The organism is Waterburya agarophytonicola KI4 (assembly GCF_020640915.1).
Taxonomy (GTDB): Bacteria; Cyanobacteriota; Cyanobacteriia; order Cyanobacteriales; family Xenococcaceae; genus Waterburya; species Waterburya agarophytonicola.
In genome coordinates, this window is the sequence record NZ_JADWDC010000003.1 from 1 (window position 1) to 108,120 (window position 108,120).

Here is a 108,120-nt window from a genome sequence, read left to right on the forward strand (position 1 = left end):
GGCTAAATTCTGTTTTTCCCACTTTTTAGTCTCGGAAAGTGACAAAAGAGGGATAACTTTATATCAAAAATTACTTAGTCTGCAAATAAAGCCAGGTTAGGATTATTATTTACTATGCCAACTACGTCTTGCAAATCGAAAGCTGCACTAGATTCATCATTAGTACCAAGCTCAACTAAAAATAGTTCTTCATAGTCGTTTAAACCATCAAGCATATCTTGAATTGATTGTTGTTCGTAGACTCCCGCTACATCGGGTACTGTATCGTTAGGTGCTAATACCAATTGACTGGGAGCATATAAACTACAGCTAGTTGTATTATTAATAACACTATATTTAAAAGTTACTTCGTTAATAGAATCAACAGGTAGTAGAACTTTTTCATTGACTGATACAGTTTCAATTATTTCTTGATTTTGATAAATATCAATTTGAATATTTAAGAAATCACCGCCAGCACCACATTGAATTTGAGACGCGAAATATAAAAATTCAATCATTGTTATAATTTTTTGATTTACTAAAATAATTTAAAATGGCTCTATCTTATCTTTAGATTGTAGTTTTTAAAATCTAAGATAATTAGAAAATACTTAAATTTAAAATTTGATTTAAGCTCACTTACAATATTCACTTACTTTTTAATTAAATAGGTGAATTTGCGATTAAGAATCAGTATTTTAAAATAAAGTTTAAATAAAACATTATCTCATATTAGTATTTTTATGTTCTAAGTATCAGTATAAATATTCAATACAACACACATAAAAAAGGAAGCTCAAATTGATGAACTTCCTTTTTAACTAGATTAAAATTAACTGCTTGCAATTACTTAACAGTAACTTTTGCACCAGCATCTTCTAATTGTTTCTTAGTTTCTTCAGCATCCTCTTTGGGAACGCCCTCTTTGATTGCTTTGGGTGTAGATTCAACCATTTCTTTAGCTTCTTTTAGACCCAAGCCAGTGATGGAACGAACCACTTTAAGAATTGCAATTTTCTTCTCTTTAGGTACTTCTTCGAGAACTACGTCAAATTCAGTTTTTTCTTCTTCGGCTTCACCACCGCCACCAGCACCAGGAGCAGCCATTACTACTCCAGCAGAAGCAGCAGCACTTACGCCAAAAGCTTCTTCAATTTGAGAAACTAACTCAGAAGCCTCTAAAAGACTAAGAGTTTTCAACTTTTCGAGAATTTCATCAGTTGCAGCAGACATACTTTACTCCGTTATTGATAAATGATTGATTTTTTTGTGTAAATAATTTCAGACAAAATATTGAAAGATTACTCTGCTTTCTCTGAAACGGCTTTGATGCCTCTTGCCAGTCCGCTGGGAACTTCTTTAACACCAACAGCAATTTTGGTAGCCAGAGCGTTAATAGTGCCAGCAATTTGAGCGTATAGCTCGTCTTTGGTGGGCAAGTCGCCTAATGCTTCGACTTGGGTCTTAGAAAGAGCTTGACCTTCCATTACGCCACCGCGTAATTCAGTCTTTTTGGTTTCCTTCTGGAATCCCTTATAAGCTTTGACGGCTGCGCCTATCTCTTCTCCTGTGAAAAGAAACGCCGTAGCATCACTTAGCAAACCTTCCATTGGTTGCCAATTTGCATCACCATCGATGGCGATGTTCATCAGGGTGTTTTTCGCAATCTTGCAAGTCGCACCACTAGGGCGAAGACGATTACGTAATTCGGTAATTTCTGCTACCGACAACCCCTCATAATTAATCACAAAAGCTAGTTGAGCTTCACTCAAAGTTTCTTTGAGGTCGGCGACTATCTCTTTTTTATTGGCGAGGGTTCTTCCCATTCCGTATCACCTCCTGTTTTTTTGGTATCTTTTGGGTCAAGGTATAAACGACAAAACCTCCAGCTTTTCTGCCAGAGGTTGCCTAGTATTTATCCCCATTCCCGTTCCCCAGAAATAAGAGTATAAAACTAATAGACATTAACCTCGGCAGGATATTAAGCGATTTAATTATTAGATTTAATTATTAATTTAACCGCGCCCGCTGTCTTTGGTACTAGTCGTTTAATTCTTTAATATTTTTTGTAGTGTTTGGCTACTTATGACCTTTAGGCTGCATCAGACAAGTTTAGATCTTGTAAAGCACTGATATCAACCTGAATTGATGGACCCATTGAAGCAGAAACAAATACAGTACGCCAGTAACGACCTTTTGCACCACTAGGGCGGTTACGGTCGACAGTTTCCTGTAGAGCTTTTAGATTTGCTAACAAATCTTCCGCAGAAAAAGATGCCTTACCAAACATAACATGAACGATGCCAGTTTTGTCAGCTCGGAACTCTAATTTACCAGCCTTAAATGCCTGAACTGCTGGTTCTAGGTCGGCTGTAACAGTCCCCCCTTTGGGAGACGGCATCAAGCCTTTAGGCCCCAAAACACGACCTAATTTAGCCACTTTGGGCATCATATCAGGGGTAGCAATCAAGATATCAAAATCCATCATGCCTTTGGAAATGTCTTCAATTAGTTCTTCCGAACCATAAATTTCTGCACCAGCTTCTTCAGCTTCTTTGACTTTCTCTCCGCGAGCAATTACAGCTACTCTAACGGTTTGACCAGTACCTTTGGGCAGACTTACGGTAGTTCTTAGTTGTTGGTCGGTATATTTGGGATCGATACCGAGTTTGATGTGAACTTCGGCGGTTTCATCAAATTTTGCTGTAGCTGTCTCTTTGAGTAACTGTAACGCCTCAAGAGGTTGATAGACTTGGTTGTCGTCTACTTTTTCTAGTAACTCGCGCATTCGGCGAGATGGTTTTTTTGCCATGTTATTCTCCTTGGGTAATTAATGAAGCCTTCAGCCTCTCCCCATTCAATTGGTTTAAATTTGTTCTATCTATTCTGCGATCGCAATACCCATGTTTTTCGCCGTACCCGCGACAATCTTCATTGCTGCTTCAATGTCATTAGCATTGAGATCGGGTAATTTTGTTTGAGCGATTTCTTTTAACTGAGCTTGGGTAATCGTACCAACTTTTTGTTTGTTGGGTTCGCTAGCACCTTTTTCTATTCCTGCTGCTTTCTTAATGAGAACCGAGGCAGGAGGTGTTTTGAGGATAAAAGTAAAACTTCGATCTTCAAAGACAGATATTTCTACAGGAATTACAAGCCCTGCTTTATCTGCTGTTTTGGCATTATATTCTTTACAGAATGCCATAATATTCACACCGTGTTGACCCAAGGCAGGTCCAACGGGAGGTGCGGGGTTAGCTTTACCCGCGGGTAAGGCTAGTTTGATTAACGCGACAACTTTTCTTGGCATTTTTTAGTTTTGTTTTTCGACTTGATTAAACTCCAATTCTACTGGAGTATCTCGCCCAAATATAGACAATAAGGCTTTGAGCTTACTTCTTTCTGGGCTGACTTCTATTACTTCCCCTTCAAACTCTTTAAATGGACCAGAGAGGACAGCAATTTTATCGCCAATTTCCATGTCAATTTTAATGACTGGCTCTTGTTCTTCGGCTTGCTTAAAGATACGCTCCACTTCAGCACGAGATAAAGGTAACGGCTTAACGTGACCCCTGCCTCGTCCGTAACGACGTTTTTGTTCTGCCCCCACAAAGTTAATCACATTAGGGGTGTTTTTGACTACCTGCCAAGCATCGTCGTCCATCAGCATTCTGACCAGGACATAGCCTGGAAAGACTTTTTCGTCGCTAGTATAGCGCGAGCCATCTTTACGTATCTTGACACTGGGAGTTTGAGGAATCTTAACCTGTATAATCCGATCGCCTATTTCTAGGGTCTGAATTCGCATATCTAGATCGGTTTTAACCCGTTTTTCACACCCTGAAGCAACTTGAATGGCGTACCAACGAGAAGCTCCTTTGGTTGTGGTTGCGACTTGAACTTTCTCTGGCGATCGATCTAGTTGCTCGCTATTCTCCTCTGGTTGCTGGTTATTATCTTCTGGCACGTCTACGGTATCATTCATAGTTTAGAATACCTTTCCTGCTCCCCAAGCAAAGACATTATCTATTAGGTAAATGATAGTAGATACTAAAATCACCATTAAAATTACTGCTGCCGACTCGCTAATTAATTGTTGACGAGAAGGCCATACTACTTTACCCAATTCCTCTTTGGTTTTAAGCGCAAACTCGGCTGCACCGTTTCCCTGTGCTGTATCTTTATCTGTAGATTGTTCTTTTTTTACTATATCTTTTTTAGCCAAAACTGTTGCCTCGCAGGAGTATTCGCCGAAATAATTTATATGTTGCTTTTATTTTAAATATTAGCTATGCAACAAAGACATCGGCTTGTGATTATCTTTATTGCTTAAAAACCCTAAATCAAAAAAGAAGGGTTCTATATAGTAACTATTATTAAGCTTAACGAATTACTAAGCAAATAAATGAATAAATGGCTTATATCCACTAGTAGTCCGAATAAGTTTATGTATTCCCACTTTACTTGTAGTGTGCAACTAGGACTATACGCGCCTTGAAGGACTTGAACCCTCGACATCCGGTTTTGGAGACCGACGTTCTACCAACTGAACTAAAGACGCATTTTCCTCTAACTTTTCATTTGTCAGAGTCTCCCAATTATACAGCACTATAAGCCTGTTCAAACTAAAATTTTCTCATGATCGAAAAAAAATTTAGATAGGGCGGTCAAAACGCTGTTTGATCCGAGTAGCTTTACCTACACGATCGCGCAAATAATATAATTTAGCTCGACGCACTTTACCACGACGCTCTACTTTGATTTTGTCAATCATCGGAGAATGAAGCAAAAATACTCTTTCTACTCCTACTCCTTGAAAGACTTTTCTGACGGTGATGGTTTCGTTGATGCCACCATTTTGCATCGAGATCACTGTACCTTTATAAGGTTGTACTCGCTCTTTGTTTCCTTCTGTAATTCTGACACCAACTTCCACAGTATCCCCAACATATATTTTGGGAATATCTGATTTTAGATGTTCGGCTTCTATTGAACGTATAATGGCTTCGGCATTCATGGCTATTATAAAAACTCACGATTTATCATAATAGCTTTTTTTTAGGTCTATGGGAAGACAAACCAGTAATTATTATCTTTCACGGAATTCGATGACATCGCTTTTGATTGTCATGTCGTAGCCACTAAAAAAGCTCTGTCCGAGCAGCCCCATATCCATAGTAGGAGCAGTGATCACAAGAGGACTTTTTTGGGATATATCCGAGACACCTACTGAATATACATAGCCAGCAGACATAGCAACGCGACTGTGACTAGGAGTAGAAGCCCAGATTGTTCCCTCATGCTTAACTTTGAGTTTTTTTGCCATTGCTTGGGTGATCACAATTTCACTTGCTCCTGTATCTAGCATCATTTCAAATATATAGCGATCGTTGAATTTAACATCAATTACAGGAATACCCGCTACTCTACTTTTGATTGGAATAATATAGACGCCTCGATCTTTTTGATATAGTTGGGGTTGTTGATAATTAGAACGGCTTTTTGGGGGTTGAGAGTTTTGGCACAGAGAACCCAGATTCATCGAATTGCCCTCGCTATCGAGCATAAAGCAAGTAGAATTATCTTGTGCTTGCACTGGGAAACTAAAAGAGAAATTAAAAGAATTAAATACTGTTGTTAAAAGGACGAGATTAAATATTTTTTTCATTTTAGGAAATATTAATAAAGCAAGTTATTTGATTGATATACAAGATTTATTTCCAGCCTATCTTTTTTCTAAAACTTGCCTTAAGACGCAGATCACAACAGTATCAATTAGATTTCAAAACTAGATAATCTTAAATTAGTTGTAAAAACCATGAATTGTGGACTATAAATTATGGATTACATGATTTTTTACTATGACTATAACTCCCGCACAAGAAGCGATCGCTAATTTGATAAATCTGGCAGAAAAAGGAGAAATAGATCCTTGGGATGTTCCTGTCATCGAGATCATTGACCGTTTTTTAGCCGAACTGGGACTAATAGGTGAGACTGAATCGCCCCAACAAGAAGCAGATCTTCCTCGCTCTGGTCAAGCATTTCTTTGGGCATCAATGCTAGTTTTGTTTAAAGCTGATAGTCTCCATCTGTTGCAAGAGGAACTATTAGAAATAGAAGAAGAAGAGTTTTTTGAAGAAGAATATATTGAGACGGAAAAAAGATCTCTCCCCGCTAATTTGGAACAGCATATTCGTCGACGCACTTCCGCGCAACCAGTAGGAAAGCGTCGCGTAACCCTACAGGAATTGATCGAACAACTAGAACACATTGCAGCAGAAATAGAAGCAGCCGCCACTGACACTTCTCCGAAACGCTCTCAACGCTCTCGTAGTGCAGCTATCAAGGCGATCGCACAATTGGCACACAATGAAAACCTCACGGAATTAGCAGCCCAACTAGAAAGTTTTTTGTATCTTAATCTGGCACAATTAGCTTCAGACAGAGATTATGTAGATTGGGAAAATCTCTTGGAAAGATGGCATACTGCGGACGCATCAAAAATTTTAAACCAAGACCATTCCCCCAATTCAGATTTAGATCGAGCGGGAGTTTTTTGGGCATTGCTACTCCTTTCGGCTCAGTCTAAAGTAGAACTAGTTCAAGAAGAATTTTATCAAGATTTAAGCGTTCGCCCTCTCAATTCATGCGTTCAAACGTGAGTCTTCTGGAACTATTCTTGATAGACTGTAATGGTTTAAATATTTATAATTAAGTTTGGTTGAGGAGAAGCTTTCATGAAAGCCATGATCTTGGCGGCTGGTAAAGGCACTCGCGTTCGTCCCATTACATATACAATTCCCAAACCCCTGATTCCGATTCTACAAAAACCAGTCATGGAATTTCTGTTGGAACTTCTGAGACAGCATGGTTTTGATGAGATCATGGTTAATGTGAGTCATCTGGCTCATGAAATAGAAGGATATTTTCGCGACGGACAGCGTTTTGGCGTTGATATAGGCTATTCTTTTGAAGGTAGTATTGTTGATGGAGAATTGGTCGGTGCAGCTTTGGGTTCGGCTGGCGGTTTGAGAAAGATTCAAGATTTTAATACATTCTTCGACGATACTTTTGTCGTATTGTGTGGTGATGCTTTAATTGATCTAGATTTGACCGCAGCAGTCAAGCAACATAAAGCCAAAGGTGCGATCGCAACAGTGGTAACGAAGAAAGTTCCTAAAGAAGATGTACCCAGTTATGGTGTAGTGGTTACTAACGAAGAGGGCAAAATTAAATCCTTTCAGGAAAAACCCTCTGTAGAAGAAGCTCTAAGTACGGATATTAATACGGGAATCTATATTTTTGAGCCAGAAATTTTTGATTATATTCCATCCAATCAAGAGTATGACATTGGTGGAGAACTTTTCCCCAAGTTGGTAGAAAAAAATGCCCCTTTTTATGCCGTTTCGATGGATTTTGAATGGGTTGATATTGGCAAAGTCCCCGATTACTGGCAAGCTGTACGGGGAGTGTTAACTAGAGAAATTAAAAATGTTAATATTCCTGGGACAGAAGTTAAACCTGGTATTTATATAGGATTGAACGTAGCAGTAAACTGGGATAAAGTAGAAATTGAAGGTCCTGTTTATATTGGAGGAATGACCAAAATTGAAGATGGGGCAAAAATTATTGGTCCTGCTATGATTGGTCCTAATTGCTATATTTGTAGCGGTGCGACTGTTGATAATAGCGTGATCTTTGAATATTCTCGTTTGGGTGAAGGTATTCGCTTGGTTGATAAGCTTGTATTTGGGCGTTACTGTGTTGATAAAACTGGTGCAGCGATAGACTTACAAGCAGCAGCATTGGATTGGTTGATTACTGATACTCGCAATAATCATTCCGAACAAGAATTGGATGAACATCAGGTTATTAAGGATTTCTTAAAAGAAGATAATTAATTCCAGTTCGATCTCGATTCTCTTCTCTGGAATGAGCTTTTAGCTGCAACCCAAACTTATTGGGATTGATTAGAGTAAGAGTTAGTATTGAAAAATTTTTAGCAGCATTTTCAATACTAGCTCAAGTATAAATATTGAACTAGAGTTATTTAGTATTGAACTAGAGTTATTTAGTTATTCATTTGTGCAATTTTTTGACTTTTGTTGCTATAATGATTGAGCGTTAAATGGGCTATAACTCAGTTGGTTAGAGTGTCACATTGACATTGTGGAAGTCGGCAGTTCGAGTCTGCCTAGCCCAATACTCACAAAAAGAAAGTTTGTTAATAATCGGACTAGCTATCAACGAACTCTTTTAACCGTTGAATTCCTTTTTTGATTGTATTCATATCCGTAGCATAGGAAAAACGAATACAGTTGTCTGCACCAAAAGCTATACCTGGTACAGCTGCAACTTGTTTGGCTTCTAATAGCTCATTGCAAAAATCGAGGGATTTTTTACCAGTTTGGGAAATATCGACAAATAAATAAAAAGCACCGAAGGGTTTGGGACAACTTAGCTGGGGAATAGCATTAATCGCTTCGTACATATAGCTTCTACGTTGGGCAAAAGCTTGCATCATTTCTACCACACATTCTTGGGAAGATTCTAAGGCTGCGATCGCGCCATACTGAGCAAAGGTACATACATTAGAAGTACTATGTCCCTGAATTTTTGCCATTGCTTGAATAATCTCTATAGGTGCAGCTGCATAACCTACTCGCCACCCAGTCATGGAATGGCTTTTGGCAAAACCACTACTAGTGATAGTGCGGGCAAAGATTTCGTCATTGATCGAACCAATACTAAGATGTTCGGCATCATCATACAGAATTTTTTCGTAGATTTCATCGGAAACAACTAAGATATCTTCCTCTACTACTATCTTCGCTAAGGCACGTACTTCATCGGGGCTATATACTGTTCCTGTGGGGTTAGATGGGGAATTGAAAACAAACAGCTTAGTTTTGGGGGTAATAGCCTGTTTTAACTGTTCGGGGGTAATTTTATAATCATTCTGGGCTAATGTATCCACAATTATGGGAGTACCACCCGCCGACTTGACCATTTCGGGATAACTCAACCAATAGGGTGCGGGAATAATTACTTCATCTCCTGCTTCAATTAAAACTTGCATTAAATTGAATAAAGAGAACTTACCGCCATTGGTAACAATAATATTCTCTGGTTCGTAATTGAGATTATTATCGTTTTTTAGTTTTTTGGAGATCGCTTGCCTGAGTTTTAATTCTCCTACCGCAGCACCATAACGGGTTTTTCCTTGATCTAAAGCAGTTTTCGCAGCCTCACATATATGCTTGGGGGTAGGAAAGTCAGGCTCTCCCGCACTAAAGCTACAAACATCAATTCCTGACGCTTTCATTGCTTTAGCTTTAGCGGAAATTGCCAAAGTAAGGGATGGAGATATTTGACTGACTCTTGCTGCTAATTTCATTATTTTCAAACCCAAGATATTCTGTTTGGCAACTATTGGACGAAGGAGATTATTATAGTTTCCCAAAGACTTTTGATAATAACCGATATCCTGGCACTTTTCTTTACATTTGCTCGTATTTTGTCTCTATTGTTATCAAGCGATCGCATTAATAGATGATTTTGCGATCGCTTTCCACTTTTCTCGATAGCTAGAAAGGGCTATTTCTTGTTCGTCTGATAATTCAGCTATCTTAGATTTTGGCATATTCATTTTATTCTCAGAAATGTTACTAAGTATTAAGAAAATTGCGTTTTTACACCTATATTCGCTGATTTGTAGGTACAACCATTAGTGTTCCTAATTGTATGACTATTAACTAGTATAAATATACTAAATTATCTTACCGAGTCGAAAATTATAGTTCATGGTTCATATAAAGCGCGTTGAACTTTCCCATTTTAAATCTTTTGGCGGTACGACTAAAGTCCCTATATTGCCTGGTTTTACTGTGATTTCGGGACCAAATGGTTCGGGAAAATCGAATATCTTAGATGCGCTATTATTTTGCTTGGGTTTGGCGAGTTCTAAGGGAATGCGAGCCGATCGCTTGCCCGATCTAGTTAATAATAAGCATATTGGCAATGGTAAAGCAGCGGAAACGATTGTATCTGTAACCCTAGATTTGACAGATCTCGGGGATTTATCGGATGTAGTAACCACTATTAGCGATGTTAAGGATTTGACTCCGATTTCGTCTTCGGAAGAGTTACAAGCGGTGATGGGGGGGAATGGTAACGGAAATGCTAATGGGAATGGTAACGGGAATGGTAACGGTAGCCACGATTCGACTCAAGAATTAGAAGAGATTGCAACGGTAGATAGTGATGATAAAAAGATTATTGCGATCGCCAATGGTAATAGTCTGGAATGGAAGGTAACGCGCAGGCTAAGAGTCGGCAAGAAGGGTAACTATACTTCGACTTTTTATATTAACGGACAGGTTTCTACTGCTACGGAAGTTCACGAACAGCTACAGAAATTAAGAATTTATCCCGAAGGTTATAACGTAGTTTTGCAGGGTGACGTTACCAGCATTATTACGATGAACTCTAAAGAAAGAAGAGAAATTATCGATGAATTAGCTGGAGTCGGAGCATTTGACCGAAAGATAGAGCAAACTCGCAAGACTTTAGATAAGGTACAGGAAAGAGAAGAAAAATGCCATATTATCGCTCAAGAATTAATTGCCAATCGCGATCGCTTGGCTGCGGATAGAGTGAAAGCGGAGAAGTATCGTAAGTTAAAAGAGAAGGTACAAGAAAAGAAAATTCAGGAAAAAGTTTTAGTTTGGCGATCGCTTACTCAACAGCAGGAAGAGTTACAGGAGAAAGTTTCTGCTGGAGAATTGGAGAAAGTAAAGTTGACCGATAATATTGCCAAACTGGATCTAGAAGTAAGAGAATGTAGCGAGAAATTGGAGACTCTCAACGCTCAAGTCAAAGCCTTGGGAGAAGAGGAACAACTATCGGTAGCTTCGGATCTAGCGACTCAAAAAGCCAAACAACATCAATTACAGCAAAAGCTAGAGGAGTTGGGTAGTAGCAGCCACCAGAAACAATTAGCATTGGTGCAAACACAACAAAATCTAGAACAGTATCAACAACAAATCGAACAGTTTAGTCGAGAAAAGAATCTGTTAGAAACGGAGACTATTCCCGCATTAACCCAACAAGCTTTGTCTGCCAGAGAAACTCTAAGTAATAGTAAAGAAAATGCTAATGCGATCGCCGAAGCATCAGAAGCTTGGGTACAAGAACAAGCAAATCTTTCTCGCCAGGTAACGGCGATCCAAACAACCTTAAATCCCCAACGCACAGAACAAGCAAGAATTAGCGAGAAACACAATCAACTCGATCGCAGTATCGGGGAGCAAAATCAGTCTTTATCAGCGGTAGAAGCGGAATTAACCGCCAAACAAAACGAATATGATGCCCTTTCTGGTATAGTAACTACCGAGCAAGCTAGGGTGCAAGAGATCGCCAGTCAATTAGCAGCAGCAGAAAGCGATCGCTCTTTGCAAGAGGAAACCAAACAACGGCTGTTGAAAGAACAACGAGATAAACAGAGAGAATTAGATAAGCTAGAAGCAAAAAAGCAAGCCCAACAAGAAGTGCAGGGTACTTACGCCAGTAAAATTATTCTCAACTCCCATATTTCTGGAGTGGAAGGATTAGTCGTACAGTTAGGAGAAGTAGAACAGCGTTACCGCTTGGCATTGGAAACCGCTGCGGGAGGTAGATTGGGCTTTATCGTCGTAGAAAGCGATCGGGTTGCAGCCGAAGGTATTGAATTATTAAAAAGAGAGAGGGGAGGGAGAGCGACTTTCTTACCTCTGAATAAAATTCAAGCACCCAGAATTGGCAATATTGCCACCATGCGTTTTGGTAGAGGCTTTATCGACTTGGCTGTTAATTTAGTCGCCTGCGACTCTCGTTACGACGAAATTTTTGCCTATGTCTTTGGCAATACGGCAGTTTTTGATAATCTTAATAATGCTCGTTCTAGCTTGGGCAAACATCGTATTGTCACTCTAGAAGGGGAAATTTTAGAAGTTAGTGGAGCAATGACTGGTGGAAGTAAATCTAGTCGTTCTAGCTTGCATTTTGGCGGTGCTGACAACGGAGAATCTAGTCAAGTGGAAGCATTAAGAGCGCGATTGGCAGAGATAACCCGCATCTTAACTAACTATGACGATAGATTATCAGATCGACTGACACAAATCAAGGATTTGGCGGAAGAGTTGACTGAAGCCAGACAGTTGGGGAGAGATAATAAAATGCTCTCCGAACAATTAGCAAAAGAAATAAAACGCCTGACAGCACAACGAGAATTATTAATTAATCAGTTGCATCATAATCGTCAAGAAAGAGAGACGATTCAAGCTCGTCTAACAGAATTGGATCGCTCTATTCCCGAACAAGAAACTCAATTGTATTCTTTGCAAGAGCAATTAAAAGTATTAGAAGAATCCCATCAAGAGAGTGAATGGCAGCAAGTCCAGGCAGTAATTAATAGTCAAGAAGAACACCTACAAATACAAGAATTAAATTTAAGAAATTCCGAAACTTTATTATTAGATGTAACTAATCGCTATCAACGCTTAACCGAAAAAAATACCGAAACACAAGAATATAGAACCCAACTATTAATTGACTGCTCGACAGTCGAAGAACAGCAATCAGTAATTAACCAGCAACTAATCGAAATAAAGCAGAAAATTGTCGCAGCAGAAATAGAATTAGAACAGCTTACCGCCAAACTAGGTGTAACCAAAGAAGAACGTGATCGCCTTGAGAATGAACTCAAACAATTGCGTGAAAAGCATCAAAAACAGTCTTGGCAGTTAGAAAAGCTCAATTCCACTCAGCAAGAAAGACAAGAAACTCTTCAAACTTTATCACAACAAATAGGCGAACAAGAACAAGAACTACCCAATCCCATTCCTGACATTCCTCAGTTAGTTAATGAAGATGAAATAGAAGTAGGAGAATTACTTACTTTTGCCAACCTGCAAGAACAAGTAGAACAACTACAAAAACAAATTCGTAATGGAGAAAAACGTCTCGAAGCAATGGAACCTGTCAATATGTTGGCACTAGAAGAATATGAAAAAACCGAAGCCAGATTGCAAGAACTTTCTCAAAAACTAGACACCATCGAACTAGAAAGAACTGAATTATTACTGCGCGTTGAGAAATTTACTACTCTAAGACTGCGGGCTTTCAAAGAATCTTTTGATGCGGTAAATGAAAACTTTCAAAAAATATATGCCGAACTCTCCGATGGCGACGGGCATTTGCAATTAGAAGACGAAACCGATCCTTTTAATGGCGGTTTAAATTTGGTAGCCCATCCTAAAGGAAAAGCGGTACAAAAACTAAGTTCTATGTCTGGGGGAGAAAAATCTTTGACTGCCTTAGGTTTTATTTTCTCTCTCCAAAAATACCGCCCTTCCCCTTTCTATGCTTTTGATGAGGTAGATATGTTCCTCGATGGTGCGAATGTGGAGAAGTTATCCCGCATGGTGAAGAAACAAGCCCAGTCAGCCCAGTTTATTGTAGTTAGTTTGCGTCGTCCGATGATTGAGGCTTCTGAAAGAACTATTGGGGTTACTCAAGCTAGAGGGGCGCATACTCAGGTATTGGGTATTAAGATGAAGTAGTTTTTTTGTTTCGCGCAAAGACGCAGAGGCGCAAAGGAAGATAAGCAAAAACAAGAATCTTATTTGTAGTTAGTTGTCATCTGAATTATGGGAATAATATTTCTATGAAAGTTTGAACACGAGAATTATAGAAATAATTATGTCAAATTGGCAATACTACGATCTTCATAGTGATTATATTAATAAGGAACTTGAATTGTTAAGGCTAAAGATTGATACACAAATTTTGGGTAATAAGAATTCTATAAAACAAGAATATGAAATAGATGACATTTTAAAAGAATTAAATCAATTAATAGGTTTAAAGCAACTAAAAGAAGAAATTAATAATTTAGTGGCTTTTGTAAATATCCAGCAAAAAAGAGAAGAGCATGGTTTACCTAAATCTCCAATAACTTTACATTTGGTTTTCTGCGGATCTCCTGGAACTGGTAAAACTACGGTAGCAAGGTTGATTGGCAAAATATATAAAGAGTTAGGTGTTCTCAAAAAAGGTCATTGTATCGAAACTGATAGATCGGGGATGGTTGCTGAATACATTGGTCAAACTGCACCTAAAGTAGAACAATTAGTTGAATCTGCATTGGACGGAGTACTTTTTATTGATGAAGCTTATGCTTTGAAACCATTGGAATCACCTAAAGATTTTGGTCAAGAAGCAATAGATACTCTTCTAAAAAGAATGGAAGATTATCGCGATCGCTTAGTGGTAATAGTAGCTGGTTATTCAGACGAAATGAAGCGATTTATTGAATCGAATCCTGGGTTACAATCCCGATTTACTAGATATCTTAATTTTGAGGATTATACACCAGAGGAACTATTAGCTATTTTTAAAAAAATGTGCGAGCAAAATCATTATCAGATTGAATCGAAAGCAGAAGAAAGTCTATTAGATAAATTCAAACAGCTATATGTTAATCGAGATTCTAATTTTGGAAATGGTCGATTAGCTAGAAATATTTTTGAAAAAACTATTGAAAAACAAGCTACTAGATTGGCGACAGTACAAAATATTACTAAAGAAATAATGATAGAAATTATTGCTGAAGATATACCCAAATAATTTCTTCTTTTAAAGTACTTTGGAGTCAAATCTATGACCTTAAGAAATGACATCGAAAAAACTCGCAAAAAGAGATTGCCTTAATACTGAAATTAAAGCGATCTCTTTTTTATATATATATAAATATCAATTACGCTGGAATAGGTTCAACATAAAAGGAAATACCGCTTTCTCCCTCTAATTCATAGTCAGGTAAACCATCCAATACAGCATCTCTTTCAACTGCGGAAGGGGTATAAAAATGAGCGTCAATTGTTGCGTTATAAAAACGATAGACGGCAGTTGTTCCTTCTACCTCGGATTCATAAGCATAGTAAGCAATTCCTTCAAAATTATAGTTAGGAAGATTTTCTTGAATGGCATCTCTTTCTACTTCATTAATGGTGTAAAGATGAACTCCCGTACTGGTATTAAAGAAGCGATATACTGGGCTAATTCCTGTTAGAGGATCGTCAGTTTCTGGGGCAGCAATATAAGAAGCTCCTTCAAATTCGTATTGGGGCAAATTATCAATTACATTATCTCTTTCATCTTGGGATGCAGTATAGAAATGTACTCCAACTTCAGGATTAAAGAATCGATATACCGTAGCAGCATCACCTAATAGATCGTCGTTTTGAATGATACCTACGCCTTGATTGTCGGTAATCACCGCAGCACCAGAAGCTTCGTTTAAATTAACAAAGAAAGTCTCGTTTGTTTCTGGATTATTATCACCATTAACAGGGACAGTTATCGTTTGAGTACTTTCTCCAGGGGCAAAAACTAACGTCCCCGAAGTATTGGTATAGTCGCTATCATTTCTGGCGGTACTATTAGCCGTTGCATAGTTAATAGTGATTTCGTTAGCTGTTGGTTGGTCGTTGGTATCTAACAGAGTTACAGTAAATTCTGCATTGATATTTCCTTCATTTCCTTCTTCTACCCTAACATCATCAATGGAAGCATAAAGCCCATATTCATAAGCACCAATATCTACAGTTTCATTATAGATACGGGGATTGTTAGTAATGTCGGTAGTACCTGGTGTAGTAGAGACAAAACTGTTATTACCAGTATTAATTCCAGGGGAATTTAATTGAAGACGAAAATTGTTTCCATTTTGATTTACAAATAAAGGATCTTCTGTAATGTTATTTTCTAAAACAATATCTCTTCCATCTTCAATATCTTCTTCAAATGAAGGAATTTCGCCTTTGATAATATTATTGCTAAAGTTACTAGCTTCTGGAAGACTGCCTCTAATAAAGATATCCTCTAGAAGCACTTGAGGACGATCTACTACATCATTATTCCAAAAAATATTATTTACGATATTTGTATTATTTCCTCTTCCGCTATCATCAAAAATAGCGTCACTTACATTTCCTTGATTATTGTAGAACGTACTATTAAAAACATTAAAGCTATCAATTGCACTGCGAATATATATTGCTCCAGCACTTTGACTTTGATTTTCAAGAAATAAACTATTATTTACATTTAAGTTTCCGTCGTTATCAAAGTGAATTGCACCTCCATTATCGCTAGCAGAATTATTAATGAAAGTAACACTAGTGATAGTTGGACTACTATTATCCCCGAAGTATATTCCTCCACCATTGCCAATTGCCGAGTTATCCTTAATGATTAGATTCCTTAAAGTGGGACTTGCATTTATTCCACCACGAAAAGCAGCCCCATCGTTTCTATTAACTCGAAATTGGTTCTCTCCATCCGCTTGACCGCCTGTAACAGTAAAACCATCAACAATAGTAGAAGAAACTGTATCTGAGATATTTATAACATGATGACTATTATCTCCAGAAGTACTTTCACCAATATTTCCACTCAGAATTGTTTCGTTGGTTTGCCAGTCTCGTCGATCTAAAGACGTTTCATCGCCAGAGAATCCTCCATAAACTTCTACACCACTGGGAATTACAAAACTAACATCCCGAGGATTACTAACACCTTGAGGCAGAGTATTACCAGTTACAGGAAAATACGTACCTTCCGCTACCCAAATTTGATCGCTTGCACCACCAGCAGCTAAAGCTGATTGCAAATCTGTATAAGCATTCGTCCAAGAAGTACCGTTATTTTCTCCTTCCGCATCTCGATCTACATAAATAATAGAAGTTTGTTGTTCGACTTCTATATTTTCTCCGTTAATATTCACCGCTCCTGCATCCTCTACTCCTCGTAAGATTGATAACTCTACGTCACTCAAAGAAACTCCCGTAACTTCGGCAGCAAAGATTTCCCCTTCGTCTCCAGGGCTATCTGTTGAATTGGCTTCTGAATCGAGAAAATGTCCCACCGAATCGATGACGACATTGGAGACTGCATCTGGGTTATCAGCGTTGTCGATTAAAAATTCTTCCGATAAATAAATTGTGCTGTTATCGGCAGCATAAGCACCAGAAGCATTATTAATTTGCTCTGCGGGCAAGATTTCGATCGCGACACCGCTGCTGTCTTCGGTTTCTCCTGTTAAATCTGTTACGACAGATTCAATTAAATCATTTCCCAGATCGACATCAAAACCATCGCCAAAAACTTCCGCTAAAGTGCCTGATGAATTGTCTCGATCTACAAAACCCTGTAATAAATCTGCGGTGCTGTTAAAATTTTGTTGCAGAATATCTCTTGCTGATTCAGTCATTTATTAATGTAAAGATAATGAGCTATTAATAATTAATATGAAGCTTTAGTTGTAATTATGCTAAACCTCAATAATGATTCACTTTATAATGTTTTATCCCTCTAAAGCAATGCAATCAAAATAGTCTTGATTTGGTTTGAATATTTTGAATATTTAAAATGAATAGTTATTAGTTATATCCATGAAAAACGAGTTGGGTTAACGCGATCGCAACCCAACTAAAAAAAATTATTACTTCAGTTTATTGTTTAATTTTGCTTAATTAACTTTTCCAAGAAGCTTTAATTGTACTAGGCTCGCCTATATGACCTTGGACTGCTATACCTCGCTTATTGGCATCAAGATGACGCACTATTTTGTAAACTGTCTCGATCTCATCGCCGATACCAGCTTTATTAGCTAATTCCTCTAGAGAGAGAGGCGAAGAAGTTTCTTTGAGAGTTGCTACAACCTGTTTTTGAATGTCTAAAACCGATGCAGCAGCTTTTTTACCCGCTTCTACCCCTGGTTGGTGGTAGGCATTAATATTAACCAAAGAAGCATAGATACTAACCGTCCTTTCATAAAGAGCAATTAGCGCACCGACAACGCGCTCGTTAACTTTGGGGATGGTAATGGTAATAGAGTCTCTTTGCTTATCGTTTAAAGCAGTACGAGTCCCCAAGAGAAATCCTTTGAGATAGTCCCCAGAAGTAATTCCTGGTTCGATTTCCACAAAATCTGCCGTGCGATCTTCTAGCACTTCAATAAAGGTTAGGAAGAAATTATTTACCCCTTCTCTCAGTTGTTGTACGTAGGCGTGTTGATCTGTCGATCCTTTATTCCCGTATACCGCAATACCTTGACTAACCACATTACCATCGAGGTCTTTTTCTTTACCCAAAGACTCCATAATTAGCTGCTGGAGATAGCGACTAAAGAGCAACAAACTATCTTTGTAGGGCAAAATCACCATATCCTTTTCTCCCCTACCGTGTCCCGCAGCATACCAAGCCATTGCCAGTAATGCAGCAGGATTATCTTGAAGACTGTGTTTGCGAGTTAGGGCATCCATCGTTTTTGCCCCTTCTAGCATGGCTCTAATATCAATTCCTTGCAAAGCAGCAGCCACTAAGCCCACAGGAGACAATTCCGAAGTTCTTCCCCCTACCCAGTCGCGCATGGGGAAAATAGCCAACCAACCTTCTCGTTCAGCGATCGCTTCTAGTTTACTGCTTTTTCCTGTAATCGCAAAGGCGTGAGCAGCAAAATCCAAATTGCGATCGGTGTATACTTTCTTAACTTCAAGCATCCCGTTACGAGTTTCGGGGGTACCGCCAGATTTAGAAATTACCGATACTAAAGTAGTACTGAGGTCGTCAATACCAGCTATAACTTTATCAATACCCGCAGGATCGGTATTATCAATAAAATGAATTCTTAAAGGTGGTTCGTTGGGGGCTAAAGCTTGGGCGACAAACTGGGGTCCTAAAGCCGATCCGCCAATACCAATTGAAAGAATATCGGTGAATTTACCACCGCTAGGAGGCTTGACTGCTCCACTGTGTACCTTCTGGGTAAAGTCCAGTACGCTATTGTTGGTATCGATAATATCCTGTTTTAATTCATCTGTAGGAGCGAGATCGGGGTCGCGCAACCAGTAATGACCGACCATGCGGTTTTCATCTGGGTTGGCGATCGCACCCCCTTCCAAAGCTTCGATATCTTTGAATGCCTTATCAAATTTAGGTTTTAATTCTGCAATCAAAGCATCATCAAAAGTAATTCGGCTTATATCTAAGTAAAATCCTAAATCTTCGTTGTAATATAGCCAATCTTGGTAGCGTTGCCAAAGTTTGAGGTTGTCCATAAGTTTTTATGTCAGCGCGAATTCTAACTGTAAGTTTAGTGGAAGCATTACTGCTTTATACCTTGTTTTACAATTTCTTCCCATCAGAGGGCTAAAGCGATCGCTTTTTTACTTTCGATCTTCGAGCCGTAACATTATTGTATTTTCCAAGAATCAATTATTTTTTCCGCACTATCCAAAAATTTAGAAAACTTGGATCTTTCCGCAGTGTATATAGCAATATAAACTTGATTATTTTTAAACATAAAAGTTTCCATTTGCCTTAATTGCAAGCCATTTTCTTCGCGAGAATAAACTACCCTCCGTGCGGGAGACTCAGCCATTCTGGCTTTACTATCCTGGTGGATTTGAATTTCACTACCTTTGGCTTGTCTAATACGTTCAAATACTGTTTGAGTGTATTGCTCTAAAGTAATAGGCTCAGAAGATAAATATTCAACAGTAATATTTACTCGTTCTAGAAATAAATCTGAATCAGTTTCCAAAGGAGACGAAAAGACTACTACTTCTCCAGTAATAGGATCGTCTAGTTCTCGATATGACCAAGCTTGAGGATATTTAATTTCAAATTGATAATTGTCATTAATATAAGTTCTAAAATCTTTATAGACATTGCGATTTACACCGACAAAAATAATTCCTAAAGCTAGAATAAAAGGCAATGTTAAGAATAACCAAATAATTTTTTGCTTGAATTTTGAAATACGGTTTTTCTCTCCACTTCTAGGAGACTTACTAGTATAACCAGCAACATCCCGAGGAGGATTGAAATTATTGAACATGGGAGGAGGAAGGGTCACGCTTTTTTGACTAAAATCTAATTCCTCTAACACTTCGGCTGCTGACTGATAGCGTATTTCCGAACGTTTTCCTACCATTTTATTGAGTATATCAGCTAATTCTGGTCGTATGTCAGCTATGGGTATATCATTTCCATAAGATGGATTTTCTTCTGGAATCAAATATAGAGATTTAGCTGCGATCTTTTCGGCTACTTTACCAGTCAAAGCATAAATAATAGTTTTGCCCAAAGCATAAATATCTGTCGTTGGATCTGGTTTTCCTTCTTTTAACTCTAAAGCAGAAAAATCATCATTAGCTATAGTTTCAAATAGCTTTTTATTAAACAGAACCGTATTTTTTATATTGCCAAAATTGCTCAAAAACTTTTGTCCGTTTTGATGCTGAATCAAACTAGAAGGCTGAATATTAAGATGAATAATATCTGCCTGGTGAACAAAATCCAAGATCCCTAAAATCTCTTGTAACCAATTTATTGCTTCAGTTTCATCAATTGATGACTTGATTAGCTTTTGTTCTAAACTTTCACCGTCAATAAATTCTCGAACTAAATAAAATTCGCGATCGCATTCAAAAAAAGCTAATAGTTGGGGAATTTGTGGATGCTGAGAAATATTTTTCAGGATGTTTCCTTGAGCAACAAACCCTTTGAGAACCCTTTGCCAAGACTGAGCCCCTAATACCTCATGCTCGTAATGAGGCTGTAGTCTTTCAATTTGACATTGCAGTTTGTCAGGGCGATCGAGATCTTCAGCAATTAAAACGCTGCTAAAATCATCTCCGCTCAACTGCCGAATAACACGATAGCGATCGCACAGTATTTTACCAACTATTGACTCCATGCAAGTCCAGTTACCTTTACAATTGCAAACAAATAAAGTACGACATATACCAATCCCAATCAACCTAGACGTTTTATTCTACTAGATTGTTCCCTTCAATTGATCCAAACGGGCTAACACCTCTTGAGAGTGAATGCTCGGTCTGACACCCAAAAAAGTCTCACGCAAAATTCCTTGGGGATCGATTAAATATGTATGTCTCAAAGACATTGCTCCCAACCAAGAGCCATAAGCTTTACTAACACTACCATTTGTATCTGCTAATAAAGGAAACTTCAGCCCTTCCGAATCACAAAATTCCTGATGAGAATCTACATCATCAACACTAACTCCCAAAATCTGTGCGTTTCTTGCCTCATATTCTGCAATATCTTGTTGAAAACGTCGAGCTTCAATAGTACAGCCAGAAGTAAAATCTTTCGGATAAAAATATAAGACAACCCATTGACCGAGATAATCTTGGAGAGATATTTCTCCCGACCCAGTATTGGTAGGAAGTGCGAATTCGGGAGCGGGTTCATTGATGAGGGGTTGCTTTCCTCCCATCGCCCAAGCATTAGATCCTAATCCCCAAAAAAGTGTTAAACACAAGACAATAGCCAACCAAAATCGAATCGAAATCAAACGTTTCATAATGTACAAAAATATGATTTACTTAACATGAGAATAATAAGTAATGTTAAAACCATAACAAAAATTAATTAGCAAAAGTTGATTTTTAATGGTGTTTGATGAGTCAATCCTGTTAACTATTTGTTAACATTATTGCCTGAAAGGAAGCGCAAAAACTAGTTTTAAAGAGAATAAGTTATGAGTACAGATTTGATTCCACCTCATGGTGGCGAATTAATTAACCGCTTGGCAACTGCTGAAGAAAAAAAAGATTTTTTAGCCAAAGCTGATTCTTTACCTAAAGTTAAATTAGACAAAAGAGCAACTTCCGACTTGGTTATGATTGCGATCGGCGGTTTTAGCCCCATCAGAGGATTTATGGGCAAAGATGACTATATTGGAGTCGTCGAAAAAATGCGCCTAGCAAATGGTTTACCCTGGTCTGTACCTGTAACTCTTTCCGTAACAGAAGAAGAAGCAGAGCCTTTGACAGTAGGTAGTCTAGTTCGTTTAGACAATCCCGATGGTAAATTCATTGGAGTATTAGAGCTAACTGAAAAATATACCTACGATAAAAAGCACGAAGCCATTAATGTTTATCGTACAGAAGAAGATGCCCACCCTGGAGTAAAAGTAGTTTACGAACAAGGTGCAGTCAATCTAGCTGGCCCAGTATGGTTATTAGACAGAGAAGACCACCCTCAATTCCCCAAATATCAAATCGATCCCGCAGCATCTAGAGCATTATTCCAAGAAAGAGGCTGGAAAACTGTGGTAGGTTTCCAAACTCGTAATCCCATTCACCGCGCTCATGAGTACATCATTAAATGTGCTTTAGAAATCGTTGATGGTCTATTCCTTCATCCTTTGGTGGGTGCGACTAAAAGCGATGATATTCCCGCAGACGTGCGGATGCGTTGTTACGAAATCATGATGGAAAACTATTTTCCTCAAGATCGTGTAATTCTAGCGATCAATCCTTCTGCTATGCGCTATGCAGGGCCCAGAGAAGCCATTTTCCACGCCTTGATTCGCAAGAACTATGGTTGTACCCACTTTATCGTCGGTCGCGACCACGCTGGAGTAGGAGACTACTACGGTACTTATGATGCTCAAGAAATCTTTGGTGAATTTACCGCCGAAGAAATGGGTATTACTCCTCTCAAGTTTGAACATGCTTTCTACTGTACTCGCACGGAGCAAATGGCTACGGCTAAAACTAGTCCCGCTGATAAAGACGAACGTATTCACCTATCAGGAACAAAAGTAAGAGCAATGCTCAGAGAAGGAAAAACCCCTCCTCCACAATTCTCTCGTCCTAAAGTTGCAGAAGAATTAGCCAGAGCAATGAAAGCTGTCTAGTAGATCTCAATTACTAGGGGAAAACACTATAATTGGTTACAGATTTGAGGTTAATCTAATAGCCTTGTCTCTGTAACCTTTTTGATTTTAAGCGACATTTAACAGCTATTACTGATAGGCTGATAGCTGATGAGATCTAATTGCTAGTAGCTGATATGGGACTTGACCGCCGAACTTTTCTACAGCAAGCTGGATTGGCTTTGTTTACTTGGGGAGCAACCGAAATTGGATTGGATTCTCTGGGCAAAAGCAATAACCGACTAGCTACCTCGATTAAAAATTATCAACAAACTTTAGCTCAGTCTACTAATCGTAAGCTGGCGTTATTGGTGGGGGTCAACCGCTACCCCCATCAGGAAAATCTTGATGGTTGTCTGACGGATGTTGAATTACAACGGGAATTGCTAATTCACCGTTTCGGTTTTAATCCACAGGATATTATAACTTTAAGCGATCGCCAAGCCACTAGAGAGAACATTGAAACTGCTTTTGTCGAGCATTTAAGCCAACAGGCTGAAACTGATGATGTAGTGGTATTTCATTTTAGTGGTTATGGCGGTCAAATTAAAATGCCTTTGTCTTCAGAGATAGCTATTGCTGAAGACCTTAATTCGGTTGAATACAAACTGGTTAATAGTTTAGTGCCTGTAGATGGAATGCTGCCATCGAAAAAGACTTCGATTTCTAACAGTATCTTGCAAGATACACTGTTGCTTTTAGCACAATCTTTGTCTACTACCAAGTGTACTTTTGTTCTGGATACGAGTTTCAATCTTAGCCCTCGTGCTAAACATAGCAATTTCAAAATTCGTTCGGCGGCCGAAGTAGCCGAAGTTCCTAGCTCGGGAGAGCTGATTTTTCTAAACCAACTGCGGGAAAATTTGGCTAGCAAGGGACTTAAGCCCAGTAAAAGACTACTATCGTTGCCAGGGGTAGTTTTCTCTGCATCGGGTAAAAATCAAATAGCGGTAGAAAGACAATGGGACAACTTTAGTGCGGGATTATTTACCCAAGCTCTGACCCAGCATCTTTGGCAAATTACCCCCAGCAACAAAGTTCAAGTTGCTCTAGCGGGGGCTGCTGCCACTGTAGAACAGGTAATGGGGCGACAACAACAGCCTAGTCTCAATAGTCCTGATAAATCGGCGATCGCCTATTATCTTGCTACTAGTGATATTCCCAATGCTGCGGGAATAATTAGTAAAGCGAATAAAAATAACTTTGAAGTTAAATTATTGGGTTTACCTGCCAATATTCTCGATTCCTATGGTGTTAATTCTTGTTTGAGTTTGGTATCTTCAGGATCGGTTGATGGCAATCAAACTTCCCTGCTACAGATAAAATCTAGAGATGGTTTGCTAGCAAAAGCCCAACTGCTGTCAACTACGACGACTCATACCATCGAAGAAGGTGATTTTTTACAAGAATCTCTACGTATCTTAGAGCGTAATCTTGGTTTGACTTTAGGATTGGATGCGGACTTACAAAGAATCGAACGAGTCGATGCCACTAGTGCTTTAGCTAATATTAGTGCGGTAGATTCTGCTGTAGTGCTAAAAGAAGAAAATGCTGATTGTCTTTTGGGCAAAGTCAATCATGGCAATTTGGAAACCGCAAATAAGGAAAATAGTACTTTTAGCTATGGTTTGTATACCGCAGGAGGCATATTAATTGGCAAAACATCTGGTGGAGATGATGAAGCAGTCAAAATTGCGATCGATCGCCTGAAACCTCATTTTAATAATCTGTTAGCTGCCAAGTGGTTGAAATTAACAAACAACGAATTTTCTTCCAAGTTGAAGGTAGATGTATCTTTGGCTTCAGGAGGAGAAAATCCTGCTTCTGTCTTGAGTAAAGCAACATATTTATCTGACGATAAACAATCTCCAGGAAAAAAAATTGCTTTCCCTAGCAAAAATTCTCTTTCCAGTGTGGTAAATAACGTGCCAATTCTGGTTAAAGGCTCGGATTTGCAACTGTCTTTAAATAATATAAGCGATCGCCAATTGTACGTGCTTTTATTGAAGATTGACGTTGATAGTAATATTTTTGCTCTTTATACTCCTGCTAAATCTCAACCAACAGAAGTAGAAACCCAATTGGAAGATATTGCGATCGCAACTGGCAGTCAATTAGCCATTCCTCAAGCAGAAAGTTCTTGGAAATGGAAAGTTTCTGATTCTATTGGTATCAATACTCTATATGCTGTCTTCTCCGTTAGACCTTTTGCACAAACTTTAAAAGCCTTGGCAGCACAACAAAACTTCAAACTAGACCAACAACAACTATTAAACGTTACCAATCCTATCGCCGTAATTAAATCTCTCATGGAAGATCTCCATACTGCCAGTTCGGTATCTAACGATTTAATTGCCAATAATAATGATGTTTATGCTTTAGATGTCAATAGCTGGGCAACTCTTGATTTTGTCTATGAAGTAAGCAATGCCTAAAATGCCAAATGACGAATCATGAATGATCTTGTTATATTATCCAATGGCCCTGGGGAGGTAGCTACTTGGGTCCGTCCTGTGGTCAAATGTCTGCGCCAACAGTTGGGGACTAAGGACAGTGAAATACGAATTTCGGTCTTGCTTTCTCCCTGTCCCCATAGTACGGGAAAAGAAGCAGCAATCGCCCTTAGTTATCCAGAAGTAGATCGAGTATTATCTCCAGGGGATTTTTTTAATTTCTTGCTTTGGGGCAAAACTAAAGACAATTGGCAATGGCGCGATCAAGGCATCGTCGTTTTTTTGGGAGGAGATCAGTTTTATACTGTGGCGATCGCCCAAAGATTAGGGTACTCTAGCCTAATTTATGCTGAATGGGATGCTCGTTGGTATCGTTTTGTCGATCGCTTTGCTGTGAGCGATCGACGAGTGGTAGATCGAGTCCCCAAGTCATATCATCATAAGTTTTCCGTCGTGGGAGATTTAATGGCAGATGTAGCATTAGAAATTCGAGATCGACCTGCAACACCAAGATTAGATATTCCAGTTATTGGTTTATTGGTTGGCTCAAAACCTGCCAAGCTATCTCAAGGAGTGCCTTTATGTTTAGCGATCGCCGAGAAAATTCACGAACAGCTACCCAAAGTTGCATTTATTATTCCCGTCGCACCCACTTTAAATTTAAGTACTCTAAGCAAATATGCAAACAGCCAAGATAACCCTTTTGTTTCAGTTTTTGGCAACGTAGAAGGTAAATTAATCACTTCAGAAGACATGACTTATATAGTTACTTCTGGGGGAACAAAAATTAAGCTCGTTACTCAGTTTCCTGCTTATGAAGATCTTGTAGATTGTCAGCTATGTCTGACAACTGTGGGGGCAAACACTGCCGAATTGACATCTTTAGGGATACCCATGATCGTCTTACTGCCCACTCAACAACTAGATGCCATGCGATCTTGGGATGGACTACCAGGAATTTTTGCTAATTTACCAGGAGTGGGAACTATTCTAGCTAAATTAATTAATTACCTCGTCTTAAAACAAGGACGTTTATTCGCTTGGCCAAATATCTGGGCAAATTCAGAAATTGTCCCCGAACTAGTAGGCAAATTACAACCTGGAAATGTTGCCCAGTTAGCTGTGGATTATCTTACTCACCCCAACAAACTTCAATCAATGCAAAATAGCTTAATCGCAGTTCGAGGTGAAACTGGTGCAGCAAAACAGATCGCAGATATAATAGAGCAAGAAGTAACTTAAAACTTAATAAAACAGTACCAAGATTATCTATTTTCAGCTATCTTAGCAAATAGTCTTCCTAATTTCCTGGTCAAAAACAGAACTTCGAGGTATATTCGGGTCGCTTGTTCCCCGCTTTTTTAAAACGAGGCTTGCGAGCGAGCGACTTCCACGGTTAAAATTTTGATAGAGTAACGTCTCAGCAACTTCGCGATCGCTTATTATCTTCAGAAGAATTTGAATTCAACTGGCGATAATAAAACAAATTGCTGTTTAAGGCAGATAGAATTTCTTGAGTAGGCTAAATATTGTTTTAGTCCGTTAAGTTTCAAAAAACTTTAACAGAATTCTAGCATCAGCTATTTATTCTTTCGACTATTAGATATTCTTGTTAACTGTCTCTTGGTTTTAGAAACACAAGCAGCAATCAGATCGTACAAGAAACTAGTACTATACTCGCTCATCAGCCTTTGTAGAAATAACAGACTCAGTGATTAAAAAAAAGAGCAACCCAAGGGTTTTGCAAGCCACTGGCAAGACAGTTCTCTTTGGGTTCTCCAAGAGGGCGAGAAAGCGCTCCGATAGAAAGCAACTTCTGACAGGGGAAATCATTCAAATAACAGAAGAATACTCAAATAGATGTTATTTGCTAATATCTAAACGCTATAAATATGTGAAATTTACTGCTTTATTTCTATTTCGTGATTGTTTTGATTTGAGAAACACTGAAAAACATCAAGATCGATCGTCTCTCAATCAATGGTTTGTATCGTTTGACGACAGGGTAATTGGCGATCGATCGTCAGAATTTTGAGGAAAATTAATGCCAAAACAGATTATTATCGCAGAACAACATCACATAGCTGCTGTTTTCTGGGAAGAACAAATTCAAGAATTGATTGTTGCTACGGGTCATCAACAGGTCAGCGATATTTATCTAGGGACAGTCGAAAACATTATCCCTGGTATTGATGCAGCCTTTGTGAATATTGGAGATAGCGAGCGCAATGGGTTTATCCACGTTACAGATTTAGGCCCCTTACGTCTTAAAAAATCCGCAGCCGCAATTACCGAACTTTTAGTCCCCCAACAAAAAGCCTTGGTTCAGGTTATGAAAGAACCTACAGGTAATAAAGGACCAAGATTAACAGGTAACATTACTCTGCCAGGACGCTATTTGGTTTTGATGCCCTACGGTAAAGGAGTTAAGCTATCTCGTCGCATCAAAGATGAAAACGAGCGCAGTCGTCTGCGAGCCTTAGCAATCTTGATCAAGCCACCAGGAATGGGTTTGCTCATCAGAACAGAAGCAGATGGCAAAGCAGAAGAAGCCATCATGGAAGATTTGGAATTTCTGCAAAAGCAATGGGAATCGATTCAATATCAGGCAAATTATGCCAAACCTCCCGCTTTACTCAATCGTGATGATGATTTTATCCAGCGCGTCCTCAGAGATACTTTCTCTGCTGAAGTTAATACCATTGTGGTAGATTCGGGAGCAGGAGTTAAAAGAATCAAGCAACAGTTAGCCAACTGGAGTGGTGGTCGTTCTCCCCAAGGAGTCTTTATTGATTCTCATCGAGAACAACAACCCATATTAGATTACTATCGCGTCAATGCTGCAATACGAGAAGCCTTAAAACCAAGAGTAGAATTGCCTTCTGGGGGATATATTATTATCGAACCTACAGAGGCACTTACGGTAATTGATGTGAACTCTGGTTCTTTCACTCGCTCGGCAACTGCTAGAGAAACTGTGTTGTGGACAAATACAGAAGCTGCTACCGAAATTGCTCGTCAGTTACGGTTGCGCAACATTGGGGGAGTAATTGTGGTCGACTTCATCGATATGGATTCTCATCGAGACAAAATTAAGCTTTTAGAACACTTTAATAAGAGTCTTAAGGGAGATAAAGCCCGCCCTCAAATCGCTCAGTTATCCGAACTAGGTTTAGTAGAACTCACTCGCAAACGTCAGGGAAAAAATATCTACGAACTATTCGGTCAGATCTGTCATACCTGTGGTGGTTTGGGGCAAATTGCTCATCTTCCTGGCAAACAAGAAGCAGAGGCGTTAGAGACAGTTGCGGTAGTTCCTCCTGCTGCAATTCGCGAACCCGTCAATAGCATTCGTCCGATGGTAATTCCTCCACCAACGGCTAAATCCGAACGCATTGAGTTAGCCAATAATTCTACTTCCGAACCAGTCTATGATGGTGAAAATAGCTCCCTAGATTCGATTGATCGCCCCAATTATCAAGATCGGGAAAATGGCAACAATGGTAATCGCCGTCGCCGTCGCAGTCGTCGTAATGATTTGCTGATTAAAGATGAATTAATTGAAGCGGAAAATAACGAAAATCTAGATCGTGATAATAATGGAAGCAATGAAGAACGGAAATCTCGTGGTTCGGGAAGATCTGCTCGTCGCGACGAAGCCAGCTTGGAAAAAGTTACCGTAGAAATGGGCGAACTCGAACAAGAAATTTATGCTTTGATGGGAGTCTCTCCTTTGGTTTATGCCGATCGAGAATCCTCAGATCCTAAATCGGTATTGGTATATGTTAAAAAGCCTGGAGAAGAGTTATCCGAACTAGAAACCACAAAAGCCTCAGAAGAGGTGTTGGAAGCCCCTCCAGAAGTAGAAGATGCTAAACCCAAAACCAGAACTAGAAAAATCAAAACTAAAACTCAGGTTGAACCAGTTATAGAAACAACCCCAGAAGTTGGAGAAGAAATTTTTGCAGAACAACTAGAATTAGCAGAACCAGAAGTGATAGCAGAAGAAACAACTACCAAAGTTCGTCGTCGCCGTCGCCGTCGTTCTTCTGCTCCTCAAGAAGTAGAAGTTTGATTAATGTTTAATAGTTTCTAAAGCACATTTCTAATGTCCATTGAGCCAACTGCTAAAGCTAGCAAAAATTTTGTTTTTGATGATTCTCTGTTAGCAGAATTTACCTCTCTCAATACTTTGATTGCAGGGGTTGATGAAGTTGGTAGAGGAGCTTTATTTGGTTCTGTAGTGGCAGCAACAGTAGTTTTACCCCTATCTGACATTCCCCGATTAATTGCGATCGGGGTTAAGGATAGTAAAAAGCTTTCTGCCAATAAACGTCAAGAACTCGTCTCGTTAATTAAACAAGTAATAACAGATTATCGCATCAGTTTTGCTACTGTAGCTGAAATAGATAGCCTTAATATTCTACAGGCTTCTTTATTAGCCATGAAACGAAGCGTAGTAGAACTAAAAGTAACTCCAGATATTTGTTTGATTGACGGTAAATTTCCCATTCCCCATTTGTCTCTAGCGCAAAAAACGGTTATTAAGGGCGACTTGCGATCGCCTGTAATTGCTGCTGCTAGTATTTTAGCCAAGGTATGGCGAGATGAATTAATGATTAATTTGGCTGAAAAATATCCCGAATACGAGCTAGGAAAAAATAAAGGTTATCCTACCGCTGCGCACCGTTTGGCAATTCAAAGACACGGTATTTCTCCCGAACACCGTCGTTCTTTTAAAAGCTGTCAACACTTACCAGATTTGAGCTAAAGCAGTGAAATCACCTTTTTTCGGTTTTAATAACTGACATTACGCAAAATCACGAAAAATTAATAGAGTGCGTAACATCAGTTAATAATATTGTCAGAAATCTTAATTAAGATTAAGTTATCGATTGACTAGTATTTTATAAAAGTATAATACTGCAATAATATTTGTTGTATTAATAATGCTTTCGATCGATAAAATTTTATGCCAATCTTTGAGCATTTTGGGAATGCTTTTTGTTGGTACATCTTCGGCATTAGCAGAACTATCTACCGAAGAAATAAACTCCATCGCCAGACAAACCACAGTTTTAGTTGCTCCAGGATTAACACCAGATCTGATCGAAGAATTGGAAGAAAACCGCAATAATCCTTTGGCAACAGATAGCGATGCCGATGGTGTTTGGAATCCTGGTTCGGGGGTAATTGTTGGTAAAAAACAAAATAATTATTTTGTTCTTACTGTTACCCACAATTTTAAACAAAGGCATTTAAAACTCAATATTCCTTATGGTATTCGTACCAGCGATGGGAAAGTTCATCCTATTTCTGAAGTAGATGATGGTAGAAATTGTCCTTTAGAAGAAAAAATTGATAGCGATAAACTAGTTCGATTTGGCTGCTATTCGATCGCAGTTCCAGGAAGAGTAGCAGGTACGGATTTAGCAGTGGTAAGTTTTCAAAGCGATGTAGAATATCCTATTGCTTCATTGGGAGATGTGAGCCAGCTTAATTTAGGGGACACAATCTACGTTTCTGGATGGCCAGACCCCGAAAAAGAAAAAGATGCTATCACTGGTGAATGTCGAGGAAAAGTTGCTCGACGCTTGCGTCGTTTGGCTTGGAGTCCAGTAACTCGAACTATCCAACCTCAAGAAGGTGAGAATGGCTATAGTATTTTTTATATAGATTCGACCCGTCCAGGGATGAGTGGAGGTCCTGTATTTGACCACAACGGATTTGTTATTGGAGTTCATGGTCGTGGTTCGGCGGATAAAGGAGAATTAGCCAGACAGTATTGTTCTGTAAAAGAAGAAAAATCCCGTCAGTTTGAGTCAGAAGATATTGAGAAAGTAGTTTCCGAAGCAGTCAGCTACGAACCACCAATCCTATATCGTCAGTTTAGCAGCGGTCAAAATGCTAATAATTTCAAATCCTTGTGGGATGAACTTGGTATTAAAGTCTTGTTTAATTTACAACCACCAGGAAAAAGTTTTATTGAAGCGGCAAAAACTCCTCTATTTGAGACTAATTCTGGTAGTGGTATTGTCGATGTGTCTTTAGAAAATGATTTGGTTGGTGCGTTGGATTTAAGTGGTAAAGAAGACGTGGTAGATGATGTTTATAAAAGTTTTTCTTTAAAAAGCATGATTCGAGATGAGCCATCTCCAGGATGCCATTTTCTATTGTTAGGAGAAGCTTGCGAATAATTTTATTAAATTAAGATAATGTCAGTTCGGTTTAATGAGATTAATCTGCTTGGGTAGCTATCAGCTTTAAGCGCACGGCTACGCTGAAGTCGCGCTTGCGCGCTTGAACGTGAATACATTTGCACCTCTAAGTTTTTCTGTTTTTTTATTAAAGATAATCAAGAAGTATTAAATAAAAAAAGCAATTTTAAAGTCTTAATATACATAGTTTTAGCTTAACTTGAATTCACATTAAGATCAAAAGCCATAAAAAATACAACGATAATGTATAATTTTGCACCTCTTGTGGCGATCAAATATGTTGAAATTTATGCGTTTAACACTGCCAAAATTAAATGTTAATTATATTTAAGTCTATTAACTTAGCATACCTATTTTAACTATATTTAAGTTTAGTTTTATGATTTTAGTTTAAAAAAAATGATTAAAAACTTAAATAATAAATATATATTATCGGCATTTTTATGTTTATTTTTAGCAACAGCAGCTAAAGCCGATTCTAATACTCAAAAATTGGATTTTGTTGACACCGAAGCTAAATCCCACAAAACTAATTTATTCGTTCAAAACGGAGATCGCATACAAGAAAAATTGGCGATTTTAGAAAATAGTACTAAAACCAAACTATCTCCAACAACTTCTTTAATCAATCGAACAATTAGTGCTAATAAAAACTTAGTTAGTCAAAGTTTTGATCGGAATGATTCAGTAACTCAAGTAAACAGGGTTTCTCAACTCAAAGATGTTAATCCTAATGACTGGGCTTATGAGGCGTTGCGATCGCTTGCAGAGCGTTATAACTGCATTAGTGGTTTTGCTGACGGAACTTTTGGCGGTCAACAAACCCTAACTCGTTACGAATTTGCTGCGGGACTAAATTCTTGTTTGCAGCAAATTGAAAGCTTAGTGACCTCCCAAGAAACCATTGCCCCAGAAGACTTACAAACAGCTAACAGATTAAGTCAAGAATTTGAGGCAGAATTAGCCAGTATCAAAGGCAGAGTCGATAGTTTAGAAACTCGTTTGGAAGTTTTAGAAGACAATCAATTTTCCACTACGACAAAATTTAATGGTGAGGTTATCTTGGCGATCTCTGATGTTTGGGGAGGAAACCCTCCTGGGGGATGCGAAAACATAAGCCTTAATCTGCAAAATGGTGACACTGCTAATGCAGTAAATTGCGGTTTACGCGAAAATAATGAGCCAATTTCTACTGCTGATGAACCAGATAGCGAAACGATCTTTGCCTACTTTGCACGTTTGGGATTACAAACATCCTTTACAGGACAAGATCGGCTGCGTATGTATCTAACTACTGGTAATTTTGATAATGGGGGATTTACCAGTCCCGAAGCTTTTAATACCTATAGTCCTCGCTTTAGTTATCAAGCTGGATTAGAAAATCAAGTTGTTTTGGATATTCTAGAATATCGTCTTCCTGCGTTCAACGACCGTGTAGTTTTTTATGCTTCTGGATTTGGTTTTGCTTTAAGCAATGTTCTAACTGCCAATTCTCCCTTTTTCGATATTGGACGGGGTTCGGTTTCTCGTTTTGCTCAACTCAATCCTATATTTAGGATTGGTGGAGCCATGGATGCAGGAACAGGACTTGACTGGTTGATTAGTGATAAGATTCGTTTTCAAGCAGCTTATGGTACTAGAAATAGTGGTGAACCTGACGGTGGTTTTTTGGGCGCAGATTATAGTGCCTTGGGAGCGCAACTATTACTCCAGCCTACAGATGATATTGTTGCTGGATTAACTTATGTCAATGCTTATTCTAGCGATGGTAGCTTGGGAACATATACAGGTTCTGTCAATGCCGAAACCAATGGTTTATGGTCTGGTAGCAGATTGCCAGAAGTACAAGGAGACCTAGGGGGAGCTTTTCCAGGCATAGGTCTAGAATTAGGAGATTTCCCAGCTCAGATAAACGCTGTGGGCGGAACTTTCCAATGGAATTTAACTTCACAATTTAATTTTGGTGCTTCTGCGGCTTATACATTTACTAACTACTTAAATGAAATTCCTGAATTTAATTTAGACGGGCAAATTCCTGGTACTAATTCAGTTGCAGGAGAAGAACCTTTTGCTAATACTTTTAACTACCAAATCTCTCTTGGACTTAGAGATCCTCTAGGAAGAGAAGGCGATTTATTAGGATTTGTTTTTGGAATGCCACCAAAATTAGTTGATGCAGGACCCGTAACTCCTGGTCAAACCGTACCTTTCTCCGAGCAGGTAATCAATAATGAAGACCCAGTAGCAATTACTGATAACGATCCCAGACAATTTTTAACCAGGAATGAAGATTTTGGCGATGCCGATAATGATTTTTTGGTTCAAGAAGGTACTATAGATCAGCTGGGGAGAGAAGATGAGGCGACATCTTTACATTACGAAGTGTTTTACCGCTTCACGGTCAACGATAATGTTTCTGTAACACCAGGTATATTTATTGTTACTAACCCTGGACATATTGCTGATAACGACACTATTTATGTAGGAACTATCAGAACTACTTTGCGGTTTTAAAGAGCATTTAGAGTGTTTTAAAGAAAAACTACTTGACTATGCCAAGTAAACCTAAGATCGCGTCAGTTCGGGTTAAGAGAAAAACTAACTATTTAACTATGTTCCTCTATTAAGGGAAAAAGCTAGAAAACTAAACAGTTAAACCGCTCTGTATTCTCTGCATCCTCTGTGGTTAAATAAAAAACCATTAAATTAACAACGAAGTAACAGGGCTTTCAGCTTATCTTGAACTCGCGTTAAAATCGGAAACGGAAACATTACTTGCAACCTAACTGCTTTAGTTTTTGAATTGCAGGGGAAAACCCTGGTCTAATCTTTTTAACCTGACGGTATGAATTACAGGCTTCAGGATAGTTCTTTGCTGTTTCCAAGATTACAGCACGGTTCATCCAAACAAAGGGATCTTGGGGCTGTATTTCAATGGCGCGATCTATCACAGATATTGCTTCGTCTATTTTACCCAAGGACGATAGGGCAATTCCTCGACCGACCCAAGATTGATGATCGTTGGGCTTGATGTTCAAAGCTTTTTTAAAAGACTCAATTGCTTCAGTATGTTGTTGATTTTGGCTGAGAGCAATTCCTCGATCGCGCCAAGCATGATAGAAATTAGGATTAACTTGTAAAGCACGATCATAGGAGGCGATCGCCTTGGGTAAATCTCTTAAGCCATCTCGCAACAAAGAACCACGATTATGCCAAGAAATATAGGATTTGGGCTGTACTTTAACTGCTCGATCAAATGCTGCTAGTGCTTCTGGGTATCTACGTAAAGCAAATAAAGCATTACCTTTCCCCAGCCAAGTTAGATGAGAGTTTTCATTAATAGCAACTGCCTGTTGGTAAGTGACTAAGGCTTCTTCGTGTTGCTGTAGTTTACTTAGTACGTTGGCTCGATCTAATATAGCAGTAATGTTCTTGGGATTTTCGGCAATGACTTTTTCGTAAGCTTCCAATGCTTCTTGATAAAGACGAACAGACTCTTGGGGACGATTGAGATACTGCAAAACCAGAGCTTTATTTTGCCACAGTTGGGGATCTAAGGGATCTATTTCTTGAGCCTGATTAAAAACATCTAAAGCTTCTTGATATTTACCCAAGCCAATCAAAGCCACACCACGATCTGTTAAAGCATTAACATTATCTGGTTGCAGGGCGAGTGCCTTATCTTGGGCAGCTAGTGCTTCTTGAAATAATTCTAATTTATACAGAGCTTTACCCTTACGATTCCAGATAGCAGAATTATTGGGCTCCATTTTCAAGGTTTTGTTGTAGGCAGTGGTAGCTGCCTCAAAACGTTCTAGACGGTGCAATACTTCTCCCCTTCCTTGCCAAGTTGCAATTAAATCGGGTTTAATACTATCGACACGATCGTAGGCAGCAAGAGCGGCTGGATAGCGTTCTAGTTCATAAAAAGCCTGAGCCGTGCCTAGCCCACCACAGATCGAGTTTGAATTTAGTTTGATTGCTTTTTGAAATCTGTTTAAGGCTTGCTTGGAATTATTAGACAGAATTTTGTTCCCTTGATGACAATGGTACTGAGGACGCAGTATGGGATAGAAAAATTCACCAACTCCTACTAAAAGTAGTAAACCAAGTATTACTTTCCATAGATTTGATGGTGAAAAAGATTTTCGCTGAAGAGGAAGTTTATCCTGTATACCTAGTTCCTGAGATTGACTGCTGGTTGAAGAGTTAATAGAGTTTGTTGCCGTTGCATCTAGGAGCAAATCTACAATTTCTTGTTTCGATTGAAATTTAGATTCAATGCGCTCTAAATCTTGTCTCGCTTCCTGTGCCGAACCATAGTTGTTAGGGGAGTCTAAGTCCATCATGCGTTCGATAACTTTTAACAGTTGGGAATCTATTTGACTGCATTCTTGAGCTAAAAACGATCCTAGAGAGGAATGGACTGGTGTACAATTTGGTTTTTTGCCAGTAATAGTTTCAATTGCAATCGCTCCCAGTGCATAAAGATCTCTACTGGAAGTTATCTTATTTGCTGGTTGTTTATTAGGGTAGTATTCGTTGCTGCTATAAATTAAAGCTGTCGCTTTATCTTCTGGGGCAGATTCTTGAGTAATAGGTTCTACTAAACTAAAATCAATCAAGAAATATTTATCGTTGCGATCGCAAATAATTATGTTGGAAGGTTTGATATTTTGATGCACTAAACCCGATTCATGAATAGGAATCAAACTCGATAATACGTCTTTCAACAAGGCGATCGATTCTAGCTGACTCAACTTTCCATACTGTTCTAGCCGCTGCATCAAATTTCGCCCTTTGATTAACTCCCGAACTAAATAAAGAGCCTCTCCCTCTTCAAAACAAGCCAATATTGGCGGAAGTTGCTTTAGATTTGCTAGCTGTTGCCAAAGATTTACCTCGTTGCCATAACGGGTTTTAATATTTTGTATCGATATGTTCTGATTCGGCTCTAATCGAAATTGCTCTACAATACAGCGAAAATCCTCTGGCATTGTTGCATCTTTAGCTAAGTAGATAGTATTCCAATCATTTTTACCTAGTTCTTTAATTAATTGATATCTTCTACCAACTATTAGATTTTGATTCATAGCAAGGGGAATAATACTTATGTGCCTAAAACACTGGCAATATTCGAATTAATAAGATATAAATTATGGCAATAATTTTGCCAATTGACTTATAATTCTTTTCGAGGTTTTATATATCTAGCAATCTAAATCAATCAAAACATCCTTAAATTCAGTTACACCTTGTGAAAATACATTTTTACTAGTTTGGCTAATTATAAAATTTGTTATCTAAATGCATATATACATCGAGTCGTAACATAATATGTAATTATAGTCGAATAAAAAATTAATTAATTGAAGTTTTAATGAAAACAAACTAAGCTTTGCACTTGCGTGGCAATTATCTTTGTTTATTAAAGTAAATTTATACTTTTACAGTTTAAATACAACCAACTAAACTAAATATTTTTACCAACCCCAAATACAATTAGCCTCAAACTCTTTGATTATGACTGCAATTGGAACTTTACTATTATCTTGAACATTATGTTATCCCGACAACTTCTAAAAAAACTGACTCTGACAATATTTGCGACGGTTTCTACCTACGGCATAAGCAATATTGCATCTGCCCAATCTCCCTTTTTCTACTATCCTTCTGCTAGTTTCTTTAGCCCCACTGCTAGCTATTACCAATCAGAGGATCTTGGAGATTTGGCAACAATAATCCAGAGCGGCAGATTTACTACTTTTAACACCAACCTACAAACAGCCAAACTGTCAGAAATTCTGAGTAAGAAAGAAACGCTTACAGTTCTCGCCCCTACCGAAGAGGCTTTTGCTGCTTTGTCTCCCGAACTCCAGGAAAAACTATCTCAGCCAGAAATTCTCGATCGAGTCTTGAGATATCATATGATCGAAGGCATTATTAGCGATAATGATATCAAGCGTCGTGAAGTAGCGACTTTGCTAGAACAAAATTCAGTCAAAATTGGCGGTGTTTCTGGAGATAATAATCAAATTACCGTCAAGCTTAACGATGCTACCGCCAGTGATCCTCTATTAGCTGATAATGGTGTTGTTATTCCTATTGATAAAGTATTGATTCCACCTAGTTTATAATTTTTCTTGCCAAAGCAACGACTAAGGTACGACAAGCATTATGAATTGACTGTTACCTTAGTTGGGAAATATTTTTTATGTAGAGTTGTATCCCAAAAGTTTAGTATCTCAAATCTGGAGATAAATTAGCTCTAGATAAAGATTGTAATTCAGTTTCTTGAGATGCCCAGGTGCGGTAATCTTGAATTAGTTGGGTAGTCAATTTATTTTTAATTCTACTCAAAACACTTTTGAGTAGCTTATTACCAGCCCGTTCTAAAAATATTTTGGGAGTAAACATCAAAGCAGCAGGTAATTCCACTCCTACTTCCAAATCAGATTGACCTTCTAAGGTAGTTTTTCCGTTAGATTCGCGGGGATAGAGAACCCCTTTGAGCTTGAGTGAGAAACGTTTGTTAATATAGTTGATTCCTTCAATTTGACAACTAACCGACTGCAAATATACACTGCCGTTAGAGCCAGACCAAACTTTGAGCAAGACAATCGGCTGAAAATGATATATTTCCATGAAATTGATTGGTCGCATCTTCAACTCATAGAGATCGTCAGATACTTGTTTCATTAGTTGTGGATCGGCGATCGCATTAACTAATCTTTTAGGTTGACGCAAATAGTGTTTTATTGGCGTTTCCTCATTGGTTATGGATATCCGAACTGATTCTGATGCGTTGAAACTAACGTACATAAGTAAAACTACTGAGGTTTTTTGTTATTTATTGATTTTAGGTTACATTTCGTGACCTAGTTGCTCTTATGTTAAAAAATTAATAATTTTGCTAAAGTTCTTTATCTCAAAAATACAATTTTCATGAATCTTTCTCTTGCCTATCTAGGACCTACAGGAACTAATTCCGAAACTGCTGCGCTGGCTTACGCAGACTGGTTGAAACAGGAGCGACAGCAAACATCTACTCTCTGCGCATATCCAAGTATGGCTTTAGTTTTGCAATCTGTCGCGAGAGGAAAAGTAGATCGAGCAGTAGTACCCATTGAAAATTCCATTGAAGGGACTGTCACTATTGTTTTAGACACCCTTTGGCAAGCAGATAACCTACAGGTGCATCAAGAATTAACCATTCCAATTTTTCACGGTTTATTATCTTACGCCTCTTCATTAAAAGAAATTCAAACAGTATATTCTCACCCCCAAGGTTTGGCTCAATGTCAAAAGTGGCTGGAAAACTTTTTACCCCAGGTGCAATTAATTCCTACCAAATCTACTACCGAAGGAATCAAATTATTAAAAGAAGATTCCACTGCTGCTGCGGTATCATCTCCTAGAGCAGCCCAATTATATCAAGTACCATTATTGAAGGCAGACATTAAAGATAGTTCCGATAATTGTACCCGTTTTTGGATTGTAAGCTGCGATAAAAGCGAGAATGGTAGTTATCTATCTTTAGCTTTTAGTCTGCCTCAAAATGCTCCTGGAGCATTGATGAAAGCACTGGAAATTTTCGCTCGTAGAGAAATTAATCTGAGTAAAATTGAATCTCGTCCAAGTAAGCGTTCTTTGGGAGAATATGTATTTTTTATTGACCTGGAAGGCAACTCTCAAGCTCCTAAAATTAAAGAAGCGTTGGCAGAACTGTCGGCTTGCACCGAGGTACTCAAAATATTTGGTAACTACTCCAAATTAGATGTCAAATGATTGTTAATCATCCAAAGCATCTTTAAGGGCAGTGCGTGCTGCTAAATGATTGCGTGTAGAACTAAGGATGTCCTGTTCTCGCTGCAAACGCTCTAAAGTATTTTGCATTTCCAATAATGCCTGTTGCTCGGATGCAACACCATAAAGATTGCTAGCTACCCAATAGGATAACTCGGTAGGAGAATTAGGCAAATCATCAGGAAGTTCTATTTTTTGGCTGGTTAACTTGGCAGAAAGACGAACAACATCGCGCAATAATTCTTCTACTTCCGTTGCAATGGGGTTCAAATCTTCTGTAGCAGGTTTGTCTTCAATCCACTCCACCAATCCTACGCGATAGGGTTTTTCTCGTACATATTCAAGAAGACGAAATCTTTGCTTGCCAAAGGTTAGCATTTTCATGCGATCGTCGGGTAATCTCTGGAAATGCAAAATTTCGGCACAGCATCCATACTCCGCAATTTCTCCCGTGCTAGGATCGATTGATAATACTCCAAAACGGCGATCGTTTTCTAGAATCGTATTCATCATGATTCTGTAGCGATATTCAAAAATATGGAGTGGTAATGGACGGCTGGGAAATAAAACTACTTCAGGAAGGGGAAATAACGGTAGTTCTCTAACTGCGATTGAAGAAGATGCCATCTAAACTTTTTTAGCTATATTTGGTACTATTGCTTACTTATTTACTTTAGCGGATTTCTTTAAGGAACGTATATACCTGTGAATTGTTGGATCTTAAGATATTTATTAATAAAAAAATTTTGCCCTCCAGAAGCAGTTCACAGGGCAAAAAAAAATTATTATATTAACTCAAACATTAAAGTTTAACTTCAATATCAACACCAGCAGGTAAATCCAACTTCATTAAAGCGTCGATGGTTTTGGAAGAAGGTTTATAAATATCAATAATGCGACGGTGAGTACGGGTTTCAAAATGTTCGCGAGAGTCTTTGTCTACGTGGGGCGATCGCAAAACACAATAAATTTTTCGTTTTGTGGGTAGGGGAATAGGCCCAACGGCAGAAGCATTAGTTCTATTTGCTGTGTCTACAATTTTTTCACAAGAGGTATCGAGCAAGCGTTGATCGAAAGCTTTGAGGCGAATGCGTATTTTCTGTTGTTGAATCGTTGCCATGTTGTTTAATTGTCGAGGTACGGATGGTTAACTAAATATAAGTTGAGAGCGATAATTAACTCAATAGCTAATATCTTTATTCTCTCACAATAATTACGGAAGAAGACAATGTCAGCCAAATTATGGAACTAACAAAGTCTACTTCCGCATATCTTTAGAATGTTCGTTATTTTGGTTGTCCTGCGGACTACTTGATAATCTTAGAGACTACACCAGCACCAATAGTACGACCACCTTCGCGAATTGCAAAGCGCATTCCTTGCTCGATCGCAATGGGGTTGATTAGTTCTACATTCATTTTAATGCGATCGCCAGGCATTACCATTTCTACTGCGCTGCCATCATCAGCAGTGTAGTCAGTGATAGTACCAGTCACGTCAGTTGTACGAACGTAAAACTGAGGACGGTAGTTTTTGAAGAAAGGAGTATGACGACCGCCTTCTTCTTTAGTTAGAACGTAAACCTCTCCCTCAAATTCAGTATGAGGAGTGATCGAACCAGGTTTAGCTAAAACCATACCCCGTTCGATATCTTCTTTAGCAATACCACGAAGTAATACGCCGACGTTATCTCCAGCCATACCTTGATCCAAAGTTTTTTGGAACATTTCCACTCCAGTAACAGCTGCAGTACGAGTATCTCTGATGCCTACAATCGCGATAGTTTCGCCTACTTTAACCACACCGCGTTCGATACGACCAGTTGCAACAGTACCACGACCAGTGATGGAAAAGACATCTTCTACTGCCATCAAGAAAGGCTTGTCCACTTCGCGTTCAGGAGTAGGAATATAAGTATCAACTTGTTCCATTAGGGCATGAATTTTATCAACCCAAGGATCGTCACCTTTTTGGGTAGCAGGATTAGCTGCTAGAGCTTCTACTGCTTTTAGGGCAGAACCAGAAACGATAGGAATATCGTCACCAGGGAAATCGTACTCGCTTAACAGTTCGCGAATTTCCAATTCAACCAACTCAAGTAACTCTTCATCATCTACTTGGTCTTCTTTGTTCATGAAGACTACTAGACTAGGAACACCAACTTGTTTAGCCAAGAGGATATGTTCGCGAGTTTGAGGCATGGGACCGTCAGCAGCAGATACTACCAAAATACCGCCGTCCATTTGAGCAGCACCAGTAATCATGTTTTTGACATAATCAGCGTGTCCAGGACAGTCTACGTGAGCGTAGTGACGGTTTTCAGTTTCATATTCTACGTGAGCAGTGTTGATAGTGATCCCACGTGCTTTCTCTTCAGGAGCAGCATCAATATCTTCGTAGTTTCTGGCTTTAGCACCACCCATAGCAGCCAAGGCTAGGGTGATTGCTGCGGTTAAAGTAGTTTTACCGTGGTCTACATGACCTACAGTACCGATGTTAGCGTGTTCTTTATTCCGTTCAAACTTTGCGCGTGCCATTAATTAATTAATTCCTTTATTTAAATTAGTGTGATCCCTTTATTTTTAGCGATGATTGCCTCTGCTTCAGTGCGAGGAACATCGCTATATTCGCTGAACTCCATAGAAAATATACCGCGTCCTTGGGTCTTAGAACGGATATCAGTAGCATAGCCAAACATTTTTGCCAAAGGAACTTGAGCGTCTATTTTTGCTATGCCAGCATCGGAGTTCATTCCTTCTATATTGCCTCGACGAGAGTTCAAGTCTCCGATCACATCTCCTAAGAAATCTTCAGGAACTTCGACTTCAACTTTCATCATCGGTTCTAGAACCACAGGAGAAGCTGCGTTTACAGCCTCTCTAATTGCCATAGAACCTGCAATTTTGAAAGCCATTTCATTGGAGTCTACATCGTGGTACGAACCATCAACTAAAGTAACCTTGATATCTATCAAAGGATATCCTGACAAGATACCAGATTCGCAGGTTTGTTTCACCCCCTGTTCTACAGGAGGAATAAATTCTTTGGGGATCGTGCCACCAACAATTTTAGAAACAAACTCAAATCCCGAGCCAGGTTCGGCGGGTTCGACTTCTAATACGGCATGACCGTATTGACCTTTTCCGCCACTTTGTTTGATGTATTTTCCCTCGCCTTTGCCACTTTTGCGAATTGTTTCGCGATAGGCTACTTGAGGTTTACCCACCGTAGCTTCGACATTAAACTCCCTAAGCATCCTATCGACTAGGATTTCTAGATGGAGTTCTCCCATTCCTGCAATTACAGTCTGATTCGTTTCGGGATTAGTACTAACCTTAAACGTAGGATCTTCATCACTAAGTGCCTCTAGTGCCTTTGATAGCTTTTCTACATCACTTTTTGTTTGAGGCTCAACCGCGACAGAAATTACAGGTTCTGGAACGTATAAAGATTCCAGAATAATGGGGTTCTTGTCATCACAAAGAGTATCTCCTGTAGAGGCTACCTTAAGACCGACTATTGCTCCCAAGTCTCCTGCTCTTAGTTCGTCAACTTCAATGCGATCGTTAGACTTTAAGACTACTAAGCGAGATATTCGTTCTTTCTTTTGCTTGGTGGAATTATAAACATAACTTCCTTTTGCTAAGACTCCTGAATAGACTCGAACAAAAGTTAAGCGACCAAATTTATCCGTGGCAATTTTAAATGCCAAGGCTGAGAATGGCTCTTCATCACTAGAATGTCTAACTGCTTCTTCTCCATTAGGCAATTGTCCAGTAATGGCTGGCACTTCTGTTGGTGCAGGTAAATAATCTACCACTCCGTCCAGCAAGACTTGAACTCCTTTATTTTTGAATGCAGAACCGCACAACATGGGCATAATGGAACCATTAATTGTGCCCTGCCGAATTGCAGCCTTAATTTCTGCTTCTTCAAACTCCTCTTCCATCATAAATTTTTCGAGGAGTGCTTCGTCAGTTTCAGCTACAGATTCAATTAATTTAGTTCTGTATTCTTGAGCCTTGGACAAAAGTTCGCTAGGAATATCCGTTTCTTCTATATTTTTTCCTAAATCATCTTTATAGATAACGGCTTTCATTCTGACAAGATCGACAATTCCCTCAAATTCGCCTTCGTTACCGATAGGAATTTGAATGGGTACTGCATTTGCTTGGAGACGCTCCCTAATCTGCTCGTAGACCTTAAAAAAGTTAGCTCCTGTACGATCCATTTTGTTGACAAAGGCAATTCTAGGTACATTGTATCTATTTGCCTGTCTCCAAACGGTTTCAGACTGAGGTTGCACACCACCAACGGAACAAAACACAGCAATGACTCCATCCAGAACGCGCATCGAGCGTTCTACCTCAATAGTGAAATCTACGTGACCAGGAGTGTCAATGATATTAACTTTGTGATCTTTCCAGCTAGTGCTGATCGCAGCAGCAGTGATGGTAATTCCTCTCTCTTGCTCTTGCTGCATCCAATCCATAGTAGCTGCGCCATCATGAACTTCGCCCATTTTATAGGCAATGCCAGTATAGAAAAGAATGCGTTCGGTTGTTGTTGTTTTGCCCGCGTCTATATGAGCAGCGATACCGATATTTCGTACTCGCTCAAGCGGGATGGTACGTGCCACAAATACCTCCTTGCATTTTGCAGGATGAAATTGCTAAATGTTTACTTTTTTAACACCGTTTATAATTCTATACTTTTATTTAATTTAAAGTATTTTGAGTACAAACACGGCTTTTTATGATAACTATAAATCTATAAAGAGACATAAAATTGCTTCGTTCGAAAAAAAGGATTAATTTAATTCTCTCAATAGTCTTAGTGTCTATTTGGAGTTGACTCTCTTAGTTCTTTCTGAAGCAATTTAGACGCTTGACTATTTTTTAGTAGCGATAATGAGCAAAAGCTTTGTTAGCTTCTGCCATCCTGTGAGTTTCCTCTCTTTTCTTCATTGCCCCGCCAGTTTCATTAGCCGCATCCATGATTTCACTAGCTAACTTTCCTGACATAGTACGACCGCCTCTAGAACGAGCGAATTGAATCAACCAACGTAGAGCTAAAGTTGTACCTCTACCCTGTCTGACTTCCATCGGAACTTGGTATGTTGCTCCACCTACTCGGCGTGCCTTAACTTCCACTAAAGGAGTTAGATTTTTAATTGCTTGTTCAAATACTTCAATTGGCTCGTTACCTGTTCTTTCGCCAATTATAGTCATTGCATCGTAGATGATACGAGAAGCCAGGGACTGCTTTCCACTACGCATGATTCTTCTAATAGTCATGCTAAGTAGACGACTATTATAGACTGGATCTGGAGGAACGGGACGTTTTTTCTTGGTTGAACGACGAGACATTGGATTATTACTTTACTTTTTTAAGGAATATGAAACTTTTGACTTAAACGCTCTCAAGTTTGACTGAGTTTCCACGAATAAGTTTTAACAAACCATGGTTTGCTATTGATTGATAGTGCAGAAACTAAAACTTATTAAATACAATAGTCAAGATCTGCTCGTCAGTAATACATCAAGGTATTACTAAAAAAGTATTTTGAAAAGACTTGGAAGTAATTTTTTATCAAAGGAACTATTCTCTTCTACTATGGCAACTCTTTAGAATCAGAATAGATTTCAGCCGTTAATTTTCTAATGATAAAAGTACAACACAAGATTAGAACGATTATTTAGGACGTTTGGTACCGTATTTAGATCGGCTTTGCGCTCTATCTTTGACCCCAGTTGTGTCCAAAGTACCACGAACTATGTGATATCTAACTCCAGGGAGATCTTTAACTCTTCCTCCGCGAATCAGAACCACTGAGTGTTCTTGTAGGTTGTGTCCAATCCCTGGTATATAAGCGGTAACTTCAAAACCAGAAGTTAAACGTACCCTTGCTACTTTTCTGAGGGCGGAATTAGGTTTTTTGGGAGTGGTAGTATATACCCTAGTACAAACGCCACGACGTTGGGGGCATTCTTTTAGAGCAGGAGATTTGGTTTTCTTGTTAGATTTGGATCTTTCGCTACGAATGAGTTGCTGAATAGTGGGCATAGGTAATGGCTTGTGTGGTTTTAAATCCTCTTCATCTATTAGTTTTTAAACAGGCTAACAGAATAGCAGACAAATTTCGATTGTATGCTATTTTGCTATTATATGTCAATTTTTAGTAAAAAAGACTACAGATTACCCAGGCTGTTTATTTGTTGCCGATCGCCTTGGTGTCAATTGCTTTTAGGCTGGAAAAAGATATTCCGCAACCACAAACGTCTTTGACCAGGGGATTATGAAATCTGAATCCACCTCCCATTAAATCTTCTGCGTAGTCTATCGTTAAATTTTCTAGATATTCCCGACCATCGCGATCGACAATTATATTGATACCATCGATCTCTAATAAGCGATCGCTCGAAGAAGGAAGATTATCTAGATCGCCATCTTGTAAGTGCAATTTATAAAATAAGCCAGAACATCCTCCAAAATTAATGCTTAACTTCAGAAGAAAGTCTGACTGTTGTTGATTGCGCTGGATGCGTCTAATTTCTTGGGCTGCTGAAGAACTTATCTGTAACACGAATGAACCTGTTGCTTTGTCTACGTTAAAATATGCTACAGCAAAAAAATCGAACTTAAAAAATTAAATATGAAAACAGTAATCCTCCCCTGATTATTTGCGGGCATAATCATCGCTAAAACGGATGATATCGTCTTCTCCTAAGTATTGACCGTTTTGCACTTCAATCAAAACTAATTTGATGACTCCAGGATTTTCTAGACGGTGAGTAGTACACTGAGGAACATAGGTAGATTGATTGCTACTTAAAATCATTTCTCGTTCGCCACAGTTAACTTTAGCAGTACCAGAAACTACAATCCAGTGTTCGCTTCTATGGTGATGCATTTGTAAACTAAGGCGATGACCGGGATTTACTTCGATACGTTTAATTTTATATCCCGTACCTTCTTCTAAAGTAGTAAACGAACCCCAGGGACGAATTTCCGTAGGAGCAGCCTTTTTGCCAGCAATCTCCATACCATCAGTTTCCTGCTCGGTTGAAGAAAAAGATTTGGGTTCCAATTTTTTGTTAGTGCTGAACTTGGTTTTTGTAGACTGAGACATAATTGCTAGTTATTGATGGGTAAATAGTGTATGAACTTAATTTACATTATGGAGATAAATTGACCTTTATCTGGTAATGGTTCAAATCAATCTATCCAAAAGATAGCAAACAATTGTAGAAAACTTAAACATACTACCCCTATAGATTGCTACATTTATACAGAATCTTCACAAAATTGAATTGGAATAGTGAAAATATTCAACAGTCTGTAACTCCCGACCAAATTATTGTTGACCAAAACTGTAGTCAATCTAGCTTTTTGTTAGAGTCGGTTCGATTACAATAAAGTGTTAATTAATCATCTATGAAGAAGATGAGAAAAGCGGTGTATCAGCACCATGATTTAGATGTGCTTTAAAACTTAGAGCATTTTTCTAGCTCTCAACATATGGCATTGATAGTCTTAATGATTTTTCATTGGGAGATCGTTTTTATTATTGAAGACGGGTGAGGGGCTAATCAAAGAAGCTAATACTGAGATCTATCACTTTAAGGGAAGCGAGCAAAGCATAAAAGTATATTTGACATCTTTTGTATTTAGCCCGAACAAAAAAGATTAGGTAACAAAAGAATTATTTGTCATTTGATTGCTAAAATATCCGTACTCGAAATGCTTACGGTCAGTTTAACTGTTTTATTTTTTACTTAGCCATGATTCAGCAAAATTATACAATCTGATACCAACAAAATATGATGTTCCTTCAATGGTATTTTAAGAAAATTAATTTACGCCATATACTTTGTAATCGGTACTTATATTTTTCGCTCTAAAACAAACTGGGGATAGCAATAAACAGTTGGAATCTTATCTAGAAAAAATTACTACATTTGTATGAGCAAGTACGAAATGAAATCAAAAAAAATTATAGAAAAAAATACAATTCAATCGGGATTACAACCCAGGTCTGATGATAAACCTTTCGGGGGTCAACGTTGGTTAGTAGAAGAACGGGACGCTTGTGGTGTAGGATTTATTGCTTATCAAGATGGTAGAGAAAGCAATAAAATTGTCGTTCAGGCTCTTAAAGCTCTTGGATGTATGGAGCATCGTGGCGGATGTAGTGCCGATCGCGATTCTGGAGACGGTGCGGGAATTATGACCGCATTACCACAGAAAATTTTTGCTAGCTGGTTTAGTAGTAACAATATTTCTCAGCCAGCAGTAGAAGCTTGGGGCGTAGGGATGGTGTTTTTGCCCCAGGATGCAGACCAAATTGCAGCCGAGAAAAAATTTATTGAAGATACGGTTAGAGCCGAAAATTTAACCGTATTAGGTTGGCGAAAAGTGCCAGTCAAACCAGAGGTATTGGGGGAACAAGCTAGAGCAAATCAGCCTCATATCGAGCAGATTGTGGTTACTTCTCCTGAAGGATTGAGCGGGGATGAACTAGACCGTAAGCTGTATATAGCTAGGTCACGAGTGGGTAAGAAATTAACCGACGATTTTTATATCTGTTCTTTTTCCTGCCGTACTATTGTTTATAAAGGCATGGTGCGATCGGTTATTTTGGGTGAATTTTATCAAGATCTGACTAATCCAGATTTTGAAAGTACCTTTGCGGTTTATCATCGTCGTTTTAGTACTAATACGATGCCTAAATGGCCCTTTGCCCAACCAATGAGGATTTTGGGTCATAACGGCGAAATTAATACTCTTCTGGGTAACATTAACTGGATGAGTAACAGGGAAAAAGAACTAGTTTCTAACTTTAGCGACGCGACCTTACCAGGGTGGACTCATGAAGAAATGGAAGCCTTAACTCCTATTGTGAACAATGACAATAGTGATTCTTACAACTTAGATAGTGCGATGGAATTGCTCGTGCGGACTGGTCGCAGCATCCCCGAAGCAGCGATGATTCTTGTTCCAGAAGCCTATAAAAATCAGCCTGGGTTGCAAGAATATCCTGAAATTGTTGATTTTTATGAATATCACAGCGGTCAACAAGAACCTTGGGATGGTCCTGCACTATTGGTATACAGTGACGGCAAAACTGTCGGTGCATCCCTAGACCGCAACGGTTTGCGCCCTGCTCGTTACACTATTACCAAAGACGGTTATGTGGTAGTAGGCTCGGAAACAGGAGTAGTGGATCTACCCGACGAAGAAGTCGTGGAAAAAGGTAGATTGGGCCCTGGGCAAACCATTGTGGTAGACCTCAAAACTAAAGAAATACTGCGCAACTGGGACGTAAAGCAGCGGGTAGCTCAAGCTAATCCTTATGGGGAATGGGTCAAAGAACATCGTCGAACTGTTGAAGCTCAGGAATTTGGTGCGAAAAATATTTTAAGTACACAGCAATTGCTACAGCGACAAACAGCATTTGGCTATACTGCCGAAGATTTGGAATTGATTATTCAATCGATGGCAATTGATGGAAAAGAGCCTACTTTCTGTATGGGTGATGATATTCCCCTGGCAGTGCTTTCGAATAAACCTAGATTGTTATATGACTACTTCAAACAAAGATTTGCTCAGGTAACAAATCCCGCGATCGATCCTCTGCGAGAAAGCTTGGTCATGTCTTTGTCAATGCAGCTGGGGGCAAAAGGCAATCTTCTCAATCTCAAGCCTGAAGATGCGAGAATGCTTAAGCTAGAGTCGCCCATAATTAATGATGAAGAATTAAGCGCAATCGAGTCTTCTAATTTTAAGACAGAGAAATTATCAACACTCTATAAGATTGAAACTGGTCCTAATGGCTTACGAGACGCGGTAACTAAAATCTGTCAGGCGGCTACTGATGCGGTGAAAGCAGGAGTAGAGATTATTATCCTGAGCGATCGCTCAGAGGATATTGGCACGGAATATAGTTATATTCCTCCTTTGTTGGCTGTGGGAGCAGTTCATCATCACCTGATTCGCCAGGGAATACGTTTGCGTACTTCTTTGGTAGTGGATACGGCGCAATGCTGGAGTACTCATCATTACGCTTGTTTGATTGGTTATGGTGCTTCGGCAGTATGTCCTTACTTAACTTTAGAAAGTGTTCGTCAGTGGTGGAACGATCCGAAGACACAAAGATTGATGGCAAACGAGCGTATTGAAGCTATCAGTTTAGATAAGGCTCAAAGAAACTATCGCCAGTCTATTGAAGCAGGTTTGTTGAAGATTCTTTCTAAAATGGGAATCTCCTTGCTATCTTCCTATCACGGCGCGCAAATTTTTGAAGCACTAGGCTTAGGAGTGGATTTAGTCGATTTAGCCTTTGCTGGTACAACCTCTCGTTTGGGTGGCTTAACTGTTGCTGAATTGGCGCAAGAGGTTATTGCTTTCCATCACAAAGCCTTCCCCGAACTTGAAAGTAAGAAGCTGGAAAACTATGGCTTTGTTAAGTATAAAAAAGGCGGAGAATATCATATGAATTCTCCTGAAATGTCTAAAGCCTTGCATAAAGCAGTAGCTAGCAAAGAATACGACCACTACGAGCTTTATAAGCAACACCTCCAAGAAAGACCTGCAACAGCTTTAAGAGATTTACTAGATTTTAAAAGCGATCGCGAATCTATTTCTATTGACGAAGTAGAATCAGTCGAAAGCATCTTTACTCGCTTCTGTACTGGGGGTATGTCTCTGGGATCTTTATCTAGAGAAGCCCACGAAACTCTAGCTGTAGCCATGAACCGTATTGGCGGTAAGTCCAACTCTGGAGAAGGTGGCGAAGATACCGTTCGCTTTAAAGTGTTAAATGATGTAACAGATGGTAAGTCTCCTACTTTACCTCACTTGAATGGTCTACAAAACGGTGATACTGCCAGTTCGGCAATTAAACAAGTTGCATCGGGACGCTTTGGAGTAACTCCAGAGTACCTCATGAGTGCCAAACAAATTGAGATCAAACTCGCTCAGGGTGCAAAACCAGGAGAAGGAGGACAGCTACCAGGGAAGAAAGTCAGTCCTTACATTGCTTCCTTACGTCGTTCAAAACCAGGAGTAACTTTAATTTCTCCTCCTCCCCATCACGATATCTATTCCATTGAAGATTTAGCGCAGTTAATCTTTGACCTCCATCAAATTAATCCCGCAGCCAAGGTTTCTGTCAAACTAGTAGCAGAAATAGGTATTGGTACAATTGCAGCAGGGGTAGCTAAAGCTAACTCCGACGTGATTCAAATTTCTGGTCACGATGGCGGTACTGGCGCATCGCCTTTAAGTTCGATTAAACACGCTGGTACTCCTTGGGAATTAGGGCTTACCGAGGTACATCGAGTACTATTGCAGAATAAATTGCGCGATCGCGTTTTACTCCGTGCTGATGGTGGTTTAAAAACTGGCTGGGACGTAATTATGGCTGCCCTAATGGGTGCCGAAGAATATGGCTTCGGTTCGATCGCCATGATTGCCGAAGGCTGCATTATGGCTCGTGTCTGTCACATGAATACTTGTCCTGTGGGGGTTGCAACCCAGCAACAGCATTTGAGAGATCGCTTTAAGGGTGTTCCTGAAAATGTAGTGAACTTCTTTTTCTTTGTGGCAGAGGAAGTAAGACAGTTATTAGCTAAATTAGGCTATCGCAGTTTAAATGAAATTATCGGACGTGCTGACTTATTGGTGCAAAACTCTGAGGCTCATATTGCTAAAACTAGCGGTTTAGATTTAAGCTGCTTGATCGACTTGCCTAACGTTAAAGAAGATCGCAGTTGGTTAGAACATGGTGATGTTCACACCAATGATAATGTTATAGATGATGAAATATTAGCCGATCCTAATATTGCTGGTGCGATCGCCAATCAAGGCACGGTGGCTAAAGATATCCGCATTATTAATACAGATCGCAGTGTCGGTGGCAGAATATCGGGTGCGATCGCTTCGGAATACGGCAACAGTGGTTTTGAAGGAGAACTTACTTTAATATTCAAAGGTTCGGCTGGTCAAAGCTTTGGCGCATTTAACTTGCCAGGAATGAAAATGATTATTTCTGGGGAAGCAAACGACTACGTAGGTAAAGGAATGCACGGTGGCGAAATCATTATTTCCCCTAGCACTAAATCTACCTATGACGCAGCTACTAACGTGATTATTGGTAATACTTGCTTGTATGGTGCGACTGGTGGCGCACTATATGCCAACGGACGGGCTGGTGAAAGATTTGCCGTCCGTAACTCCATGGGTAAAGCCGTTATTGAAGGGGCTGGCGATCACTGTTGCGAATATATGACAGGGGGTTTAGTTGTCGTTTTGGGTGAAGTTGGTCGCAATGTAGGTGCTGGTATGACAGGCGGTTTGGGCTATTTCCTCGATGAAAATGGTACTTTTGCCAGCAAAGTTAACCCTGAGATTGTCAAAATCCAAAGAGTTGTTTCTGAGGCTGGTGCAAACCAACTTAAAGAAATGATTCAACAACACGTAGCTAAAACAGGCAGTGCCAAAGGAAAAGCAATTCTCGCAGACTGGGATAACTATCTAGGTCAATTCTGGCAGGTAGTACCACCTTCGGAAGCAGATCGACCAGAAGCAGGTGCAGAAGAATCTAAAACCCTGACCTCTGTTTAATTTCTAGTTGATTTTGATTAAGGCGATCGCTTTTTTTGTAAGGCGATCGTTTTTTTAGTTTTCACGCAAAGGCGCAAAGACGCAGAGTAAAAATACAAAGAATAGGATTGTAAAAAGCCGATCGCTATTTTCTTTTAAGATAATATATTGTATGAAATATGAATAAGTTAAAAAAAATGGATTTGTATGAGCTTTTTGATTTGTTAGAGGAGTATTTAGAATTTATAAATAGCGATCGGGATATATCGAGATAAGAAGTAAATAATGACAAATTGTATTCGTTTTATTGATTTGTTTGCTGGTATTGGAGGAATGAGACAAGGATTAGAAAAAGCTTGTCTAAGTTTGAGAGTTTCTTCAAAATGTGTGTTTACTTCAGAGATTAAGAAGCACGCGATCGCAACATATCAGGAAAATTTTCAAGATAATAATATTCATGGAAATATAACTAAAATATCTACCAAAGAAATTCCCGATCACGATATTCTTTTGGCTGGATTTCCTTGTCAACCATTTAGTAGTGCAGGAACAAGACAAGGTTTTCTTGATACTAGAGGAACACTATTTTTTGAAATCGAAAGAATATTGGAAGCTAAACAACCATTTGGGTTTTTACTAGAAAATGTTGAAGGATTAGTAAAACACGATAAAGGAAGAACTTTAGCAACGATTATTTCTAAATTAGAACAACTCAATTATGAAGTAAGTTGGAAAGTTATTAATGCTCAAGATTTTAGTATTCCTCAAGATAGAAAGAGAATTTACATTGTAGGAAATAAAAAGCATCCTGTTTCCTTGAATTTTTTCAAACAAGAAACTGCTACTTTAAAAGATATTTTTGAAACAAACAAAGAAGTATTAAAAACCGAGCTTACTACTAAAATTCTAGCTAATTATTCTATTGCGGATTTATACGGAAAAGCTATCAAAGATAAAAGAGGTGGTAAAGATAATATACATAGCTGGGATATTGAATTAAAAGGAGAAGTAAGTAAATCTCAAAAAATACTTTTAAATCAGCTTTTAAAAGAACGAAGACGAAAAATATGGGCAGAAAAAAAGGGTATAAAATGGATGGATGGAATGCCTTTAACCATAAAAGAAATACTAATTTTTTACAATTCCTCTAATTTATTTGAATCGAACAACTTGCAAACTATGTTAGACGATCTAGTAAATAAAGGATATCTTAAATTTGAGCATCCTAAAGATTTAGTAGAGTGCGTTAATAGTAACGGCAAAGTTATAAAAAGAAGAGAATATAGAGAAGATTTACCTAAAGGATACAATATTATTGTTGGTAAACTTAGTTTTGATATCAGCAAGATTCTCGATCCTAATGGTTTTGCTCCAACTCTTGTAGCGACTGATATGAATAAGCTAGCTGTTGTGGATGGAGAAGGTTTAAGAAAACTAACAATCAGAGAAGGTTTAAGACTGTTTGGATTTCCAGAGGAATATCAAATTAATTTGCCAGTAGCTAAAGCATTCGATCTATTAGGTAATACTGTAGTTGTTCCTATCGTTGAAGAAATATCTAAGAGAATTATTATCCAAAAGTTGATTGCAACACCAAATCAAAACTATAATCTTTGTCCTGTATAAGATAAGTAGTTTTGCTCAACTTGCTCTAACCAATTTTCATTTGAAACTTGAGTTTTAGAATATTTCATTAAAGTTTGATATAAAGCTTCAACAAAATCTAATCTGTTAATAAAAGGCTTAAATTTTGCCTTGCTGGAATACCATGAAATTGGTCTTATATTATAGACAACATCTTTTTTAATTTGGCATTTAATCGGATATTTATCTGAACTACCAGTAATTTCCCATATTTTTTTACACCATCAGTAATTTTCTTTTGGAGTAAAAGATTGTAAATTTGCTTGGCATTCAAAAACATGAGGACAACTGAAGTGATTTTGAACTACTCTTTAATAACTCACTCTTGAAAGATATGCACCTAAGTTGTAGTTACCTTCTAAATTACACATCGTAAAACTATTGGTACTATAGTGCATCCTTTATCGATCTGGCAGATAAAAATTTTTCAACTATAAAAAAAGAGATGCTTAATTTAAACATCTCCATCAAAAAATAAATTAATTAGTGTTAATCAATTATTAATTAGATATACCAAAACAAATAAAACTAGCCAAATTACATCGACAAAGTGCCAATAAATTTCTGCTGCTTCTACACCAAAGTGGCTACTAGCAGAATAGTGTCCCTCTTCGCGCGATCGCCATAATACACACAGAATTAATAAAACCCCCGTCAATACGTGCAAACCGTGAAACCCAGTTAAAACATAAAAACAACTGGCTAGCAGGTTAGTAGTCAAACCAAATTCAGCATGGGAATATTCATAAACCTGACCAGCTAGGAAGACTGCACCCATTGCTGCGGTAATACCAAAATACTTTTGTAAGCCGCCTACGTCATTTTGTTTAAGAGATTTTTGTCCTTCGTGCATCACAAAGCTACTAGCTACCAGAATTGCTGTGTTAATAATTGGGATTAACAATTCAAATTCAGGCATCCCTTCTGGAGGCCATACAGGCATGATTGCACGATAAATGAGCAATGCAGCAAAGAAACCAATGAAGGTCATACTATCGGAAATCAGAAAGATGTATAGTCCTACCATCCGAAAATCGGGGTGTTCGTGGTGTCCGTGTCCCTGTTCGGCTTCTTGTTCTGAAGCAATTGCAATTTGTGATTTGTTATCTACGGTTGAACCTTGCATATTAAATCAATTCTTTTTTTGATTAATTGGTTTGAATAATTATTCATTGGTAGAGACATTTTATGAAATATCTCTACTTGTTTTCTATTGACTTTCAGAGGTTACTGCTGCCAACATATCTTCGACATCTTCATCGCCATCAATACTTTCCGTATCAATACCATAATCATATGGTCCTGCCCATAAAACAGGTTCTTCTTCAAAGTTTTCGATAATTGGGGGAGAAGCAGTTTGCCATTCTAGAGTTAAAGCACGCCAAGGATTGCGACCAGCTTTTTCTCCTTTGTACAAACTCCAAATAATATTGATAATGAAAGGAAAGGTAGATAATGCCAGAATATATGAACCCACAGTACAAACCATATTGAGGAATTGAAACTGAGGATCGTAAAGGGCAATACGACGATTCATACCCTGCAAGCCTAATTGGTGCATAGGAAGGAAAGTAATATTGAAACCAATAAAGGTCATGACAAAGTGAATTTGTCCCAAGGTTTCATTGACCATGCGTCCTGTCATCTTCGGAAACCAGTGATAGACGGCAGCAAATAAACCAAATACCGAACCACCAAAAAGGACGTAGTGAAAGTGAGCCACAATAAAGTAGGTGTCGTGGACGTGGATGTCAAAAGGCACTGATGCCAACATAACCCCACTCAAACCACCAATTAAAAAAGAAGAAAGGAAACCAACGGCAAAGATAAAGGCACTGTTGAGGCTTAGTTTTCCGCCCCAAATAGTAGCACACCAGCTAAATACCTTGATTCCTGTCGGCACGGCAATAATCATCGTGGTTGCCATGAAGAACATCCGCAACCAGCCAGGAGTACCACTAGAGAACATATGGTGCGCCCAGACAATTAAGCCCAAGAAACTAATTGCCAAACTAGAATAGGCGATCGCTCTATAACCAAAGATGGGTTTGCGGGCATGAACGGGTAAAATCTCTGAAATTGCGCCAAAGAATGGCAAAATCATAATGTACACCGCTGGATGAGAATAGAACCAGAACATATGCTGGTACACAATCGGATCTCCTCCCCCCGCAGGATTAAAAAATGCCGTTCCTGCAATTAAGTCAAAGGACAGTAAAATCAATGCTGCCCCCAATACAGGAGTACCAATAATAATTAATCCTGAAGTAGCCAACATCGACCAGCAAAACAAGGGCATACTATGGATATCCATGTCGGGCATCCGCATTAGTAAGATGGTAGTGACAAAGTTAAATGCCCCCAACATCGAAGAAGTACCCAGAATTAAAATACTGAGAATCCAAATTTCTTCCCCAGATTTACCACTAACCAAACTCAAAGGTGGATAGGAAGTCCAGCCAGCTTGAGGCGCGCCATTAAAGAAGCTACTCATCAGTAAGATCCCACCAGGGGGAATCATCCAAAAAGCGACCCCATTCAGACGGGGAAACGCCATATCTTCTGCCCCAATCATCAGGGGAATTAGATAATTGGCAAAGGCTGCACCAGCGGGAATAATCCACAGAAACAACATAATTGTTCCGTGCATGGTCAAAAGCTGATTATAGAATTCTGGTTGAACAAAATCAGGATCGGGTGTGGAAAGTTCGGTACGCATGACTTCAGCCAATGCGCCACCAATAAAATAGAAAAAGAAAGCAGTAACTAAGTATTGAATACCAATTACTTTGTGGTCGGTACTAAAGCCAAAGTATTCGTACCACTTCCTTTGGGGATGTTCGTTTTGCTCTGGTGGTGGTGGTGAAATCGGAGCATTTCTTTCTAGTGTTGTACTCATTTATTATGCAATCTAGGGGTCTGATTTATCTGTTTTGAGAGCTATCAGCTATTAGTTATCAGCTATTAGCTTTTTGATCAATTATGTCTGTCTGTAGTAGGTTAAGTAGCAAGCTACTTTTAATTTTATTTACTACTTAACTACTTAACCAAAGCGATGTTATGGTTTCAACTGTGCCAAAGTATCGGCATCTACTCCCATATCTTGAGCATAGGGTTCTAAAAATTCGGTATCAGAATTAGATACTGGATTCATCGCCACAGACTCACCACTTTCTTTCATGGCAAAAGTATTATCCTGGATCCATTGGGCATATTCTTCTTCAGTCTGGACATAAAGCTGGGTTTTCATTCCGCCATGATATGCCCCGCATAATTCCGCACAAATTACGGGATATTGTCCGACTTGGTTGGCAGTAAAGACTAAATTAGTTTCTCTGCCAGGAATTACGTCCTGTTTAATCCGAAACTCAGGCAACCAAAAGGCGTGAATTACGTCTCCGGCAGTCATGTTCAACGCTACGGGACGATTTACAGGTACGTGAATTTCTCCAGAAATTACCCCGCTTTCGGGATAGGTAAATACCCAAGCATATTGAATGCCATTAACCTTTATTTCTAAAGGATTTATGCCTTGTTGGGATTCTGGTGAAATACCTAAGCCCAAAGCGATATTTTGTTGGCTGGTATCTAGGGCAACTAACTCAGAATGATGATGGGAGTGAGCCATCATTTGAGGGCCAGGATCTCCTGCTGCCATGGGATCTAATCCTCCCATACGGTTATAGATCTCAAAACTATAGATGGAAAGAATAAAGACTATCACCGTAGGTATAGCAGTCCAAACTATTTCTAAGGGGACATTACCTTCTATGGGAGGCCCATCGGTAGTATCGCCTTTTTGGCGACGAAATTTGAACAAGGAGTAGACTAAAACCCCTTCTACAAGAAGAAATAGACCCGTAGCAATGGTCATCATAAAGTTAAATAATTCGTCTACTTCTCCCGCATCATTAGATGCTGCCATGGGAAGTAGTCCATGATTTTGCCCATACCATAAGCTGATTAGGGTCATCGCGACTCCTGCGATGAGAGTGATTATGTTACCAGGAATATTCACGTTGATAAATTGAGGGGTAGTGTTTTCTAAATCAGTGCTAGCTGATTTTGTTTAATTTCTGACTGTTTACAATTTATTGCTTTCTAAGAGGAATTGTTGATGGTATTAATACTAAAATTTCAGCTACAAAAATATATTTCTGTCTACCTATAAGGGTAGATCGAATTGCCATCAAATAAACAAAGGTCGGGGCAAATTAATCACTCTTTACGAAAATTCTTTATATTTTATTTGGGATCTGCCAATCCTATGCCAGAGGCTTAATCCATAAGTTTTATTTTGGCAGATAAATTTAATTTTTTCTTTATTAATTTTAAGTTTTATCAGGTAGGTTTGTCACCTAATCTGAAGAATATCTAAAAAGATAAAGCTATTGTAGAAACCTAGTTAGAGTGATAGTAGAGAAAACAAAAGAAGAGAAAGGAAAAAATAAGAACTTATATTTTGGAGTTAAAGCGATCGCTTTTGCCTTAGTAAAGTTTTATCTCATTTATCTTAGTCGAGTGTGCTATGACCGAATCTGTTTTTCAATCACCCATTATCAATGGAAAGGAAACATTATCTCAACCTCAAATTTTGATCCGCCGTTTAGTCTGGAAAATTGCGATCGCAACATTATTATTAATGGCTGTTGGTAGTGCCACCAGGGTAATGAATGCGGGGTTAGCTTGTCCTGATTGGCCGTTGTGTTATGGTCAACTTGTACCCACCAGACAGATGAATCTCCAGGTGTTTTTAGAGTGGTTTCATCGTTTGGATGCTGCTTTAATTGGGGTCAGTGCGATCGCTTTATCGGGTTTATCTTGGTGGTATCGCCGAGAATTGCCTTCTTGGCTACCCTGGGCTGCAACCTTTGCTTTATTCCTGATTATTTTTCAAGGAATTTTGGGGGGACTTACCGTAACTCAACTATTGCGCTTTGATATTGTTACCGCCCATTTAGGCACGGCATTACTATTTTTTAGCACTTTAATCGCGATCGGGACGGCTTTATTGCCTTACCAAGGAACAAAAGCAGCAGGAAAATTAAGTTGGCTGGGCTTGAGTGCAGCAGTGCTAGTTTATCTACAAAGTATTTTGGGCGGATTAGTAGGCTCTCAATGGGCATTGCATCAGTGTTTTGCAGGGTCGCAATTATGTAATGTGATGAACGCTCATATCTTGGGAGTTATTCCCCCAACCGTAGCAGTTATCGCTGTTATCTGGTGGGCTTGGAAAACACCTGGTTTACATAAATATTTGCGAGTGTTGGCTAACTTGGCAGCAGCTTTAGTAAGTCTACAGATATTACTAGGAGTTGCTACATTTAAACTGCATCTACAAGTCGAACCTTTGACAGTTACCCATCAAGCAGTAGGAGCAAGTTTATTGGGGGTACTAGTGGGCTTCACCGTATTGGCAATACGCGACCGCCAGAGCGATCGCGTAGCAGATAGTTAGAAACAAAACATACTTTGTCCGTACAAAAGCAAGATACTCCACAGCAAACAGAAATAGAAGTCAAATTTTAGGAAGAATCATAATGACAGGGACAAGTCTCGCCCGCAGCAATCAAAACTTTTCAGAAGTAATCAAAAGCTACTATCAGCTCACCAAACCTCGTATAATTCCTTTGTTGTTAATCACTACCGCAGCGTCAATGTGGATCGCTTCTGATGGCAGAGTAAGTCCATTTTTGTTGTTGATTACTTTAGTCGGGGGTACATTGGCAGCAGCCTCGGCACAGGTATTAAATTGCATCTACGATCGCGATATTGACTATACTATGACACGGACAAGAAAACGTCCCATTCCCTCTGGTAAAGTCCAACCCCGCCATGCTTTAATTTTTGCCGCTGTATTAGGAATACTATCTTTTTCTTTATTGACGATTTTTGCCAATTTATTGGCTGCATTGTTAGCAATGTCTGGCATTATCTTTTATATGCTCATCTATACTCACTGGCTCAAACGCCATACTACCCAAAACATTGTGATTGGTGGTGCTGCGGGTTCGATTCCTCCTTTAGTCGGTTGGGCTGCGGTGACGGGAGACTTGAGTATTATTCCTTGGCTATTATTTGCTGTAATCTTTCTTTGGACTCCTCCTCATTTCTGGGCTTTGGCTTTGATGATTAAAGAAGACTATGCCGAAGTCGGTGTCCCCATGTTGCCTGTAGTGGAAGGAGAAGAAGCCACCGTCAAGCAAATTTGGATCTATAGCTTGTTAGTAGTTCCCTGTAGTTTGTTGTTGATGTATCCTATTGGTAACTTGACTATTATCTATGGTGCGATCGCAACCTATCTGGGAGCTAAGTTTCTCTACAAAGCTTGGGAATTAAAAAAAGACCCTACCAGCAATCAATTAGCTCGGGGAATGTTTAAATATTCTATCTTCTACATGATGCTCTTGTGTGTGGCGATGATTGTAGATACTTTGCCCATTACCCATAGTTTGATGGGGATCATCTTTACCTGTGGTGGATAACAGATAAGGGGTTGAGAGGCGAACGTGGTCGAATAATATAAAATCAACTACCGAGATTAAATATTTTCTGCCACGTTATTTTTAGGAGAAAGATGCCAAATAGAATTTTATTGAAGAATTTTATTGAAGATATTTAAAAATCAGATTGAGCAATTTATTACGGTTGAATGGTTTGACAATACTTTCCGTTGCACCAGAACGCTTTAATTTAGATATATTGATTTGTTCGTATGCCTCGTGAGACAAAACTATTGGAGTTTCTTTGAAAGCACGATGATTGCGCAATAGGGTACATAATTCATAGCCATTGAGATGGGACATACTAATATTTAACACAATAAAATCTGGTTCAAACTCAATTAATTCTGAAAAAGCATTGAGAGGATCTTCAATAGTTAAGAGAGAAAACATCTTGCGATCGAGACATTGGTTGAAATCAATGTGAATAGCTCTATCGTCATCTACATAAGCAACTTTCCAAGTCTTTTCTAAAATATGGACAGTTTGCTTGCTGTGAGAATTCAGCTCAAAGCCACTGCTATCTTCACCACGCCATTCTGATTTCAAATCAAAGTTTTTCTCTTGGGGTAATGGAGGTAGCTGATCGAATGGTGGCTTAGGATCTCTGACAATGATAGTGTTTTCCATCATGGAAGGATAAAGAAGTTTGGCGATCGCCAGTTCATCAAGATCTAGAATTGCGCTGATCTGACGAAAATTCAGTCCTTTTAAAAGTTTGCAGATTGTTTTATTTTGCTCTACTGTCAAATCTCCAATCTCTTGGGTTTTTTCTGTCAGTAAATATGGACGTTGATAAGAAGACCAAATTTTTTCGTTAAAAACTTGCCAAGCTTCAAGTCTTTTTTGGCACTGAGTAATATAGGCATTCAAATTAAATTGACACAATTCCTGAATCTTTTTCTTTCTAGGAACAAGTCTATATTGACAAGCATCGGGAATGCACAATAAAGATTCAAATACTTCTCTGGTAATTCTTCTGAGTATGGTTAAAGTCTGCTTGGGTTCTAGATGACCTTGCTCTGTTAGCCAAATAATACTTTGATAATCTGAGGGGAGTTGAGTATACGACCGCAAATCACTATGAAATTGAGCGCGGGGTTGTTTGATAACTGAATTATCCAGCTTGGGATTGACATTGCTTAAACGACGTAGATGACGTTCTAGTCTCTCAAAAGGAGCTAGAGAATTAGTTCCATAGACTAATTTTCCTTGATTAAAATGAATGAAAAAAGTCGTCGAATTATAAATAACTTGCAAACAACTATGTTGTTGAGAATTAGATACTTTATTCAATACATTAACTAATGTATCGGTCAAAAATGACAAAGGCTCTTGCTCGATATCAGAAGGATGGAGATGATTCATGCACTCTCAAGGCTACTCAGACAGCAACAATCTTAAGATACCCATTTTTGACTGTCGAATAACATGAGCAAAAAATCCAAATAATTAATCAAATAATTAATAGTTTTCTTGCCAAAAAAAAGTATTCATGCTCCAATAAGTCAAATACTATCTCGATTAGCTAAAATAGTGTGTGAAGATCCGCAAGTACTAACTGGGGTATCTTTTATGGCATCATTTTATGGCATTATTTTGAAACAAAGACTCAGGGATCTCAAATCTCAATAAAATTACTCTATAGATATCAATCTAAGTGCAAGCAGTCGCTTACATTAACCAAACAATAAAATGACAACTGAAAATACACATCTACGTTCTGAATTTATCAACACTCAAGTAATTGCTCGCAATAGTGGCAAAAGATTAGGAGTGGTGAAAGAAGTTTTGGTAGATATAGACCGCAGAGAAGTAGTAGCTTTGGGTCTTAGGGACAATTTACTTTCAGTTTCTGGCATACCAAAATATATGTATCTTGATAGCATTCGTCAGACTGGAGACGTGATTCTAGTAGAAGATGAGACTGTCATTGAAGATATTGAAATTGAAGTTTATAGCAAATTAGTCAATTGTGAAGTTATTACCGAAGCAGGAGAGCCTCTAGGCAAAGTTAGAGACTTTCAATTTGATGCGGAGAATGGAACTGTTAACTCTATTATAATTGCCTCTTTGGGAATTCCTCAAATACCCGAACAGTTTATCAGTACTTACGAGTTATCTATCGAAGAAGTAGTGAGCAGTGGTCCTGGTCGTTTGATTGTTTTTGAAGGTTCGGAAGAACGTATCGAGCAAATTTCTGTAGGACTATTAGAACGTTTGGGTATTGGTCGTCCTGTTTGGGAAAGGGACAAGGAAGACTATTATCCTCAAACTATTGATGCGGGAAATCAATTACCAACGGGAACCCAGATTCGCACTCCCATTTCTACCCCAGTAGATACTAGAGAACCTGTTATGGAAGAAAGATGGGATGAAGATGAGTGGCAAGAACCTCGCACCGCACCGCCCATGAGACAGCAAGCTGAAGCAATTCCTTATGAAGAGGAGTATGAAGAAAACAACTGGGAAGATGCCGATCCCGAAGTGTATGATTCTCCCGTATATGAAGCACCTCCTGTCAAAGAATATGAATATGAAGATGTAACAAGTGAAGATGTTTGGGATGATGATATTAAGCCAGAACCCTATAATCCGACCCCAGTAAACATTCCCCAAAAAGAAAAAGCTCCAGAATACGAAGAAGAACCAGGATAAATTAAGAAACGAGGAAAGAGGAAATTTTAAACCCTTTAAACCCTCGTTCTTTTTTTATCTTTTGAGATAGGCTTTTGCCATATAAAAACAAGCGATGGTTTTACCGTCTATGGGTTCTCCACCAAGGATGGCTTGCTCTAATTCCTCTTCGCTCATTAATATCACTTCAATATCTTCATCTTCGTCTTGTTGGGGTGGTGTTTCTAGTTTCTCTAAGTCTTGAGCCAAAAACCCATAGATATATTCATCAGAATAGCCAGGGGCGAGGATAAACTTGCCCATATCCTGCCATTTATTAGCTCTATAACCCGTTTCTTCTTCTATTTCTCGTTTGATAGTCTCAAAAGGCGATTCGTTGGCTTCTACAGTACCCGCAGGAAATTCTAATAACCTACCCGCTACAGTAAAGCGATATTGTTTGACTAGAACAAATTTGCCCTCAGCAGTGACAGGTACGGCTAAAGCCCCCCCTGGATGACGGACGCACTCCCATTCTCCTTCGACACCATTAGGCAAACGAAGCTTGGTTACTTCATAATTAAATTTGCGACCTTTATAAGCAAGTTTCTGTTCGAGAATTTCTGCTGGTTCGTTTCCTACAGACATGATATTTTTATTGTTATGACATCGATTGCACAAATATCATATCTTGGCAATGTCTATCTCAGTTGGGAATCAGAGGAATTTAAGATGGCTGGTAAAGGAAAATCGAGTGCTAAACGTATTGCTTATCAAGAGTTCGGTAGCCCCGATAATTCCTCCGCTTTAGAAAGAGGAGTGCCAGATTTGCCACCCGATCGACAAGATTTGAGAATACAGACGACGCGATCGGGGCGCAAAGGCAAAACGGTTACTATAATTACAGGATTTCAACATAAACCCGAAACTTTAAGTAAATTATTGAAGCAGCTTAAAGCTAAATGTGGTGCGGGGGGAACGGTCAAAGATAATAGTTTGGAACTTCAGGGCGATCGCAAGCAACAGTTGCTAGAAATTGTTACCAAATTGGGTTACAAAGCAAAGATTAGCGGAGGGTAGTTTTTAAAAAATACTAAAATGCTTGAAAGACGATTTTTAAGATGAGAACATGAATCCCGAACAAGTAAACTGCGTGGTAGATTGCGCTAACGGCTGCATTTTAGGCGATCGCTGTCCTAATACGGAATATAAAAATGAAGCCTCTAGTTTTATTAAAGAGACTTCTTTAGACCAAATGTTGGAAATAGCAGAAATAGCCCGTCAGAAGAAGCTATCCGAACCACCTAAATGGGTGATTCCTGAAGAGATTTAGATATTTGAAATGGTAGTAGGGACGTTTCATGAAACGTCCCTACTAGGCACTGGATTATATTGTTGGCTGCTTTTTGTGCCATTGGGTTGCTTGTTCGTAAGCATGGGCAACATGAAACAGTACATCTTCTCGTAAAACATTACTAATCAGCTGCAATCCAATTGGTAAACCTTGACTATCGAAACCACAGGGAATACTGATTCCTGGCAAACCTGCTAGGTTAACGGGAATAGTCATCAAGTCAGAAAGATACATAGACAGAGGATCGTCAGTTTTCTCTCCTGCTTTAAAGGCTGTGGATGGGGCAGTAGGGCATACCAAGACGTCAACATCGGCAAAAGCATTGTCGAAATCTTGTTTGATTAGAGTACGAACCTTTTGAGCTTTGAGATAGTATGCATCATAATATCCCGCAGATAGGGCATATGTACCTAACATAATACGTCGTTTGACTTCTGCACCAAAACCAGAAGCGCGGGTATTAGTATACATATTAAGCAGATCTTCGGATTCCTCTCGGACACCGTATTTGACCGCATCATAACGAGCTAAGTTAGCTGAAGCCTCTGAAGAAGCAATCATGTAGTAAACAGGCAAACCATAGCGGAAACGAGGACAAGATATTTCTTTGACTTCCGCACCCATCGATTCTAATAGAGCGATCGCTTTTTGGACTGTTTCTGCTACTACAGAGTCTAATCCTTCCCCAAAGGTTTCAGTAATGATACCTACTTTTAAGCCTTTTTTGAGTTCGGGTTGCAGATATTGGGTATAGTCGGGAATATCCACTTTGAGACTGGTAGAATCATAATTATCGTATCCCGCGATCGCATTTAATAAAATAGCAGAATCTTCTACAGTACGGGAAAAAGGACCAATCTGATCTAAAGAAGAAGCATAAGCGACTAAACCATAACGAGAAACCAAACCATAAGTCGGCTTTAAGCCAACAACCCCACAAAAAGAGGCTGGCTGGCGAATAGATCCTCCCGTATCCGAACCCAAGGCAACGACACATTCTCCCGCAGCTACCGCAGCAGCAGAACCACCTGAAGAGCCTCCTGGTACTCTAGCTAGATCCCAAGGGTTGGCTGTTACTTGAAAGCCAGAGTTTTCGGTAGAACTTCCCATGGCAAACTCATCTAAGTTGGTTTTGCCTACTAACACTACTCCTGCATCTTTTAGTTTCTGAGTAACGGTAGATTCATAAGGAGGAACAAAATTAGCCAAAATTTGCGAAGCACAAGTGGTTTTGATTCCTTTTGTACACATATTGTCTTTAACCCCCAAAGGAATGCCTTCTAGGATGCCAATTGATTCTCCTGATGCTATTTTGGTATCTACTTGTTTGGCGGTGTTTAAAGCCGACTCAGCAGTTACAGACAAAAACGCTTTTACTTTTGGTTCTACTGTTTCTATATGTTTTAAAACCTCTTCGGCAATTTCTACTGCCGAACGTTCTTTGTTAATTAATTGCTGATGTAACTCTTTTATACTTCCTTGGTACATCAAATTACCTTTATCGTTATATAAGACCTAGTTGTTTTATCTTGTTCTGGCTACTCTTGGCAACTTTTGGTTCAGAGCAAACCCACAATACCTTAACTCTACTATTTTCTGTGATGTTCGACCTATTTCCCCCTTATAGAAAATGAATTCCTCATTTTGTTACACATTTATTGGTTAATATTTGTAAACTAATTAGAGAAGTTGATTTTTATACATTTATACAAATTTTATCTAGCTTATGAAGCGCATATCCAGTAACGAGAACTATTTGCTAATTGGTCATATATTAGCGATGGTTTTTGGTTTAGCAGGAATTATTTTAGTGTTACCCAATCCTGATTTTTTAGTTATATTGTCTCAGTTTGAATGGGGAACTAAAATCTTTGGTTGGTCAATGGCTGGCGGTGGTGTAGTTTATATGCTGCTAGCGACGGCTGCCGTCTCTCTCTATGCTTATCGAACTCTGGGGTTGTGGCATTGGTTGAGCTTTATGTTGCCCGCTATTGGATTGTCTTTGGGTAGTGAATTGTTGGGAACTAGTACTGGTTTTCCCTTTGGCGAATATCGTTATTTAAGTGGTTTGGGATATAAGATTGCAGGTTTAGTACCGTTTACGATTCCTTTATCTTGGTTTTATTTGGGTTTTAGTGCTTATATTATTGCTTTGGCTGGATTAAACAGGCTAGAAGTAAAAAATTGGTTGTGCCAACTAGGTGCAATTTTTTGCGGTTCGTTATGTTTAACTTCATGGGACTTTGTGTTAGATCCTGCTATGAGTCAAGCACCTATTCCTTTTTGGGTATGGGAACAACCAGGAGCATTTTTTGGTATGCCATATCAAAATTTTGCAGGATGGATGGGTACGGGAATTATTTTTATGACAGTAGCCACCTTGTTGTGGAAAATTAAACCGCTGACTTTACCTACTAAAGATTTAAAGTTGCCTCTGGCTATTTATTTGGCGAATTTTGTTTTTGCTACCGTCTTGAGTTTGGCAGCAGGGTTTTATATTCCTGTATTGTTGGGTCTTGTCTTGGGTGTTTTTCCTTTAATTATTCTTTATTGGATAGCAAGCAATAAAAATGTTGCTTTTGTCAAGAATTTGGCAACTACAAGTTAATTGATCGCGCTAACTCTTCTTAATTGATAGTAAGGTGGGCAACTAAAGTAAATTTTTCTCTAAGAAAAACTTTTGGATTGCCTACTATTAATAATTAGTAATTAAAAGAAAGAGTATCCAGGGACGGATTCAGAATATTTGTTTGTCAGTATCTGGGAAGGAAATTATTGATGCGCCAATAATGCTGACGGGAAGTTAAAGTTGATTGATGTTATTGACAAATAACAAATAACAAACAACAAATAACTACCAGATTCAATGAATCTTATACCATTTTTACTGGGTGCAACAATAATATTTTGGGGTTGGCAAACGGGGTTTTGGCTTGTCGCTATTCCTCTAGCTATTATTTGCGAAACGGCTCGTTATATTAATTGGCGGTGGGATTTAACTACAGCAGATTTTCGACAAACTTCCCATGTCTGCACTGTCTTATTAGTGGGAGTTTTAATTTATCTTTTGGTTAGCGATCGCTCTTTGGGCTTGATTTTTGATTTTTTTCAATGGCTACCCGTTATTTGTGCGCCGTTGTTAATTGCCCAGACGTATTCTACGAGCGATCGTGTCGATCTCAATGCCCTATTATTTTTTAAAGATAAACCCCAGCAAAAAAAGCGATTTCTCTTAGATTTAACTTATCCTTATTTTGCAATTTGTATTTTAGCTGCCAGTGCAGCCAATACTAGAGATCTATTATTCTACGGTGCAGCGATCGTTTTAATTGCTCGCGTGTTGATGGCTAATGCCAATGTTGTTAAACCTAAAAGATATTCAACCAAAACCTTTATCGCTTTGTTTTTTTTAGCAGCAATATTAGGAGCAGGGGGACATATTGGACTACATCAGTTTCAACTATCCTTAGAAAGGAATACTGCTAAGTTTTTCTATGGTTTTTATCGTCCTCATAGCGATCCCAATCAAGTAAGTACGGCTATCGGTGATATTGGCTCAGTAAAGCAGTCTAATAAGATCGTGCTACGAGTCAAACCCTCGCCTCAACAAATCCCTCCTCAGCTGTTACGACGAGCTGTATACAATAAATACTCTTCAGGATTTTGGCTCGCTGCCAAACCCAATTTTACTCCTCTTAAATCCCAAAAAGATGAAACCACTTGGACAATTACCAATCCATCCAGCAAATCAAGACAAATAACTGTCTCTGAAAATATGGATGAAAACGATACTTTATTGAAACTCCCTAATGGTAGTCGATCGATAGCAGGAGTAACCGCAGAAAAAATCGAACAAAACCAATACGGTACAATTCAAATATATAGCGACGCTAGCTTTTTATCATATCAAATTGACTACGATCCCGATTTATCAACAGATAGTCCCCCAACACCAGAAGATTTGAAAGTCTTAGACAGCGAAAAACCAGCGATCAAGGAAATTGTTACTCAATTAGACCTCAATCATAAAACCCCTCTAGACATTCTTACCGCAGTCAGTAATTTTTTTAATACAGAATTTGATTATTCTCTAGAATTAGCCCGACAAGGGAACAATAAAACCCCCTTGTCTGCTTTCTTGTTGCAACATCGCTCTGGACATTGTGAATATTTTGCTACTGCAACCGCTTTATTATTGCGTGAGGTTGGTATTCCGACTCGTTATGTAGTTGGTTACTCGGTTAACGAATTAAGCTCTTTAGAAAAGCAATATGTAGTGCGATCGCGCAATGCTCATGCTTGGACGCAAGTATACATTAATGACAAATGGCAAACTTTTGATACTACTCCTGCTTCTTGGATCGCCTGGGAAAATCGCAATACATCTAGTTGGCAAACGGTGAAAGATGTTTTTTCTTGGATTACTTTTACATTACTGCAAACTATAGCCCTATTTAAAACTATCGGAAAAACTAACTATCTCTGGCTACTTGCCATACCTTTAATTGTTATTTTAATTAGAGAATTCACCAACAAAGGACAGAAAAGACGCTTAATAGTTCAAGAAATCAATCAAAAAAATAGGCACGAGCTTGCTGTTGGAATTGATTCTGAACTTTTTTTAATCGAGTCAGAATTAAATAAATTGGGTTTAAAACGCGATCGCGCTGAAACTTGGCAAGATTGGCTAATTAGGCTACAAAATACTCCTGAAACTTTCGATACAATTGAAGACCTGAGTTCCATTATCGAGCTTCACTATCGTTATCGCTTCGATCCCCTAGGCATTGACAGTCAAACAAGAGCCAAACTACGGTCTGATTGTCAAGAGTGGCTCGCCAAACACCGCAGCTCAACTATAGATAATCATTGACATTTTTAATTGTTTAATTATAGTTATGGGTTGACAAAAAAAATGAAAGTTATAATATCTTAATACTGGGGTTAATGTACGTTTGTCTTTTTGTAATTAGCCGTAATAATTAATTAAGCTGAAAACGGAAGTTAGTAATTGGAAACGAATAAATATGCCTGAAAAAATCATAAAAAGAGGAAAAATCAAATGCTCGCGCTTTCATTAGTAACCCTGTTTGTCGCAGCGATCGCTTTAATTATTAGTTTTAAAATAGATGATGATGTTTTTAAAGCTGCGGTGAGATTTACTTCTGTCGCTTTTTCATTAGTAACTCTATTTTGCGCTCCTTGGATTTTAAAATTATCTTTAGTGGCTGTTTCTCTTGCAATCGCCTCTTTAAGCTCCTGGTCGACTGAGAATTTCTAACTTGTTAGTTAAGACGACTGACACAATCAATAACTTATAAAAAATAGCATTTAAAGACATTAAGCAACAATATCTGATAATATTACGAAATATTAGCAATAAGATTACTTGATTATTTTAGATATGAATTTACTATTGGCAGTAGCAGGAGAATTTCCTACTTATTTCGTTGCTGTATACGTGATCGGTTTCATTGCTGCTGTTTCCATCGGCTCGATTGCTTGGTACAATTCCAAACGCCCTGCGGGTTGGGAGAATGCGGAACGCCCCGATATTGTACCCAATGTCAGTAAAGAGAAGGATTCTGACGCTGATGATTGATTTTTAAGTTATAGACTTTTATTTTGTTCTTTTTCAAAGTATCTAAGAATAATTAATCAAACTTGTTTCCTTGGATACTTTTTTTCATTAAATATTAAGTTTTATATTATTATCTTAAAATTTTTAAAAAGTTACTTTAAATTATGATTTTTTTAGTTTAAGTAAAAATTTATAAAAAAAAATAACCACTTTTTAATTTTAAGTGGTTTTATAATAATTACCTTATTTAATACTCTCTTTACTTTGGCTCAAATCAAGCTGTATTCTATGTAAGTGTCGCTAGAGTTGATTATTTCCAAGCTCCCCCAAGATTCTAAGTCTTTGAGATAGTTCCAATTTTGCTTGGTATTTTTAATTTTGCCCAATAACTTATTTTTGTTTTTCTTAGCTTTGCTTCTAAGATCGAATATATTCATAGACTAAATAATTCCTAAACTTGCATACATCATATTTACCAATATTTCATCAGTATAAATACTAATGGTAAATTAGTAGAAAAGTTCTAATTAATCCACTGCTAAATTTCCTATCTCGGTCGTTTAAAAAATCAAACCTTCTATCTACGTGAAAACAGATAATAGCCGACGTAAATTTACTATTGTCGTAGTAATAAGTTTTCTGATTAGTATAAGCAGTATTATTCCCCTCAGAATAGCGATCGCTCGCTATCGATCGCCCCAACCTCAGGCAATTTTAACTCTTGGTGGCGGTCATCAGCGAGAAGTATTGACCGCAGAATTTGCCACTCTCCATCCTCAGCTACCAATTTGGGTTTCTACAGGAAGCGAAGAAATGAGAGCTAGAGAAATTTTTCACAGCATGGGGGTTGATAATCTTCGGGTTTATATCGATCGCCGCGCTACCGATACCGTCACTAATTTTACAACTTTAGTAGGGGATTTCCAAAAACAAAATATTCAGCATATTTATTTAATTACTGATGATTTTCATCTTCCCCGAGCTAAAGTGATCGCCTTTATCGTTTTAGGTAGTAGAGGAATTACTTATACACCAATTTCTTTAGCTACCGATCGACCTCCTGAACCCAAACTCAAAATTGTACGCGATGCGCTCAGATCTGTAATTTGGATTTGTACAAAACATACAGGTTCTAGTTTCAATCAGCGTTCAAAAGCAACTAAACAAACCTGCTACGGGTTTAATTTTTGTAGCTAATAATTTTTCACTACCATAATTTAAAATATCTAGGAAATAGCGATCGCGCCTTTTAAAGATCAATTAGATATATCTCTCTATATATCTCTCTCTGTCTTATCCAGAGATAAGCTAAATCGTAATTTGCAAGTTTATACCTAAGAAAAAAAATAGTTATTTGGGAATACTAATTTTAGTATTTTATTCAAACTATTTTGATACTAGGTGTAAGTGATAATGACTAAGGCATCGAGATTATGGTCAAAGAGAAGTAAAAAAGAATTTTCGCGATCGCTACTACATAAAAATCTTCAAAACGATGTTAAATCGACTAAATTTAATCTTCTAATAATCACTCAGTTTTTCCCCCCAGATTTTGCTGCCACTGGTCAACTTATTCAAGAATTAGCTCGTAATTTAGGTGAAACTGATATTCAAGTAAATGTTTTTACGGGGCAGCCTGGATATGCTTTTCAACAAGAGCAAGCACCTAATAAAGAAGTAGAAAAGAATCTAACTATACGACGTTCTAGAACAGTAAAAATAGCTTCTCAAAGAATTCGTACTAAAGCATTAAGTGGAATTATATTTACTCTTAGAGCTACTCTAACTATTTTAAAAAATGGTCGTAAAAATAATGTTGTTTTATTAACTACTGCTCCTCCTTTTTTATCGATCGCTGGTTATATAGCAAATTTATTTTTGGGATTAGAATATATTTGTTTAATTTACGATCTTTATCCCGATGCAGTAGTAGAATTAGGAATTGTTTCAGAAGGTAGTTTTATCGCTAAACTATGGAATAAGATCAATACCTTTGTCTGGCAAAAGAGTAAGAAAATAATAGTTCTTAGTGAAACTATGAAACAGAGAATTATTGATAGACATCCTCAATTTGATGACAAAATTTCCGTAATTCATAACTGGGCAGATGCAGATTGGATCAAACCGATCCAAAAAGAAGAAAATTGGTTTGCTCGTCAGCACAAATTAGACCATAAATTCACAGTTTTATATTCTGGTAATATGGGTCGTTGTCACGATCTAGAAACTATTTTGGGGACAATCAAACTGCTACAACACGAACCAGTACAGTTTGTTTTTATTGGGGCGGGAACAAAACACGAGCAATGTCGCCAAGCAGTTGCAGAATTTAAGCTCAACAATTGTACTTTTTTACCCTATCAAGATAAAACTAATTTACCCTATTCTCTAACAGCTTGCGATTTGGCATTAGTATCGATCGCTCCAGGATTAGAAGGAGTAGTTGCCCCTAGTAAATTGTATGGCATCATGGCAGCAGGTAAAGCGATCGCCGCTATTTGTGAACCTCATTCTTATTTGCGTCAAATAGTGGATAATGCAGCATGTGGTGCATCTTTTGATAATCAAAGCAGTCAAGAATTAGCAGATTTTATTATTAGTTTGGCTAGAAATCCAGAATTGGCTGCAAATATGGGAAATGCTGGTCGTAGCTATATGATCGAAAACTTTACTCCCAAAATTATTACTGGACAGTATCGTCAAGTTCTCGATGTAAATACAACTCAGCAAGAGAATAATACTCAGCCAACAGAACCAAAACATTTAGATGAACTACCCCAACTTAGCTAACGTAACTAAATTTTTTGGGTATGTTCGCCCATCAGCTTATAGCCATTTATACAGATACCGTTTCTTTTGTTTTGACGGTAGCTTCTTCTGGTTTTTTGGGAGATTCAATTTCCAATTGCAGAGATGGTTTTTCCGTAATCAACCGCGCACCTCTACCCAAGGTAATATAGTTCCACGCCCATTGAATCATGACCACTAACTTATTATCAAATTCAATTAGATAGTAGATGTGGGCGAAGATCCAGATAACCCAAGCGACAAAGCCAGATAGTTTGGCGAAACCTAAATTAGCAACGGCTTTATTCTGTCCAATCACTGCCATGCTGCCAAAATCACTATAGGTAAACTGTCCGACTGCTTTACCTTGAATGCGTTTAACAAGTAAGTCTGCTACATATTCCCCTTCCTTCATCGCCACGGGTGCAACTCCTGGTAGAGGACGATCTCCTTGGTGGTTGAAGTTAGCCAAATCTCCGATGACGAAGATATCGCCATAGTTTTTGATGCTGAGATCTGATTCTACTACTACTCTACCCGCACGGTCTAATTCTACTTCAGTGCGATCGGCTAATACTTTACCCATAAAGGAAGCTCTAACTCCCGCAGCCCAAAGTATAGTGTGAGCATCGACAGTATTAGTATCATCGCCCTGACGATAGGTTACGGCATTGTCGGCAATGTTAGTTACTAAAGTTTGAGTTTGAACGTCTACACCCAAATCCTCTAAAGCTTTTTGAGCATCTGCCGAACATTCTTCGGGGTAGGGAGGCAAAATGCGTTCCATACCTTCAAACAATAATACTCTTGCTTGAGTGGTATCAATATCGCGAAAATCGTCTTTAACCGACTCATGGGCAATTTCGGCGATCGCACCTGCCAATTCTACTCCAGTCGGCCCACCTCCGACAACTACAAAAGTCAGTAATGCCTTGCGTTTGGCTGGATCGGGCTCTTTTTCTGCTGCTTCAAATGCCATATAGATGCGACGGCGCATTTCTAAAGCATCTTCCACTGTCTTTAAACCAGGAGCATCATTTTGCCATTGATCGTTACCAAAGTAATGATGGCTAACTCCTGTTGCAACTATCAAAGCATCGTAGTCTAAGTCTTCTCTATTTTCTAGAAAAACTTTCTTGGCATTGGGGTCTATATCCACTACCTTATCTAACAACACTTGAGTATTTTTATGTTTGCTCAAAATGACTCGCAAAGGAGAAGCAATATCCGCAGGAGATAATGTACCAGTGGCTACTTGATATAGTAAAGGTTGAAATAGATGAAAGTTACGTTTATCAATCAAAGTTACCTTGACGGGAGCATCCTTGAGAGATTTTGCTGCATAAAGTCCGCCAAAACCACCGCCTACGATAACTATATGAGGATGGTTTGTCTGCTTGGTTTGGGTGTTGTTCATAGTGAATATTTTGGAGATGTATAACTAATAAATACTGTTGTGAATAAACTGGCTGGGATATGGAAAATTCTTAGTGGTGTAAATTTAATTTTTCAGCAATTATATACTAATATAAACTTTTGCTAACTGATATTAATCGCGTGTAGGTTAAAAAATCAGTCCAAATATGTTTTTAGATTTCCTAATGTTACTGATAACTCTTTATTTGAGAGAATGATGTAGCAAGTAAAACAAAACGAATATAAGTACTTTAAATATTTTCGATAGAAATAAGTAATCACTCTCAGATTAATTTAGCTGGGAATGGGGCGTGTCATCAATTTCCCAATCTATAATTTCCCAGAATTGTATGTTTAACTTATTAGGGTTTGCGGACAGTTAAGCATTTTGGATTATGGGGTAGAAGACATGACTACTAATATCAACGGCATAATTGAATCGATGCCAATGTTAAATGCAGAATCTTGGATAGATTTGAGACAATATAACCCCTCTCAACACGATCGAGGAAGGTCGAGTTTGATAGTCATCTTATGGTGGCTCTTACAGGGAATCTTGTTTCCCCTAAGCTTGCATAACTTTAATAGTTTTCGTGCTTGGCTGCTGCGGTTGTTTGGCGCAAAAATCGGTCGAGGAGTGGTAATTCGCCCTAGTGCTAGATTTATTTATCCTTGGAAAATTGCGATCGGTGACTATAGTTGGATTGGCGATGATGTGGTTTTATATAGTGTAGACCGCATCGAAATTGGTTGCCATTGCGTTGTTTCGCAGAAATCTTATCTTTGTACGGGTAGTCATGATATTACAGACAGAGCTTTCGGTTTAATTACTGCTCCAGTTTTAATCGGTAATGGTACTTGGATCGCCAGTGATTGTTTCATTGCTCCTGGAGTTGCGATCGGTGCTAATAGTGTTATTGGTGCCAGAAGTAGTGTATTTCGTAATATTCCTGCCGAGCAAATTGCTTGGGGTACGCCATGTGTAGTTCATCAAGCCCGAATAATTAAACAATAAAAATATATTTTGATTCTGAATTTTGATTCTAATATTACGGCGGGAAAACCTGCCGTATTTTTTTAAAAAAAGAAGATTACTAAAAAACGATTAATTTTTTAAAATTATTGACTACCATTTTTGAATAACAAAAGTCAAGATTTTTAGTAGATTATTACAATCTAGATGTTATTTTAAATAACTACAACTCAAGATTTAAACAAAACAACAGATAAAACAATCTCATCTACAGTCAATATTTGGTAGTGTCAGACTAAAGAATCTAAAATAAACTGGACAACATAATTAAAAAAAAACAAATTATTGCCAAAAAATTGTGACAATAGAGAGAATTAACGGTATATTTTTTATAATGTCTATTAAGATAAGAAAAAAAACTTTCTAATAAGACAAAAGTTGGAGGAAAAAAATAATATGAGCGATACGGCTACAGCCCCATTAACAGGAAAAGCTTTACTTCAAAAAGTAAAAGAGCTATCCCATTTACCAAGACGAGAAACAGCTAAAAAATGTGGGTATTTTACAACCACTAAAGACAAACAAACTCGCGTAAATTTAACTGATTTTTACGATGCAGTCCTTGCTGCCAAAGGAGTTCCTTTAGATCCAGAAGGAACAAAAGATGGTCGCGGGCGCGAACCTACTTATCGTGTAAGCGTTCACAAAAATGGTCAAATTGTCATCGGTTCTACCTACACTCAAGCAATGAATTTGAAGGAAGGGGATAAGTTTGAAATCAAGTTGGGTTACAAACACATTCACCTAAAACAAATTGATGGTGAAGAAAATGGTGCAGCAGACAATTAATCAAATTAATCATCATTAAATAGATTTTATGTCTAAAATCGCCTTTGTTAGCGGGGGCGATATACTGTTACCTGAATTACTTAAGATGTTCGATACATCCTGGTTAAAAGTATTTACTTTTTTTGTAGTCTGGGCTGTTATCTGGTTGCCGATCGCGATAGTAATATCTCGCTTCCTCGACTGGCAACCAGGTAAAATATTAACACCCCAGCAAAAGCTTATTTTATTGGGATCTCTTTATCTTCTTAGTCCAATTGTTTTCCTCTGGAAAATAGAATCGGAAAGATTTTCTTTTGCCAGTCTTGGATTTAGTTTTCAACCCAACCTCTTAGTATCCATGCTATCAGGTTTGGCTTTGAGTCTGATTAGTTTGATAATTATTTTTGTTTTAGAATCTATTTTCGATCTAGTAAGTTGGCATTGGGAACGTAGCAAACAATTGTTTTCTCTGATTTTGCCAATTTTGGCTTTAAGTTTATTTATTAGTGTTATTGAAGAAGTAATATTTCGCGGTTATATATTTAATACTTTTGTCGAAGACTATCCTTGCTGGTTTGCAGCTACCATATCCAGTTTGATTTTTGCTTCGCTACATTTAATTTGGGAAAGAAAGGAAACATTGCCACAAATTCCTGGGTTGTGGTTAATGGGAATGATTTTAGTAGGGGCAAGACTAATTGATGATGGTAATATTAGTTTGGCAATAGGTCTTCATGGAGGTTGGATTTGGGGCTTAACCTGTATTGATTCGGCAGGTTTATTGAGTTATAAACAACAACATTCTTGGCTAACGGGAATCAATAGACAACCCCTAGCAGGAATTGCAGGTATATCTTGCTTGATAATTACTGGTTTGGCTTTATGGTTGGTATATGGCTATGGTGGAGTAGTTTAATTGTTCAATTGGGGTAAAACAATCTGACAGGGATCTTCAACACCTTTAGATATTTTGCCTTTGGTAATTTTATTAACATCTCCGTGGGTAATGAGATCTCCTTTCCCCAGCAAACCATAATAGAGTTTGTAAAAAGCCATTTTCTTGGTTTCGCTAATTACCTGTTTGCGAGCAGGTTCGTGTTTCCACCAGTGAGGATCGTCTATTTCAGGAGAACTAGGAGTAGAGTAGGCTGTAACTTCAATATCTTTACCCAATACTTTCTCAAAACTCCAGACTCCCCGACGGAGATGATAGCGATCGCTAACTAGGATGATTTTATTGACAGGTTGTTTGATATCTTTAAGTTTGCGTTGAAAAGTTTGGGCTTCATCAAAGGTGCTTTCCACCAAATCTCCACAATAAAGGCGATCGCTGGGAAGATTGTATTTAGCAAAAATATCGCGATATCCTTCTAACACGGGTACTTTTTCATCAATACCGCCAGCGTAGTAAATTCCTTTGACATTACCTTGATTGTATAGATCGATTAAAGTCTCCAGGCGTTCGTTGCTACCAGACAACAACACCGATAAATCCCCTTTCGGATTCTCTTCTCCCGCAGCTAGCCATTTACCATAGCTAATTGCTAAAGGTTTCCATGTTACTAGAGCGATTGAGACAAAACCCAAAAAAGCAAAGAAAGATATCTTGACAAATTTTTTTTTCATTGATCGATAATTTATAAGAAACAGCTTTTATCTAAATAATAGAGATAATAGGAATAGGGAATAGAAGTATTTTTCTATTCCCTATTTTCTATTCCCTATTCCCTGATTTGCTTGTATTATTTCAAGTCCAATTACACTAAAGCTTCAGCCAACTTTTGAGAAAGATTGAAGATTCGACCGCAACTTTCAGCGTGCCACACTTTTAACTTATCATTAATGTTGCCCGCAACCAATGGTCCCATTAAATAGAGATTTTCATTGACTTCAAAGTCGCCACTCATGGTGAAACCGCCTTTAGAATCATTAGGAGTACAAATTCCTTGGTCGACTAAATTTCTAATCAACGTAGAAGAAGACTTAGTTAAATCTTGGAAACCAGCACAGTTAATGACAACTTTAATGGGTTCGCCAAATGTTTGTTTTTCTTGGCTACTAGAATCCATAAATTCAAATCCAGATTTACCTTCGGTAGTTCCGATAAATTTACCCTTAATAAACTCTAGTTTGCCCTCGGAAACAAGTTTATCGACTATATTAAGATAATCTTGTCCCGCACGTCTTTGGTATTTACCAATTTCTATACCGTACTTGATGACGAACATTTTTTGTTCAGCAAAATCCAGCAGATTGAGAGCAGTAATTACTTCTTTGGAGATTACCTTATAAGTTCCATCTACAGTTTCTCCTTGTGCTAAAGCAGCATTGACATCTTGTTTAACTGCTTCAAAAATTTGTTCTGCGGTGAATTTTTCCGATTGAGTTAAAGTAACTAAATTTTGGGCGACATAGTTATTGGGGGTTGGATCGTCATAAATGCGATGGGGGAATTTAGCATTAGGAGAAACAACAATAAATTTACTAATTAAATTTTTAGCCTCGGGTATATTGTTGAGACTATAAAGTGTCTCCAAGGCACTAGCATTAGAACCAATGATTAGTACTTTGTTGTCTTGAGGAGTATTGGATTGTTTTAAAAATTCAACAATGCGATCGATATTACTATTTTGTGAAGGCTCGTACATATCGGCGATCGCACAAATATCCTTGTCTGCTTCACTCTTTTCAAAGTTACTCAAGAAAGAGGCTTTATTTGGAGGACTACCAATGGCTAAAACAACTTTTTCAGCAATTAAAGAATTATTTTGTGCGGAGGTAGCAAAGTCAACTTGATATTTTTTGCCGTCAATTTTTTGTACGTTTAGAGCTTCGCCACTAAAGAGATCACATTGGAGATATTCTTTATTTTTGGCTTCGGTTAAAAGCTTTTCTACCCGTTCTTTTAAATACCAACCAAATACATAGCGAGGAATAAATAATTCGTCCCAATTGCCTTTAATCATTATATCTTCATAGGACTTGAGCCAATGCTGATTGAGGACTCCAGGTCTGGTTTTGAGGGATTGAAGTACTGAGTCGTAATTATCAGTCAACCAAGTAACAAAACGACCTTTTTCGTCTGGGGGTAAAAATTCTTTGAGGGCGGTAATAATTAGGGATTGTTTGCCCGTTCTGCTACCGTAAGGAACACCAGTCCAAAATTCTCCAGATTTATCTAAAATAGCGACTTTTATTAGTTTATTGGGTAAACCAGAGGTTTTACTTAGTTTTTCTTGGAGCAAAGAAATGTAGTGAATCAAAGTATAAGTACAGGAAATGCCCGATCCCACAATAGCTAAATCGTAACTTTGCTTGTCTAATGTAACTGGTTGAATAGTTGTATTTTTGCTATTTAGATTTTTCATTTTAAACTTGGATGATTATGAAAACTGGTGATGTTTTAAATAGATTTGATGCGCCCTAGCAGAGATTTATTGCTGTTCTCAATGTCAGTTGAATTAATCCAGTAAAAAACCTGGAATACTATATATATTGCTTGGTGTATTTGATTATTTATTTACTTAATCATATTACGAAATTTATTTTTAGCTATAAAAACTGCAATCAGACAATGTTGAACTAGTTGAACTATATTATCAAATAATACAGTCGAAGTAGCATTTGTGTCTTCAACCAAGTATTATGGCAAAAAACTCCATAAGTGATAAGTGTGAAACTTGATGGAATGAGGAAATCGGTATTAAATTTATCAACAATTAATCAAAATAGTTTTTTGCTTTATCTCTTCTTCGTATAACGATCCCAATTAAATACCTAGGTGGAATCAAGTAGAAAATTAAAACCTGAAGAAGTAATGAGTCATTACTCAATACTTAACATAGTGCGATCGCTAATTTAACAAGCTTCTCAGCCAATAAAAAACTTTATTTTTTAGTTCGGGTGCGGTTAAAATTCCTTGAGTGGGGCTAAAAAGAAAGGCTAATAAGAAAAAGCCAAAAATTATCATGACGATCGCAGCACCAGATGGCAAATCGAAATAATAACTACCATACATTCCTGCAATACTAGAAACTGCGCCAATAATCGAACCGACAAGCATCATTCGATCTAGTTCTTTGACCAATAAATAAGCAGCGATCGCAGGTCCAACTAATAAAGACATTACTAGTAATACACCCACAGTTTGCATACTAGCGACGATGGTTAAGGTAATGGCACAAATTAAACCAAAATAAAGTAGATTGACAGGCAAACCACAGGCTTTTGCACCCAAGGGATCGAAGGTATAAAATTCTAGTTCTTTATAAAATAGTTTGGTTAGAATTAAAATAATTGCCGTGATAATTACAGTGCGCCAAACATCACTACTAGTAACTCCCAAAATATCACCGAATAGTATTTCATCTAAGTTGATGCGATCGGTGTTTAAGGAGGTAATTAGAATTACTCCCAAGGCTAAAAAACTGGTTAGAGTAAGAGCCATTGCTGCATCAACTTTAATCCGCGATCGCTTTTGAATATTTACTACTAATAAAGCACTCAAGATCCCCGCTATGAATGCGCCAATTGCTACGTTTATTTCTAAAAAAAAGGCAATGGAAATTCCTGGTAACACTGCATGGGAAATCACTCCACTCATCATCCCCATTTGTTGCAAAATGAGATAGCTACCTACCACTGCACTCAATATTCCTAGAGATAAGCCGATAGCGATCGCCTGACGCATGAATTCAAATTCTAGGGGTTCGGTTAACCAAGTCAACATCTGGTTGATTTTTGCAATTCTGGAGTTTTTTGATTAGTTAACAAGGGTAGCGAAGGAAAACCCCGCTGATCGCTATTACCTACGGGCAAATAACGATTGTAAGCCTTATTAATATTTTCGTTGGTAAGTACTGTTTCGATCGAACCTGCGGCAATTAATTTTTTATTTAATAATAATAATTTATCGTAGTTTTCTAAGGTTTCGCTAAGGTCGTGGCTGATTACTAGTAAAGCCTTTTGTTGTGCTTTTAATTCGGCAAAAATATCAAAAATAATACTTTCTGTCTGACTATCTACATTATTAAAGGGTTCGTCAAATAAAAATAATTCCGCATCTTGAGCGATCGCTCTAGCTAAAAATACTCGTTGTTGTTGTCCCCCTGAAAGCTCTCTTATTTGGGAAGCCCGATATTGCCACATACCCACTCTTTCTAAGGCTTGGCGTACTAATAAATGGGAATGCTTGCTATGGCTTCTAAACCAACCCGTAGAGCTTATTCTGCCCATCATCGCCACCTTTTCGACAGTGACAGGATAATCCCAATCAATTTGCGATCGCTGAGACACGTAAGCCACTTTGTTTAATTGCTTGGTAACGGGTTTATTTTTCCAATAGATAGCTCCTGAGGCACAAGGTATTAATCCCAAGATGGCTTTAATTAAACTGCTTTTCCCCGCGCCATTTGACCCTAATAAACCAGCAACTTGTCCTGGTTGTAGAACAAATGAAACCCTTTCTACTGCCCAGGTATGACGATAGCTGACGCTAAGATTGCGAACTTCTAGCATTGACGACGAATAATAATGAGACTCGTTATCATTTTACCTTAAAATAATAAGAATGATTATCATTGCGATTTTCTTTTAGAGCGTGTCATAAAATATTTACTTAGATGTCAAACAAATTAAACTTGAAAAACATCTCAACCTTGCTTATTTTAGGCTGTATAACGGGTTTGAGTGGTTGCAGCTTCCAAGGTAAAGATAATATTGCTAAAGCTGAGAATAAGCCTGAAATAGTAGCATCTCACAGTATTCTTTGCGATCTCGTTAACACTCTTGCTGAAGATACAGTAAATTTGACTTGTTTAATAGATGGCGATCGAGATCCTCATAACTATAATCCGACTCCTTCTCAACTCAAAGCGATCGAAAAAGCCCAGTTAATTCTTTATGGTGGCTATCAGTTAGAACCCAAAATCATTAAATTAATTGCAGCAACGGAAAACCCCTCGCCCAAAATAGCAGTATACGAGGAAGTGGTTGCCGAACCAATCCAAAGCCAACACGAACATGAAGCAGACTCGAAAGAAGAACATACAGAATTAGAACCCGATCCTCATGTCTGGCAAGATGTTGAGAATATAGTAGCTGCGATCGAATTAATCCAACCGATATTATTGCAACTAAATTCATCAGAAGCAGCCAGATATCTCCAAAACAGTAGTATCTTAGTCGAAAAATTGTGGCAGCTTGATGGATGGATCGACGAACAAATTGTGACTATTCCCGAAGGAAAAAGAATTTTAGTTACCACCCACGACTCTTTTAATTATTTTGTTGAAGCCTATCCTTTAGAAGATTATAAAACCCTACAAGGATTAAGTTCACAAACTGCTCCCACTGCTTCCCAAGTAAAAGATTTGGCGATGGAAATCAAACAGATAGGAATACCTACCATTTTTGTTGAAGCTACTAAAAGTGATCGCATTATGAACAATGTGGCTCGTGCTGCTAATGTCGAACTAGCAACAGATAAGCTATTTGCTGATGGTTTGGGAATAGCAAATAGCTATAGCGCAATGATGTCACACAATGTTTGTGCGATCGTCAATGGTTTGGGGGGAGAGTGTCAGCCTTTTGAAGAATGAATGCGATCGCAATACCATCAAAGACTAAGACATCAGGCAAAAATAACTTACTATTCAATCTGTTGGTTCTTTTAGTATTATGGGCTGTTCAAAATCTAGTACCACTTCACAATTGGTATTTGCAGTAATATCTCTCAACAAATAATCAGTAATTTCTTGATTAGTTTCATTTTGAATTGAAAAAAGAATCGCCTGATTGTCACTTTCAATATCTTGTTTAGCCATCCAATCATGAAGTTTCCACTTGGGAATAGAGGACAATGGTGATAAACTGACTAAGATTTGTGTTCTGCGATCTATTTCGGCGAAAATAGCTTTTCCTGTCACGATCCATAAAGTTAGATCTGGATCTTGAGGCAAAGTAAACACTTCTAACCAATTGCGCTCGAAATATTCTGGTAAATAAACTGGTTTAAAACCAGGTTTTGGGGTTAATTCCATTAAAAACAAAGGATCTTCAACGGTTCTGCTAGCAAATTTACCCATAAAAGTTCTTCCTCCAGCAGTTTTCTTAACCTCCCAGTCTTGAAAATTTTCACCGCCTTGAAGTTTAAGAAAGTCTTGTGACAGATCTATTACCACTGCGCCATCATAAAATAGCGCTTCTCCTGTAGTGTTTCTAAACAAAGCACCATTCCACTCTGGAACATCTGCAATAAATGTTGCCTGTTCTAATAATTCAGGAATGGGTTTTCTTTTTCCCGAAATAAATTCTAAATGAATATATTTTTGTTTTACCCACGATCTTGTAGGGTATCCACTAACAAAAACACTGCCCAAAGAAGGGCTATAGTTATATTCTCCACGAGTGCATTTTTTAAATAAACGCCTGAGTAGATGGCACGGTTGGGCAGATAATTCGGGTAGTTTAACAGGAGAATCAAAATTAGCTGTATCCTCTGCAAAATGGACTTTCATCATATAATCGATCGCATTACGATCTATCCATAGCCAATCATCTTGTCCCAGAATGAGATCTGTAATCTGCCCCCCCTCTGGTGCGAGAGTCATTTGATCGATCGCATTTTTTTCTCCTGCTTGTTGGAGTAATAGTTGTTTTCCATTAGTTCGATCTACAGTTATGGTATATTGGCTATTTTTTCTCTCAGCCGTAACTGCTAAATCTTGCTCTTTTTCTGAAAGCATCTCTCGCGCTTCTTGTTTTAGATTATTCTCATTTTTTTGAGCAATACAATATCCCCCAAAAGATTCAGCAAGAACACTTTGAGAAAACAATACAGTTGTTGCGATCGCGCCGATACTTGTCGATAAATGTACTGTGGAAAATAGCTTAGAGCTTAAAAAAATACGTAGCCATGAAGAGTTCAAATTAGCTACTTTAAAATTAAAATAATTTTGATAAAACATATATTAAATAAACGACAAATAACTGACAAATTAATGTGAATGTTCGTGGGATACTTTTCTACAATCACTTCAGGTGCAATTCAATATTCGGTCGTTTTTCAAGATCGAATATTGAATTTTGTATCGTAATATTGGTCGAATTTATACTAAGTTAGGCAAACTTAGTTTTTTCTTTTCCCAAGCTAAAGCAGAACTAACTATTTCGTCCAAAGAATTATGTTGAGGTTGCCAACCTATTACCTCGCGAATTTTATCTCCTGAGGCTACTACACAAGCTGGATCTCCTGCTCTAGGAGGAGTTTCGATAATAGTAAAATCAACTCCAGAAATTTCTTTGATTTTTGATAATACTTCTTTGACACTGTAGCCACTACCATAACCGCAATTAAGAATCTGGCTCGTTGATTCTTGCTCTAGATAGGCTAAAGCATTTACATGAGCAGCAGCCAAATCTTCTACATGAATATAATCTCTAATTCCCGTACCATCAGGAGTAGAATAATCTGTGCCAAATATGCTAGCAGAAGGACGAATTCCTAAAGCTGCATCGCAACCTACTTTGATTAAATGAGCCGCTTTTTTGCCCATTTGACCAATTCTTCCCGAACTATCAGCCCCAGCTACGTTAAAATAACGCAAGATGACATATTTAAGTTGAGAAGCTTTAGCGTAGTCGCAAATAATCCTTTCGCTCATCAACTTTGATTGTCCGTAAGGATTGATGGGAATAGTGGAAGATGTTTCTTTTACGGGATAGTCTTGGATTTCCCCATACACTGCTGCGGTACTAGAAAAGACAAATTGATTGACATTAGCACTTTCACAACACCGCAATAAGTTGACTACATTACAGGTGTTATTGTGATAATAAGCTAAAGGTTTTTCTAAAGATTCTGGGACAGAAATGCTAGCAGCAAAATGTAATACTGCATTAAATTTGTGGTTCGCAAAAACTTGACCCAAACATTCAGTATCACTGAGTTCGCCTTGAATTAATTCTCCATATAATATGGCATCTGCCGAGCCTGTAGATAGATTGTCATAAATTACGACTTCATATCCAGCTTCTCCTAACTTTTTTACAGTATGAGAACCGATATAACCCGCTCCACCAGTAACTAAAACCTTCGTCATAATAATTATTACCTAAATACACCTCAATTCATAGTCAATTATAAATAGATAGTAAATGTTTAAGATAAATATTTGGAAAACTTTTTTCTTTAAATTGTTAACAATATGTGATTATTGCTAATAGCTATCAATAATTACTGAATAAGCTGCTTAAGCAAAAAAAGTTAGTCAGAATATCAATTTGGTCAAATGTAATTTTGATTGTTGAATTACTAGATACTATTTCAAAAGATATATTACTCAATTAGTATAGAAAATTGAATAATAGCTAAATTTAAAACTTGGATTCAATAATTGCTATGTTCATTACTATAAACATCTTTTAAAAAATCGACGATCACAATGGTAATTTTATTAATAGTAATTATCAATTTGTTGATCGCCCAATCTTTTTTCAACTATGCCTCGATCGCCCAAACTAAAATTTGACCGTGGAACTCTAATCTTGCATCCTCCCCCAAAAGGTAAGGCTTGGCTGGACTATGCTACTTGGGATGATCGCATAGAAAAGTTTCGCATTCCTGCAATTCATTATCGTCCTCTCGTAGAAGCTTTGCAAGCAGACGACAAAAAGATTGTTGATGAAGCAAGAGAATTCTACGATCTGGAGTTTAAAGCCATATCAAACTTTGAACCCTATCCCCACCAAGCAGAAGCCCTACAAGCCTGGAAACAATCTGGAAGACAAGGAGTAGTTGTTTTGCCCACCGCAGCAGGTAAAACTTATTTAGCCCAACTGGCAATGGAAGCTACCCCCCGTACAACTTTAATTGTTGTCCCGACTTTAGATTTGATGCACCAATGGTACGCCCAAATTGAAAAGGCATTTCCCAACATAGAAGTGGGCTTGTTGGGAGGAGGAGCGCGCGATCGCACTCCTATTTTGATTGCTACCTACAACAGTGCAGCTATCCATGCAGAAACTTTGGGAAACCGCTACGCATTGCAAATATTTGATGAATGCCATCATTTACCCACCGACTTTTTTAAAGTCATTGCTGAATATGCGATCGCGCCCTATCGTTTGGGTTTAACTGCAACTCCCGAACGTAGTGACGGTACTCATCGTCATTTAGATACTCTGATTGGGAAAATTATCTATCGTAAAACCCCTGAAGAACTATCGGGAGGAACTTTAGCAGATCATAAGATAGTGCAAATGAGGGTTAAACTATCCGATGACGAACAAGCAGAATATAATAGTGCGATCGCAACTCGTAATAAGTTCTTGCGCGACTCTAATATTTCTTTGGGTAGTCTTCAGGGATGGCAACTATTTATCCAGGCTAGCGCGCGATCGTCCCAGGGAAGAAAAGCCATGTTAGCCCACAGACAAGCTAAGGAAATCTCTCAAGGAACGGATGCTAAATTGCGGGTTTTAACTGATCTAATTACTCAACACGATACAGAACGTATTTTAATCTTTACTAACGACAATGCGACGGTTTATCGTATCTCTCAGCAGTTTTTGATTCCTGCTATTACCTACCAAACCGCCGTTAAAGAACGACACAATATTCTCACTAGTTTTAAAGCAGGGGAATATAAAACTTTAGTCGCTTCCCACGTGCTTAATGAAGGGGTGGATGTACCCGATGCCCGTATTGCAATTATTTTATCTGGTACGGGTTCGACGAGGGAATATATTCAAAGACTGGGTAGGGTATTGCGGAAAGGTAACTCTACTAACAAGCAAGCCATTCTATACGAAGTCGTGACGGAAAATACGAGTGAAGAAAGAACTTCCGAACGTCGTCACGGAGAACAAGAATCATCTAAATACAGACAGTTGGAACTCGTTCCTCCTGCGAAACCTAAGCCGAAAAAGAAACAGCAGTTTAAAGCAGCAGAAAAACCAACAGAGTGGAATAAAGATGAATAATTAGCGATCGCTTTTGGTAGACAGTTAAAACTTTTTATTTCTTGTTAATGAAGGGTATCAGGTGCATCATGTAATCTTGTTTTCCAATAGATACACCAGCCATGCGAAGAATGTCGTAAGCCGTGACCAAATGAAAGTAGAAGTTTGGCATCAGAAATTCATGAACATAGTTGCTACTTGACAGCTCGATGTAAGCTCCCTCGCCGATGTCAATGCGCGTAACCTCATCTAGTTTTACGTCGTCAACGTTAATACTTGAAACAAGTTCCTTTGTATTCGCTATATGTTCGTAAGCTTGGGCAAGGGATAAAACTTCTGGGTCTAGATTATCCATTGATTTACCTTCACACCACAAAGCAAAGTTGCGTGGTTGATTGCAGGTGAAAGCAATTTGTGTACCAAAGGGAAGCATATCAGCCGCAATTCGCATCTCAAGAAACGACTCTCCACCACTGAAATGAGTCTGAGCCGACTTTAAGAGGTGTTCAAGAGTCGTTAGGCGATTTTGGAAAATGGTTTTGATTGTATCTATATTCTGACCTTGCATTTTATGAACCTTTAAAACTTAATTTATGGAGCATAACTACGTTTAGGATTTTTTGCAGCCTAACTATTAATTTAATGTCAGATCTGATGTGTAAGATCCAAAATTAAGCAAAAATAGGTTTTTTATTGCTATTTTTCTTCAAACTCTTTTCTCCTCAACCTCAATTGAATATCTTCCAATAGTTGCCGATTAACGCTCATCAAATCGGCAACTAAACCAAAGATCCAAAACTGTACTCCAATCAATATTAAGATAGCAGCTAAAACCAAACTAGGAACGCGGGGTTTGGCAGGATTATCCCCAATAATGCCCCAAAATAAGATTAACCAACGACAACACAATAAAAATCCCAAACTAAAAGGAATACTCCCCAACAGCATAAAAAACTGAAGGGGGCGATAGGTCATAAAAATTCTTAGGATAGTTAGGATGGAGTGCTTTACATAGCCAGAAATGCTCTTAACCAAACGAGAAGGGCGCAAATAACCGTTGGTACGAATGGGAACCGAGGTTATAGTCAAACCCCTTTGACCAGCCTGAATGATAGTCTCTAAAGTGTAGGTATATTCATTAAATACATTTAGTTGCAGGGCTGCCTCACGACTAATAGCCCGAAAACCACTAGGGGCATCGGGAATGCGCGTATTACTAGCCAAGCGCACTACCAAACTACCCAGTCTTTGTAAGAATTTCTTGATCGGGGAGAAATGTTTAATTTCTTGAATTGGTCTAGCACCAATGACTATTTCTGCCCTACCTTCTAAAATTGGTGCAATTAGTTTGGGAATATCCGCAGCACAATATTGATTGTCGGCATCCGTATTAACAATAATATCTGCCCCCGCATTTAAGCAAGCCTCCAAGCCCGCCATAAAGGCTTTAGCTAATCCTTGATTGCGGGGCAAATTGACAACGCGATCGACACCATTAACTTGGGCTACTTCTACAGTGCGATCGCGACTGCCATCATTGATAATTAACCATTCAATTTTATCTATCCCTGGTAGTTCGCGGGGTAACTCAGAGAGCGTCAATCCTAAAGTCGCTTCCTCGTTGTAACAAGGAATTTGAATGATTAGTTTCATTTAGCCATCTGAATTATTAACTCGCTTAATCGTCCAAAAAGGAAAATTCTGACTGGGATTGATCGTCACGCCATCAATACTATTTTGAGCAAAGGCATAGTCTTTGGTTTGCCACAGAGGAACATAAGGCACATCTTGGACTAGCAATTCTTGCAATTCTCCAAAAATACTCTGGCGTTTTACTAGATCTTGTTCGGTACGAGATTGTTGGATTAATTGATTGGCGCGATCGCTATAATAAAAAGAACCCCTACTTTGGGCTGCCCCTTCTTCACATCCAACATTGAACGAACCTTTATTGCAGCTCATAAACGGTTGAATATAATTATCGGGATCGAGAAAATCTGGATACCAATCTACTAAGGCTGTAGGATATATTCCTTGGCTGAGATTGCCAAAAAAGGAAGCAGATTCCACACTATTGGGAATAAATTGAATCATTCCTCCCAATTCTTGTTCTGTATAGGCTTTAATTGTATCCGCGACAATACCACGAGTAATCGAACCAGAAGGATGCCAAATTTCAATGATTGCGGGATTTTCCTCCGAATAACCAGCTTTGGTTAATAATTCCTGGGCTTTGGCTACATTACCATCTCCATAAAGTTGCTCAAAAGTTGCCTGATAGCTATCAAATGCAGTGGGAATCAGACTATAAATCGGTTCCGCTTGTCCTTTTAATACTCTGTCATTAATTAAAGCACGATTGACGATTGAAGCGATCGCCTGACGTACTTCTGGCTGATTTAGGGGTTCTTGTTGTAGGTTGAGAACAAGATAGTTAACTACCGTACCCGAACCCTCAATTACTTTCCAGTTATTTTCTGCACCACTAATTAAACTTTCAATTTGTTGGGGATCTAAAGACTGATAAGCTACGTCTATTGCACCAGTTTTAAAGCTGTTAAATAGATTAGCGGAGTTTCCTGCATAAACTTGCATATTGACTCCCTGATTGGCTGGCGCATCTCCCCAATAATTCTCATTGATATCTAAACTAATAGAGTCGCTTTTAAACTGCGCTAGCTTATATTTACCCGTTCCGATCAGGATGCTGGGATTAAATTCTCCCGCACCCCGTTGATATGCCTGGGGAGATACCGCACAAGCACCAGGAAAAGCCAGCAAAGCAGGAAAAGCAGCAAAAGGTTGTTTTAAACTAATTTTTAGTTCGTATTCTCCTGTTGCTTCAACTCTATCTATAACATCTCCTAGTAAAAAAGCAGGTTTCCCTCCATTCTCGATAAAACGCTGTAAAGAAAATGCCATAGCTTCGGCATTAAAAGGCGTACCGTCATGGAAAGTAACCCCCTCCCGCACGGGAATAGTATAAATTAGACCATTGTCATCGATCTGTGGCATTGCCGTAGCTAGCAAGGGTTCAATCTCCGTTGTACCTACTTTGTAGGTATAAAGGCTCTCGGCAACATTATAGATAATGTTTAATCCTGCAAGTTCGTAGTTGTCTGCGGGATCTAGAGTACGAGGTTTGAGAGTTGTTCCCACGGAAATGCGATCGCTGTTAACATTATTATTTTGTGGCGCAGGATCGCTATTGCATCCCAACACCAAAGCGAAGCAAAATAAAAATAAAAATATGTATCTGCTTAACTGATTTAGTTTTCGCCAAATATAAGAAAGTTTGTTTCCAATCATTATTAAACACGATGCTTCAAAAGTCTATCTCGCATGATAAACGTTAATTGATTACATCGCTTCTGCGATCGTGAAAACCGCAAAACTTAATTTAATTATTTTTATTCATAACTGTAATGACAGAGGAATTACCACCAACTGATTTGCCAGGATTATTTCTTTTGCTAATCCGTAGAAGAAGACGCTTAAAAGTTGTAGGAGAATCGATGTTACCTTTTCTCAAACCAGGAGAAGAAATCCTAATCAATCCCTATGCCTACTGCAAGTCTCAACCCCAAATAAACGATGTCGTCGTGCTAAATCATCCCCGCGATCAAAAGATAACTATCGTTAAAAGGATTACCAATATAGCGATCGATGGCAATTACTTCCTAAAAGGCGACAACCCAGCAGCGAGTAAAGATAGTCGCCACTGGGGTACAGTTAGACAGAGGGCAATACTTGCCAAGGTAACTAGCCGTTTTGCCTAATAAAAATTTAATTATTTAGCTATAGATTTGGATTACTGATTTAAAATTTAGTTCGAGCTTAAGATAGATTGTAAAAATAAGATTGAATCGATCAAGTCAATTCAAAATCCAAGCCTAGTTATCGATGGCTGCTTGAAAATCGGCTCTATCTTCAAAAATTTCAAATGCTTTGTCTAACTGAGTCAACTCAAACATGATTCTTACAGATGGGGCTAAGGAACAAATTCCAAATCTGCGCCCCAAACTCTCTGCTAAACGAAAAGCTTTAATCAAAGCCATCAACCCAGCACTATCCATAAACTCAACTGCTTCCATATTCACCAACAAAGCAGAGTCAACCGAAGATCTAACTTCGACTGTCAAACGTTCCAAAAACTCCGAAGCATTGGCTGCGCTTAAGAAACCTTCTGGACGGAAAGTTGTGAACTGCGTACATAATTTTGTGCTACTCATTGTTATTGCTTCTCGCTATTAGTATTACTTAATAAATTGCTTCTATGGTTCAAGAATAGTCCGTTAAATTACGGATATCTACTTATTTTTACTTACTTTACGGAATCTTGATGAAAAGATGAAGTACTGCTAAACCTCAATCAAAGTTATAAAATCTAGCTTGTTAAATGTATCTTGAAGTACATTATTTTTGTGATTTATATAGTCCTGAATTTGCTTCAATTCACTTAGGGTTTAGAAAAAACTCTCTACCTTTATAGTCAATTTAATGCCTTTCTATATCGGGACAATCACGGAAATCTTTATTTGAGCTTTTAATCGGTTTAGGTGTGTGCCACTATTCCATATAGGTTAATTATGATTTAGTTTTATTAAAAAGTTGGTAATGAAATTTACTGAATCATTTATTTTTCCTATTTTGATTGTCCATAACAATAGAAGATAAAGATAAAAAACTAGAAAAAATATTCAATTAGATCGTTTATCAGAAAGTAATTATTATTTTTAGATAAAATTTTGATATTCAAAACTTATCTTGATGCGCTGTCCAGACTTGGCGAACAAATTGATTGAGACATCGACTCGCCGATATTTGGCTTTGATTTGTTTTATCGGTCTTATCTAAATCTGCCAACAAAGATATTACTTCTGTGTCTAAAGCAGGACGAAACATGTCAATCGGCCATAACAAATCAGAAACCGATCGCAGATGAATTAGTTGTAAATTTTCTGGAGTCGCTTCACCCTCAAAATTTTGTATGGTCATACATATTGGTCTAAACCAGCATATTCCACGGCTGGTAATTAACTGAATTACTTCCCCATAGAGACAAGTCGATCGATACTCCAAGCAAATGATTTGATTTACTTTGAATGGTAGCGTTGACTTACCATAACTTGTTTCTTCCATAATTTAGTTGTGAAACATGATAATCGCACTTCACACTATATTTTATCCGCTTTGAAGGGGTGACACTCAATTGTGTACAGTAAAAATGCTGGGTCAGGAATTCTGACCCGAGAGTCGATCGTATTAAAAACAACAGTTTGCCAATGCGATCGACAGTAGAATAATAGAAATTTGCAGCTAAGTACTGTTTTCTAGGAAATATATTCTAATTCTTTTAGTTTATTAAATATCTTATCGACACTCTCCGATAATTCTTCGAGATCTGTACGGCATTCTATTTCGGGGTTAGCAGGAGGCTCATAAGGATCGTCAATTCCTGTGAACTGCTTGATTTTTCCAGCTCTGACTTGTTTGTATAATCCTTTTACATCGCGGTCTTCACAAACGGATAAAGGAGCATTGACAAACACTTCTAAGAAATTGTCAATATTAGCTCGCATTTCTTCTCTAATAGCGCGGTAAGGGGAAATTACAGGCACTAAAACAATTACACCATTACGAGCTAAAAGTTTAGCTACAAAACCAATACGACGAATATTGGTGTCGCGGTCTTCTTTGGAAAAACCTAAGTCCTTAGTCAAGTTTTCTCTAATCTCATCACCATCTAAAACTTCTAGCTGATATCCTTCAGTTTTTAGCTTTTCGGTTAGGGCGTCAGCAATAGTGCTTTTACCCGCACCACTAAATCCAGTAAACCAAACGGCTACTCCACGTTGCTTCATGATTTTTTATATTCCTTAATATTCTTTATGTCTCTCCGTATTTTACTCGGTTAGATCGCTTTTGTAATTTTAAAAACTTATAGATAGATAAAATAAAACTTATTTAGCAGTTTGCAATATTATGATTAGTTCGGCTATTTTTCATTTAGCAATTCCAATTAATGACGTGACTATTGCCAAACAATTCTATAGAGATGGTTTGGGTTGTGCGGTAGGTAGAGAAAATAAATCTGCTGCGATCTTTAATTTTTATGGGACGCAATTAGTCGGTCATATTACCCAAGAAAAACTAGTCAAGCAAGCAGGAATTTATCCTCGCCATCTAGGATTAATTCTGCCCACAAAATCTGAGTGGGACAAATTGTGCGATCGCGCTAAAAAGCATGGTCTAACTTTTTATCAACAGCCTAAATTGCGTTTTCCCAATCAAACGTTAGAACATTACACTTTCTTCCTTGAAGATCCTTTTTACAACTTGTTGGAATTCAAATACTATAGCAACTCTTGCGTGATTTTTGGAGGTACAGAAATCGACCTAATTGGCGATGTTGCCCAAAGGGAAAACTAGTATTTAATTGCTATTCCATGTTTTGCTTTACAATACAGAGCCTAAAGTTGTAATCACAAATATTAAAATAATTACTGTAAAAACTCCCAAGAAAAAACTACTAATGAATAAGAAGTGCTGTCTTCTCTGACTTAAAGCCTTTGGAGAGACTCTAGAATTATAAATATTACCTCCATAACCGTTGAAAAAACTTTTGTCATTTCTCAGTTTCGTTTTAATTTCATGTTGAACTTGAGAATATTGGTTGGTCAAATTAACTATCGTATCTTCTTGAGATTTAATAGTTTCTTGAAGCTGAAAAATACCAGATGTTAAATCGGATATGACGTGGTTCATTCCTGGTGAATTGGCAACCTCATTTTCATAGGCATAGTCCGAATTTTGTCGAACAATAGCAGAAACTTTATGGGGAATATATTCTGTATGTGTGGCAGTGACTTCAGACTGATGATTATTAACTCCAGATCCATCCCAATTACCAAAAATTGGTCCAATTTGGAAAAAGCCCTTTTCAGTTAAACGAATAATATTACCAATATCTTTAACGCTAGTATTTTTAAGGACATAACCTCTAGCACCTACCTTTAAAGCTCGGTTTAACTGTTGTTTATCATCTTGGCTGGTAAACAACAGTACTTTTGTGTTCGGAAAACGTCGTACAATTGCTTCGGTAGCATCAATACCATCAATCTCTCCAGGCATTTCAATATCCATTAGTACCAAATCTGGTTGATGTTCCTCAACTTGAACAATTGCAGCTTGACCGTTGTCTGCCATTCCTACTACTTCTATATCCGCTTCAGTAGATAAATTGATTTTGAGAAATTCTCTGATACTGTTTTGATCGTCAACTATGATGATAGCAGTCATGTTTTTAAGGACAATAATAAATAGGTATTAATTGAATGGAGTATCTTACAAAAATTGTAAAAAATTAAATTTAGATTCAATCCAAGGCAAAGAGTGCTTCATTAAAAATGGCTAAAACTACTGTGGAAACAGTCTTCACTATTGGGATGTTATTAGCTCAAGCAGTCTTCTCTTATAGCTTTTGGCTATTCAAGATGACTCAATTATTAACCGATTATTGTTATCAGTTCATAGTTAATAGAAATCGGTGACTGTAATGATGATGCAATAATTTACCAAAAATTTGGACAAATTACTATATGTGAGTAATTTGTGATGTTTTTTATACTACACGATTGACTTGCAGCTGCAAAATATAGCAAAAATAAATAATGCACTTTAATCTACTAATCATATAATAGAAAATATACAAGAATTGTAATAAAAATAAATAAAATAAATAAAATAAAAAGGCAGAAAATTTGAGGAATGAACGGAAAGTTTTAATCTGCATCTAAGGAAAAATATTCCATTCATCCTTGATTATTCTGCATTATTGTGCTTAAGAGGTAATGCCCTCTGATTCAGAGAATCCCCCCTTTGACTCACCACAAACCTAGCAAACCATCAATCTAAGGAGATATTCAATGCTACGACTAGAACATATCAGCAAAATCTATACTACAGGAGAAGTTCTAAAAGATGTTACTTGGGAAGTTAAACCTGGTGAAAGAGTCGGTCTGGTGGGGGTAAATGGTGCAGGAAAATCGACCCAATTAAAAATTATTAATGGTGAAATTGAAGCAACATCAGGGGAAGTAATTCGTCCTGCTAGTTTAAAAATTGCTTATTTGACCCAAGAGTTTGAAGTAGAGCCGACAAGGACGGTTTATGAAGAATTCTGGACGGTTTTTGTCGAAGCCAATGCCACCCAACAACAAATGAATCAAATTCAGCAGGAGATGGAAACAGCCGATCCCGATAAGCTAGATAAGTTAATTGATCAACTGGATAAATTACAGCGCAAGTTTGAGGCTTTGGACGGTTATACTTTGGACGCACAGATTGAGAAAATTTTACCAGAAATGGGATTTTCTTCTGAGGATGGCGATCGCTTGGTAAGCTCTTATAGTGGGGGTTGGCAAATGCGAATGAGTTTGGGTAAAATTCTGCTGCAAGAGCCTGATTTATTACTTTTGGACGAACCGACCAACCATTTAGATTTAGAAACCATTGAATGGCTGGAGAAATATTTGCGGGGAATCAATACACCGATGGTAATTGTTTCTCACGATCGCGAATTTCTAGACCGTCTTTGTACCAAAATTGTGGAAACCGAAAGGGGAGTTTCGACTACTTATTTAGGCAATTATTCTAACTATTTAGCCCAAAAAGCAGAAACCAAGTTGGCTCAGGGCGCTAGCTACGAACGACAGCAAAAAGAACTTGCCAAACAACAAGAATTTATCGAAAAATTCCGCGCTAGTGCCACTAGAAGTACCCAAGCTAAAAGTAGAGAAAAACAATTAGCAAAAGTTGAATTAGTAGAAGCACCTGTTGGTGACTTGAGAAGGCTTAAATTTCAATTTCCTCCTTCTCCTAGAAGCGGTAGAGAGGTAGTTGTTATTGATGAGTTGGTTCACACCTTTAATAACAATATTTTGTTTTTGGGTGCTAACTTAACTATCGAAAGAGGCGATCGCATTGCTATTTTAGGGCCTAATGGGGCGGGAAAATCCACCCTCTTACGGATGATTATGGGGATGGAGCAATTTGATGAAGGAACAGTTGAAATTGGCAAACACAACGTGATTCCTGGCTATTTTGAGCAGAATCAAGCAGAAGCTTTAGACTTGAATAAAACAGTAATGAGTACGATTCACGATGAAGTTCCCAAGTGGAAAAATGAAGAGGTGCGTACTCTTTTGGGACAGTTTTTATTTAGTGGCGAGACTGCCTTTAAGAAAGTTGAAGCCCTCAGTGGAGGAGAAAAAGCTCGTTTAGCCTTGGCAAAAATGCTTTTGACTCCTGCTAATTTAATGATTCTCGACGAGCCTACCAATCACCTAGATATTCCTGCCAAAGAGATGTTGGAAGATGCTTTACAGGATTATGATGGGACAGCGGTGATTGTTTCTCACGATCGCTATTTTATTTCTCAGGTAGCCAATAAAATTGTCGAGATTCGCGACGGAGAATTAGTCGAATTTTTGGGAGATTATCATTACTATCTAGATAAAATTGCAGAAGAAAAAGAAAAAGCCCGACAAAAACTAGAAGCGGCAGAAAAAGCTGCCAAACAAGCTGCTAAAAGAGCCAAACAAGCCGATAAAAAGAAAAATAAACAGAAAAAAGCCAAAGCTTAAAACAACGTAACAATTAATAATTGTAGGGTGGGTAATAAGATTCTAATGCTATAAATAGCCAATCGATTTGTGTTGCCCACCAAATGTAGTCAACAATTAAACAATGGAATTAGATCGGCAGTTACAAGTATTGATCGACGATGCAGCTAGTTATGGTGTTCCTCCTGTAGCGATCAAAAAGGCGATCGCGCCAGTGCTGAGATTGTTTGCTAATAAATTACAGCATTGGGAATATTATATTTTGCAAAATCTTGAGAATGATTGGGTTTTGACCACTATTACTAATCCTCAATTGAAGCAAACTAAGAATGTAATTTACGCTTTTGTTTCAGTGCAAGATGCTGCTGCTTTTGGCGGGAAAACTAACCCCGATCTTATTGCTATGCCAATTGGGATCGCTCAACTGTTGTTTAGGTTGTTTTCTTTACAGCAGGTAGATAGTATTATTTTTTTAGAAAACTCGCCGAATTTCAATCAAGGTGTTGAAATAGAGCGATCGCATTTATCAGAGTTGATTCAACAGCAAATTCAACAATTGAATAATATTCCACCCGATCTTGCCTAAATGGTGAAAGACTGGATGACTGGGTGATAATTAGCTTCTCTTGAGTTCTCCATGCCTTAAAAAAGCAAGGAGAGTCAAATATCTACAAAATATGGCTCAATCAATAACTAGTTGCCGATCGTAGTGTATGCGGGAAACCGTATTTTACTTTGGATTTTTCTCTGCTTTACAATAGGAAGTATTAATTAAACAAGTAATTTAACTATTTTTCAACAATTTTAGTTAGCTAAATATATAAATTTAAGCCGATTTGGAAAAATATCATGGGATTTTTTGATTCTCAAGTAGTACAAGAAGAAGCCAAAAAGTTGTTTGAAGATTATCAGTCTTTAACCACGTTGGGAAGTGAATACGGTAAATTTGACCGTGAAGGAAAAAAAATGTTCATCGAGCGAATGGAACAGCTAATGGAACGCTACCGCATCTTTATGAAGCGTTTCGAGCTTTCTGAAGATTTTATGGCGCAAATGACTGTCCAGCAACTCAAAACTCAATTAAACCAATTTGGCATGACTCCTCAGCAAATGTTCGACCAAATGGAAGTTACCCTCAAAAAAATGAAATCAGAAATTCAGCCGTAGTTTTCGAGTAATCTTCAAAATCCAAAAAGAGGGATGTTCCAAATCAACAACATAATCTATCAAAGACTACTGAAGCTAATTCAAAACTCCCTCTTTCGACTGTTTTAGTAACTAATCAATTAAGCTGGCTTAAATAAATATTGACTATTTATTTTAAGTAGTTTTGCGATAAGGAACCTTAGACATGTAGTTCATGTTGGTCGCGGAAGAAGCACTAGGAGCATTTGCTCTAGTAGGTAGGCTACGAGCCATATCCAAATACAAAGAAGGACTTCCTGCTTTGGGTTTTGCTTCTTGAGGAGTGTAACGACGAACTTCGCTTTGCCAAATAATTTGAGGGAAACCCAAAATGGAGCGATAGTATTCGCTGTAACGAGGAGATGTGATGTTGAAAGGACGCTCGCCAGCATCGCGACTAGCAAGTACTCGACGACGTTGGAAAGGCACGATGTCGTAACCGAAGCTATCCATGTATTCTTCACTGTCTAGCAGTTCGTCTACAAAGCCTTCGATACCTTTGGTTGCTACTTTAATAGACCAAGCAATTTTTTCTCTCTCGTTGTAGACATCGCGTCCCAAAACTCTTTGAACACACTGTTCTACAAAGCGATAATTGCTGTTCTTGGCATAGAAACTATTATAAAAAGTTTCTGATAGTAAAAGTCCTCGAATAAAATCACGAACGGTAATTTGACCGTTACGCAATTGAGATTCTAAAAATCTTTCACGATCCGCGCGAAAAGCATGAAAGAAGATCTGGCGATATGCAGCTTCAATCAAGTCATTCATTTCAGACAAAGAAAGTAGATTCTCTGCTGAGTATATTCTGGGTTGGTCATCTCCTCCAATGTCGTATCCTGCGACACGAACATTCTGAGAACTAGGCTTATAGCCCAATAAAGGAATAGACAAGTCAAAACCTCCGTCTATTGTTTTGTATATTAAAATTCTTAGTCCCAATCATACGGTAGATAGGGGTTCAGAATAAACAACAGTAACAAAATATTACAGAGTTATCAATTAACTTTTTGTTGCTTAACTTAGTTCTCGTTATCAGTTATTAGTTACCAGCCTGAAATAGCAAAGGCGGGGGTTTTTGAGCTGTTGGATGTTTCAGATAATCGATCGCTTGTAGTTACGCGAGATTCGGCGCAAAAAGTAGCAGTGTTAAATCCGCCAAATCTTTTGACAGTACTACTGCGCAAACGTAAATCGGGATTGACAAACCAAAAACGTTCAATAATGCTCATGGTTTCATATTCGGTAATTAAGACTAATCCATCTTCTTCATCCATGCTATATTCCCCCGCTACGGGAACAATCTCTGCATAGCCTCTTTCTCTCAACAGTTTTCCTTTTCTGGGATTTTTTGAGTCGGGAATAAGGGCAAATACAGTTGTTCCCTTATGGTCTTCGTTATCCTTATCCCATGCCATTGAACCATCCCAACTGACAAAAGCACCACCGATTGCTGTAGTCGCTTCTATATTATGCATTTGACAGATTGTAGCTATTTTCTCATCATCAGCATTCAAAAATTCTACGTTAATATCTGAGCCACCACTTTCGGCTCTTCTAAATGGTAGATGATGGGTAGTGCGTTGCGATCGCCACTGTCCTGCACTTTGCTGAAAAAATTCTTTAGCGTCTTTTATGGGACTCATAGTCATATCTGATTTTAATTTTTTAAATAGCTTATACAAATTAATATATCGAGAATTAGTTAGCTTTTGTTTTTTACCAACTGTCTAGTTGATTTTAAAATTTTTTCCGCATCAAAATACACCAAAATTACTTTTTTACTATAAGTATTTTATAACTTTTTATTGCTTTGATTAATTAATACTTGACATTGTAGACATCTTATATTGCTGATGCTAAATTAATGAAAAATCCAGCCTGAGAGAAAATAAATTGTTTCTTGAGGTTAGGTTTAAACCAATCAAAGTTTAAAAGAGGGAAGGCAATGAATTTTTCAGCTCAATTAAGTATCGAGCAGCAATTTAAACTCAAAGTTCTTCAAGAACAGGTGCAAAGTTTAGATAAAGAACAGGCTCAGGAGTATTTGTTAGAAATGTTTCGTCAAATGATGGTCAAAGATAATCTAGTAAAACATTTATTAAAAGACGCCTAACATTGTTTTTGCAATCAACAAATTTAGCTGAGTATGTAGTGTGAAGTGTGCTGTCTAAAAAGCAAAAGATATCAGGGGAGTAAAATTATCTTCTGCCATTGATGGTGCGATTTTAAAACTTGGGAATGAAGCCAAAACGATCGCTTGTTTGTAACAGAACTTTAAGGTCTAACGCTTCGCATCTACAATATTTTTGCTCAAAATCGAAAATTATCTAAAGAAAGAATTAAGAACAACAATCGACGTAAAATTTGATACTCAACTCGCCACATCTTTAAGTATTAAGTTAAATAGAATGTAAAGCCAGATTTAACAATGCTTCCAGTTTTTTGTAAATTGTTAAAGAATAATTTATTTATCACTCTGAGGGTAATTATCGAGAAACATTACCTCTTACAATGAATAGAGCAATAAGTAAATGTACTAGGCAATAGTAATGGAAGCAGAGAAACTGAGTCATGAAGCGTTGTTATCAGGAAGAGAGCTTCAAATTGTTGAGTTAGTGGTAACTGGATTGAGCAATCATAAAATTGCCCAACAATTAGAAATTAGCAAAAGAACTGTAGACAACCATATCAGCAATATTCTCAAGAAAACTGGTACGAATAATCGTGTCGAATTGGTGCGTTGGTCTTTGCAATGGGGCAAAGTATGTATAGATAATGTCAACTGTTGCTCTTTGCCAAGTCTCAGTCATGCTGTGGATTGTAATGAAATGGTGCAATAGTCTGAGATCGGGTAAGTTAGCTTTAGCGATCGCAATATTTAGCCTATTTGGTTGTCAGAGTTCTAGATACATTACTCCCCCCACTCAAGCAATTAATGCTACCCTCAATTCTTCTTCCGCAGAAGGGCATGGTCGCCTTTCTCACGATGGTCGCTACCTAATTTATCACAGCGATCGTCTTAATTCTCAGCGTAGTATATTTCTTTATGACTTACAGCGTCGCCGTTTAGTACCCTTGCCTGGTTTAAACCAACCAGGAAGTATGCAATATCAAGCAGACCTCAGTTCTGACGGAAGAAATATGGTCTATGTATCGGAGCAGCTAGGTAAAACTGATATCTTTTTATATAACCGCCTGACAGGAAAAAGCCAAAATCTAACCAAAAACTTTATTGGAGAAGTCCGCAACCCCAGTATTAGTGGCAATGGTCGTTTTGTTTGCTTTGAAAGTAATCGATCGGGACAATGGGATATTGAAATCTACGATCGCGGAGTAGGAATTGATTTTTCTCAACCTGGCAATATTTATAATGTCCCCGATACAAGCAGTCCCCCAGGTTAATTGGTGATTTTATCGTTCTAACATTGCTTCTTGACCTTGAACAGAAAACAAGTGGCCCAAAAAAGCTTCTACCTTAGAGTTAGCAGGTTCTCGATAGGCATAAAAAAGATCTTCTGTAGTCGATTTATTTTCCTCTGTCAGTTCTCGATTACTTACTCGAACAGCAGTCAAACCTTGCCCTTGTTCCCTTTCATTGAGAGGACGAGTCAATGCAGCTAAATCGACTTGTCCTGAAACTAAAAGTCTTATTGCTGTTTCGCTTCCGTCAGTGCCGACTGTTACGGTTGTACCAGGAAATTCTCTCTGGAAACTTCTTTTTAAGAGTTTATTAATCTGCTTCATTTTAGTTGCACCATTGATCTTGACAGATATCCCCATAGGGACAATTCCTGGCGCAGAAAAAGAAACGGCGGAGGTAACTACACTAGAATTTTCTTCGGGAGAAGAAACAGATACATTTTTCTCGACTATCTTATTATCTTGAGTATTTTTGACAAAGTTCAATTTTGTCAAAACTCCATAACCCAAGAGTAAAACTCCCATCGTCGATCCTGAAGCTAAGATTAGGGGTAGGGTGTCACTTTTTTTAAACATAGATTTTTATCAATAAAATTTAAAATTACGTCAATGGATATGTTTGTTTAAAACCGAATAATACTGGTTACAAAATTATAATGTTGGCAATGATTTTATCATTTTAATTGAGAATCAATGTAACTTAGTTATCAAAATGTTAGTCTTATTTGATTGAAGAAATCTTTAATCAAATAAGACATCGTCTTTTAGTACAAAACAGTCACTATAGTAGTGTCTTTGCACCCCTTCCTTATTTCCTGTAAACTAGGCTGGCGACCAAAAGTTAGATATATTTATTAGCTATAGTCGCCTAGTAGCAACTAACTTAGTAAATCCAGTCATTCAAGAGCAAAAAAATAATGCCATCGCCAAATAACCCGCGTCGGACAAAAATTGTTGCCACAGTAGGGCCAGCGACACTTAAGCCCGATGTTTTACGTCAGTTAATTAAAGCAGGTGCAACTACCCTCAGAATTAATTTTTCTCATGGGACACAGCAAGACCATCAAAAAGCGATTCGGTTAATCAGACAAACTGCTTTTGAATTAGATCAACCAGTAGGCATATTACAGGATTTACAAGGACCCAAAATTCGTTTGGGTAAATACGCTACTGGCAAAATCAACCTTAAAAAAGGCGACTCTTATATTCTGACCAGCCGTCAAGTAGAGTGTGATCAAGAGATAGGCTATATTAGCTACCAAAAATTAGCTTCAGAAGTTCCTGAAGATGCCACCATTTTGTTAGACGATGGCAAGGTGGAAATGAAGGTAGAAAAAATAGATAAAGCCAATCAAGATTTGCATTGTCGGGTAGTTGTAGGAGGAGATCTTTCCAGCAACAAAGGTGTAAACTTTCCTGGAGTATGCCTTTCGGTTAAAGCCTTAACCAAAAAAGATCGCGAAGACTTGATGTTTGGCTTAGATCAAGGAGTGGACTGGATTGCCCTTAGTTTTGTCCGCAACCCTCAAGATATTTTAGAAATTAAAGATTTAATCTCTAGTGCGGGTAAATCTATCCCCGTAATAGCTAAAATCGAAAAACACGAAGCGATCGAGCAAATGGACGCAATTCTTTCTTTGTGTGATGGAGTTATGGTAGCCAGGGGAGACTTAGGAGTAGAGTTACCCGCAGAAGACGTTCCCATTCTTCAAAAACGCTTAATTGCTACTGCCAATAGACTGGGCATCCCAATTATTACCGCCACTCAAATGCTGGACAGCATGGTAAATAACCCTCGACCTACTCGTGCAGAAGTTTCTGATGTAGCAAATGCTATTTTAGATGGTACGGATGCGGTCATGCTTTCTAATGAGACTGCGGTGGGTAACTATCCTGTAGAAGCAGTAGAAACAATGGCTACTATTGCCTGTAGAATCGAACGGGAACAACAAACTAACAACCTGAAAAGAACCAAGCGATCGATTACCCACGCTATCTCGGCTGCGGTAGGTCAAATTGCATCCCAATTAGATGCTGCTGCGATTATGACCTTAACGAAGACTGGCGCAACGGCTCGTAATGTCTCCAAATTCAGACCCAAGACTCCTATTTTAGCCATTACACCTCATGTTTATGTATCTCGTAGGTTGCAGATGGTTTGGGGAGTTAGACCACTATTAGTTCTTGATTTGGCTTCTGCTACTCAGACTTTCCAGGCAGCAATCAACGTCGCTCAAGAGAAAAATTGGCTATCTGCTGGAGATTTGGTCGTGATGACAGCGGGGACTCTTCAAGGAGTTGCAGGTTCGACTGACTTAATTAAGGTAGAGTTGGTTAAGGCAATTTTGGGTGAAGGATCGGGTATCGGACAGGGGGCTATTAGTGGAAGAGCGAGGGTGGCTCAAGATGCGAAAGATATTAATGACTTCAATCCTGGAGAAATCTTAGTGACTTCTTCGACTAATGCTCAGTTTGTGGATATTATTCGCCAGGCATCGGGAATTATCACAGAAGAAGATAATTTAACCAGTCATGCTGCGGTAATTGGTTTGCGCCTGGGCATTCCCGTGATTGTTGGCTTGAAGAACGCGACGGAAATTATTCGAGAGGGAGCTATTTTAACTTTAGATGCCAAACGGGGTGTAGTTTATTCGGGTACGGAGAACAGGCAATAGTTTTTCAATCCCTGATTAATTCTTACTAATAGATGGAGGAAAATCGTCGCGCCAAAAAACAACAGTTTCATCTAGAGGTTTAATTGTAGTTTGAGGATAGTAAAAAGCTAGGATGCGCTCTGCCGACCAACCCAATTTAGCGAGGTTATAAGAACCATATTGACTCAAGCCGACACCATGACCAAAACCACCTCCGACAAAAGCATAACCATTTAGTTGTTTGCTCTCGTCATACAAGGGCTGAAGGTAGAAAAAAGTACTGCGGGGAGGTTCTAAGGCACTGCGAATTTCGTTTTTGTGTAGCTGTAGTTTCCCTAAATCGGTTTCAATAGCAAGAGTCAAAATTCTACCAGAACGCGATCGCTTGTGGACTTCCATTGATTTAATTGTTTTAAAATCAGCTAGGGGGTGGCGCGTCTTTTTAAGATACTTTTGCAGATCTTGGCTTAAGGCTTTAATGCTTCTAGTTTTGCGCCAGCGAAATACGCCCAGCCTACCTGTTTCGTTAAATCCTCGCTCTAAACTAATAAAGTGACGAAAAGTTTTTTCATTATTGAGGGGATATTTAACCAAATCCCAGAAAGGCTTAGGAGCATCAATTACAGGCTGAAGATAGGGACGTTCTGCTCCATTCCAAGTATCTTCAAAACCAGCGGTGATACCTCCTGTAGTAGAAGAATAAAGGGCATCAATTAATTCATTTTCATAGGTAAGTACTAATCCTGCGGTTTGTGCGATCGCGCGATCGCTTGTAGCATTAGCATCATTCAATCCTTTATATACCTGGCAATGAACTGTAGCGCAAAGTTGATAGTCGTCTACTGCAAAACGCCGTAGATTGCGTAAAGCATAAGTGCGGGCAATTATAGTTTGGGCTGCAACTGCCTGAGGAGGAGCATTTGCCCCAATTTCGTAAGGAACAACACCCCGCAAGTAAGTTTCTAAAGGAACATGATTTACCAGGCTAAATTCTCCATAAGAGTTAGGCTGGAGTTTCAAACTACCACCGTAAATACGAGCAGCTTGGGGTGTGTTACTCGTATTAACCTTAACCAAGTTTTTGCTACTGGTAATTTTTACTTCATCCTGGTTATATTCTTGTCCGTTAATTTCCAAAATAATATTTGGCTCTTGATCAAGAATTTCCGTATCTAGATAGGGGGCATCATAACCATTGGCTTCTAGACTATGTAAAAGCCAACGACGTACCAAAGGAGTGCCATAAACATCTCGTTTTGCCCAAACTTGCCATCGCCCTGGTTGGGCAACCTCTACTTCAAGACCCAATTTTTTCCAAGAATTTGCGCTATCTTCGGCGGTTTCAAAAGTAGAGCGATCGCTTAAAATCAGCTTTTCTTGCAATTTGGCTTGAGTCAATTTCGTAGAATCCACTTTTAAAACTACTTCCTTAGTTTCAATAGGGGAAAAAGCTTGAGAAGGATCTAGAAAGCTTACTTTCAAAGAGTCGCCAGAGACACTACTAATAGTGACTCGTTCGATCTTGGCATCTTCATCTTGAATCGGTTTAGCTCCCAAACGCTGAATAATACCGATCTGCAATTCCATTTCTTTGGTTGTTGCTTCAGCAGCAGCAGTAAGCGGAATCCCCCACAAACTACCAAACCACAAGACACTAAGACAAATCGTAGTTTTAATCATAAAGTTTTAATATGCTCAAAAAAGAAAAAGCCTTCTTGTCTTTAAGAAGGCTATGTTCGTTAGTCTAACTATGAGACTGGATAACTAGAAGATAATTAATCCTTGTTCCTCAATCTTCATCATCAGTTTCAATCAACATCTCCCCATTCATCATTTTTTTAGCTGCGTTCAATAAATCTTCTTCCACATAGGGTTTAACAAAATAACCATTTGCACCACGAGAAGCAGCTATATTGCGCATTTTCTTCGCGCCACGAGAAGTCAACATCGCGATGGGTAACTGAGCTAGTTTTTCATCTTTTTCCAGTTGAGATAAAAGCTCTAGACCATTCATGCGGGGCATTTCAATATCACAGAAAGCAATATCGCACTCTAAACCATCATTGAGTTTTTCCCAGGCTTCTTGACCATCTCTAGCCTGTTCGACTCGATAGCCAGCTTTTTTAAAGGTCATAGATAGCAATTCCCTAACTGTAACCGAATCGTCAATAATTAGTACTAGTGGAGCAGTCGCAATTTCTGCTTCAGCATTGCGGTTTTTAAGTTTATTGACATTAACAATGACCGATTCTGCTTCTTTATTTGCCCGATTGATCTCAATTAGATGTTGTGCCACATCCATCAAATCTTTTTCAGTATAAGGCTTGGTTAAATATGCTTTTGCTCCCAGATCGTTGGCTATCTGTTTGTGTTTATCTGCACCACGAGAAGTCAACATGGCTACTGGTATAGACTTAAGTTCATCATCTTTTTGAAGATTGGAGAGTAATTCTAAACCATTCATGCGTGGCATTTCAATATCACTAAAGATCATGTCGCACTCCAAGCCCCCTCGTAGTTTATCCCAGGCTTCTTGACCATCTCTAGCCTGTTCTACGCGATAACCTAGTTTATTAAAACTCATTGATAATAGTTCTCGAACGGTAATCGAGTCATCAACAACTAGTACCATAGGCTCTTGTTGGATACTTTCGACTTGAGCCTGTTTCGCACCCATTTGACCGTTGATAACATCGAAGCCCACTTCAATGGTTCTCTTACCCTGGGCAATTTCAATCAACTCTAATACATCACCAATCGGCATAATTGTACCATCACCCAAGACAGTAGCTCCTGCAATACCTGGTGGCTTAGGAATTGGTCCATCAATTTGTTTGATTACAATTTCTTGTTCTGCTCGAACTTCATCTACCTCTACTGCCAACAAGTTATCTAAACTACGCAACACAATGACAGAGATAGTATCATCGTTGTTTTGGTTGGCATTATAAATTCCTGCTCGACGGATTTGACGATTATAGTTGAGTAAACCGCTAAGAGGTCTTAGAGGTAATAAAGTATTCTTCCAAGAGATGCAGCGCACGCCGTTATTATTGGTTTGAATATCGCTGGGTAAATATTCTTTAGTGTCTTCTACCCCATCAATAGGGAAAGCAATATTACTGTTATTATCTACACAAGTTAGAGCTTTACAGATACTCAAAACTAAAGGCAGACGGATGGTAAAAGTCGTACCTTTGCCTATTTCAGACTCAGTGCTAACCGAACCGCGAATTTTTTTGAGGTCGGTATTAACCACGTCCATTCCCACTCCTCGACCAGCGAAATCATCTGCTTGATCTTTAGTACTAAATCCAGGATGGAATAATAATTCGTAGACTTGTTGGTTGGATAAGTTTTGAGCATTTGCCCAAGTGATCAGATTTTTTTCGATCGCCTTCTTTTTGACTATTTCTGGATCGATCCCCGCACCATCATCCGTTACTGTAATTACGGTTTGGTTTCCTTGAAGGAATGCTCGTATGGTGATATTTCCTGCTTCTGGTTTACCTACCTCAAGTCTTTTTTCTGGAGTTTCAATCCCATGAGAAATAGCATTGTTAACTAAGTGAGTCATCGGATTATAAATATGCTCGACAATCATTTTATCGATTAAGACATCTTTACCTTCGACATGGAGTTTGGTTTGTTTTTTCTGCTTGCGGGAAATATCTCGAATCGCTCTAGGTAAGCGATCTGCGGTCTGTCCGAATGCGACCATACGAGAGGAGTTCATGCCGTCTTGTAACTGACTTGTTACCTGGCGGAAGGTTTGAGCTACTTTATCGGTTTCGTCTACTACAAACTGAATATCCGATGCAGCCTCTCTCACCCTAACAATTAGTTCGATAATGTCTTGAGACAGTAAATGGAAGCCATTAAAGCGATCCATTTCCAATGCGTCTAAGCCTTCTTCTTGGGGTTCTTCTCCACCCCCAAAACCAGAATTTCGACCTGCTGCTACAGGAGAATTGGCGCGAGACTGACGACTGGCAATTAACGCTCCTTCTAAAAGCGATCGCTCGTAGAGATCGTGCATTTTTGCTCCTGCTTCCCCTAAGGACTGGACGTGACCCAAAAGGTTATCGAGGAAACGACGCAATCTTTCTTGGTCGTCTTCTAAACGATTACGTTTAACGACCAATTCTCCAATCAGGTTATTGAGATCGTCCAGTTTTCTCACTGAAACCCTCATGGTTTGGTCGAAACCCTGGGCTTTGTTAGGAGAGGAAGGAGGAGCTTTGATCGATGTCTTAGCTACGGGTTTTGCTGGAGAGGTGAAGGAAGGTTGCTTGTCTTGTATGGTATTCGCTTCGTTAATAAGTAACGAATTTAAGCCCGATAGGTCAGAATCAGAATTGAGAGAGCTTTCTAGGTCATCTAAATTAGCATTTGATTCTGACAGTAATGAATTTAAAGAATCTATTCCCGAATCCAAGTCTAGTAAACTGTCTAAATCCTCACTATCTAGACCATCTAAGGCTTCTACAGTCAAAGAGTCTAGATCGTTTTCTAATTCCCCTAGTCCATCTAGTTCCAGGTCCCCCGAGCTATCAAAGCTCATTTCATCTAAGCTATCGTCTTGGGAGACGTTTTCTAATTCCCCTAGTCCATCTAGTTCTAGGTCCCCCGAGCTATCAAAGCTCATTGCATCTAAGCTATCGTCTTGGGAGACGTTTTCTAATTCCCCTAGTCCATCTAGTTC

91 protein-coding genes, 2 tRNA genes and 1 other annotated feature are annotated in these 108,120 nt (G+C 38.4%); of the genes, 41 read left to right on the forward strand and 52 right to left on the reverse strand.

Annotation, left to right across the window (positions count from 1 at the left end):
- Positions 1 to 74: 74 nt before the first annotated feature.
- The 10 genes from I4641_RS01610 to I4641_RS01655 all read right to left on the reverse strand — a co-directional run bounded on the left by I4641_RS01610 (position 75) and on the right by I4641_RS01655 (position 5,647).
- On the reverse strand, positions 75 to 500 hold the full coding sequence (locus I4641_RS01610; RefSeq protein WP_229638676.1) for a hypothetical protein: 426 nt from the start codon (positions 498 to 500) through the stop codon (positions 75 to 77).
- A 328-nt stretch (positions 501 to 828) separates the two neighbouring features.
- Complete coding sequence (gene rplL, locus I4641_RS01615) at positions 829 to 1,215, reverse strand: 50S ribosomal protein L7/L12 (protein WP_229638677.1); 387 nt, start codon at positions 1,213 to 1,215, stop codon at positions 829 to 831.
- A gap of 68 nt (positions 1,216 to 1,283) precedes the next feature.
- On the reverse strand, positions 1,284 to 1,808 hold the full coding sequence (gene rplJ, locus I4641_RS01620; protein WP_229638678.1) for a 50S ribosomal protein L10: 525 nt from the start codon (positions 1,806 to 1,808) through the stop codon (positions 1,284 to 1,286).
- A 41-nt stretch (positions 1,809 to 1,849) separates the two neighbouring features.
- Positions 1,850 to 2,038, reverse strand: a sequence feature (ribosomal protein L10 leader region).
- A 36-nt stretch (positions 2,039 to 2,074) separates the two neighbouring features.
- Positions 2,075 to 2,794 carry a 50S ribosomal protein L1 gene (gene rplA, locus I4641_RS01625; protein WP_229638679.1) on the reverse strand — a complete coding sequence of 240 codons (720 nt, stop codon included), beginning with the start codon at positions 2,792 to 2,794 and terminating at the stop codon, positions 2,075 to 2,077.
- A 69-nt stretch (positions 2,795 to 2,863) separates the two neighbouring features.
- Positions 2,864 to 3,289 (reverse strand): 50S ribosomal protein L11, encoded by a 426-nt coding sequence (gene rplK / locus I4641_RS01630; protein WP_229638680.1) that lies wholly within the window; start codon positions 3,287 to 3,289, stop codon positions 2,864 to 2,866.
- 3 nt (positions 3,290 to 3,292) lie between these two features.
- Complete coding sequence (gene nusG, locus I4641_RS01635; protein ID WP_229638681.1) at positions 3,293 to 3,964, reverse strand: transcription termination/antitermination protein NusG; 672 nt, start codon at positions 3,962 to 3,964, stop codon at positions 3,293 to 3,295.
- A gap of 3 nt (positions 3,965 to 3,967) precedes the next feature.
- Positions 3,968 to 4,204, reverse strand: coding sequence for a preprotein translocase subunit SecE (gene secE, locus I4641_RS01640; protein WP_229638682.1), 237 nt, complete (start codon positions 4,202 to 4,204; stop codon positions 3,968 to 3,970).
- A gap of 263 nt (positions 4,205 to 4,467) precedes the next feature.
- A tRNA-Trp gene (locus tag I4641_RS01645) sits at positions 4,468 to 4,540 on the reverse strand.
- A gap of 93 nt (positions 4,541 to 4,633) precedes the next feature.
- Positions 4,634 to 4,996: a 50S ribosomal protein L19 gene (gene rplS, locus I4641_RS01650; protein ID WP_229638683.1), complete on the reverse strand. Its 363-nt coding sequence runs from the start codon at positions 4,994 to 4,996 to the stop codon at positions 4,634 to 4,636.
- 72 nt (positions 4,997 to 5,068) lie between these two features.
- Positions 5,069 to 5,647, reverse strand: a complete 579-nt coding sequence (locus I4641_RS01655; RefSeq protein WP_229638684.1) for a retropepsin-like aspartic protease family protein — start codon at positions 5,645 to 5,647, stop codon at positions 5,069 to 5,071.
- Between the two features lie 193 nt (positions 5,648 to 5,840).
- On the opposite strand from I4641_RS01655, the gene I4641_RS01660 reads away from it, so the two are divergent.
- The 3 genes from I4641_RS01660 to I4641_RS01670 all read left to right on the forward strand — a co-directional run bounded on the left by I4641_RS01660 (position 5,841) and on the right by I4641_RS01670 (position 8,185).
- On the forward strand, positions 5,841 to 6,644 hold the full coding sequence (locus I4641_RS01660) for a segregation/condensation protein A (protein WP_229638685.1): 804 nt from the start codon (positions 5,841 to 5,843) through the stop codon (positions 6,642 to 6,644).
- A gap of 75 nt (positions 6,645 to 6,719) precedes the next feature.
- Complete coding sequence (locus I4641_RS01665) at positions 6,720 to 7,883, forward strand: nucleotidyltransferase family protein (RefSeq protein WP_229638686.1); 1,164 nt, start codon at positions 6,720 to 6,722, stop codon at positions 7,881 to 7,883.
- A 228-nt stretch (positions 7,884 to 8,111) separates the two neighbouring features.
- A tRNA-Val gene (locus tag I4641_RS01670) sits at positions 8,112 to 8,185 on the forward strand.
- A gap of 33 nt (positions 8,186 to 8,218) precedes the next feature.
- On the opposite strand, the gene I4641_RS01675 is transcribed toward I4641_RS01670, so the two are convergent.
- A complete protein-coding gene (locus tag I4641_RS01675; protein WP_229638687.1) occupies positions 8,219 to 9,379 on the reverse strand; it encodes a pyridoxal phosphate-dependent aminotransferase in 1,161 nt (386 codons plus the stop codon).
- Positions 9,380 to 9,785: 406 nt separating this feature from the next.
- Between I4641_RS01675 and smc the strand changes: the two genes are divergently transcribed.
- Positions 9,786 to 13,583: a chromosome segregation protein SMC gene (smc, locus tag I4641_RS01680; protein WP_229638688.1), complete on the forward strand. Its 3,798-nt coding sequence runs from the start codon at positions 9,786 to 9,788 to the stop codon at positions 13,581 to 13,583.
- Positions 13,584 to 13,722: 139 nt separating this feature from the next.
- Entirely contained in the window at positions 13,723 to 14,649 is a 927-nt protein-coding gene (locus I4641_RS01685) for an AAA family ATPase (RefSeq protein ID WP_229638689.1), read from the forward strand.
- Between the two features lie 130 nt (positions 14,650 to 14,779).
- Here I4641_RS01685 and I4641_RS01690 read toward each other — a convergent pair whose 3' ends face one another.
- The 4 genes from I4641_RS01690 to I4641_RS01705 form a co-directional block, all read right to left on the reverse strand.
- Positions 14,780 to 17,296 (reverse strand): Calx-beta domain-containing protein, encoded by a 2,517-nt coding sequence (locus tag I4641_RS01690; RefSeq protein WP_229638690.1) that lies wholly within the window; start codon positions 17,294 to 17,296, stop codon positions 14,780 to 14,782.
- A 262-nt stretch (positions 17,297 to 17,558) separates the two neighbouring features.
- Positions 17,559 to 19,145: a glucose-6-phosphate isomerase gene (locus I4641_RS01695; RefSeq protein WP_229638691.1), complete on the reverse strand. Its 1,587-nt coding sequence runs from the start codon at positions 19,143 to 19,145 to the stop codon at positions 17,559 to 17,561.
- Positions 19,146 to 19,279: 134 nt separating this feature from the next.
- Positions 19,280 to 20,788: a serine/threonine protein kinase gene (locus I4641_RS01700; protein ID WP_229638692.1), complete on the reverse strand. Its 1,509-nt coding sequence runs from the start codon at positions 20,786 to 20,788 to the stop codon at positions 19,280 to 19,282.
- A gap of 81 nt (positions 20,789 to 20,869) precedes the next feature.
- A complete protein-coding gene (locus tag I4641_RS01705) occupies positions 20,870 to 21,421 on the reverse strand; it encodes a peroxiredoxin (protein WP_229638693.1) in 552 nt (183 codons plus the stop codon).
- A 177-nt stretch (positions 21,422 to 21,598) separates the two neighbouring features.
- Here I4641_RS01705 and sat point away from each other — a divergent pair, with 177 nt between their 5' ends.
- From sat to I4641_RS01740, 7 genes are all read left to right on the forward strand, one after another.
- Positions 21,599 to 22,762 (forward strand): sulfate adenylyltransferase, encoded by a 1,164-nt coding sequence (gene sat, locus I4641_RS01710; protein WP_229638694.1) that lies wholly within the window; start codon positions 21,599 to 21,601, stop codon positions 22,760 to 22,762.
- Positions 22,763 to 22,917: 155 nt separating this feature from the next.
- Positions 22,918 to 25,215 (forward strand): caspase family protein, encoded by a 2,298-nt coding sequence (locus I4641_RS01715; RefSeq protein ID WP_229638695.1) that lies wholly within the window; start codon positions 22,918 to 22,920, stop codon positions 25,213 to 25,215.
- A gap of 18 nt (positions 25,216 to 25,233) precedes the next feature.
- Positions 25,234 to 26,475 (forward strand): glycosyltransferase family protein, encoded by a 1,242-nt coding sequence (locus tag I4641_RS01720; RefSeq protein ID WP_229638696.1) that lies wholly within the window; start codon positions 25,234 to 25,236, stop codon positions 26,473 to 26,475.
- 802 nt (positions 26,476 to 27,277) lie between these two features.
- Complete coding sequence (gene rne, locus I4641_RS01725; RefSeq protein ID WP_229638697.1) at positions 27,278 to 29,308, forward strand: ribonuclease E; 2,031 nt, start codon at positions 27,278 to 27,280, stop codon at positions 29,306 to 29,308.
- A gap of 33 nt (positions 29,309 to 29,341) precedes the next feature.
- Positions 29,342 to 30,004, forward strand: a complete 663-nt coding sequence (locus I4641_RS01730) for a ribonuclease HII (RefSeq protein WP_229638698.1) — start codon at positions 29,342 to 29,344, stop codon at positions 30,002 to 30,004.
- Between the two features lie 178 nt (positions 30,005 to 30,182).
- On the forward strand, positions 30,183 to 31,430 hold the full coding sequence (locus I4641_RS01735; RefSeq protein WP_229638699.1) for a S1 family peptidase: 1,248 nt from the start codon (positions 30,183 to 30,185) through the stop codon (positions 31,428 to 31,430).
- 420 nt (positions 31,431 to 31,850) lie between these two features.
- Entirely contained in the window at positions 31,851 to 33,965 is a 2,115-nt protein-coding gene (locus tag I4641_RS01740; protein WP_229638700.1) for an iron uptake porin, read from the forward strand.
- 257 nt (positions 33,966 to 34,222) lie between these two features.
- Here the strand turns inward: I4641_RS01740 and I4641_RS01745 are convergent, their stop codons facing one another.
- Positions 34,223 to 36,544: a tetratricopeptide repeat protein gene (locus I4641_RS01745; RefSeq protein WP_229638701.1), complete on the reverse strand. Its 2,322-nt coding sequence runs from the start codon at positions 36,542 to 36,544 to the stop codon at positions 34,223 to 34,225.
- Between the two features lie 468 nt (positions 36,545 to 37,012).
- On the opposite strand from I4641_RS01745, the gene I4641_RS01750 reads away from it, so the two are divergent.
- Positions 37,013 to 37,588, forward strand: coding sequence for a fasciclin domain-containing protein (locus tag I4641_RS01750; RefSeq protein ID WP_229638702.1), 576 nt, complete (start codon positions 37,013 to 37,015; stop codon positions 37,586 to 37,588).
- A gap of 100 nt (positions 37,589 to 37,688) precedes the next feature.
- On the opposite strand, the gene I4641_RS01755 is transcribed toward I4641_RS01750, so the two are convergent.
- Positions 37,689 to 38,273 (reverse strand): DUF1997 domain-containing protein, encoded by a 585-nt coding sequence (locus tag I4641_RS01755; protein ID WP_229638703.1) that lies wholly within the window; start codon positions 38,271 to 38,273, stop codon positions 37,689 to 37,691.
- A 123-nt stretch (positions 38,274 to 38,396) separates the two neighbouring features.
- On the opposite strand from I4641_RS01755, the gene pheA reads away from it, so the two are divergent.
- The gene (pheA, locus tag I4641_RS01760) at positions 38,397 to 39,239 is read left to right on the forward strand and encodes a prephenate dehydratase (protein WP_229638704.1); all 843 of its coding nucleotides are present in this window, start codon (positions 38,397 to 38,399) and stop codon (positions 39,237 to 39,239) included.
- A gap of 3 nt (positions 39,240 to 39,242) precedes the next feature.
- Here pheA and I4641_RS01765 read toward each other — a convergent pair whose 3' ends face one another.
- The 8 genes from I4641_RS01765 to I4641_RS01800 all read right to left on the reverse strand — a co-directional run bounded on the left by I4641_RS01765 (position 39,243) and on the right by I4641_RS01800 (position 46,302).
- Positions 39,243 to 39,884, reverse strand: a complete 642-nt coding sequence (locus tag I4641_RS01765; protein ID WP_229638705.1) for an LON peptidase substrate-binding domain-containing protein — start codon at positions 39,882 to 39,884, stop codon at positions 39,243 to 39,245.
- Positions 39,885 to 40,059: 175 nt separating this feature from the next.
- Positions 40,060 to 40,377, reverse strand: coding sequence for a 30S ribosomal protein S10 (rpsJ, locus tag I4641_RS01770; RefSeq protein WP_019508354.1), 318 nt, complete (start codon positions 40,375 to 40,377; stop codon positions 40,060 to 40,062).
- A 187-nt stretch (positions 40,378 to 40,564) separates the two neighbouring features.
- The gene (gene tuf, locus I4641_RS01775; protein WP_229638706.1) at positions 40,565 to 41,794 is read right to left on the reverse strand and encodes an elongation factor Tu; all 1,230 of its coding nucleotides are present in this window, start codon (positions 41,792 to 41,794) and stop codon (positions 40,565 to 40,567) included.
- Positions 41,795 to 41,814: 20 nt separating this feature from the next.
- Positions 41,815 to 43,896: an elongation factor G gene (gene fusA / locus I4641_RS01780; RefSeq protein ID WP_229638707.1), complete on the reverse strand. Its 2,082-nt coding sequence runs from the start codon at positions 43,894 to 43,896 to the stop codon at positions 41,815 to 41,817.
- 259 nt (positions 43,897 to 44,155) lie between these two features.
- Positions 44,156 to 44,626, reverse strand: a complete 471-nt coding sequence (gene rpsG / locus I4641_RS01785) for a 30S ribosomal protein S7 (protein ID WP_229638708.1) — start codon at positions 44,624 to 44,626, stop codon at positions 44,156 to 44,158.
- A 325-nt stretch (positions 44,627 to 44,951) separates the two neighbouring features.
- On the reverse strand, positions 44,952 to 45,323 hold the full coding sequence (rpsL, locus tag I4641_RS01790) for a 30S ribosomal protein S12 (RefSeq protein WP_229638709.1): 372 nt from the start codon (positions 45,321 to 45,323) through the stop codon (positions 44,952 to 44,954).
- A gap of 145 nt (positions 45,324 to 45,468) precedes the next feature.
- Positions 45,469 to 45,843: a HesB/IscA family protein gene (locus tag I4641_RS01795; protein ID WP_229638710.1), complete on the reverse strand. Its 375-nt coding sequence runs from the start codon at positions 45,841 to 45,843 to the stop codon at positions 45,469 to 45,471.
- 93 nt (positions 45,844 to 45,936) lie between these two features.
- Entirely contained in the window at positions 45,937 to 46,302 is a 366-nt protein-coding gene (locus I4641_RS01800; RefSeq protein ID WP_229638802.1) for a cupin domain-containing protein, read from the reverse strand.
- Between the two features lie 935 nt (positions 46,303 to 47,237).
- Here I4641_RS01800 and gltB point away from each other — a divergent pair.
- The gene (gene gltB / locus I4641_RS01805; RefSeq protein WP_229638711.1) at positions 47,238 to 51,884 is read left to right on the forward strand and encodes a glutamate synthase large subunit; all 4,647 of its coding nucleotides are present in this window, start codon (positions 47,238 to 47,240) and stop codon (positions 51,882 to 51,884) included.
- A gap of 264 nt (positions 51,885 to 52,148) precedes the next feature.
- A complete protein-coding gene (gene dcm / locus I4641_RS01810) occupies positions 52,149 to 53,489 on the forward strand; it encodes a DNA (cytosine-5-)-methyltransferase (RefSeq protein WP_229638712.1) in 1,341 nt (446 codons plus the stop codon).
- Here dcm and I4641_RS24070 read toward each other — a convergent pair.
- The 4 genes from I4641_RS24070 to I4641_RS01825 all read right to left on the reverse strand — a co-directional run bounded on the left by I4641_RS24070 (position 53,468) and on the right by I4641_RS01825 (position 57,525).
- Positions 53,468 to 53,719, reverse strand: coding sequence for an NgoBV family restriction endonuclease (locus I4641_RS24070; RefSeq protein WP_369426706.1), 252 nt, complete (start codon positions 53,717 to 53,719; stop codon positions 53,468 to 53,470). The genes dcm and I4641_RS24070 overlap by 22 nt on opposite strands.
- A gap of 281 nt (positions 53,720 to 54,000) precedes the next feature.
- Complete coding sequence (locus I4641_RS01815; RefSeq protein ID WP_229638713.1) at positions 54,001 to 54,633, reverse strand: cytochrome c oxidase subunit 3; 633 nt, start codon at positions 54,631 to 54,633, stop codon at positions 54,001 to 54,003.
- Positions 54,634 to 54,717: 84 nt separating this feature from the next.
- Entirely contained in the window at positions 54,718 to 56,406 is a 1,689-nt protein-coding gene (gene ctaD, locus I4641_RS01820) for a cytochrome c oxidase subunit I (RefSeq protein WP_229638714.1), read from the reverse strand.
- 159 nt (positions 56,407 to 56,565) lie between these two features.
- Positions 56,566 to 57,525 carry a cytochrome c oxidase subunit II gene (locus I4641_RS01825; RefSeq protein WP_229638715.1) on the reverse strand — a complete coding sequence of 320 codons (960 nt, stop codon included), beginning with the start codon at positions 57,523 to 57,525 and terminating at the stop codon, positions 56,566 to 56,568.
- A gap of 510 nt (positions 57,526 to 58,035) precedes the next feature.
- Between I4641_RS01825 and I4641_RS01830 the strand changes: the two genes are divergently transcribed.
- Both I4641_RS01830 and I4641_RS01835 read left to right on the forward strand, forming a co-directional pair.
- Positions 58,036 to 58,965, forward strand: a complete 930-nt coding sequence (locus tag I4641_RS01830; protein WP_229638716.1) for a COX15/CtaA family protein — start codon at positions 58,036 to 58,038, stop codon at positions 58,963 to 58,965.
- A gap of 82 nt (positions 58,966 to 59,047) precedes the next feature.
- Complete coding sequence (locus I4641_RS01835; RefSeq protein WP_229638717.1) at positions 59,048 to 59,992, forward strand: heme o synthase; 945 nt, start codon at positions 59,048 to 59,050, stop codon at positions 59,990 to 59,992.
- Positions 59,993 to 60,112: 120 nt separating this feature from the next.
- Here I4641_RS01835 and I4641_RS01840 read toward each other — a convergent pair whose 3' ends face one another.
- Positions 60,113 to 61,378, reverse strand: coding sequence for a response regulator (locus I4641_RS01840; RefSeq protein WP_229638718.1), 1,266 nt, complete (start codon positions 61,376 to 61,378; stop codon positions 60,113 to 60,115).
- A 327-nt stretch (positions 61,379 to 61,705) separates the two neighbouring features.
- Between I4641_RS01840 and I4641_RS01845 the strand changes: the two genes are divergently transcribed.
- Entirely contained in the window at positions 61,706 to 62,668 is a 963-nt protein-coding gene (locus tag I4641_RS01845; protein WP_229638719.1) for a PRC-barrel domain-containing protein, read from the forward strand.
- Positions 62,669 to 62,722: 54 nt separating this feature from the next.
- On the opposite strand, the gene I4641_RS01850 is transcribed toward I4641_RS01845, so the two are convergent.
- The gene (locus I4641_RS01850) at positions 62,723 to 63,274 is read right to left on the reverse strand and encodes an NUDIX hydrolase (protein WP_229638720.1); all 552 of its coding nucleotides are present in this window, start codon (positions 63,272 to 63,274) and stop codon (positions 62,723 to 62,725) included.
- Between the two features lie 84 nt (positions 63,275 to 63,358).
- Here I4641_RS01850 and I4641_RS01855 point away from each other — a divergent pair, with 84 nt between their 5' ends.
- Both I4641_RS01855 and I4641_RS01860 read left to right on the forward strand, forming a co-directional pair.
- Positions 63,359 to 63,706 (forward strand): translation initiation factor, encoded by a 348-nt coding sequence (locus tag I4641_RS01855; protein WP_304956518.1) that lies wholly within the window; start codon positions 63,359 to 63,361, stop codon positions 63,704 to 63,706.
- A 49-nt stretch (positions 63,707 to 63,755) separates the two neighbouring features.
- Entirely contained in the window at positions 63,756 to 63,959 is a 204-nt protein-coding gene (locus I4641_RS01860) for a hypothetical protein (protein WP_229638722.1), read from the forward strand.
- A gap of 54 nt (positions 63,960 to 64,013) precedes the next feature.
- Here I4641_RS01860 and gatA read toward each other — a convergent pair whose 3' ends face one another.
- On the reverse strand, positions 64,014 to 65,468 hold the full coding sequence (gene gatA, locus I4641_RS01865; RefSeq protein WP_229638723.1) for an Asp-tRNA(Asn)/Glu-tRNA(Gln) amidotransferase subunit GatA: 1,455 nt from the start codon (positions 65,466 to 65,468) through the stop codon (positions 64,014 to 64,016).
- A gap of 238 nt (positions 65,469 to 65,706) precedes the next feature.
- On the opposite strand from gatA, the gene cruF reads away from it, so the two are divergent.
- The 4 genes from cruF (at position 65,707) to psb35 (ending at position 69,582) form a co-directional block, all read left to right on the forward strand.
- On the forward strand, positions 65,707 to 66,588 hold the full coding sequence (gene cruF / locus I4641_RS01870) for a gamma-carotene 1'-hydroxylase CruF (RefSeq protein ID WP_229638724.1): 882 nt from the start codon (positions 65,707 to 65,709) through the stop codon (positions 66,586 to 66,588).
- A gap of 258 nt (positions 66,589 to 66,846) precedes the next feature.
- Positions 66,847 to 68,853: a transglutaminase-like domain-containing protein gene (locus tag I4641_RS01875; RefSeq protein ID WP_229638725.1), complete on the forward strand. Its 2,007-nt coding sequence runs from the start codon at positions 66,847 to 66,849 to the stop codon at positions 68,851 to 68,853.
- 189 nt (positions 68,854 to 69,042) lie between these two features.
- Positions 69,043 to 69,261 (forward strand): hypothetical protein, encoded by a 219-nt coding sequence (locus I4641_RS01880; protein ID WP_229638726.1) that lies wholly within the window; start codon positions 69,043 to 69,045, stop codon positions 69,259 to 69,261.
- A 123-nt stretch (positions 69,262 to 69,384) separates the two neighbouring features.
- Positions 69,385 to 69,582, forward strand: coding sequence for a photosystem II assembly protein Psb35 (gene psb35, locus I4641_RS01885; RefSeq protein ID WP_229638727.1), 198 nt, complete (start codon positions 69,385 to 69,387; stop codon positions 69,580 to 69,582).
- A gap of 248 nt (positions 69,583 to 69,830) precedes the next feature.
- On the opposite strand, the gene I4641_RS01890 is transcribed toward psb35, so the two are convergent.
- Complete coding sequence (locus tag I4641_RS01890) at positions 69,831 to 69,998, reverse strand: hypothetical protein (RefSeq protein ID WP_229638728.1); 168 nt, start codon at positions 69,996 to 69,998, stop codon at positions 69,831 to 69,833.
- A 148-nt stretch (positions 69,999 to 70,146) separates the two neighbouring features.
- Between I4641_RS01890 and I4641_RS01895 the strand changes: the two genes are divergently transcribed.
- Positions 70,147 to 70,758 (forward strand): YdcF family protein, encoded by a 612-nt coding sequence (locus I4641_RS01895; protein ID WP_229638729.1) that lies wholly within the window; start codon positions 70,147 to 70,149, stop codon positions 70,756 to 70,758.
- Positions 70,759 to 70,974: 216 nt separating this feature from the next.
- Positions 70,975 to 72,351 (forward strand): glycosyltransferase family 4 protein, encoded by a 1,377-nt coding sequence (locus tag I4641_RS01900; RefSeq protein WP_229638730.1) that lies wholly within the window; start codon positions 70,975 to 70,977, stop codon positions 72,349 to 72,351.
- 46 nt (positions 72,352 to 72,397) lie between these two features.
- Here the strand turns inward: I4641_RS01900 and I4641_RS01905 are convergent, their stop codons facing one another.
- Positions 72,398 to 73,765, reverse strand: a complete 1,368-nt coding sequence (locus tag I4641_RS01905) for an NAD(P)/FAD-dependent oxidoreductase (RefSeq protein WP_229638731.1) — start codon at positions 73,763 to 73,765, stop codon at positions 72,398 to 72,400.
- 408 nt (positions 73,766 to 74,173) lie between these two features.
- Between I4641_RS01905 and hpsU the strand changes: the two genes are divergently transcribed.
- The 3 genes from hpsU (at position 74,174) to I4641_RS01920 (ending at position 76,481) form a co-directional block, all read left to right on the forward strand.
- Positions 74,174 to 74,779: a hormogonium polysaccharide biosynthesis acetyltransferase HpsU gene (hpsU, locus tag I4641_RS01910; protein ID WP_304956517.1), complete on the forward strand. Its 606-nt coding sequence runs from the start codon at positions 74,174 to 74,176 to the stop codon at positions 74,777 to 74,779.
- Between the two features lie 414 nt (positions 74,780 to 75,193).
- Entirely contained in the window at positions 75,194 to 75,586 is a 393-nt protein-coding gene (locus I4641_RS01915; RefSeq protein ID WP_229638732.1) for an AbrB family transcriptional regulator, read from the forward strand.
- A gap of 28 nt (positions 75,587 to 75,614) precedes the next feature.
- Entirely contained in the window at positions 75,615 to 76,481 is an 867-nt protein-coding gene (locus I4641_RS01920; RefSeq protein WP_229638733.1) for a CPBP family intramembrane glutamic endopeptidase, read from the forward strand.
- Here I4641_RS01920 and I4641_RS01925 read toward each other — a convergent pair.
- The 4 genes from I4641_RS01925 to I4641_RS01940 form a co-directional block, all read right to left on the reverse strand.
- A complete protein-coding gene (locus I4641_RS01925) occupies positions 76,478 to 77,191 on the reverse strand; it encodes a YdcF family protein (protein ID WP_229638734.1) in 714 nt (237 codons plus the stop codon). The genes I4641_RS01920 and I4641_RS01925 overlap by 4 nt on opposite strands.
- A gap of 131 nt (positions 77,192 to 77,322) precedes the next feature.
- Positions 77,323 to 78,933, reverse strand: coding sequence for an FAD/NAD(P)-binding protein (locus I4641_RS01930; protein ID WP_229638735.1), 1,611 nt, complete (start codon positions 78,931 to 78,933; stop codon positions 77,323 to 77,325).
- 485 nt (positions 78,934 to 79,418) lie between these two features.
- Positions 79,419 to 80,294, reverse strand: coding sequence for a metal ABC transporter permease (locus tag I4641_RS01935; RefSeq protein WP_229638736.1), 876 nt, complete (start codon positions 80,292 to 80,294; stop codon positions 79,419 to 79,421).
- Positions 80,288 to 81,082 carry a metal ABC transporter ATP-binding protein gene (locus I4641_RS01940; RefSeq protein ID WP_229638737.1) on the reverse strand — a complete coding sequence of 265 codons (795 nt, stop codon included), beginning with the start codon at positions 81,080 to 81,082 and terminating at the stop codon, positions 80,288 to 80,290. Before I4641_RS01940 ends, I4641_RS01935 begins: the two co-directional genes overlap by 7 nt.
- Before the next feature lie 104 nt (positions 81,083 to 81,186).
- Between I4641_RS01940 and I4641_RS01945 the strand changes: the two genes are divergently transcribed.
- On the forward strand, positions 81,187 to 82,164 hold the full coding sequence (locus I4641_RS01945) for a metal ABC transporter solute-binding protein, Zn/Mn family (protein WP_229638738.1): 978 nt from the start codon (positions 81,187 to 81,189) through the stop codon (positions 82,162 to 82,164).
- Positions 82,165 to 82,218: 54 nt separating this feature from the next.
- On the opposite strand, the gene I4641_RS01950 is transcribed toward I4641_RS01945, so the two are convergent.
- Both I4641_RS01950 and galE read right to left on the reverse strand, forming a co-directional pair.
- On the reverse strand, positions 82,219 to 83,493 hold the full coding sequence (locus tag I4641_RS01950) for a hypothetical protein (protein ID WP_229638739.1): 1,275 nt from the start codon (positions 83,491 to 83,493) through the stop codon (positions 82,219 to 82,221).
- A gap of 180 nt (positions 83,494 to 83,673) precedes the next feature.
- A complete protein-coding gene (galE, locus tag I4641_RS01955; protein WP_229638740.1) occupies positions 83,674 to 84,666 on the reverse strand; it encodes a UDP-glucose 4-epimerase GalE in 993 nt (330 codons plus the stop codon).
- A 400-nt stretch (positions 84,667 to 85,066) separates the two neighbouring features.
- Between galE and I4641_RS01960 the strand changes: the two genes are divergently transcribed.
- Positions 85,067 to 86,548: a DEAD/DEAH box helicase gene (locus I4641_RS01960; RefSeq protein WP_229638741.1), complete on the forward strand. Its 1,482-nt coding sequence runs from the start codon at positions 85,067 to 85,069 to the stop codon at positions 86,546 to 86,548.
- Positions 86,549 to 86,582: 34 nt separating this feature from the next.
- Here the strand turns inward: I4641_RS01960 and I4641_RS01965 are convergent, their stop codons facing one another.
- The 3 genes from I4641_RS01965 to I4641_RS01975 all read right to left on the reverse strand — a co-directional run bounded on the left by I4641_RS01965 (position 86,583) and on the right by I4641_RS01975 (position 89,836).
- A complete protein-coding gene (locus tag I4641_RS01965) occupies positions 86,583 to 87,095 on the reverse strand; it encodes a DUF1993 domain-containing protein (protein ID WP_229638742.1) in 513 nt (170 codons plus the stop codon).
- Positions 87,096 to 87,223: 128 nt separating this feature from the next.
- Complete coding sequence (locus I4641_RS01970; protein WP_229638743.1) at positions 87,224 to 88,180, reverse strand: glycosyltransferase family 2 protein; 957 nt, start codon at positions 88,178 to 88,180, stop codon at positions 87,224 to 87,226.
- On the reverse strand, positions 88,181 to 89,836 hold the full coding sequence (locus tag I4641_RS01975) for an ABC transporter substrate-binding protein (RefSeq protein ID WP_229638744.1): 1,656 nt from the start codon (positions 89,834 to 89,836) through the stop codon (positions 88,181 to 88,183).
- Between the two features lie 116 nt (positions 89,837 to 89,952).
- Between I4641_RS01975 and sodX the strand changes: the two genes are divergently transcribed.
- Entirely contained in the window at positions 89,953 to 90,306 is a 354-nt protein-coding gene (gene sodX / locus I4641_RS01980; RefSeq protein WP_229638745.1) for a nickel-type superoxide dismutase maturation protease, read from the forward strand.
- A 114-nt stretch (positions 90,307 to 90,420) separates the two neighbouring features.
- Here the strand turns inward: sodX and I4641_RS01985 are convergent, their stop codons facing one another.
- The 3 genes from I4641_RS01985 to cysC all read right to left on the reverse strand — a co-directional run bounded on the left by I4641_RS01985 (position 90,421) and on the right by cysC (position 92,391).
- On the reverse strand, positions 90,421 to 90,759 hold the full coding sequence (locus tag I4641_RS01985; RefSeq protein ID WP_229638746.1) for an STAS domain-containing protein: 339 nt from the start codon (positions 90,757 to 90,759) through the stop codon (positions 90,421 to 90,423).
- Between the two features lie 523 nt (positions 90,760 to 91,282).
- Complete coding sequence (locus I4641_RS01990) at positions 91,283 to 91,669, reverse strand: hypothetical protein (RefSeq protein ID WP_229638747.1); 387 nt, start codon at positions 91,667 to 91,669, stop codon at positions 91,283 to 91,285.
- A 191-nt stretch (positions 91,670 to 91,860) separates the two neighbouring features.
- Positions 91,861 to 92,391 carry an adenylyl-sulfate kinase gene (gene cysC, locus I4641_RS01995; RefSeq protein ID WP_229638748.1) on the reverse strand — a complete coding sequence of 177 codons (531 nt, stop codon included), beginning with the start codon at positions 92,389 to 92,391 and terminating at the stop codon, positions 91,861 to 91,863.
- A 121-nt stretch (positions 92,392 to 92,512) separates the two neighbouring features.
- On the opposite strand from cysC, the gene I4641_RS02000 reads away from it, so the two are divergent.
- Entirely contained in the window at positions 92,513 to 92,959 is a 447-nt protein-coding gene (locus I4641_RS02000; RefSeq protein WP_229638749.1) for a VOC family protein, read from the forward strand.
- Positions 92,960 to 92,986: 27 nt separating this feature from the next.
- Here the strand turns inward: I4641_RS02000 and I4641_RS02005 are convergent, their stop codons facing one another.
- Positions 92,987 to 93,829 (reverse strand): response regulator, encoded by an 843-nt coding sequence (locus I4641_RS02005; RefSeq protein ID WP_229638750.1) that lies wholly within the window; start codon positions 93,827 to 93,829, stop codon positions 92,987 to 92,989.
- Between the two features lie 626 nt (positions 93,830 to 94,455).
- Here I4641_RS02005 and abc-f point away from each other — a divergent pair.
- From abc-f to I4641_RS02020, 3 genes are all read left to right on the forward strand, one after another.
- On the forward strand, positions 94,456 to 96,174 hold the full coding sequence (gene abc-f, locus I4641_RS02010; protein WP_229638751.1) for a ribosomal protection-like ABC-F family protein: 1,719 nt from the start codon (positions 94,456 to 94,458) through the stop codon (positions 96,172 to 96,174).
- A 103-nt stretch (positions 96,175 to 96,277) separates the two neighbouring features.
- Positions 96,278 to 96,739: a hypothetical protein gene (locus I4641_RS02015; RefSeq protein ID WP_229638752.1), complete on the forward strand. Its 462-nt coding sequence runs from the start codon at positions 96,278 to 96,280 to the stop codon at positions 96,737 to 96,739.
- Positions 96,740 to 97,002: 263 nt separating this feature from the next.
- Complete coding sequence (locus tag I4641_RS02020; RefSeq protein WP_229638753.1) at positions 97,003 to 97,320, forward strand: DUF1825 family protein; 318 nt, start codon at positions 97,003 to 97,005, stop codon at positions 97,318 to 97,320.
- A gap of 153 nt (positions 97,321 to 97,473) precedes the next feature.
- Here the strand turns inward: I4641_RS02020 and I4641_RS02025 are convergent, their stop codons facing one another.
- Both I4641_RS02025 and I4641_RS02030 read right to left on the reverse strand, forming a co-directional pair.
- Complete coding sequence (locus I4641_RS02025; protein ID WP_229638754.1) at positions 97,474 to 98,232, reverse strand: phycobilisome rod-core linker polypeptide; 759 nt, start codon at positions 98,230 to 98,232, stop codon at positions 97,474 to 97,476.
- A gap of 152 nt (positions 98,233 to 98,384) precedes the next feature.
- Complete coding sequence (locus I4641_RS02030; RefSeq protein WP_229638755.1) at positions 98,385 to 98,984, reverse strand: phycobiliprotein lyase; 600 nt, start codon at positions 98,982 to 98,984, stop codon at positions 98,385 to 98,387.
- 302 nt (positions 98,985 to 99,286) lie between these two features.
- Between I4641_RS02030 and I4641_RS02035 the strand changes: the two genes are divergently transcribed.
- The 3 genes from I4641_RS02035 (at position 99,287) to I4641_RS02045 (ending at position 100,743) form a co-directional block, all read left to right on the forward strand.
- Positions 99,287 to 99,454 carry an NblA/ycf18 family protein gene (locus I4641_RS02035; RefSeq protein ID WP_229638756.1) on the forward strand — a complete coding sequence of 56 codons (168 nt, stop codon included), beginning with the start codon at positions 99,287 to 99,289 and terminating at the stop codon, positions 99,452 to 99,454.
- Between the two features lie 436 nt (positions 99,455 to 99,890).
- On the forward strand, positions 99,891 to 100,181 hold the full coding sequence (pedR, locus tag I4641_RS02040) for a photosynthetic electron transport-dependent transcriptional regulator PedR (protein WP_229638757.1): 291 nt from the start codon (positions 99,891 to 99,893) through the stop codon (positions 100,179 to 100,181).
- Positions 100,150 to 100,743: a TolB family protein gene (locus tag I4641_RS02045; protein WP_229638758.1), complete on the forward strand. Its 594-nt coding sequence runs from the start codon at positions 100,150 to 100,152 to the stop codon at positions 100,741 to 100,743. Before pedR ends, I4641_RS02045 begins: the two co-directional genes overlap by 32 nt.
- Before the next feature lie 9 nt (positions 100,744 to 100,752).
- On the opposite strand, the gene I4641_RS02050 is transcribed toward I4641_RS02045, so the two are convergent.
- On the reverse strand, positions 100,753 to 101,337 hold the full coding sequence (locus I4641_RS02050) for a substrate-binding domain-containing protein (RefSeq protein ID WP_229638759.1): 585 nt from the start codon (positions 101,335 to 101,337) through the stop codon (positions 100,753 to 100,755).
- A gap of 341 nt (positions 101,338 to 101,678) precedes the next feature.
- On the opposite strand from I4641_RS02050, the gene pyk reads away from it, so the two are divergent.
- Positions 101,679 to 103,436, forward strand: a complete 1,758-nt coding sequence (gene pyk / locus I4641_RS02055) for a pyruvate kinase (protein ID WP_229638760.1) — start codon at positions 101,679 to 101,681, stop codon at positions 103,434 to 103,436.
- 15 nt (positions 103,437 to 103,451) lie between these two features.
- On the opposite strand, the gene I4641_RS02060 is transcribed toward pyk, so the two are convergent.
- Complete coding sequence (locus I4641_RS02060) at positions 103,452 to 105,095, reverse strand: SpoIID/LytB domain-containing protein (RefSeq protein ID WP_229638761.1); 1,644 nt, start codon at positions 105,093 to 105,095, stop codon at positions 103,452 to 103,454.
- A gap of 109 nt (positions 105,096 to 105,204) precedes the next feature.
- A complete protein-coding gene (locus tag I4641_RS02065) occupies positions 105,205 to 108,063 on the reverse strand; it encodes a hybrid sensor histidine kinase/response regulator (protein ID WP_369426708.1) in 2,859 nt (952 codons plus the stop codon).
- Between the last annotated feature and the right edge of the window lie 57 nt (positions 108,064 to 108,120).

Excerpts from the sequence above, each read along its gene's own strand:
- I4641_RS01610 (WP_229638676.1), bottom strand. The coding sequence starts at position 500 with ATGATTGAATTTTTATATTTCGCGTCTCAAATTCAATGTGGTGCTGGC.
- rplL (WP_229638677.1), bottom strand. The coding sequence starts at position 1,215 with ATGTCTGCTGCAACTGATGAAATTCTCGAAAAGTTGAAAACTCTTAGT.
- rplJ (WP_229638678.1), bottom strand. The coding sequence starts at position 1,808 with ATGGGAAGAACCCTCGCCAATAAAAAAGAGATAGTCGCCGACCTCAAA.
- rplA (WP_229638679.1), bottom strand. The coding sequence starts at position 2,794 with ATGGCAAAAAAACCATCTCGCCGAATGCGCGAGTTACTAGAAAAAGTA.
- rplK (WP_229638680.1), bottom strand. The coding sequence starts at position 3,289 with ATGCCAAGAAAAGTTGTCGCGTTAATCAAACTAGCCTTACCCGCGGGT.
- nusG (WP_229638681.1), bottom strand. The coding sequence starts at position 3,964 with ATGAATGATACCGTAGACGTGCCAGAAGATAATAACCAGCAACCAGAG.
- rplS (WP_229638683.1), bottom strand. The coding sequence starts at position 4,996 with ATGAATGCCGAAGCCATTATACGTTCAATAGAAGCCGAACATCTAAAA.
- I4641_RS01655 (WP_229638684.1), bottom strand. The coding sequence starts at position 5,647 with ATGAAAAAAATATTTAATCTCGTCCTTTTAACAACAGTATTTAATTCT.
- I4641_RS01660 (WP_229638685.1), top strand. The coding sequence starts at position 5,841 with ATGACTATAACTCCCGCACAAGAAGCGATCGCTAATTTGATAAATCTG.
- I4641_RS01665 (WP_229638686.1), top strand. The coding sequence starts at position 6,720 with ATGAAAGCCATGATCTTGGCGGCTGGTAAAGGCACTCGCGTTCGTCCC.
- I4641_RS01675 (WP_229638687.1), bottom strand. The coding sequence starts at position 9,379 with ATGAAATTAGCAGCAAGAGTCAGTCAAATATCTCCATCCCTTACTTTG.
- smc (WP_229638688.1), top strand. The coding sequence starts at position 9,786 with ATGGTTCATATAAAGCGCGTTGAACTTTCCCATTTTAAATCTTTTGGC.
- I4641_RS01685 (WP_229638689.1), top strand. The coding sequence starts at position 13,723 with ATGTCAAATTGGCAATACTACGATCTTCATAGTGATTATATTAATAAG.
- I4641_RS01690 (WP_229638690.1), bottom strand. The coding sequence starts at position 17,296 with ATGACTGAATCAGCAAGAGATATTCTGCAACAAAATTTTAACAGCACC.
- I4641_RS01695 (WP_229638691.1), bottom strand. The coding sequence starts at position 19,145 with ATGGACAACCTCAAACTTTGGCAACGCTACCAAGATTGGCTATATTAC.
- I4641_RS01700 (WP_229638692.1), bottom strand. The coding sequence starts at position 20,788 with ATGGAGTCAATAGTTGGTAAAATACTGTGCGATCGCTATCGTGTTATT.
- I4641_RS01705 (WP_229638693.1), bottom strand. The coding sequence starts at position 21,421 with ATGAAACGTTTGATTTCGATTCGATTTTGGTTGGCTATTGTCTTGTGT.
- sat (WP_229638694.1), top strand. The coding sequence starts at position 21,599 with ATGAGTACAGATTTGATTCCACCTCATGGTGGCGAATTAATTAACCGC.
- I4641_RS01715 (WP_229638695.1), top strand. The coding sequence starts at position 22,918 with ATGGGACTTGACCGCCGAACTTTTCTACAGCAAGCTGGATTGGCTTTG.
- I4641_RS01720 (WP_229638696.1), top strand. The coding sequence starts at position 25,234 with ATGAATGATCTTGTTATATTATCCAATGGCCCTGGGGAGGTAGCTACT.
- rne (WP_229638697.1), top strand. The coding sequence starts at position 27,278 with ATGCCAAAACAGATTATTATCGCAGAACAACATCACATAGCTGCTGTT.
- I4641_RS01730 (WP_229638698.1), top strand. The coding sequence starts at position 29,342 with ATGTCCATTGAGCCAACTGCTAAAGCTAGCAAAAATTTTGTTTTTGAT.
- I4641_RS01735 (WP_229638699.1), top strand. The coding sequence starts at position 30,183 with ATGCTTTCGATCGATAAAATTTTATGCCAATCTTTGAGCATTTTGGGA.
- I4641_RS01740 (WP_229638700.1), top strand. The coding sequence starts at position 31,851 with ATGATTAAAAACTTAAATAATAAATATATATTATCGGCATTTTTATGT.
- I4641_RS01745 (WP_229638701.1), bottom strand. The coding sequence starts at position 36,544 with ATGAATCAAAATCTAATAGTTGGTAGAAGATATCAATTAATTAAAGAA.
- I4641_RS01750 (WP_229638702.1), top strand. The coding sequence starts at position 37,013 with ATGTTATCCCGACAACTTCTAAAAAAACTGACTCTGACAATATTTGCG.
- I4641_RS01755 (WP_229638703.1), bottom strand. The coding sequence starts at position 38,273 with ATGTACGTTAGTTTCAACGCATCAGAATCAGTTCGGATATCCATAACC.
- pheA (WP_229638704.1), top strand. The coding sequence starts at position 38,397 with ATGAATCTTTCTCTTGCCTATCTAGGACCTACAGGAACTAATTCCGAA.
- I4641_RS01765 (WP_229638705.1), bottom strand. The coding sequence starts at position 39,884 with ATGGCATCTTCTTCAATCGCAGTTAGAGAACTACCGTTATTTCCCCTT.
- rpsJ (WP_019508354.1), bottom strand. The coding sequence starts at position 40,377 with ATGGCAACGATTCAACAACAGAAAATACGCATTCGCCTCAAAGCTTTC.
- tuf (WP_229638706.1), bottom strand. The coding sequence starts at position 41,794 with ATGGCACGCGCAAAGTTTGAACGGAATAAAGAACACGCTAACATCGGT.
- rpsG (WP_229638708.1), bottom strand. The coding sequence starts at position 44,626 with ATGTCTCGTCGTTCAACCAAGAAAAAACGTCCCGTTCCTCCAGATCCA.
- rpsL (WP_229638709.1), bottom strand. The coding sequence starts at position 45,323 with ATGCCCACTATTCAGCAACTCATTCGTAGCGAAAGATCCAAATCTAAC.
- I4641_RS01800 (WP_229638802.1), bottom strand. The coding sequence starts at position 46,302 with ATGGAGATTGCTGGCAAAAAGGCTGCTCCTACGGAAATTCGTCCCTGG.
- gltB (WP_229638711.1), top strand. The coding sequence starts at position 47,238 with ATGAAATCAAAAAAAATTATAGAAAAAAATACAATTCAATCGGGATTA.
- dcm (WP_229638712.1), top strand. The coding sequence starts at position 52,149 with ATGACAAATTGTATTCGTTTTATTGATTTGTTTGCTGGTATTGGAGGA.
- I4641_RS01815 (WP_229638713.1), bottom strand. The coding sequence starts at position 54,633 with ATGCAAGGTTCAACCGTAGATAACAAATCACAAATTGCAATTGCTTCA.
- ctaD (WP_229638714.1), bottom strand. The coding sequence starts at position 56,406 with ATGAGTACAACACTAGAAAGAAATGCTCCGATTTCACCACCACCACCA.
- I4641_RS01830 (WP_229638716.1), top strand. The coding sequence starts at position 58,036 with ATGACCGAATCTGTTTTTCAATCACCCATTATCAATGGAAAGGAAACA.
- I4641_RS01835 (WP_229638717.1), top strand. The coding sequence starts at position 59,048 with ATGACAGGGACAAGTCTCGCCCGCAGCAATCAAAACTTTTCAGAAGTA.
- I4641_RS01840 (WP_229638718.1), bottom strand. The coding sequence starts at position 61,378 with ATGAATCATCTCCATCCTTCTGATATCGAGCAAGAGCCTTTGTCATTT.
- I4641_RS01845 (WP_229638719.1), top strand. The coding sequence starts at position 61,706 with ATGACAACTGAAAATACACATCTACGTTCTGAATTTATCAACACTCAA.
- I4641_RS01850 (WP_229638720.1), bottom strand. The coding sequence starts at position 63,274 with ATGTCTGTAGGAAACGAACCAGCAGAAATTCTCGAACAGAAACTTGCT.
- I4641_RS01855 (WP_304956518.1), top strand. The coding sequence starts at position 63,359 with ATGGCTGGTAAAGGAAAATCGAGTGCTAAACGTATTGCTTATCAAGAG.
- I4641_RS01860 (WP_229638722.1), top strand. The coding sequence starts at position 63,756 with ATGAATCCCGAACAAGTAAACTGCGTGGTAGATTGCGCTAACGGCTGC.
- gatA (WP_229638723.1), bottom strand. The coding sequence starts at position 65,468 with ATGTACCAAGGAAGTATAAAAGAGTTACATCAGCAATTAATTAACAAA.
- cruF (WP_229638724.1), top strand. The coding sequence starts at position 65,707 with ATGAAGCGCATATCCAGTAACGAGAACTATTTGCTAATTGGTCATATA.
- I4641_RS01875 (WP_229638725.1), top strand. The coding sequence starts at position 66,847 with ATGAATCTTATACCATTTTTACTGGGTGCAACAATAATATTTTGGGGT.
- I4641_RS01880 (WP_229638726.1), top strand. The coding sequence starts at position 69,043 with ATGCTCGCGCTTTCATTAGTAACCCTGTTTGTCGCAGCGATCGCTTTA.
- psb35 (WP_229638727.1), top strand. The coding sequence starts at position 69,385 with ATGAATTTACTATTGGCAGTAGCAGGAGAATTTCCTACTTATTTCGTT.
- I4641_RS01890 (WP_229638728.1), bottom strand. The coding sequence starts at position 69,998 with ATGAATATATTCGATCTTAGAAGCAAAGCTAAGAAAAACAAAAATAAG.
- I4641_RS01900 (WP_229638730.1), top strand. The coding sequence starts at position 70,975 with ATGACTAAGGCATCGAGATTATGGTCAAAGAGAAGTAAAAAAGAATTT.
- I4641_RS01905 (WP_229638731.1), bottom strand. The coding sequence starts at position 73,765 with ATGAACAACACCCAAACCAAGCAGACAAACCATCCTCATATAGTTATC.
- hpsU (WP_304956517.1), top strand. The coding sequence starts at position 74,174 with ATGACTACTAATATCAACGGCATAATTGAATCGATGCCAATGTTAAAT.
- I4641_RS01915 (WP_229638732.1), top strand. The coding sequence starts at position 75,194 with ATGAGCGATACGGCTACAGCCCCATTAACAGGAAAAGCTTTACTTCAA.
- I4641_RS01920 (WP_229638733.1), top strand. The coding sequence starts at position 75,615 with ATGTCTAAAATCGCCTTTGTTAGCGGGGGCGATATACTGTTACCTGAA.
- I4641_RS01925 (WP_229638734.1), bottom strand. The coding sequence starts at position 77,191 with ATGAAAAAAAAATTTGTCAAGATATCTTTCTTTGCTTTTTTGGGTTTT.
- I4641_RS01930 (WP_229638735.1), bottom strand. The coding sequence starts at position 78,933 with ATGAAAAATCTAAATAGCAAAAATACAACTATTCAACCAGTTACATTA.
- I4641_RS01935 (WP_229638736.1), bottom strand. The coding sequence starts at position 80,294 with ATGTTGACTTGGTTAACCGAACCCCTAGAATTTGAATTCATGCGTCAG.
- I4641_RS01940 (WP_229638737.1), bottom strand. The coding sequence starts at position 81,082 with ATGCTAGAAGTTCGCAATCTTAGCGTCAGCTATCGTCATACCTGGGCA.
- I4641_RS01945 (WP_229638738.1), top strand. The coding sequence starts at position 81,187 with ATGTCAAACAAATTAAACTTGAAAAACATCTCAACCTTGCTTATTTTA.
- galE (WP_229638740.1), bottom strand. The coding sequence starts at position 84,666 with ATGACGAAGGTTTTAGTTACTGGTGGAGCGGGTTATATCGGTTCTCAT.
- I4641_RS01960 (WP_229638741.1), top strand. The coding sequence starts at position 85,067 with ATGCCTCGATCGCCCAAACTAAAATTTGACCGTGGAACTCTAATCTTG.
- I4641_RS01965 (WP_229638742.1), bottom strand. The coding sequence starts at position 87,095 with ATGCAAGGTCAGAATATAGATACAATCAAAACCATTTTCCAAAATCGC.
- I4641_RS01970 (WP_229638743.1), bottom strand. The coding sequence starts at position 88,180 with ATGAAACTAATCATTCAAATTCCTTGTTACAACGAGGAAGCGACTTTA.
- I4641_RS01975 (WP_229638744.1), bottom strand. The coding sequence starts at position 89,836 with ATGATTGGAAACAAACTTTCTTATATTTGGCGAAAACTAAATCAGTTA.
- sodX (WP_229638745.1), top strand. The coding sequence starts at position 89,953 with ATGACAGAGGAATTACCACCAACTGATTTGCCAGGATTATTTCTTTTG.
- I4641_RS01985 (WP_229638746.1), bottom strand. The coding sequence starts at position 90,759 with ATGAGTAGCACAAAATTATGTACGCAGTTCACAACTTTCCGTCCAGAA.
- I4641_RS01990 (WP_229638747.1), bottom strand. The coding sequence starts at position 91,669 with ATGGAAGAAACAAGTTATGGTAAGTCAACGCTACCATTCAAAGTAAAT.
- cysC (WP_229638748.1), bottom strand. The coding sequence starts at position 92,391 with ATGAAGCAACGTGGAGTAGCCGTTTGGTTTACTGGATTTAGTGGTGCG.
- I4641_RS02000 (WP_229638749.1), top strand. The coding sequence starts at position 92,513 with ATGATTAGTTCGGCTATTTTTCATTTAGCAATTCCAATTAATGACGTG.
- I4641_RS02005 (WP_229638750.1), bottom strand. The coding sequence starts at position 93,829 with ATGACTGCTATCATCATAGTTGACGATCAAAACAGTATCAGAGAATTT.
- abc-f (WP_229638751.1), top strand. The coding sequence starts at position 94,456 with ATGCTACGACTAGAACATATCAGCAAAATCTATACTACAGGAGAAGTT.
- I4641_RS02015 (WP_229638752.1), top strand. The coding sequence starts at position 96,278 with ATGGAATTAGATCGGCAGTTACAAGTATTGATCGACGATGCAGCTAGT.
- I4641_RS02020 (WP_229638753.1), top strand. The coding sequence starts at position 97,003 with ATGGGATTTTTTGATTCTCAAGTAGTACAAGAAGAAGCCAAAAAGTTG.
- I4641_RS02030 (WP_229638755.1), bottom strand. The coding sequence starts at position 98,984 with ATGAGTCCCATAAAAGACGCTAAAGAATTTTTTCAGCAAAGTGCAGGA.
- I4641_RS02035 (WP_229638756.1), top strand. The coding sequence starts at position 99,287 with ATGAATTTTTCAGCTCAATTAAGTATCGAGCAGCAATTTAAACTCAAA.
- pedR (WP_229638757.1), top strand. The coding sequence starts at position 99,891 with ATGGAAGCAGAGAAACTGAGTCATGAAGCGTTGTTATCAGGAAGAGAG.
- I4641_RS02045 (WP_229638758.1), top strand. The coding sequence starts at position 100,150 with ATGCTGTGGATTGTAATGAAATGGTGCAATAGTCTGAGATCGGGTAAG.
- I4641_RS02050 (WP_229638759.1), bottom strand. The coding sequence starts at position 101,337 with ATGTTTAAAAAAAGTGACACCCTACCCCTAATCTTAGCTTCAGGATCG.
- pyk (WP_229638760.1), top strand. The coding sequence starts at position 101,679 with ATGCCATCGCCAAATAACCCGCGTCGGACAAAAATTGTTGCCACAGTA.
- I4641_RS02060 (WP_229638761.1), bottom strand. The coding sequence starts at position 105,095 with ATGATTAAAACTACGATTTGTCTTAGTGTCTTGTGGTTTGGTAGTTTG.
- I4641_RS02065 (WP_369426708.1), bottom strand. The coding sequence starts at position 108,063 with ATGAGCTTTGATAGCTCGGGGGACCTAGAACTAGATGGACTAGGGGAA.